105 protein-coding genes, 1 tRNA gene and 1 pseudogene (2 of these 107 only partly in view) are annotated in these 113,949 nt (G+C 67.2%); 64 read left to right on the forward strand and 43 right to left on the reverse strand.

Features of this window, described 5'->3' with window-relative positions:
* From PE061_RS03815 to PE061_RS03850, 8 genes are all read left to right on the forward strand, one after another.
* Positions 1 to 276, forward strand: partial view of a hypothetical protein gene (locus tag PE061_RS03815; RefSeq protein WP_271257841.1) — the 3' portion only. The gene continues 30 nt to the left of window position 1, outside the view; only the last 276 of its 306 coding nucleotides appear in the window; its start codon lies beyond the left edge, outside the window; the stop codon is at positions 274 to 276.
* Between the two features lie 29 nt (positions 277 to 305).
* Positions 306 to 587 (forward strand): hypothetical protein, encoded by a 282-nt coding sequence (locus tag PE061_RS03820; protein WP_271257842.1) that lies wholly within the window; start codon positions 306 to 308, stop codon positions 585 to 587.
* Between the two features lie 16 nt (positions 588 to 603).
* Positions 604 to 930, forward strand: a complete 327-nt coding sequence (locus PE061_RS03825) for a hypothetical protein (protein ID WP_271257843.1) — start codon at positions 604 to 606, stop codon at positions 928 to 930.
* Positions 931 to 961: 31 nt separating this feature from the next.
* On the forward strand, positions 962 to 1,195 hold the full coding sequence (locus tag PE061_RS03830) for a hypothetical protein (RefSeq protein ID WP_271257844.1): 234 nt from the start codon (positions 962 to 964) through the stop codon (positions 1,193 to 1,195).
* A 16-nt stretch (positions 1,196 to 1,211) separates the two neighbouring features.
* On the forward strand, positions 1,212 to 1,442 hold the full coding sequence (locus PE061_RS03835; RefSeq protein ID WP_271257845.1) for a hypothetical protein: 231 nt from the start codon (positions 1,212 to 1,214) through the stop codon (positions 1,440 to 1,442).
* A gap of 65 nt (positions 1,443 to 1,507) precedes the next feature.
* Entirely contained in the window at positions 1,508 to 1,924 is a 417-nt protein-coding gene (locus PE061_RS03840; RefSeq protein ID WP_271257846.1) for a SufE family protein, read from the forward strand.
* Complete coding sequence (locus PE061_RS03845) at positions 1,921 to 2,364, forward strand: PaaI family thioesterase (protein ID WP_271257847.1); 444 nt, start codon at positions 1,921 to 1,923, stop codon at positions 2,362 to 2,364. Before PE061_RS03840 ends, PE061_RS03845 begins: the two co-directional genes overlap by 4 nt.
* Positions 2,361 to 2,798: a PaaI family thioesterase gene (locus PE061_RS03850; protein ID WP_271257848.1), complete on the forward strand. Its 438-nt coding sequence runs from the start codon at positions 2,361 to 2,363 to the stop codon at positions 2,796 to 2,798. Before PE061_RS03845 ends, PE061_RS03850 begins: the two co-directional genes overlap by 4 nt.
* A gap of 125 nt (positions 2,799 to 2,923) precedes the next feature.
* On the opposite strand, the gene PE061_RS03855 is transcribed toward PE061_RS03850, so the two are convergent.
* The 3 genes from PE061_RS03855 to PE061_RS03865 form a co-directional block, all read right to left on the reverse strand.
* Complete coding sequence (locus PE061_RS03855; RefSeq protein ID WP_271257849.1) at positions 2,924 to 3,457, reverse strand: J domain-containing protein; 534 nt, start codon at positions 3,455 to 3,457, stop codon at positions 2,924 to 2,926.
* A complete protein-coding gene (locus PE061_RS03860) occupies positions 3,457 to 4,050 on the reverse strand; it encodes a DUF937 domain-containing protein (protein ID WP_271257850.1) in 594 nt (197 codons plus the stop codon). Before PE061_RS03860 ends, PE061_RS03855 begins: the two co-directional genes overlap by 1 nt.
* Positions 4,051 to 4,135: 85 nt before the next feature.
* Positions 4,136 to 5,737, reverse strand: a complete 1,602-nt coding sequence (locus PE061_RS03865; RefSeq protein ID WP_271257851.1) for a phosphoenolpyruvate carboxykinase — start codon at positions 5,735 to 5,737, stop codon at positions 4,136 to 4,138.
* Between the two features lie 141 nt (positions 5,738 to 5,878).
* On the opposite strand from PE061_RS03865, the gene PE061_RS03870 reads away from it, so the two are divergent.
* From PE061_RS03870 to PE061_RS03900, 7 genes are read left to right on the forward strand one after another with little or no spacing between them, the layout of a single operon-like run.
* Positions 5,879 to 6,595: a response regulator transcription factor gene (locus PE061_RS03870; protein ID WP_271257852.1), complete on the forward strand. Its 717-nt coding sequence runs from the start codon at positions 5,879 to 5,881 to the stop codon at positions 6,593 to 6,595.
* Positions 6,564 to 8,159 carry a stimulus-sensing domain-containing protein gene (locus PE061_RS03875; RefSeq protein ID WP_271257853.1) on the forward strand — a complete coding sequence of 532 codons (1,596 nt, stop codon included), beginning with the start codon at positions 6,564 to 6,566 and terminating at the stop codon, positions 8,157 to 8,159. Before PE061_RS03870 ends, PE061_RS03875 begins: the two co-directional genes overlap by 32 nt.
* Positions 8,156 to 8,575, forward strand: coding sequence for an HPr kinase/phosphorylase (locus PE061_RS03880; RefSeq protein ID WP_271257854.1), 420 nt, complete (start codon positions 8,156 to 8,158; stop codon positions 8,573 to 8,575). Before PE061_RS03875 ends, PE061_RS03880 begins: the two co-directional genes overlap by 4 nt.
* 7 nt (positions 8,576 to 8,582) lie before the next feature.
* Positions 8,583 to 9,539: an RNase adapter RapZ gene (gene rapZ / locus PE061_RS03885; RefSeq protein ID WP_271257855.1), complete on the forward strand. Its 957-nt coding sequence runs from the start codon at positions 8,583 to 8,585 to the stop codon at positions 9,537 to 9,539.
* Positions 9,536 to 9,940 carry a PTS sugar transporter subunit IIA gene (locus PE061_RS03890; RefSeq protein ID WP_271257856.1) on the forward strand — a complete coding sequence of 135 codons (405 nt, stop codon included), beginning with the start codon at positions 9,536 to 9,538 and terminating at the stop codon, positions 9,938 to 9,940. The genes rapZ and PE061_RS03890 overlap by 4 nt, the downstream gene beginning before the upstream one ends.
* A 17-nt stretch (positions 9,941 to 9,957) precedes the next feature.
* Positions 9,958 to 10,245, forward strand: coding sequence for an HPr family phosphocarrier protein (locus PE061_RS03895; protein WP_271257857.1), 288 nt, complete (start codon positions 9,958 to 9,960; stop codon positions 10,243 to 10,245).
* Positions 10,245 to 11,054, forward strand: coding sequence for a TrmH family RNA methyltransferase (locus PE061_RS03900; RefSeq protein WP_271259120.1), 810 nt, complete (start codon positions 10,245 to 10,247; stop codon positions 11,052 to 11,054). The genes PE061_RS03895 and PE061_RS03900 overlap by 1 nt, the downstream gene beginning before the upstream one ends.
* A 4-nt stretch (positions 11,055 to 11,058) precedes the next feature.
* Here PE061_RS03900 and PE061_RS03905 read toward each other — a convergent pair whose 3' ends face one another.
* On the reverse strand, positions 11,059 to 11,664 hold the full coding sequence (locus PE061_RS03905; RefSeq protein WP_271257858.1) for a hypothetical protein: 606 nt from the start codon (positions 11,662 to 11,664) through the stop codon (positions 11,059 to 11,061).
* A 7-nt stretch (positions 11,665 to 11,671) separates the two neighbouring features.
* Positions 11,672 to 13,075 (reverse strand): DNA recombination protein RmuC, encoded by a 1,404-nt coding sequence (gene rmuC / locus PE061_RS03910; RefSeq protein ID WP_271257859.1) that lies wholly within the window; start codon positions 13,073 to 13,075, stop codon positions 11,672 to 11,674.
* A 123-nt stretch (positions 13,076 to 13,198) separates the two neighbouring features.
* On the opposite strand from rmuC, the gene PE061_RS03915 reads away from it, so the two are divergent.
* The 6 genes from PE061_RS03915 to PE061_RS03940 all read left to right on the forward strand — a co-directional run bounded on the left by PE061_RS03915 (position 13,199) and on the right by PE061_RS03940 (position 19,151).
* Positions 13,199 to 14,116, forward strand: a complete 918-nt coding sequence (locus tag PE061_RS03915) for an SMP-30/gluconolactonase/LRE family protein (RefSeq protein ID WP_271257860.1) — start codon at positions 13,199 to 13,201, stop codon at positions 14,114 to 14,116.
* A complete protein-coding gene (locus tag PE061_RS03920; RefSeq protein WP_271257861.1) occupies positions 14,109 to 15,254 on the forward strand; it encodes an ABC transporter permease in 1,146 nt (381 codons plus the stop codon). Before PE061_RS03915 ends, PE061_RS03920 begins: the two co-directional genes overlap by 8 nt.
* Positions 15,254 to 16,048 (forward strand): ABC transporter ATP-binding protein, encoded by a 795-nt coding sequence (locus PE061_RS03925; protein ID WP_271257862.1) that lies wholly within the window; start codon positions 15,254 to 15,256, stop codon positions 16,046 to 16,048. The genes PE061_RS03920 and PE061_RS03925 overlap by 1 nt, the downstream gene beginning before the upstream one ends.
* Before the next feature lie 2 nt (positions 16,049 to 16,050).
* Positions 16,051 to 17,007 (forward strand): MlaD family protein, encoded by a 957-nt coding sequence (locus PE061_RS03930; RefSeq protein ID WP_271259121.1) that lies wholly within the window; start codon positions 16,051 to 16,053, stop codon positions 17,005 to 17,007.
* A complete protein-coding gene (locus PE061_RS03935; protein WP_271257863.1) occupies positions 17,004 to 17,603 on the forward strand; it encodes an ABC-type transport auxiliary lipoprotein family protein in 600 nt (199 codons plus the stop codon). Before PE061_RS03930 ends, PE061_RS03935 begins: the two co-directional genes overlap by 4 nt.
* A gap of 69 nt (positions 17,604 to 17,672) precedes the next feature.
* Complete coding sequence (locus PE061_RS03940) at positions 17,673 to 19,151, forward strand: M48 family metalloprotease (RefSeq protein WP_271257864.1); 1,479 nt, start codon at positions 17,673 to 17,675, stop codon at positions 19,149 to 19,151.
* 63 nt (positions 19,152 to 19,214) lie between these two features.
* Here the strand turns inward: PE061_RS03940 and PE061_RS03945 are convergent, their stop codons facing one another.
* On the reverse strand, positions 19,215 to 19,382 hold the full coding sequence (locus PE061_RS03945; protein ID WP_271257865.1) for a Flp family type IVb pilin: 168 nt from the start codon (positions 19,380 to 19,382) through the stop codon (positions 19,215 to 19,217).
* A gap of 214 nt (positions 19,383 to 19,596) precedes the next feature.
* A complete protein-coding gene (locus PE061_RS03950; protein ID WP_271257866.1) occupies positions 19,597 to 19,770 on the reverse strand; it encodes a Flp family type IVb pilin in 174 nt (57 codons plus the stop codon).
* Positions 19,771 to 19,898: 128 nt separating this feature from the next.
* On the opposite strand from PE061_RS03950, the gene mutT reads away from it, so the two are divergent.
* Complete coding sequence (mutT, locus tag PE061_RS03955) at positions 19,899 to 20,306, forward strand: 8-oxo-dGTP diphosphatase MutT (RefSeq protein ID WP_271257867.1); 408 nt, start codon at positions 19,899 to 19,901, stop codon at positions 20,304 to 20,306.
* Positions 20,307 to 20,312: 6 nt separating this feature from the next.
* Here the strand turns inward: mutT and PE061_RS03960 are convergent, their stop codons facing one another.
* Complete coding sequence (locus tag PE061_RS03960) at positions 20,313 to 21,101, reverse strand: methyltransferase domain-containing protein (protein ID WP_271257868.1); 789 nt, start codon at positions 21,099 to 21,101, stop codon at positions 20,313 to 20,315.
* 61 nt (positions 21,102 to 21,162) lie between these two features.
* Here PE061_RS03960 and PE061_RS03965 point away from each other — a divergent pair, with 61 nt between their 5' ends.
* The 6 genes from PE061_RS03965 (at position 21,163) to PE061_RS03990 (ending at position 24,154) form a co-directional block, all read left to right on the forward strand.
* A complete protein-coding gene (locus PE061_RS03965; RefSeq protein ID WP_271257869.1) occupies positions 21,163 to 21,924 on the forward strand; it encodes a ComF family protein in 762 nt (253 codons plus the stop codon).
* Between the two features lie 21 nt (positions 21,925 to 21,945).
* Complete coding sequence (grxC, locus tag PE061_RS03970; RefSeq protein ID WP_271257870.1) at positions 21,946 to 22,209, forward strand: glutaredoxin 3; 264 nt, start codon at positions 21,946 to 21,948, stop codon at positions 22,207 to 22,209.
* 19 nt (positions 22,210 to 22,228) lie between these two features.
* Positions 22,229 to 23,053: a carbon-nitrogen hydrolase family protein gene (locus tag PE061_RS03975; RefSeq protein WP_271257871.1), complete on the forward strand. Its 825-nt coding sequence runs from the start codon at positions 22,229 to 22,231 to the stop codon at positions 23,051 to 23,053.
* Positions 23,050 to 23,508 carry a DUF1178 family protein gene (locus tag PE061_RS03980; RefSeq protein WP_271257872.1) on the forward strand — a complete coding sequence of 153 codons (459 nt, stop codon included), beginning with the start codon at positions 23,050 to 23,052 and terminating at the stop codon, positions 23,506 to 23,508. The genes PE061_RS03975 and PE061_RS03980 overlap by 4 nt, the downstream gene beginning before the upstream one ends.
* A gap of 36 nt (positions 23,509 to 23,544) precedes the next feature.
* Positions 23,545 to 23,621: transfer RNA gene (locus PE061_RS03985), tRNA-Arg, on the forward strand.
* Between the two features lie 182 nt (positions 23,622 to 23,803).
* Entirely contained in the window at positions 23,804 to 24,154 is a 351-nt protein-coding gene (locus PE061_RS03990; protein ID WP_271257873.1) for a hypothetical protein, read from the forward strand.
* Here the strand turns inward: PE061_RS03990 and PE061_RS03995 are convergent.
* Positions 24,121 to 26,832 carry a TonB-dependent receptor plug domain-containing protein gene (locus tag PE061_RS03995; protein ID WP_271257874.1) on the reverse strand — a complete coding sequence of 904 codons (2,712 nt, stop codon included), beginning with the start codon at positions 26,830 to 26,832 and terminating at the stop codon, positions 24,121 to 24,123. The genes PE061_RS03990 and PE061_RS03995 overlap by 34 nt on opposite strands.
* A 435-nt stretch (positions 26,833 to 27,267) precedes the next feature.
* Between PE061_RS03995 and PE061_RS04000 the strand changes: the two genes are divergently transcribed.
* Positions 27,268 to 29,238, forward strand: a complete 1,971-nt coding sequence (locus PE061_RS04000) for a serine hydrolase domain-containing protein (protein WP_271259122.1) — start codon at positions 27,268 to 27,270, stop codon at positions 29,236 to 29,238.
* A 133-nt stretch (positions 29,239 to 29,371) separates the two neighbouring features.
* On the forward strand, positions 29,372 to 30,415 hold the full coding sequence (locus PE061_RS04005; RefSeq protein WP_271257875.1) for a DUF1611 domain-containing protein: 1,044 nt from the start codon (positions 29,372 to 29,374) through the stop codon (positions 30,413 to 30,415).
* 59 nt (positions 30,416 to 30,474) lie between these two features.
* Here the strand turns inward: PE061_RS04005 and PE061_RS04010 are convergent, their stop codons facing one another.
* Entirely contained in the window at positions 30,475 to 31,953 is a 1,479-nt protein-coding gene (locus tag PE061_RS04010; protein WP_271257876.1) for an amidohydrolase family protein, read from the reverse strand.
* 11 nt (positions 31,954 to 31,964) lie between these two features.
* Positions 31,965 to 32,963, reverse strand: coding sequence for a class A beta-lactamase (gene bla, locus PE061_RS04015; RefSeq protein WP_271257877.1), 999 nt, complete (start codon positions 32,961 to 32,963; stop codon positions 31,965 to 31,967).
* Positions 32,964 to 33,235: 272 nt separating this feature from the next.
* On the opposite strand from bla, the gene PE061_RS04020 reads away from it, so the two are divergent.
* Both PE061_RS04020 and PE061_RS04025 read left to right on the forward strand, forming a co-directional pair.
* Positions 33,236 to 34,711, forward strand: a complete 1,476-nt coding sequence (locus tag PE061_RS04020; RefSeq protein ID WP_271257878.1) for a serine hydrolase domain-containing protein — start codon at positions 33,236 to 33,238, stop codon at positions 34,709 to 34,711.
* Between the two features lie 146 nt (positions 34,712 to 34,857).
* The gene (locus PE061_RS04025; protein WP_271257879.1) at positions 34,858 to 37,623 is read left to right on the forward strand and encodes a TonB-dependent receptor plug domain-containing protein; all 2,766 of its coding nucleotides are present in this window, start codon (positions 34,858 to 34,860) and stop codon (positions 37,621 to 37,623) included.
* 63 nt (positions 37,624 to 37,686) lie between these two features.
* Here PE061_RS04025 and PE061_RS04030 read toward each other — a convergent pair whose 3' ends face one another.
* The 5 genes from PE061_RS04030 to PE061_RS04050 all read right to left on the reverse strand — a co-directional run bounded on the left by PE061_RS04030 (position 37,687) and on the right by PE061_RS04050 (position 43,135).
* Entirely contained in the window at positions 37,687 to 38,457 is a 771-nt protein-coding gene (locus PE061_RS04030; RefSeq protein WP_271259123.1) for a GDSL-type esterase/lipase family protein, read from the reverse strand.
* Positions 38,447 to 39,565, reverse strand: a complete 1,119-nt coding sequence (locus PE061_RS04035) for a PepSY-associated TM helix domain-containing protein (protein WP_271257880.1) — start codon at positions 39,563 to 39,565, stop codon at positions 38,447 to 38,449. Before PE061_RS04035 ends, PE061_RS04030 begins: the two co-directional genes overlap by 11 nt.
* A gap of 1 nt (position 39,566) precedes the next feature.
* Positions 39,567 to 40,997: a M20/M25/M40 family metallo-hydrolase gene (locus PE061_RS04040; RefSeq protein ID WP_271257881.1), complete on the reverse strand. Its 1,431-nt coding sequence runs from the start codon at positions 40,995 to 40,997 to the stop codon at positions 39,567 to 39,569.
* A gap of 64 nt (positions 40,998 to 41,061) precedes the next feature.
* Positions 41,062 to 42,462, reverse strand: coding sequence for a sensor histidine kinase (locus PE061_RS04045; RefSeq protein ID WP_271257882.1), 1,401 nt, complete (start codon positions 42,460 to 42,462; stop codon positions 41,062 to 41,064).
* Positions 42,452 to 43,135, reverse strand: coding sequence for a response regulator transcription factor (locus PE061_RS04050; RefSeq protein ID WP_271257883.1), 684 nt, complete (start codon positions 43,133 to 43,135; stop codon positions 42,452 to 42,454). Before PE061_RS04050 ends, PE061_RS04045 begins: the two co-directional genes overlap by 11 nt.
* A gap of 126 nt (positions 43,136 to 43,261) precedes the next feature.
* On the opposite strand from PE061_RS04050, the gene PE061_RS04055 reads away from it, so the two are divergent.
* Positions 43,262 to 44,311, forward strand: a complete 1,050-nt coding sequence (locus PE061_RS04055) for an ABC transporter substrate-binding protein (protein ID WP_271257884.1) — start codon at positions 43,262 to 43,264, stop codon at positions 44,309 to 44,311.
* A 4-nt stretch (positions 44,312 to 44,315) separates the two neighbouring features.
* Here the strand turns inward: PE061_RS04055 and PE061_RS04060 are convergent, their stop codons facing one another.
* From PE061_RS04060 to PE061_RS04085, 6 genes are all read right to left on the reverse strand, one after another.
* Positions 44,316 to 45,629 (reverse strand): CitMHS family transporter, encoded by a 1,314-nt coding sequence (locus PE061_RS04060; protein WP_271257885.1) that lies wholly within the window; start codon positions 45,627 to 45,629, stop codon positions 44,316 to 44,318.
* Between the two features lie 77 nt (positions 45,630 to 45,706).
* Entirely contained in the window at positions 45,707 to 48,244 is a 2,538-nt protein-coding gene (gene acnA, locus PE061_RS04065) for an aconitate hydratase AcnA (RefSeq protein ID WP_271257886.1), read from the reverse strand.
* Positions 48,241 to 49,044: a class I SAM-dependent methyltransferase gene (locus tag PE061_RS04070; protein ID WP_271257887.1), complete on the reverse strand. Its 804-nt coding sequence runs from the start codon at positions 49,042 to 49,044 to the stop codon at positions 48,241 to 48,243. Before PE061_RS04070 ends, acnA begins: the two co-directional genes overlap by 4 nt.
* Complete coding sequence (locus PE061_RS04075; protein WP_271257888.1) at positions 49,041 to 49,454, reverse strand: cupin domain-containing protein; 414 nt, start codon at positions 49,452 to 49,454, stop codon at positions 49,041 to 49,043. The genes PE061_RS04070 and PE061_RS04075 overlap by 4 nt, the downstream gene beginning before the upstream one ends.
* Positions 49,451 to 50,524 carry an isocitrate/isopropylmalate dehydrogenase family protein gene (locus PE061_RS04080; RefSeq protein WP_271257889.1) on the reverse strand — a complete coding sequence of 358 codons (1,074 nt, stop codon included), beginning with the start codon at positions 50,522 to 50,524 and terminating at the stop codon, positions 49,451 to 49,453. The genes PE061_RS04075 and PE061_RS04080 overlap by 4 nt, the downstream gene beginning before the upstream one ends.
* Positions 50,525 to 50,608: 84 nt before the next feature.
* Positions 50,609 to 52,825, reverse strand: coding sequence for a TonB-dependent siderophore receptor (locus PE061_RS04085; protein WP_271257890.1), 2,217 nt, complete (start codon positions 52,823 to 52,825; stop codon positions 50,609 to 50,611).
* Positions 52,826 to 53,094: 269 nt separating this feature from the next.
* On the opposite strand from PE061_RS04085, the gene PE061_RS04090 reads away from it, so the two are divergent.
* The 5 genes from PE061_RS04090 (at position 53,095) to PE061_RS04110 (ending at position 60,735) form a co-directional block, all read left to right on the forward strand.
* On the forward strand, positions 53,095 to 54,651 hold the full coding sequence (locus PE061_RS04090; protein ID WP_271257891.1) for a serine hydrolase domain-containing protein: 1,557 nt from the start codon (positions 53,095 to 53,097) through the stop codon (positions 54,649 to 54,651).
* Between the two features lie 32 nt (positions 54,652 to 54,683).
* Positions 54,684 to 55,451 (forward strand): hypothetical protein, encoded by a 768-nt coding sequence (locus PE061_RS04095; protein WP_271257892.1) that lies wholly within the window; start codon positions 54,684 to 54,686, stop codon positions 55,449 to 55,451.
* Between the two features lie 106 nt (positions 55,452 to 55,557).
* A complete protein-coding gene (locus tag PE061_RS04100) occupies positions 55,558 to 57,609 on the forward strand; it encodes a TonB-dependent receptor plug domain-containing protein (protein ID WP_271257893.1) in 2,052 nt (683 codons plus the stop codon).
* 50 nt (positions 57,610 to 57,659) lie between these two features.
* Complete coding sequence (locus PE061_RS04105; protein WP_271257894.1) at positions 57,660 to 59,288, forward strand: hypothetical protein; 1,629 nt, start codon at positions 57,660 to 57,662, stop codon at positions 59,286 to 59,288.
* A 256-nt stretch (positions 59,289 to 59,544) separates the two neighbouring features.
* A complete protein-coding gene (locus PE061_RS04110) occupies positions 59,545 to 60,735 on the forward strand; it encodes a carbohydrate porin (protein WP_271257895.1) in 1,191 nt (396 codons plus the stop codon).
* 54 nt (positions 60,736 to 60,789) lie between these two features.
* On the opposite strand, the pseudogene PE061_RS04115 reads toward PE061_RS04110, so the two are convergent.
* A pseudogene (locus PE061_RS04115) lies at positions 60,790 to 61,710 on the reverse strand (TonB-dependent receptor); the annotation flags it as partial.
* A 24-nt stretch (positions 61,711 to 61,734) separates the two neighbouring features.
* Between PE061_RS04115 and PE061_RS04120 the strand changes: the two are divergent.
* A complete protein-coding gene (locus tag PE061_RS04120; RefSeq protein ID WP_271257896.1) occupies positions 61,735 to 62,004 on the forward strand; it encodes a hypothetical protein in 270 nt (89 codons plus the stop codon).
* Positions 62,005 to 62,196: 192 nt separating this feature from the next.
* On the opposite strand, the gene PE061_RS04125 is transcribed toward PE061_RS04120, so the two are convergent.
* Positions 62,197 to 62,886 carry a GntR family transcriptional regulator gene (locus tag PE061_RS04125; protein ID WP_271257897.1) on the reverse strand — a complete coding sequence of 230 codons (690 nt, stop codon included), beginning with the start codon at positions 62,884 to 62,886 and terminating at the stop codon, positions 62,197 to 62,199.
* 165 nt (positions 62,887 to 63,051) lie between these two features.
* Here PE061_RS04125 and PE061_RS04130 point away from each other — a divergent pair, with 165 nt between their 5' ends.
* The 3 genes from PE061_RS04130 to PE061_RS04140 all read left to right on the forward strand — a co-directional run bounded on the left by PE061_RS04130 (position 63,052) and on the right by PE061_RS04140 (position 66,668).
* Positions 63,052 to 63,594, forward strand: coding sequence for an RNA polymerase sigma factor (locus PE061_RS04130; protein ID WP_271257898.1), 543 nt, complete (start codon positions 63,052 to 63,054; stop codon positions 63,592 to 63,594).
* Positions 63,595 to 63,698: 104 nt separating this feature from the next.
* Complete coding sequence (locus tag PE061_RS04135; RefSeq protein WP_271257899.1) at positions 63,699 to 65,435, forward strand: vWA domain-containing protein; 1,737 nt, start codon at positions 63,699 to 63,701, stop codon at positions 65,433 to 65,435.
* A 138-nt stretch (positions 65,436 to 65,573) separates the two neighbouring features.
* Entirely contained in the window at positions 65,574 to 66,668 is a 1,095-nt protein-coding gene (locus tag PE061_RS04140) for a tetratricopeptide repeat protein (protein ID WP_271257900.1), read from the forward strand.
* A 15-nt stretch (positions 66,669 to 66,683) separates the two neighbouring features.
* Here the strand turns inward: PE061_RS04140 and PE061_RS04145 are convergent, their stop codons facing one another.
* A complete protein-coding gene (locus tag PE061_RS04145; RefSeq protein ID WP_271257901.1) occupies positions 66,684 to 67,325 on the reverse strand; it encodes a peroxiredoxin in 642 nt (213 codons plus the stop codon).
* A gap of 100 nt (positions 67,326 to 67,425) precedes the next feature.
* Here PE061_RS04145 and PE061_RS04150 point away from each other — a divergent pair, with 100 nt between their 5' ends.
* The 5 genes from PE061_RS04150 (at position 67,426) to PE061_RS04170 (ending at position 72,257) form a co-directional block, all read left to right on the forward strand.
* A complete protein-coding gene (locus tag PE061_RS04150; RefSeq protein WP_271257902.1) occupies positions 67,426 to 68,274 on the forward strand; it encodes a LysR family transcriptional regulator in 849 nt (282 codons plus the stop codon).
* 102 nt (positions 68,275 to 68,376) lie between these two features.
* On the forward strand, positions 68,377 to 69,009 hold the full coding sequence (locus tag PE061_RS04155) for a MarR family winged helix-turn-helix transcriptional regulator (protein ID WP_271257903.1): 633 nt from the start codon (positions 68,377 to 68,379) through the stop codon (positions 69,007 to 69,009).
* Positions 69,010 to 69,080: 71 nt separating this feature from the next.
* Positions 69,081 to 69,326: a thioredoxin family protein gene (locus tag PE061_RS04160; RefSeq protein ID WP_271257904.1), complete on the forward strand. Its 246-nt coding sequence runs from the start codon at positions 69,081 to 69,083 to the stop codon at positions 69,324 to 69,326.
* Between the two features lie 244 nt (positions 69,327 to 69,570).
* The gene (gene ctaD / locus PE061_RS04165) at positions 69,571 to 71,208 is read left to right on the forward strand and encodes a cytochrome c oxidase subunit I (RefSeq protein ID WP_420794390.1); all 1,638 of its coding nucleotides are present in this window, start codon (positions 69,571 to 69,573) and stop codon (positions 71,206 to 71,208) included.
* Between the two features lie 50 nt (positions 71,209 to 71,258).
* On the forward strand, positions 71,259 to 72,257 hold the full coding sequence (locus PE061_RS04170) for a rod shape-determining protein (RefSeq protein WP_271257906.1): 999 nt from the start codon (positions 71,259 to 71,261) through the stop codon (positions 72,255 to 72,257).
* Between the two features lie 7 nt (positions 72,258 to 72,264).
* Here the strand turns inward: PE061_RS04170 and PE061_RS04175 are convergent, their stop codons facing one another.
* Positions 72,265 to 72,711 (reverse strand): Lrp/AsnC family transcriptional regulator, encoded by a 447-nt coding sequence (locus tag PE061_RS04175; protein WP_271257907.1) that lies wholly within the window; start codon positions 72,709 to 72,711, stop codon positions 72,265 to 72,267.
* Between the two features lie 118 nt (positions 72,712 to 72,829).
* Here PE061_RS04175 and alr point away from each other — a divergent pair, with 118 nt between their 5' ends.
* From alr to PE061_RS04215, 8 genes are all read left to right on the forward strand, one after another.
* A complete protein-coding gene (gene alr, locus PE061_RS04180) occupies positions 72,830 to 73,942 on the forward strand; it encodes an alanine racemase (protein WP_271257908.1) in 1,113 nt (370 codons plus the stop codon).
* Positions 73,939 to 75,195, forward strand: coding sequence for a D-amino acid dehydrogenase (locus PE061_RS04185; protein WP_271257909.1), 1,257 nt, complete (start codon positions 73,939 to 73,941; stop codon positions 75,193 to 75,195). The genes alr and PE061_RS04185 overlap by 4 nt, the downstream gene beginning before the upstream one ends.
* 26 nt (positions 75,196 to 75,221) lie before the next feature.
* Positions 75,222 to 75,566, forward strand: a complete 345-nt coding sequence (locus tag PE061_RS04190) for a RidA family protein (protein WP_271257910.1) — start codon at positions 75,222 to 75,224, stop codon at positions 75,564 to 75,566.
* A 187-nt stretch (positions 75,567 to 75,753) separates the two neighbouring features.
* Entirely contained in the window at positions 75,754 to 77,550 is a 1,797-nt protein-coding gene (locus tag PE061_RS04195) for an assimilatory sulfite reductase (NADPH) flavoprotein subunit (protein ID WP_271257911.1), read from the forward strand.
* A gap of 8 nt (positions 77,551 to 77,558) precedes the next feature.
* Positions 77,559 to 79,274 carry an NADPH-dependent assimilatory sulfite reductase hemoprotein subunit gene (locus tag PE061_RS04200; RefSeq protein WP_271257912.1) on the forward strand — a complete coding sequence of 572 codons (1,716 nt, stop codon included), beginning with the start codon at positions 77,559 to 77,561 and terminating at the stop codon, positions 79,272 to 79,274.
* Entirely contained in the window at positions 79,267 to 80,433 is a 1,167-nt protein-coding gene (gene metB, locus PE061_RS04205; protein WP_271257913.1) for a cystathionine gamma-synthase, read from the forward strand. Before PE061_RS04200 ends, metB begins: the two co-directional genes overlap by 8 nt.
* Positions 80,434 to 80,457: 24 nt before the next feature.
* The gene (locus PE061_RS04210) at positions 80,458 to 81,039 is read left to right on the forward strand and encodes a peroxiredoxin family protein (protein ID WP_271257914.1); all 582 of its coding nucleotides are present in this window, start codon (positions 80,458 to 80,460) and stop codon (positions 81,037 to 81,039) included.
* Positions 81,039 to 81,401, forward strand: coding sequence for a DUF488 domain-containing protein (locus PE061_RS04215; protein ID WP_271257915.1), 363 nt, complete (start codon positions 81,039 to 81,041; stop codon positions 81,399 to 81,401). Before PE061_RS04210 ends, PE061_RS04215 begins: the two co-directional genes overlap by 1 nt.
* A gap of 22 nt (positions 81,402 to 81,423) precedes the next feature.
* On the opposite strand, the gene PE061_RS04220 is transcribed toward PE061_RS04215, so the two are convergent.
* The 6 genes from PE061_RS04220 to PE061_RS04245 all read right to left on the reverse strand — a co-directional run bounded on the left by PE061_RS04220 (position 81,424) and on the right by PE061_RS04245 (position 90,296).
* Complete coding sequence (locus PE061_RS04220; protein ID WP_271257916.1) at positions 81,424 to 82,095, reverse strand: ChuX/HutX family heme-like substrate-binding protein; 672 nt, start codon at positions 82,093 to 82,095, stop codon at positions 81,424 to 81,426.
* 56 nt (positions 82,096 to 82,151) lie between these two features.
* A complete protein-coding gene (locus PE061_RS04225) occupies positions 82,152 to 83,714 on the reverse strand; it encodes a tannase/feruloyl esterase family alpha/beta hydrolase (protein WP_271257917.1) in 1,563 nt (520 codons plus the stop codon).
* A gap of 223 nt (positions 83,715 to 83,937) precedes the next feature.
* Positions 83,938 to 86,241, reverse strand: a complete 2,304-nt coding sequence (locus PE061_RS04230) for a penicillin acylase family protein (RefSeq protein WP_271257918.1) — start codon at positions 86,239 to 86,241, stop codon at positions 83,938 to 83,940.
* Positions 86,242 to 86,294: 53 nt separating this feature from the next.
* Complete coding sequence (locus PE061_RS04235) at positions 86,295 to 88,622, reverse strand: penicillin acylase family protein (RefSeq protein ID WP_271257919.1); 2,328 nt, start codon at positions 88,620 to 88,622, stop codon at positions 86,295 to 86,297.
* A gap of 79 nt (positions 88,623 to 88,701) precedes the next feature.
* Positions 88,702 to 89,559, reverse strand: coding sequence for a VOC family protein (locus tag PE061_RS04240; protein WP_271257920.1), 858 nt, complete (start codon positions 89,557 to 89,559; stop codon positions 88,702 to 88,704).
* Positions 89,556 to 90,296 (reverse strand): aspartate/glutamate racemase family protein, encoded by a 741-nt coding sequence (locus PE061_RS04245; protein ID WP_271257921.1) that lies wholly within the window; start codon positions 90,294 to 90,296, stop codon positions 89,556 to 89,558. The genes PE061_RS04240 and PE061_RS04245 overlap by 4 nt, the downstream gene beginning before the upstream one ends.
* Before the next feature lie 85 nt (positions 90,297 to 90,381).
* Here PE061_RS04245 and PE061_RS04250 point away from each other — a divergent pair, with 85 nt between their 5' ends.
* The 8 genes from PE061_RS04250 (at position 90,382) to PE061_RS04285 (ending at position 101,064) form a co-directional block, all read left to right on the forward strand.
* Positions 90,382 to 91,722 (forward strand): MFS transporter, encoded by a 1,341-nt coding sequence (locus PE061_RS04250; protein ID WP_271257922.1) that lies wholly within the window; start codon positions 90,382 to 90,384, stop codon positions 91,720 to 91,722.
* Between the two features lie 10 nt (positions 91,723 to 91,732).
* A complete protein-coding gene (locus tag PE061_RS04255; RefSeq protein ID WP_271257923.1) occupies positions 91,733 to 92,557 on the forward strand; it encodes an IclR family transcriptional regulator in 825 nt (274 codons plus the stop codon).
* Positions 92,558 to 92,875: 318 nt separating this feature from the next.
* Positions 92,876 to 93,490 (forward strand): TonB-dependent receptor plug domain-containing protein, encoded by a 615-nt coding sequence (locus PE061_RS04260; RefSeq protein ID WP_271257924.1) that lies wholly within the window; start codon positions 92,876 to 92,878, stop codon positions 93,488 to 93,490.
* Positions 93,491 to 93,571: 81 nt separating this feature from the next.
* Positions 93,572 to 95,848 (forward strand): TonB-dependent receptor domain-containing protein, encoded by a 2,277-nt coding sequence (locus tag PE061_RS04265; protein ID WP_271257925.1) that lies wholly within the window; start codon positions 93,572 to 93,574, stop codon positions 95,846 to 95,848.
* A gap of 103 nt (positions 95,849 to 95,951) precedes the next feature.
* Positions 95,952 to 96,710, forward strand: coding sequence for a GntR family transcriptional regulator (locus tag PE061_RS04270; protein WP_271257926.1), 759 nt, complete (start codon positions 95,952 to 95,954; stop codon positions 96,708 to 96,710).
* Positions 96,711 to 96,880: 170 nt separating this feature from the next.
* Positions 96,881 to 99,256: a penicillin acylase family protein gene (locus tag PE061_RS04275; protein ID WP_271257927.1), complete on the forward strand. Its 2,376-nt coding sequence runs from the start codon at positions 96,881 to 96,883 to the stop codon at positions 99,254 to 99,256.
* Positions 99,256 to 100,368 carry an alpha/beta hydrolase gene (locus PE061_RS04280; RefSeq protein WP_271257928.1) on the forward strand — a complete coding sequence of 371 codons (1,113 nt, stop codon included), beginning with the start codon at positions 99,256 to 99,258 and terminating at the stop codon, positions 100,366 to 100,368. The genes PE061_RS04275 and PE061_RS04280 overlap by 1 nt, the downstream gene beginning before the upstream one ends.
* Before the next feature lie 33 nt (positions 100,369 to 100,401).
* Positions 100,402 to 101,064 (forward strand): ChuX/HutX family heme-like substrate-binding protein, encoded by a 663-nt coding sequence (locus tag PE061_RS04285; RefSeq protein ID WP_271257929.1) that lies wholly within the window; start codon positions 100,402 to 100,404, stop codon positions 101,062 to 101,064.
* Positions 101,065 to 101,089: 25 nt separating this feature from the next.
* Here PE061_RS04285 and PE061_RS04290 read toward each other — a convergent pair whose 3' ends face one another.
* From PE061_RS04290 to PE061_RS04340, 11 genes are all read right to left on the reverse strand, one after another.
* Positions 101,090 to 101,878 (reverse strand): enoyl-CoA hydratase/isomerase family protein, encoded by a 789-nt coding sequence (locus PE061_RS04290; protein ID WP_271257930.1) that lies wholly within the window; start codon positions 101,876 to 101,878, stop codon positions 101,090 to 101,092.
* Positions 101,875 to 103,026 carry an acyl-CoA dehydrogenase family protein gene (locus tag PE061_RS04295; RefSeq protein ID WP_271257931.1) on the reverse strand — a complete coding sequence of 384 codons (1,152 nt, stop codon included), beginning with the start codon at positions 103,024 to 103,026 and terminating at the stop codon, positions 101,875 to 101,877. Before PE061_RS04295 ends, PE061_RS04290 begins: the two co-directional genes overlap by 4 nt.
* Positions 103,023 to 104,165: an acyl-CoA dehydrogenase family protein gene (locus PE061_RS04300; RefSeq protein ID WP_271257932.1), complete on the reverse strand. Its 1,143-nt coding sequence runs from the start codon at positions 104,163 to 104,165 to the stop codon at positions 103,023 to 103,025. Before PE061_RS04300 ends, PE061_RS04295 begins: the two co-directional genes overlap by 4 nt.
* A gap of 62 nt (positions 104,166 to 104,227) precedes the next feature.
* Complete coding sequence (locus PE061_RS04305; RefSeq protein ID WP_271257933.1) at positions 104,228 to 106,504, reverse strand: TonB-dependent receptor; 2,277 nt, start codon at positions 106,502 to 106,504, stop codon at positions 104,228 to 104,230.
* A 95-nt stretch (positions 106,505 to 106,599) separates the two neighbouring features.
* Complete coding sequence (locus PE061_RS04310; RefSeq protein WP_271257934.1) at positions 106,600 to 107,496, reverse strand: enoyl-CoA hydratase; 897 nt, start codon at positions 107,494 to 107,496, stop codon at positions 106,600 to 106,602.
* Positions 107,493 to 107,915: a hypothetical protein gene (locus PE061_RS04315; RefSeq protein WP_271257935.1), complete on the reverse strand. Its 423-nt coding sequence runs from the start codon at positions 107,913 to 107,915 to the stop codon at positions 107,493 to 107,495. Before PE061_RS04315 ends, PE061_RS04310 begins: the two co-directional genes overlap by 4 nt.
* A 7-nt stretch (positions 107,916 to 107,922) precedes the next feature.
* The gene (locus PE061_RS04320) at positions 107,923 to 108,822 is read right to left on the reverse strand and encodes a phytanoyl-CoA dioxygenase family protein (protein ID WP_271257936.1); all 900 of its coding nucleotides are present in this window, start codon (positions 108,820 to 108,822) and stop codon (positions 107,923 to 107,925) included.
* A 46-nt stretch (positions 108,823 to 108,868) separates the two neighbouring features.
* Positions 108,869 to 109,306 (reverse strand): nuclear transport factor 2 family protein, encoded by a 438-nt coding sequence (locus PE061_RS04325; RefSeq protein ID WP_271257937.1) that lies wholly within the window; start codon positions 109,304 to 109,306, stop codon positions 108,869 to 108,871.
* Between the two features lie 11 nt (positions 109,307 to 109,317).
* Positions 109,318 to 110,943, reverse strand: a complete 1,626-nt coding sequence (locus PE061_RS04330) for a long-chain-fatty-acid--CoA ligase (protein WP_271257938.1) — start codon at positions 110,941 to 110,943, stop codon at positions 109,318 to 109,320.
* A complete protein-coding gene (locus PE061_RS04335) occupies positions 110,940 to 112,610 on the reverse strand; it encodes a long-chain fatty acid--CoA ligase (protein ID WP_271257939.1) in 1,671 nt (556 codons plus the stop codon). Before PE061_RS04335 ends, PE061_RS04330 begins: the two co-directional genes overlap by 4 nt.
* Before the next feature lie 4 nt (positions 112,611 to 112,614).
* Complete coding sequence (locus PE061_RS04340; protein WP_271257940.1) at positions 112,615 to 113,199, reverse strand: RNA polymerase sigma factor; 585 nt, start codon at positions 113,197 to 113,199, stop codon at positions 112,615 to 112,617.
* Between the two features lie 138 nt (positions 113,200 to 113,337).
* Here PE061_RS04340 and PE061_RS04345 point away from each other — a divergent pair, with 138 nt between their 5' ends.
* A protein-coding gene (locus tag PE061_RS04345) for a TetR/AcrR family transcriptional regulator (RefSeq protein ID WP_271257941.1) crosses the window boundary here: on the forward strand, positions 113,338 to 113,949 show its 5' portion. 30 nt of this gene lie beyond the right edge of the window; 612 of the gene's 642 nt are visible here — the first part of the coding sequence; the start codon lies at positions 113,338 to 113,340; the stop codon falls past the right edge of the window.

Raw genomic sequence — 113,949 nt, forward strand, 5'->3', positions numbered from 1 at the left:
GGCATCGTCGCCATCACCACCGGCGGCTGGCTGGTCAGCACATGGATCCGGGCCCGCCACGGATACCCGATCGAGAACGAGTTCTGGGGCATGAGCCACAAGGACGACGGAACGGGTGACAGCCTCGCGCCGAGCCGCAAGACCGAGCTGCTGGCGAACGAGAACGCGGAAATGAAGGGCCGGATCGCCCGGCTCGAAGAGCGCATCGCGGTTCTGGAGCGCATCGCGACGGACAGGTCGCGCCGGCTCTCCGACGAGATCGAGACCCTTCGCTAGCGCGGGCGGAAGACAGGGGGACGCAAACCATGGCTGCCGAAGTCGGATTTCTGATCGGTCTCCTCGCCGGCGCGGCCGGGATGTGGATCGTCCAGATGTGCAGCCGCCGGGACGCCGAAACGCCCGCGGATGCCGCACCGGAGGCCGTGTTCAGCTTCGAACGCGAGCTGGAGACGCGCCGCCTCGCCGCCGAGAACGCCGCGCTCATCACCCAGATGGAGGAGGTGCGCGAACGGCTGGCCACGCTGGAGAGACTGGCGATCGACCGCTCGGCGCGGCTCGCCGACGAAATCGAGGCCCTGAGGGCCTGACGAAAGGGACAGACGCATGGACATCTTCATCTACCCCTATCTCCCCTGGATCGTCGGCGGCGGCCTCGCGCTCGGCGCGCTCGGCATCGCCGGGTGGGTGTTCACGACGTGGATGCGCATCAGGCACGGCTACCCGCTGGAGAACGCCTGGGGCATGGCCGTGCATCCGAAGGTCTCGACCGAGGCGCAGGAGCGTATCACGCTGCTCACCAACGAGAACGTCCAGCTCCGCGCCGAGCTCGGCAGCGTCAAGGACCGTCTCGCCACGATCGAGCGCATCGTCACCGACGGCGCATTCCGGCTGGAAAACGAGATCGAACAGCTTCGCGGCCCGAAGAACTGAGGCGCGGCACGACAGAGGAAAGGGACAAGCGATGCATCCGTTCGAAATGGTAGTCCTGATCGTCGCCATCGTGGTCTTCGGCAAGATCGCGCTTCAGTACATGAAGCAGAAGGGCCGCACGCGTCCCGACGCGGAGGCCGAGAACGAGCGCCTGCGCGGCGAGATCGGCAACCTCAAGGATCGCATCGCAACGCTGGAACGGCTGGCGACCGACAAGAGCCGGCGTCTGGCCGACGAAATCGACGCGCTCGGGCGCGATCGGTAGTGAAGGAGTGACGGACATGCCCGGACTCGAAAGCCTCATCGTCATCACCGCCGGCGCCATCCTCGGGCTCGGCCTCCTCGCCGGCATCGCCGCGTGGTGCTGGAAGGGCTGGCTCGAACTGAAGCGCGCCGAACTCGGCAGCGTCCGCGCGGCCGCGAACCCGGCCGTCTCCGGCCGCATCGACGTCGCCGACCTCAAGGAGCGCGTCCGCAAGCTGGAAGCGATCGCGGCCGGCGTCGACTACTGACGGCGGCGGGATACCGGCCGGTCCCGCTTGACGCGGCGGCGCGGCTCGCCCAAGTCTCGCCCGCGATGACGCTGCCCGATTTCGACACCATCCGCGACGATTTCGAGATCCTCGACGAGCCCGACGAGCGCTACCGGCTGCTCATCGATCTCGGCAAGGCGCTGGAGCCGATGCCGGACGCGCTGAAGACCGACGCCACCAAGGTCCGCGGCTGCTCGGCGAGCGTCTGGGTCTATCCGACCGCGGCGGAGAAGGGCCGCCTGCATTTCCTTGCCGACAGCAATGCCGCAATCACCAAGGGCATCGTCGCGCTGATCCTGACGCTGGTGCAGGACCGCACCGCGGACGAGGTTCTGGCCCTCGACATCGCGGGCGAACTCGCGCCGTTCCAGCTTTCGAAGCACCTGTCGTCGAACCGCACGCAGGGCATCCCCAACATGATCGCGCTGATCCGCGAGACCGCCGCGCGGATCGCCGCATGAACCCGATCGTGAAGCCCATCGTCGACGCCTTCCTCGGTTTCGTGCCGCACGTGAAGGCGCTCGGCCTCGGCTTCCGCGCCATCGGCGACGACTGGGCGGAACTGACGCTGCCCTATGCCGAGCACCTCGTCGCTTATCCGGGCGACGACGGCGCGCCGGGCATCATCGCGTCGGGCGCGATCTTCTCGCTGATGGATTCGGTGGGCGGCATGGCGGTGATCGCGAAGTCGAAGCGCATGGTGCGGCAGGCGACGCTCGACCTCAGGATCGACTACCTGCGCCCGGCCGAACCGGGCAAGACCGTGATCGGCCGCGCCGAGGTGACGAGGCTGACCCGCGCCGTGGCGTTCGTGAAAGGCATCGCGCACGACGGCGACGCCGCCGATCCGGTGGCGCTGATGACGGCGTGCTACATGTTCACGGCGGGCGCGAAATCATGAATTTCGATACGCTGGTCCGCGAGCTTCTGGGCGCTGCCGACGAGGGGCCGCTGTCGTCCCTGCCCTACGCCCGCACGCTCGGGCTCAGCTATCGCCGCGAGGCGGAGGGCATCGTCATCGTCATGCCGTTCTCGAAGCAGCTCGTCGGCGCGCCCTCGCGCCTCCACGGCGGCACCGTCGCCGGCCTTCTGGAGATCGCCTCGATCGCGCAGCTCGTCCACGTGCTCGGGCGCGAGGAGACCGCGCCGGGCGTGAAGCCCATCAACGTCACCGTCGACTACCTGCGCGCCGCCGCCTGCGAGACGACCTATGCGGGCGCCGTCGTCACCCGCCTCGGCCGCCGCATCGCCAACGTCCGCGCGGAGGCGTGGCAGACCGACCGCGGCGCACCGGTCGCGGCGGCGCACATGAACGTGATGCTGGTGCGGGAGTAGGGCTGAAAGCGCACGACACCACGGCTGTGCGCCCTTCGACTCCGCTCGGGATGATGGACGTATTTACCGCATACAAGGGGATTTCATCCCGAGCGAAGTCGAGGGACGCACAAGTCCCGCCGCCTTCAGCCGCCCTTCCAGCTTTTCCCTTCCTCCGCGCGCCGTAGCACCTCATAGGCGGCCTGCACGGCGTGGAACTGCCGCTCGGCCTCCTTGTCGCCGGGGTTGCGGTCCGGGTGATACTGCTTGGCGAGCTTGCGGTAGGCGCGCTTCACCGCCTCGAAGTCGGCGTCGTCCTCCAGCTCCAGCGCGCGCAAGGCATCGAGCTCGCCGCGCGTGCGGCTGCCGTCGCCGGGGCCGGTCCATTGCCAGTGGCGCGCCTGTTCGAACGCGGTGTCGCCGCGCTCGGCCTGCTCCCGCGCGGCGGCCTCCTCCTTGGTCAGGCCTTCGAAATAGTTCCAGTTCCTGTTGTATTCGGCGGCGTGCGCCTCGCAGAACCACCAGCGCTCCGGACTGTTCGGCGACTTCGGCGCAGGCCGGTCGCCGGGGGCCGTGCAGCCGTGCCGGTCGCACAGGCGCACGTTCACCGCCTCGCGGGCGCTGCCGTAGCTGCGCCAGCGGGGAAAACCCCAGTCGTCCCTGCGCGTCTGCCGTGCCACTAGCGCCCGCCGAGCTTGCCCGCCATGCCGATGATGTCGTCGAGCGGATTGCCGTCGCCGTTGAGGTCCAGCATCGAGGCGAGACCGCCGAGACCGCCCTGCGGCGCAGCCTTGCCGCCGCCCGTGAGGCCGCCGAGCACCTGCCCGAGCATACCCCCGAGCCCGCCGCTTTTCGCACCCGCGCCGGCGCCCTGCTTCGCCATGTAGCCCGCGACCGCCATCGCGAGCAGCGGCAGCATCTGCTTCAGCAGGCCGGAATCGAGGCCGGTGGCGCCCGCCGCCTGCCCAGCGACCGTGCGGCTGACCTCCTTCGACCCGAAAATCTGGCCGAGCACGTCGTTGCCCCGGCCAGCAGGCGCGTCGCCGGACGACAGCACCGCATCGAGCAGCCCGCCGCCGCCAAGGCCGCCGAGCATCCCCGCCAGCCCGTCGAGGCCGCCTGCGCCGCCGCCTGCCTGCTTCTTGAAGCCGCCCAGAATGGCCGGAAGCAAGGCGCCCGCGCCGCGCGTCGCGGTCGCTTCGTCCACGCCGAGCTGGCGCGCGATCGAAGACAGCGCGCCCGTCTGTTGCAACGTCGATACCAGGTCCGTCATGTTCACCTCCGGCGAGCGGGTCAGAGTCTCACGCCCGAGACTACGCGCCGCGATACGGGAGGGCCAGTGCGGACGGCGATGTTTTTCAGGCGGCCTTCGGCGCGGCCTGCCGGACGCCTTCGTCGACGTGATCCGCGAACTGGGCGAAGTTCTCGATGAACAGGCCGACCAGCTTCTTCGCCTGCGCGTCGTAGGCGGCCTTGTCCGCCCATGTCTCGCGCGGGTTCAGGATCGCGGTGTCGACGCCCGGCACCGCGGTCGGCACCTGGAAGCCGAAAAACGGATCGGTGCGGAAGCTGGCGCCCTTGAGGCTGCCGTCGAGCGCGGCGTTGAGCAGCGCGCGCGTCGCCTTGATCGGCATCCGATGGCCGGTGCCGTAGGCGCCGCCGGTCCAGCCGGTGTTGACCAGCCAGCAATCGACGCCGCCCTTGGCGATGCGTTCCTTGAGGAGGTTGCCGTAGACGCTCGGGTGGCGCGGCATGAACGGCGCGCCGAAGCAGGTGGAGAAGGTCGCGCTCGGCTCGGTGACGCCGATCTCGGTGCCGGCGACGCGCGCCGTGTAGCCGGAAAGGAAGTGGTACATCGCCTGCTCGGGCGTCAGCTTCGCGATCGGCGGCAGCACGCCGTAGGCGTCGGCGGTGAGGAAGATGATGTTCTTCGGCACCGGGCCGAGGTTTTCCTTGGACGCATTCGGGATGAAGTCGATGGGGTAGGAGCCGCGGCTGTTCTCGGCGAGGCTGTTGTCGTCGAGGTCGATGACGCGCGTCTCGGGGTCGATGACGACGTTCTCGAGGATGGTGCCGAACCGCCGCGTCGTCGCGTAGATCTCGGGCTCCGCCTCGGCCGAGAGGTTGATGACCTTGGCGTAGCAGCCGCCCTCGAAGTTGAACACGGCGGTGTCCGACCAGCCGTGCTCGTCGTCGCCGATGAGCGTGCGCGAGGCGTCGGCGGAGAGCGTCGTCTTGCCCGTGCCCGAAAGCCCGAAGAACACCGCGCTCGACCCGCCGCTGCCGATGTTGGCGCTGCAGTGCATGGGCATCACGCCCTGCTCGGGGAGCATGTAGTTGAGGAGGCCGAACACCGACTTCTTCATCTCGCCCGCGTAGGCGGTGCCGCCGATGAGGATCAGCTTCTCGGTGAAGTTGACGGCGATCACCGTCTCGGTGCGGCAGCCGTGGCGCGCCGGGTCGGCGCGGAAGCTCGGCAGGTCGATGATGGTGAACTCGGGCAGGAAGCCCGGAAGGTCCGCCGGGTTCGGGCGCACCAGCAGCGTGCGGACGAACAGGTTGTGCCACGCAAGCTCGTTGATGATGCGCACGCGCACGCGGTATTCCGGCTGCGAGCCGCCGTAGAGGTCCTGTACGAACAGCGTCTTCTTCTCAGCCAGCGCGGCGAGGAAATCGGCCTTGAGCGCGGCGAAGTGCTCAGGCGCCATGCGCTGGTTGCCGCCGTTGAACCAGATGGTGTCCCGGGTCGTCGCATCCTCGACCGTGAACTTGTCCTTCGCGGAGCGGCCGGTGTGCTTGCCGGTCTTCACGACGAATGCGCCGTGCTCCGAAAGCAGGCCCTCGCCCCGCGCCACGGCCTTCTCGATGAGCGGGGCGGTGCCGAGGTTCCAGTGCAGCTCCGCCCCGGTGGTAATACCCTGTTTATCAAGGGTGAAGGCGGGAATCGGGGACGCGGTCATGATCACTCCTCAATGGATTCGGGCGGGCGCTTTTGCGGGAGCCCCTACACGATTCGCGCGCGCCGCGTCAAAAAATGCAAAGCCGGCATCAGGCGCGATCCGGTTTGCACCGCGATTCCCGTTGGTTTACTGGAGCAGGCCATGTCATCCGCATCCGCAACGATTGCCCTCGTCGACGACGACCGCAACATCCTGACCTCGGTCTCGATCGCGCTTCAGGCCGAGGGCTACACCGTCCGCGTCTATTCGGACGGTGCGAGCGCGCTGAAGGCGCTGACCGACAACCCGCCCGACCTCGCCGTGCTCGACATCAAGATGCCGCGCATGGACGGCATGGAGCTGCTGCTGAAGCTGCGCGAGAAGTCGAACCTGCCGGTGATCTTCCTCACCTCCAAGGACACCGAGATCGACGAGGCGCTCGGCCTCGCGATGGGCGCCGACGACTATATCGGCAAGCCGTTCAGCCAGCGCCTGCTCATCGAGCGCATCCGCGCCGTGCTGCGCCGCGCGCAGAACCGCGCGCAGCCCGCCGGAGAGGCCGAGGCCGAGGCGGCGCGCACGCTGACGCGCGGGCGGCTGACGATGGACACCGGCCGCCACCGCGTGACGTGGGACGGCAAGGAGGTGCAGCTCACCGTCACCGAGTTCCTGATCCTCGAGACGCTCGCCCAGCGGCCCGGCTTCGTGAAGTCGCGCGACCAGCTGATGGACGCCGCCTATCAGGACGACGTCTATGTCGATGACCGCACCATCGACAGCCACATCAAGCGGCTGAGGAAGAAGTTCCGCGCCGTCGACCCCAAGTTCGAGGCGATCGAGACCCTGTATGGCGTCGGCTACCGCTTCGACGAGGAATAACGAGCCCCAGCCCCGCGACGACACACAGCTCAGGTGGTCGCGCGGCTGGTCGCTCACGGCGCGCATCCTCGCCGTCAACATGTTCGCCGTGCTGATGCTGGCGGGCGGCATCATCTATCTCGACAGCTTCCGCGAACGGATGCTCGAACGCCGCGCCGAGGAGGCGGGCGTCGCCGCCGACCTGATGGCGGCCGCGGTCTCGGAGCGCATGTTGCAGGCGCCGGAACGGCTCGTGCCGATGCTGGAGCGCTTCGGCAGGATCACCGATGCGCGGCTGCGTATCTACGACGCCGATGGCGCCCGCGCGCTCGACAGCTGGGCGCTCACCGGCCCGACCTTCACGCTCCGCGATCCGGACGCCGAGCCCTTCCGCAAGGACGTCGCCCGCTTCCTCGACCGCTTGATCGAAGGCGCGGTCGGCGCGCGGCGGTTCGAGACCTTCGCCGAGCCCGCGCCCGACGTGCGCCGCGCGTGGCCCGAGGCGGAAAGCGCACTGGACCGGAAGGTGGTGGCGACCGCGATCCGCTTCGCGCCGGACCGCACCATCGTCATCACCGCCGCCGCGCCGCTGGCGGGCGGCAACGTCCTCCACATGACCATCGACGCGCGCGACGTGACGCGCGGCGTGCGTGACGAGCGGCTGACGCTGTCCGTGATCTTCCTCGGCGTGCTGTTGCTGTCGCTGCTGCTGTCGAACTTCCTTGCGCGCACCATCGTCCGGCCGCTGCGGCGCCTCGCCATCGCCGCGCAGCGCGTGCGGCTGGGCCGCGCCCGCGAGGTGGCGATCCCGCGCTTCCAGAAACGCCGCGACGAGATCGGCGCGCTCTCCCGCACGCTCTCCGACATGACCGCCGCGCTGCGCGCGCGTATCGACGCGACGGAAGCCTTCGCCGCAGACGTCGCGCACGAGATCAAGAACCCGCTCGCCTCGCTGCGCTCCGCCGTGGACGCGATGGGGAACGTGAAGGACCCGGAGCTCGCCGCGCGGCTGCTCACCGTGGTGCGCGACGACGTGCAGCGCATCGACCGGCTGATCTCCGACATCTCCGACGCCTCGCGGCTCGACGCGGAGCTGAGCCGCGTGCGCTTCGAGCGCATCGACCTCGGCGTCATGCTCGCCACGCTGATGAGCATCTACGAGACGCAGCCCGCCACCGCGGGCGTGACGCTGGCGTTCGCGCGCCCGCAGTTCGGCTCGGCGGTGGTGAACGGCGACGGCAGCCGCCTCGCGCAGGTCGCCCGCAACCTCATCGACAACGCCATCAGCTTCTCGCCTTCGGGCGGCCTCGTTCAGGTCACGGTGGCGCGCGTCGGTGAGCGCGTGCTGATGCGCGTCGAGGACGACGGCCCCGGCCTGCCGCCCGACGGCACCGACCGGATCTTCGAACGCTTCTATTCGGAGCGCCCGGAGGGCGAGGCGTTCGGCAAGCATTCGGGCCTCGGCCTCGCCATCGCCAAGGCCATCGTCGAGGCGCACGACGGTACGATTTCCGCCGAGAACCGCATCGAGCGCGGCGAGATCAAAGGCGCGCGCTTCACCGTCAGCCTGCCCGCCACGCAATGACGCGTATCCACGCCTCCGCTGTCTCCATCGGCGGCAAGGCGGTGCTGCTGACCGGCGCGTCCGGCGCGGGCAAGTCCGACCTCGCGCTCAGGCTCATCGACCGCGGCGCCGTGCTCGTCGCCGACGACCAGGTCGAGCTGAGCGCGCGGGACGGGCGCCTGTTCGCTTCGCCGCCCGCCACGATCGCCGGGCGGATCGAGGTCCGCGGGGTCGGTATCGTGACGATGCCGTTCGCCGCGGACGTGCCCGTCGCGTGCGTGATCGCCCTCGATGCCCCGCCCGAACGCCTGCCCGAGGCGCGCGCGCGCGCGCTTTGCGGCGTCGCCGTGCCCGTGACCGCCCTCGACCCGCGCGAATCGAGCGCACCCGTCAAGGTCGAACTGCTCTTGAGCGGCCGTCCGATAGCACTAGATTAGGGGATTGATGGCCAACGCCGATCCCCCCGCCTCGCGCGCCCCGCTGCTGCTCGTTACCGGCATGTCCGGTGCCGGGCGCTCGACGGCGCTGAAAGCGCTCGAGGACAATGGCTTCGAGGTCGTCGACAACCTGCCGCTTTCGCTGCTGAAGCGCCTGCTCGCGGTGCACGACAAGGCGCTCGCGGGCGGCGAGGCGGAACGGCCGCTCGCGGTCGGGATCGACGCCCGCACCCATGCCTTCGATGCCGAATCGGTCGTCGCGCGAATCAAGACCATGCGCGAACGCGGCATCGACGCGCGCGTGCTGTTCATCGACTGCGCGGGCGGCGAGCTCGTCCGCCGCTTCTCGGAAACGCGCCGGCGCCACCCGCTGGCGCTCGACCGGCCCGCCGCCGACGGCATCGCCCGCGAGCGCGAGGTGATGGCGCCGCTCCGGCGCTGGGCGGACATCGTCATCGACACCACCGACTTCAGCGTCCACGACCTGAGGCGCACGATTCGCGAGAAGTTCGCCCGCCACCGGCACGGCGAGCTGACGCTCACCGTGATGTCCTTCGGATTCGCGCGCGGCCTGCCGCGCGACGCCGACATGGTGTTCGACATGCGCTTCCTCGCCAATCCGCACTGGCAGCCGGAACTGCGCCCGCTGACCGGCAAGGACGAGGCGGTCGGCCGCTACGTTGCCGCCGATCCGGCCTATACTGATGCTTTTGCACGGATTTCTGGGCTCGTGCTGTCGCTGATCCCGAGCTACCGGCGCGAGGGCAAGGCCTATCTCACCATCGCCATCGGCTGCACCGGCGGTCGTCACCGGTCGGTTTTTGTTGCCGAACGCCTCGCCGAAGCGATAAGGGCCGCCGGCTATACGTTGAATATCGTGCACCGCGACATGAGCGGGCACAGCGAGGGCGTGGAGGCCGAAGGCTTCGCGCTCCCGGATCATGGAGAGAGACTGCCCGCATGATCGGTATTGTGCTGGTGACGCACGGGCGGCTTGCGGCTGAGTTCGTCGCGGCCATGGAGCATGTCGTCGGCCCCCAGAAGAACGTCGCCTCGATCTGCATCGACGCCGACGACGACATGGAGGTCCGCCGTGCCGACATCGCGGGCGCGGTGAAGACGGTGGACACCGGGCGCGGCGTCGTTATCCTCACCGACATGTTCGGGGGGACGCCGTCCAACCTTGCCATCTCGCTGCTTTCGGGCGGCCACGTGGAGGTCATCGCGGGGGTCAACCTGCCGATGCTGATCCGGCTCGCCAGCGTGCGCGGCGAGATGAAGCTCGCCGAGGCGGTCGAGGCCGCGCAGGAGGCGGGCCGCAAATACATCTCCGTCGCCTCGAAGATCCTGGGAGAGGTCGCCTGAGCGACGCCACGGACGGCGTGCCTGACGGCGACGAGGTCGCCGTCAGACAGCGCGTGCTCATCCGCAACAAGCGCGGGCTGCACGCACGCGCCAGCGCCAAGTTCGTGACGCTGACCTCGGAGTTCACCGCCACGGTCGCGGTGGAGAAGGACGGCTCGCGCGTCACCGGAACCTCGATCATGGGGCTGATGATGCTGGCCGCGAGCCCCGGCGACGAGATCGAGATCATCGCGAGCGGCCCGGAGGCGGACGCCGCGCTCGCCGCGCTCGTCAAGCTCGTCGAGGACCGCTTCGGCGAGGAATGATGCCCCGCCGCATCACCAGCTTTTCCAACGAGACGATCAAGCGCATCCGGTCGCTCGAACAGAAGAAGTACCGCCGTGCCGAGGGGCGTTTCATGGCGGAGGGGATGCGCATCGTCGCCGAGGCCGCCGAGGCGGGACGCACCGCCGAGACGCTCGTTTTCGCGGAGGACATGGCGGAGCACGCGCTGCTCCGGCGGCTGGTCGCCGAATGCGAGGCGGCGGGCGGCGAGGCCATCGAGGTGCCGCGCGAAATCCTTCACAAGATCACCGGCAAGGACAATCCGCAGGCGCTCGTCGGCGTGTTCCCCATACCGGAGGCGCGGCTCGCGGACCTCGACCGGAACGCCGCGTTCGCCTGGACCGTGTGCCAGTCGCTGAAGGACCCCGGGAACCTCGGCACCATCCTCCGCACGAACGACGCCGTCGGCGCGGGCGGGCTGATCCTGCTCGACCAGAGCTGCGACCCGTGGTCCGTGGAGGCCGTGCGCGCCTCGATGGGGGCGCTGTTCACGCAGCCGATCGTGCAGACGGCCGGCCCGGTCTTTTTCGAATGGCTGCGCGCCGGCCCCGGAATGCTCGTCGGCACCAGCCTCAGGACGGACCACGATTATCAGGCCGTCCGCTACGAGGCGCCGACCTTCATCCTGATGGGCAACGAGCAGCACGGGCTGCCGGAAGACTACGAAACCGCGTGCGACGTGCTGGTGAAGATCCCGATGCGCGGCAAGGCCGATTCGCTGAACGTGGCAGTCAGCTGCGCGGTGATGCTCTACGAGGTGCTGAACCAGCGGCGGCGTCCGGCGGCCTGACCGTTCATTCGCGCCGCGTCAGGATCGCGCCATCATCCCATAGGTCCTGGCGGTCTCCGATAGCGCCGAGCAGCGATCTCGCCTCGTCGTCGAGAACGAGGACGCGGATGTTGCCCACCGATCCTTCAACGCCGTAAACGATCTTCGTCGTGTCCGCGCGCATCATTTGCAGGAAACGCACGGCTTTGTCGCGGTTCAGGCTCTGGACCGCCATGTGCTTGCCGTCCTCGGTCATGAAATACTTGAGCAGGATGCAATCATTGCAACTCCGGGGATCGCCATTGAGGAGGAACTGGGCCTCCCCGAACGTATAGAGGGTGACGACGTCGCGGATGCGCGCGGTGAACTTCGCTGTGTCGCTGGTCACGGCATAGACGGGCCGTCCCTGCTGCTGCCGTTCCGCGATATGCAGATACGGCTGACCCGCCGGCATGCCCCCGTCCTGCGGGAACCAGACAAGTGCCTCCCATTCGCCGGCAAACGCGGGATTGGCCACGATTTCTTTCTCCAGCGCCACCCTGTCGGAAATGTTCAGGCACGCCGCGAGCCCGAGACAAGCGAGGAAGACAAGCGAGATCCACGCCAATCCTGAAGTGCGGCCTGCGCGCATCGCCGATCTATTCCGCGGCATCGGCCACCGGCGACGCCAGCTTGGTGAGGGAACGCGGCTCGCCCGATACGCGCGGCAAATCCTCGATGGTCTTGGACGGCGCCTCGATCGCGTGCTCGCCCAGCCGGTGCGCCGACGTCATCACCTGGCTCTCGAGGCTGCCGACCATCTTGTTGTACGCGCCGTTCGCCGCTTCGAGCGTCTTGCCGAGCCGCGCGACGTGCTCGCCCATCGTCGCCAGCCGGTCGTAGAGCTGCTTGCCGAGGGCGGCGATCTTCTGCGCGTCGGCCGTCGCCTTCTCCTGCTGCCAGACCATCGCCACCGTCCGTGCGATGGCGATGAGGTTGGTCGGCGAGGCGAGCAGCACGCGGCGCTGGAACGCCGTCTCGAACAGGTCCTGATCCGCCTCCAGCGCAGCGGCGAGGAAGTTTTCGCCGGGCACGAACATGATGACGAAATCGAGCGTGCCCGCGAACTGCTCGGCGTAGCTCTTGCGCCCGAGCGCATCGACATGGACGCGCAGCGCCTTGGCGTGCGCAAGGAGATGCGCGCGCCGCGCGTCCTCGTCGGGCGCGTCGAGCGCGTCCTGATAGGAGTTCAGCGAACATTTGGCGTCGATGACGAGCACGCGCTCGCCCGGCAAACGGATGACGGCGTCGGGCCGCAGGCGACCGTCCTCGGCCTCTACCGAGACCTCCTCGGCAAAATCGACGTGCGGCGACAGGCCCGCCATTTCGAGCACGCGGCGCAGCTGGTGCTCGCCCCAGCGCCCGCGTGCCTTGGGCGCGCTGCGGAGCGCGTGGACGAGCTTCGCGGCCTCGCCGGAGACGCGTTCCTGCCCGGCTTTCACCTCGGCGATGGCGTTGTGGATGGCGCCGTAGGCGGTTGCGCGCGCCTCCTCGATCTGGCCGAGCTTCTGCTCGTATTTGAGGAGCGTCTCGCGCATCGGCTGGATGAGCTTGTCCATCTCGGCGCGGTTCTTCTCCAGCCCCGCGCCCGCCGCCTCGCGATGATGCTTCAGCGTTTCCTCGGCGAGCTTCACGAAGGCCTCGTGGCTCTTTGCAAGCGATGCGCTCGCCAGCGCCTCGAAACGGCGCTGCAAATCGGCCTCGCGTTCGGCGAAGGCGCGCTCGCGCTCTTCCGCGCGGCTCTTGAGCTCGGCGAGCGCAACGCTATCCTTCCTGAGTTCGGCGATCTCGGCGTTCAGCGCCTCGATCCCGGCCGCGCGTTGCTCGGCGAGCGCCTTGTCGGTGCGAAGCCCGGCCACCGCATCCGCCAGCCCGTCCCGCTCGCCGCGCAGCGAATCGCGCTCCGTCCGCAGCGCCGCGCGATCGCGCGCCCACAGCAGCCAGCCGATGCCGCACCCGAGCGCGAACATCACAAGGCCGACAATCAGGGGAAGAGGGCTCATTCCATGCGCCTTCGGAGGTGAACAGATCGGGAACTGCATTGCTAGCGCAATTGCTTGCCGGACGCAAAGACCTTGCATCGAAACGGCTTTGCCGGACAGGATACGGCGGGAGGACGGAGCGGAATGAGCGCAGTCGAAATCGTCGCCGAGGGCCTGCATTTCCCGGAAGGACCCGTGTGGATGCAAGACGGCAGCGTCATCGTCGTCGAGATCGCCGCGGGACGGGTGACGCGCGTGCTGCCAGACGGCCGCACGGAGACCATCGCGACTCCCGGCGGCGGCCCCAACGGCGCCGCGATCGGCCCGGACGGCGCGCTCTACCTCTGCAACAACGGCGGCTTCGAATGGATTCGGCAGGACGGCCTGCTGATCCCCGGTCACATCGCCGCCGACTACACGACCGGCCGCATCGAGCGCATCGACCTCGCGACCGGCACGGTCGAACGGCTTTACGACGCGTGCGACGGGCGGCCCCTCTCCGGCCCCAACGATATCGTGTTCGATGCAAGCGGAGGCTTCTGGTTCACCGACCTCGGCAAGATTCGCGACCGCGCCACCGACCACGGCGGGCTCTACTACGCGAAGCCGGACGGCTCCGGCATCCGCTGCGCCGTCTACGGCCCGAACATGAACGGCGTCAGCCTCTCGCCCGACGGGCGCACCGTCTATACGGCGCTCACGATGGAACGCACCCTGCTCGCCTTCGACATCACCGGCCCCGGCGAAGTCGCGCCCTCGCCGCTCGCGGCCCTGCCGGGGCGCGTCGTCACGGCGTTCGCGGGGCATATCCTGCTCGATTCGCTCGCCGTCGATGCGGACGGCAACATCTGCGTGGCGACGATCGCCGGCCATCCCGGCATCGCGTCCGTCGATGCCGGGACCGGCGTGCAGACATGGCGGGACATGCCCGATCTCGTCACCACCAACATCTGCTTCGGCGGCGCGGACATGCGGGACGCGTGGGTGACGCTGTCCTCCACCGGCCGCCTTGCGAAGACGCGCTGGGACCGGCCCGGCCTGAAGCTCGCGCACTATGGCTGACACGGAAGCGCCCGCCGGGAGCCACATCGCCGAAGGTCACGCGGATGGCGAGCGCACCGTGCGCCTCTCCGGCCGCATGACGATTCGCTTCATCGACCCCGTCTCGCGGCGCCTGCGCGAACTCGAATCCGATCCCGAACCGCTCACCGTCGACCTCGCCGACATCGAGCGCATCGACACGGCGGGCGCATGGGTGCTCTACCGCACACGCATGGCGCGCGAGGCGGCCGGCCTCTCCTTCCGGCTGACGGGCGCAAGCGACAAGGCCGAGGAGCTGATCGACCAGATCTGCTCGCACACCCGGCCCACCAAGATCCGCCCCGATCTGACCCCGCCGTTCATTCGCACGCTGGAAAAGCTCGGCGGCTGGATCGTCTTCGCGGCCACGACCTTCGGCGGCTTCCTGTCCTTCCTCGGGCTGACGCTCGTCACGCTCGGCCGCGTCCTCATCGGCCGCCGCGCGCTGCGCTGGCGCGCCGTCACCAACCAGTACGAGGCGGTCGGCGTCGCCTCGCTCGGCATTATCGGGCTGATGAGCTTCCTCGTCGGCATCGTCGTCGCGCAGCAGGGCGCGGTGCAGCTCCGCCAGTTCGGCGCGGACGTGTTCGTCATCAACCTCGTCGGCCGCATTACCTTCCGCGAACTCGGCGTGCTGATGACCGCGATCATGGTCGCGGGCCGTTCGGGCAGCGCGTTCGCAGCGCAGATCGGCTCGATGAAGCTCGCCGAGGAAGTGGACGCCATGCGCACGATCGGTATGCCGCCGATCGAGGTGCTGGTCATCCCGCGGCTGCTCGCCGCCGTCTTCGCCATGCCGCTCCTCGCCTTCTACGGATCGATTCTCGGTATCGTCGGCGGGATGCTGCTGACATGGGTTTCGCTCGGCATCCCGCCCGCCACCTTCATCCAGCGCATCCAGGAGGTGGTGCCGATCACCGATGTCTGGGTCGGACTCATCAAGGCGCCCGTGTTCGGGCTCGTCATCGCCGTCACCGGCTGCTTCCAGGGGATGCAGGTACGCGGCAATGCCGAGGAGGTGGGGCTTCGCACCACGGCCGCCGTGGTGCAGGCGATCTTCCTCGTCATCGTGCTCGATGCCTTCTTCGCGGTGTTCTTCTCGGCGATCGGGTGGAACTGATGACGGCCCCGGACGATCGCCGCGGCCCCGTGATCCGCGTCACCGGGCTTCGCAACGCCTTCGGCGCGCAGGTGATCCACGAGAACCTCGATCTCGAGGTCCGGCGCGGCGAGATCATCGGTATCGTCGGCGGCTCGGGCACCGGCAAGACCGTGCTGATGCGCTCGATCATCGGCCTCCAGCGCTACGATGCCGGCGAGGTGGAGATATTCGGGCGGCGCGTGAGCGGCCTCGGCGAACACGAGGAGCTGGAGCTGCGCCGCCAGTTCGGCGTGCTCTTCCAGAACGGCGCGCTGTTCTCGACGCTGACCGTCGCCGAGAACATCGAGGTGCCGATGCGCGAGTTCTACCACCTCGAGACCGCGCTGATGGACGAGATCGCCGCCTACAAGATCGCGATGGTCGGCCTGCCGCCCGACGCGGGACCGAAGCATCCGAGCGAGCTTTCCGGCGGCATGAGGAAGCGCGCCGGCCTTGCCCGCGCGCTCGCGCTCGATCCACGCCTGCTGTTCCTCGACGAGCCGACCGCGGGCCTCGATCCCATCGGCGCGGCGGCCTTCGACCAACTCATCCTCCAGCTGCGCGAGACGCTCGATCTCACCGTGTTCCTCATCACGCACGATCTCGACACGCTGCACACGATTTGCGACCGTGTCGCGGTGCTTGCAGACAAGCGCGTGCTGAAGGTGGGAACGATCGAGGAGTTGCTGGCGTTCGATCATCCGTGGGTGCAGGAGTATTTCCGCGGCCCGCGCGGCCGTGCCGCGCTCGCGAGCGCGGCAGCAGGGGGTTGATGTTGGAAACACGAAGCAACCACGTCCTCGTCGGCGCCGTCGCAATCGCGCTGTTCATCGCGGCGTTCCTGTTCATCCTCTGGATCGCGCGCATCGACACGTCGGACCGGCAGAAATACGACATCTTCTTCCGCTCGGTCTCGGGCCTCGCCCGCGGCAGCGCGGTCAACTATTCGGGCGTGCCCGTCGGCACCGTGCAGGAGATTCGACTGATGCCGGAATCGCCCAACTTCGTGCGTGTGCGCATCCAGATCGACGAGGGCGTACCGATTCTGCAGGGCACGGTCGCGACGATCACCGGCGTCGGCTTCACCGGCGTTTCGATCGTCGAACTGGAAGGCGCCATCAAGGGCGCGCCGCCGATCGACGAGCCGGGGCCGTTCGGCGCGCCCGTCATTCCCACGAAGCCCGGCGCGCTCGGCCAGCTTCTCGATTCCGCGCCGCAGCTTCTCGAACGCATCAGCACGCTCACCGCGCGGCTCAACGAGGTGCTGAGCCCGCAGAACCAGGCGTCAATCGCCGGCATCCTCAAGAGCACGAACACGATCACCGCCGCCGTCGCCAGCCGCGACGGCGACATCGCCGACGCGGTGACGGAAATCCGCGCCACGATCGAGGAAACCCGGAAAACGGCGGCGGCGCTCGCCGTGCTCGCGGACAGCACCAGCAAGCTGGTCGATGCCGAAGGCAGGCCGCTCGTCGCCGATCTGCGCAAGACGTTGCAGCGCGCCGATACGGCGCTTGCCGAGCTGGAAGGGACATCACGCGCGGCCCGGGCGGGCGCCGAGGCGTTCAACGCACACACGCTGCCCGAGGTGAACCTCCTCGTCGGCGACCTCCGCGAAATGGCGCGCTCGCTCGGCGCCATCGCTGCGAAGCTCGATGAAGACCCGGCGGGCGCGCTCGTCGGCGGACGCAAGCTTCCGGAATACAAGCCCGATGGAGACAAGGACCGATGACGCCTATCGCCCGAGCCGCCGTTCTCACGGCCCTTCTGCTCGTCTCCGCGTGCGGACCGCTGGTACAGATCGGCGGCGGCGGAGACCCGCCCGACTCTCTGCTCACGCTTCGCGCAGAGGCGAGCGAAGCGCGCGCCCTGACGGGCAAGCCGCTGCTCGTCACGATGCCGAGCGCGCCCGGCGCGCTGCGCACGCTACGCATCCCGGTGACGACCGAGGCCACCGAGATCGCCTATCTTCCGAAAGCGAACTGGGTCGAGCAGCCGGTGGTGCTGTTCCAGCGGCTGCTCGGCGAGGTCGTGCAGGCGCGCACGGGCCGCCCGGTCCTCGACGAGCGCAACGTCGATATCGGCGCGGCGAACAGGCTTTCCGGCCGGCTCGTGGAATTCGGCCTCGACGTGCGCGGTGCGCCTCAGGTCCGCGTCCGCTACGATGCGATGGTGTCGGCGACCGGAACCGGCTATGTCGCGAGCCGCAGCTTCGAGGCGACGCGGCCGGTTTCGGCCGAGACCGGCCCGGCCATCGCCCGCGCGCTCAACGAGGCGGCAAACGAGGTCGCGGCGAGCGTGGGGGACTGGATTGCATCGCAGCCGTAATGAGACAGGGAACCGGCGGCGGCACTCGCCGGTTTGCGCAGTGGCAGGTTCATTTTTGAGGGACGTCCAATGAGGAAGGAAGCGCGTCAGGCTCTTGGGATCGCCGTCAGCACGGTCGTGCTCAGCGCCTGCGTCACCGGCCCCGGCACCAGCGCGAACGCGCAGAAGCCGCGCCAGATCAGCGCCAGCGAACGCGCGCAGGCGGCGCAGGCGCACCCGGAGATCATGGCCGAGTTCGGCGGCGCCTACGAGGGGCCGGGCGCGGCGATGGTGAAGCGCATCGGCAAGGAGGTCGCGGTCCGCTCCAACATCGCGTCCGCCGAGAACGAATGCACGGTGACGCTGCTCAACACCACGGTCGTCAACGCCTTCGCCATCCCCGGCTGCTACGTCTACATGACGCGCGGGCTCCTTTCGATCATGAACAGCGAGGCGGAACTCGCCTCCGTGCTCGGGCACGAGGTGGGCCACGTCGACGCCCAGCATTCGAAGAAGCGCCAGAACGCCGCGCTCGGCAGCGGCATCGTCTCGATCCTCGCCACCGTGCTCACCGGCAGCAGCCAGATCGGCCAGCTCGCCGGGCAGCTCGGGCAGGTGTGGACGCTCAAGTACTCGCGCGACCAGGAGTACCAGTCGGACGATCTCGGCATCCGCTACATGACGGCGGCGGGTTACGATCCCTATGCCGCGGCGGAGATCCTCCAGTCGCTCGGCGATCAGGAAGCGCTGGAAACGCGCATCCGCGGCCAGAACGAGGCGGCGCAGATCCCCTCGTGGGCGCGCAGCCACCCGCTGACGGCCGCCCGCGTCAAGCGCGCCTCGCAGAAGGCGGCGGCGACCGGCGTGAAGCCCGGCCAGCTCCGCCGCGACGAGGCCGACTATTTCGCGGCCGTCGACGGAATGCTCTACGGCGACGACCCGTCACAGGGCTTCGTCGACGGGCACAAGTTCGCGCATCCCGTGCTCAAGATCGCGTTCGAGGTGCCGCAGGGCTATTACCTGAGCAACAGCGCGGCGGCGGTGACGGCGACCGGCGGACAGGCACAGATCCAGTTCAGCGGCGGCAAGCTCGGCGACGCGGACAGCCTCGATTCCTATATCTCCACGGTGTTCCAGGGCGTGCTCGGCAACAACAAGGCCCAGTACACGGGCGTGCAGCGCACCACGATCAACGGCATCGAGGCGGCGACCGCGACGGCGCGCGTCGCGACGCAGAGCGGCAACCGCGACGTCACCGTCGTCGCCTACCGCGTGGGCGGCGGCAGCGGCTATCACTTCATCTTCATCTCGCCGTCGAACGTGAACGTCTCGAACGTGGTGAACACCACCGCCGGTTCCTTCCGCAAGCTCACCGACGCGCAGGCGTCGGCGCTGCGCAAGCGCGTCATCCAGGTCGTCACCGTGAAGCCCGGCGACACCGCCCAGTCACTGTCGCAGCGCATGGCCTTCGACGACTACCGGCTCGAACGCTTCCTCGTGATGAACAACCGCGAGGCGAACCCGACGCTCCGCGCCGGCGAGAAGGTCAAGATCGTCGTCTACGGCTGACAAATGAAAAGGGCGCCGGGTTTCCCCGGCGCCCTGTCCGTTCGCTTGCGCGAGGATCGACGCTTAGGCGTCGGTCATCGCACCCGCAGCGTTGTTCATCGTCTGGCTGATGGCGTTGCCCAGCGCACCCATGGCGCCGATGGCCGCAACCGCGATGAGAGCAGCGATCAGACCGTATTCGATGGCCGTCGCGCCCTTCTCTTCCTTACGAAGCTTACGGAAAAACGACATTTCTTGTCTCCTATACCAGTTCCGTACGTACCGGGTGTTCCTCTGTCCCCGTCCAAGAGGTCAGCAATGCATCACTAGACCATTGCTCTTGCCAATTGCTTAAAGCCGCTGGTGAAAATGCGTTAATCTTCAAAGTCCTTGTTGCAGCATGTGTTCGGGCCAAAAAAAACAGGCCCGAAGGCCTGTTCGTTTTTGAAGCTGTCCGTCGCTGCGCTTACGAACTCGCCTTCACATTGTTCTCGACCTTGCCCCACATGTTGGAGAGGCCGTTACCGAACGCGTTGAAGCCCGAGATGGCGCCGACCGCGATCAGCGCCGCGATGAGGCCGTACTCGATCGCCGTCGCGCCTTCGGACTTGCGAACCAGCTTGCGGATGAATTCGGGCATTGGCCGCTACCTTCAGTTCAAACACGGATCAAACACGGATTCAGGGCTTGCATTGTCCCTGCTGCTCCGTTCTAGCCGTCAGGCGTTAACAAATTCACACAAGCCGGACTAAGCGTGGGGTTAACCAAATGAATCCATTGCCGATACGCATGGTCGTCGCCGCCGCGCTCATCGACCGCGACGGCCGCGTGCTGCTCGCGGAGCGCCCGGCGGGCAAGCACCTCGCCGGGACCTGGGAGTTCCCCGGCGGCAAGGTGGAGGCGGGCGAAACGCCCGAGGCGGCGCTCATCCGGGAACTGCGCGAAGAGCTCGGCATCGAGACGGAGGCGTCGTGCCTTGCCCCGGCGACCTTCGCCAGCCACGCCTACGCGCACTTCCACCTCGTGCTGATGCTCTACGTGTGCCGCAAGTGGCGCGGCGCGCCGCACGGGCACGACGGCCAGCGCCTGCGCTGGGAGCGCGTGAACGACCTGTTCTCCATCGACATGCCGCCCGCCGACCGGCCGCTGATCGGCACGCTCGCGGCGCTCATCTAGGGCCGATCAGCGGCCGGGCGGCGCCCGCCCGGTCATCGTCACGATCTCGAGCTGAACCGGGTGCCGGTCGCCGTCCGCGACCGCTTCCGCTGCTGCGTGGAACGCCGCGGCATCGGCGCGCACGAGGGGTCTGCGGCTCCGCGCATGAAGCACATTGCTCTCGCCCATGCCGCGAAGGTCCGCCAGCATCGCCGCCGCGCCCCGGTAACGCACGGTCTGCCGGTGCACATCGACAACAGGCTCGACGAACCCGGCGCGCTGCAACAGCCCCGGCGCCTCGCGCGGATCGACCATCGGCAGGAACCGCGGGGAAACGCCATCGTAGCGCGCCATCTCGGCGGCAAGCAACCGCGCGCGCAGCTCGGCGAGCGACGCCCCGCCGACAAAGGCCGCGAGGAACACACCGCCAGGCTTCAGCACCTGCCGGACCTGCACGAGCGCGCCGGGCAGGTCGTTGACGCCGTGGAGACTCCCGGCCGACAGCACCGCGTCGAAGCTGCCGGGCGCGAACGGCAGGCGGTCCTCGTCGCACATCACGCCCCGCGCGACCCGAGCAAAGCGAAAGCCGGGATCGGTCGCGACCGTCTCGCTTTCCGGCAGCAACGCAGCGAGACGCCCGTCGTGCGCGCCGAGATCGAGAACGCGCGCGAACGATGGTCCGAGTTCGCCCAGCCGTTCGACAAGATCGGCACAAAGCGCATCCTTCAGGAACGCGAAGCGCCCGAAATCCGCCGCGGCGCGGTCGCGGGCACGGCGGCGGGCCGCGCGGTCGAACGGTTCGATGAGGTCTGACATGCGCCGCCTCTCTTGTCCGAGGGAGGCTGCAAGCGCAATGCCGGGCTGCTAGGAACATGCCATGCAGATCGCGGCATTCGAGGTTCTGAAACGCTCCGGCGCGGGATTCGTCGATCTGCTGCTGCCGCCGCGTTGCCCGTCGTGCCGCACGATCGTGGGTAAGGACGGGAGCTTCTGCGCGCCGTGCTGGTCGCGTCTCCACTTCCTCACGGCGCCGATGTGCGCGTGCTGCGGCCTGCCGTTCGCCTACAGCATCGGCGACGAGGCGCTCTGCGGGGCCTGCGCGGAGACGCAGCCACCGTTCGACCGCGCGCGTGCCGCGCTCGTGTACAATGCAGCCAGTGCCGGGCTGGTGCTGTCGCTGAAGCACGGCGACCGCACCGGGCTTGCGCGTGTCATGGCAGGAATGATGGCGCGCGCCGCCGCGCCGATGCTCGCCGAGCGTCCGATCCTCGTCCCGGTGCCGCTCCATGCCCGCCGTCTGCGCGCGCGCCGCTTCAACCAGGCCGCGCTTCTCGCCCGCACGCTGGCCCGGAAGGCGGGCCTCCCCGTGATCACCGCGGCGCTCGCCCGCATCCGCGACACGCCGATCAGCCGCGGCATGTCGCGGCGGCAGCGCACGGAAAACGTGCGCGGCGCGATCCGCGTCCGCAGCCGCGCGGCGCTCCGCATCAAGGGCGCGCATGTCCTGCTGGTGGACGACGTGATGACGACGGGGGCGACCGCGGCGGCCTGTGCTCGCGCGCTCCGCCGTGCCGGGGCAGCACGCATAGATATTGTAACTTTCGCCCGCGTCACCCATGATAATGTCGAACAGGGCTGAAAAGAGCCAAAGGGATCGCAGTTGCCTAGGATTGAAATCTACACGAAATTCCTGTGCCCCTACTGCACGCGCGCGAAGTCGCTGCTGAAATCGAAGGGCGCCGACTTCGAGGAGATCGACATCACCCTGTGCGGAAACCGCCGCCTAGAGATGATCCAGCGCGCACACGGCCGCACCACGGTGCCGCAGATCTTCATCGGCGGGCAGCATATCGGCGGTTCGGACGACCTCGCGGCGCTCGACGCCGACGGCAAGCTCGATCCGCTACTGGCGCAAACCGCCTGAACGCCCCATATCCAGCCCCATGACGACACGCATCGCCATCGCCCAGATGACGTCCGGCACGGACTCGGCCGCCAACGCCGCCGCGCTCGCGGACCACGTCGCCGCAGCCGCCACAGGCGGCGCGGCCATGCTGTTCACCCCCGAGATGTCGGGGATGCTGGATCGGAACACCGCGCGCCTGTTCGCGAACGCGCGCGGCGAGGAAGACGACGCCGCGCTCGCCGCCGTGTGCGAAGCGGCACGGACGGCAGGCATCTGGGTGGCGCTCGGCTCGCTCGCCCTGCGCGATGCGCGCCACGCCGACCGTCTCGTCAACCGCAGCCTCGTCATCGACAGCACGGGCGAGATCCGCGCGCGCTACGACAAGATGCACCTGTTCGACGTCGAGGCGGCGCCCGGCGAATATTACCGCGAGTCCGCGAGCTTCGTCGCGGGCGCGGGCGTCGCGCTTGCCGAAACGCCGGTCGGCACGCTCGGCCTCGCCATCTGCTACGACGTGCGCTTCCCGCGCCTGTTCGATGCGCTGAGCGGCGCGGGCGCAGAGGTAATCGCGCTTCCGGCCGCGTTCACGCGCCCGACGGGCCGCGCGCACTGGCACACGCTGCTGCGTGCCCGCGCCATCGAAACGGCGTCGTTCGTGGTCGCCGCCGCGCAGACCGGCGAGCACGAGGACGGCCGCTCGACCTACGGCCACTCGCTGGTGATCGACCCGTGGGGCGACATCCTGCTCGATGCGGGCGAGGCGCCGGGGCTTCACTTCGCCGAGATCGACCTTTCGCGCATCGCCGACGTGCGCCGCCGCATTCCCGTGCTCCAGCACCGCAGGGACATCGCCGCGCCGTGATCGTCTTCGACCTGAAATGCGGCGAGGCCCACGTCTTCGAGGCGTGGTTCGGCTCTTCCAGCGACTATGAGGCGCAGAAAGAGCGCGGCCTGCTGTCGTGCCCGCTGTGCGGCAATGCCGAGATCGCCAAGGCGGTGATGGCGCCCGCCGTCCCCGCCAAGGGCAACACGCGCGAGGACGCGCGCGCCCTTCCCGTGCCGGTCGCGGGCGGCGAGGACGCGCGCATCAAGCAGATGCTCGGCGCGCTCGCCGACATGCAGAAAGCCATGATCGAGAGCAGCGAGTACGTCGGCCACCGCTTCGCCGAGGAGGCGCGCGCGATCCACTACGGCGAAACCGACGCGCGCGGCATCTACGGCGAAACCAGCGCAGACGAGGCCGCGCAGCTCCGCGACGAAGGCATCGAGGCCATGCCGCTGCTGTTTCCCGCGCGCCCCGGCCGCACCGACGCTTGATATTTTCGCCCGCTGCCGCCACTGATGCACGCGGTTGCCCCCGTAGCTCAGCAGGATAGAGCGACGGTTTCCTAAACCGCAGGCCGCAGGTTCGAGTCCTGCCGGGGGCACCAGCCAATTTTCTTTTTTATTGTCAATGTATTATAAAATATCCGCGTGGCCGGATTTGCCCGACATTCCCCGCGGTTGGCGCAATTGCGTGCATCGCCGGACCAGCCAGAGAGACGCGGATGCGCGCAACAGCCGGCGGACGGTGAGCGGCGCCGGCTGGATACCTTCGAGGACAGAACGGACAATGTTCGGCGCCAGTCAATCGAGCCGGACAAAGCGCCGCCGACGGTCGAGGCTGAACCCACTGGGCTTTCCCGACGGCATGGCCCGGCGCGCGATGAAACGCCTGCGCGCCGCACCCGAGGAACGGCCCCGCACGGTCGCCCGCCAACACTATCGTCACCGCCGTCGCCACGGCGGCGGCGGCGGTGGTGAACCACGTGCCGTTTCTCGACGGGCTGCCGCTGGCCGCTTTCCTCCCCGCCACGCCTTCGCGATGCGTATGTGCACCGAGAAGGCGTGGCGGGTGAAACCGTTCCTGCCGCCCGTCGACAAACGGGATCAGAAGTTCAGCTTCACGCCGCCGGAGAAGTAACGGCCCATCACCTCATAGTTCGGGTTGGTGTATTGGGTGCGAGGCGAGCTCAGGTTGAACACGTTGTTGACGTTGCCGTACAGCATGAACTCGCCGACCTTCACGCGCAGCCCGACGTCGACATAGGTGCGGCTGCTGATGTCGTTGTTGAGGATCGGCTGACCGTTCGGACCGATCTGGTCGCTGTAGATACCTCCATCCACATAGCGGAACCTCAGATCGGTGCCGAAACGCTCATCCTGATATGTGATCGTGCCGGTTCCGCGCCACTTCGGCGTCGAGAACAGCGTGTCACCGCCCACGATACCGGCACGGTCCGTTGTCCTTACACCGTCGTCGATCAGCAACTCGAACACGTGCGTGGCAAGTGCGCGGAACGACAACGTGCCAGAGCCCAGCGGCATCTGGTACGACGCTTCCAGATCAAGGCCCTTGGTCTGATATTTCGCAAGGTTCCGGAAGGTGCGCAGCACCGAAAGCAGGGTTCCGTCGTTGTTCCGTTCGACTAGGCCGCCACAAAGATCGTCGTCGGGGAATTGCTGATAGCAGAGGCCAAGAACATCCTGCCCCGTGAGGGTCACGATGACGTCGTCGATCTTGATCTTGTAGAAGTCGGCCGAAAGGCGAAGGCCAGGAGCGAAGTTCGGCGAATAGGAACCACCCAATGTCAGCGTATGAGAGATTTCCGGATCCAGATCGGGATTACCGCCCGTGTAGCTGTACACGTTCAGGGCAAGAGCATTGCTGCGGTACGGATCAATCATGTTGCCGAGGTTGGTGGCACGTGCGAGATAATATTCGTTGATGCTCGGCGAGCGAATATCGCGTGAATAGACCGCCCTCAGCAGCAGGTCATTGACAAGGCGCAGCGTGCTGCCCGTCTTCCACGTCCAGATGCCGCCGCTGGTACTGTAGTCCGAATAGCGGGCCGCACCGTTTACCTCCAGTCGCGCGGTATCGGCGACATCGAGCAGCGGCACGTTCACCTCGACGAAGAATTCCTTCACGTTGAAGCCGCCGTTCGTCGCGGAAAAGCTGAGCGGCGTCAGTGCGCGGGTGACCGAGTAGGGGTCGGTCGAATTGGTGACGAACTCCTCCCAGCGCCAGTCGCTGCCGACCGCAACGTCCACGGGACCCGCCCATGTCGAGAACAATTCGCCGCTGAGGCTGACGCCCGCGGCATCGAGCTTGGTCGTCGTCACGGCGCCGCCCGAGGCGAACGCATAGGCCCGCGCTGCGTCGGTGATGTTGCCGTTGCCCAGAAGGTTGAGCGGAACACACGCCGGATCGTTGTTCGCGGGATCGGCATCGGCATTGACACGGCAGACCGGCGTGCCGCCAACCAGAACCGAATCGACGGCCCTGTTGAAATTGGCGGTGATCCTCTGGTTGTCGAGCCACTGGTCGTTTTTCAGTTCGCCGTGATCGTAATAGGCCCGGTAGGTCCACTTGTCGCCGATCGTGCCGTCGATGCCGACCGCGACCTCGAGGTTGCGGCGGGTGTATCGGTAGTTGAGGAACCGGTCCGGTCCCACGTCATCGAGAATACGGCCGAGCACGAACGGCCCGGTCACGCCCGCGTCGGCAAGCTGCGCACGCGCGGTATCGGTGAGAAACGCATTGTCAGGCATGATGACGGCGATCGGCGTATCCGGGAAGAAACCGAAATCGGCGGACATGCGGTTGTAGCTGCCGTCGATCCAGATTTTCGCCGTATCGGTGATGTCATAGCTCGCACGCGCGAAAACATTGGAGCGCTCGTAGGGCGTGCTGACCGACAGATATTCATAGAGGCTCTGCCCGCCACCGCCGATCGTCTGCTGGCCGAAGGTCTCACTGCCGAGCGGGAGCGGGCCGACCGAGCCGTCAGGATTGAAGACCAGATTGTAGGGTGCCGCTGTCAGGCTCAGAATCGAGCCGCCACGGTTGAGGATCGTGTACTTGACGTCGTCGGCAAGAACGAGTTGACCATCGGCGCGCTGGAACAGGCCCGCCTTCATGTGCTTGCGCGAATCGCGGTCCCACGCCCCCTTGTCGTCCATGTATTCGCCGGCGATCATGAAATGGCCGCGCCCGTCGGCGAAGTTCGTACCCCAGGCGGCATCCGCGCCGTAGCGATTGCCGTCGCCGTATGTGGACACGCCGGTATTGAGGCCCAGCTTCACGCCGGTCATTTCATCATCGAGGATGATGTTGACGACGCCCGCGACTGCGCCGGAACCCCACGCCGCCGATGCGCCGCCCGTCACCACGTCGACGCGCTTGACGACATTCTGCGGCACCGAGTTGAGGTCGGCGCTGCCCGTGAAGCGGTGGCCGTTGAGCAGCGTGAGCGTGCGCACCGAGGTCAGGCCGCGAAGATCGGCTTGAGACGCCGCGGCGTTCGTGTTGCCCGTGGTCGTCGCAGGCGTGCTCGTCGCGCGGAACTGCGGAACGTCGTTCAGCGCCTGCGCGATGCTCGGACGGTTGCCCTGCGCAAGCTCCTCCACGCCGAGAACCGTGGTCGGCGTCGGCGCATCGAAGCCGGAGCGCTGGATTCGCGAACCGGTGACGATGATGAGCTCTTCACTGGCCTGCCCGGCCTCCTGTTCGCCCGCCGCTTGCGCCCATGCAGGCGCAACTCCGGCCAGAACCGACAGCGCCGTGCCGGCACACAACATCATCTGCTTGGATTGCATGAATCTCAGCCCCTTTTCCCAATGGAAAGCCGCTGCCCGGTCCGTCTTTTCTTGACCTGGTGCAACTGCTATCCAGCCCAGCTATTCGCCCATTTAGCAGCTTTCCGGAGGGAAAAATAGTCCCATTTGAGACACAATTGTCAAATTGGAGAATGTGACTGGATTGCAGGGACAATTCGGTAATGATCCGGGCCTGTCCATTGATCCCCTGCAGCGTGCTCAACAATTATAATCCCGCGATCGACTGAGAGATCGCAACGGCCGGTTCGGCCCACCGATGCCCTGCCTCGGATACTATTCGCCATACACGCGCTACCCTTCTGCCGATCGGGAGGGGATTGACAATTTTCCTTTCAGGATGATTTTATCCCAATTGGGAAATTTCCACCAGCGCGCCGGTGGCAATCGCATTTCGACTCGAGGGGGCAGGTGGTGATGATCTGGAAGCATCTGAAGCTCGCGCTTGCGTTCATGACGCTTGCCGCACACGCAGCGGCCGCACCGGCTCCGGAGAGCCAGACATCCCCCGCGGCGACCGCACCCGTTCCTCCATCCGCGACGGGCGCGCATGTCCTCACGAAAGCCGATGTCGATGCCTGGCTCGACGGGCTCATGCCCTACGCGCTCGCGCGCGGCGCGGTGGCGGGCGCGGTGGTCGTGGTCGTCAAGGACGGTCAGGTCCTGACGCAGCGCGGCTACGGCTATTCGGACGTGGAGAAGCGGACGCCGGTCGATCCGGAGACGACGCTGTTCCGTCCCGGCTCGGTGTCGAAGCTGTTCACGTGGACGGCGGTGATGCAGCTCGTGCAGGAGGGCAAGCTCGACCTCGACACGGACGTCAACACCTACCTCGACTTCAAGATCCCGGCCTATGAAGGCAAGCCCGTCACGCTGCGCAACATCATGACGCACACCTCGGGCTTCGAGGAAGCACTGCGCGGCCTCATCTCGGACGACATCGAGACCCCCGCACCGCTCGGTGCCGTGCTGAAGCGCTGGACGCCCGAGCGCATCTTCGCACCGGGCACGACGCCGGCCTATTCCAACTACGCGACCGCGCTTGCCGGCTACATCGTCGAGCGCGTTTCCGGAATGCCGTTCGACGATTATATCGAGCAGCGCATCTTCGCCCCGATCGGCATGAACCATTCGACGTTCCGCCAGCCGCTTCCGACTGCGCTGAAACCGCTGATGTCGAAGAGCTACCGGTCGGCCTCCGGCAAGGCGATGCCCTTCGAGGTGATCGAAGCCGCACCCGCGGGCAGCCTCTCGGCGAGCGGCGCGGACATGGGGAAGTTCATGATCGCGCATCTCGCAAACGGCGGCCCCCTGTTGTCGCCCGAGACCGCGAAGGTGATGCACACCACCTTCCTCGACATGATCCCGCCACTCAACCGCATGGCGCTCGGCTTCTACGAGCAGAACCAGAACGGCTACCGCATCATCGCCCACAACGGTGGAACCCAGCGTTTCTTCAGCAATCTCTGGCTGCTGATCGACGAGAACGTCGGCGTGTTCATCTCGCTCAACAGCGCCGGGAAGGACGGCGCGCCGGGCGCGATCCACAACGCGCTCATCAACGGCTTCATGGACCGCTATTTCCCCGGCACGCCCGATGACGGCACAGTCGATCCGAAGACCGCAGCCGCACACGCCCGGATGATGGCAGGGCACTATATCGCCAGCCGCCGCTCCGATTCGACCTTCATGCGGACAGCGGCGCTCGCCTCGCAGATGGCGGTGACGGTCGGACCTGACGGCGGGCTGCTGGTCCCCAGCATCAAGACGCCGGGCGGCGCACCGCGCGAATGGAAGGAGATCGCGCCCTTCGTGTGGCGAGAGGTCGGCGGCAAGCAGCGGCTGGCGGCGAAGGTCGTGGACGGCAAGGTGCAGCGCTTCAGCATAGACGCCGGATCGGCGGCGATCGTGTTCGAGCCCACGCCGTGGCACGCGAACGCCGGGTGGCTGAACCCGGCGATGACGCTCGCGGCGATCGTGCTGCTGCTCACCGCGCTGTCATGGCCCGCCGGTGCGATCGCACGGCGCGTCTACGGCACCCCGCTTACGCTCACCGGCGGGGCGCGGCTGCGCTATCATCTGGTGCGCGGCTTCGCGGTGCTTGCGCTGCTCGTCTGTGCCGGCTGGCTCTTCATGTTCAGCGCGATGATGCAGGGCTTCGCCGCCATCAACGGCAAATACGATTGGCTGGTCATCCTCCTGCAGACCGCCGGAATGATCGGCTTCATCGGGCTGCTCGGGCTCGCGCTCTGGAACGCATGGAGCGCCTGGACGGATGCGCGCGGCTGGGCCGCCCGCCTGTGGAGCATCGTGCTCGTCGTCGCGGCGGGCATCGCGCTCTGGGCGGCGGCGGCGTTCGGACTGCTCGGCTACGGCCTCAACTATTGACCGGCTGGAGACGCGCCACACCCGACAACCGAACAGAAAATGCCTCCCGCAGGCAGAACAATCGCCGCGCAGGAATGCCGGCATCCATGATCTTCCAACAATGGGCCGTACCCGGCGTGCGGCGGAGTTATCAATGAACCTTCCTTTCAGTCCGCCTCCGGGAACGGCGCTCTCCCTGCCCCAGCCCTATCTTTTATTTTTGGGAGATGTTGTTGAGAGCGGTTACGCGAAGACGGCGTTTGGTTTGCGGGACTGGGCCGGCGAGAAGTGCGTTGGTGAGTACCGTCTTGCGGCGGGGACGGTGACGGCGGGTCTTCCTGTGCTGACGCCTTCGGAAGGCTATGCGAAGGGTGCGCGTTCGCTGGTGATCGGTGTTGCGCCGGGCGGCGGCGGCATTGCGGCGTCGTGGGTGCCTGCGCTGGTCGAGGCACTGGAGGCGGGTCTCGACATCGTCAGCGGGATGCACGTGCGGCTCGGCGAGGTTCCGGAGCTTGCCGCGGCGGCGCAGAAGCACGGCCGCCGCCTGATCGACGTCCGCGTGCCGCCTGCGGGTCTTCCGGTGGGGACGGGGCGCAAGCGGACGGGAAAGCGTCTGCTGACGGTGGGGACGGACTGCGCGCTCGGCAAGAAGTACACGGCGCTGTCGCTGGCGGCGGCGTTCGCCGAGCGGGGTCTGGACGTCGATTTCCGTGCGACGGGCCAGACCGGGATCATGATCGCGGGCGGGGGCATTCCGATGGACGCGGTGGTGTCGGATTTCGAGGCGGGCGCGGCCGAGGTGCTGAGCCCGGATGCGGCGGCGGACCACTGGGACGTGATCGAGGGGCAGGGCTCGCTGTTCCACCCGGCCTATGCGGCGGTGTCGCTGGGTCTTCTGCACGGCAGCCAGCCGGACGTGATCGTGGTGTGCCACCAGCCGGGGCGGGCGGAGATCCTCGGTGCGCCGGGCTATGCGATCCCGAGCCTCGAGGAGACGATCGAACTCAACCTCCTGCTCGGGCGGCGGACCAACCCGCAGGTCCGCTGCGGCGGCCTTGCGTTCAACACGGGCGGCATGGACGCGGCCGAAGCCGAGGCGCTGATGGCAGCGGAGAGCAAACGCCTCGGCCTTCCCGTCGCCGACCCCATCCGCGGCGGAAAAACCTTCCAAATCCTCGTCGATAACTGCCTGGGGTAACCCGGCCGGAACGGACCAGTCCGACTGGGGCCGCTGTGCGCAGCGGCCCCGTTTTTTGTTCAGCGGGCGTTGCCAGTTCCAAGGATCGCCTCGCCGGGGAACACATTCGCGACCAGCTTGCCGCCATCGACCACGGGCTTGCCGTTGACGAGGACGTAGCGGACGCCGCGCGACGCCTGCATCGGCTTTTCGAAGGTGGCGACATCGGCGACGCTTGCCGGATCGAACAGCGTGAGGTCCGCATCGGCGCCTACCGAGACGCGGCCCTTCCTTGCCATCTGCGGCGAAATCCCCTCCAGCCGCTGCGCCGGCATGATCGTCATCTTGCGCAGCGCCGCCATCAGGTCGAGCGCGCCGCGTTCGCGGACGTAGCGGCCGAGCACGCGCGCGAACGTGCCCGCGCCGCGCGGATGCTCGCCGGAGGTACGCCACGGCATACCGTCCGACGCGATCGAGATCGCCGGTTCGGCGATGATCTGGTCGACGACGTCTTCGGGGATCATGTGCACGACGACGGCAGAAGTCGGCTGCTCGCGCCGGTAGCGCTCGAACGTCTCCTGCGTCAGCCGCTCGCCGGTCGCGGGCCACTGGAGATCACCGTAGCTGATCCCGGAGCGCTCCTGCCAGCCGTCGCGGAAGAATTCTGATCCGATCGACGTGCTTCCGGCGGTATAGGGATAGGCTTCCGACGTGATGTCGAGACCCCGCGCCTGCGCACGTTTCACCATGTCGATGAGGATCGGCGTATCCTTGAGGCCGGTGGAATGCAGGTGCACGATCTGGAGCGGCGCGCCGGTGACGGTGGCGTTCGCGATCACCTCCTGCGCCACTGCGATCGGCACGCCTGGCGCCGGGTCGAGCGGACGGCTGCGCACGTGGACGAAGACCGGCGCGCGCTTTTCCGCAGCCGCCTTGAAGATGTCGTAGATCTCGCTGCGGCCCGCGCCCGGCGTGTATTCGATGCCGAGCCCGTAGCCGAGTGCGCCCGAGGCGACCTCGCGGTCGAGCGCGGCGACGATCGCCTTCTGCTGCTCCGGCGTCGCCGGGGCCGTGTAGGCCTTGCGGTCCGCGATGGTTTCGCCGTTCGCCGCGCCGTGGCCCTTGCACGGCGCCCCGGCGATCACCTCCATGCGCGCGCACTGGTGCGAGGCGGTGGCACCGAAATTGATGAGCGCCCGCCCGCGAAGCGCGCCGACGAACGCCTGCACCGGCATGGCGCCGCCTTCCGCGTCGATCGCGGTCGTCACGCCGTCCAGCACCTGGAATTGCTGGCCCTTGTCGTGCTGGCCGTGGGCATGGAGATCGACGAAGCCCGGCGCCACCACGAGCCCGCGCGCGTCGATCCTGCGCTTCCCCTTCAGGGGTGCGGCGGATATTTCGGCGATGCGGTTTCCGCTGATCCCGATGTTGGCGACCTCGTCGCGCCCGCTCGCGGGGTCCATCACCCGCCCGCCGACGATCACGACATCATAGGTTTCGGCGAGGGCCGGCGCCGCCAGCGCGGCAAGCGCGGTCGCCAGAGACAATGCAACTTTCATTCACCCCTCCCTCAATTCGCGAACAGGAAATAGTCGCGCACCGTCCGCGCGATCTCGGCGATGGCGCGCTCGCGGTCGGCGACCGGCGACGCGCTCGCCTTCACATAGGCGGCGATCACGACGCCGCTGCCGTCGGGCAGGCTCACCATGCCGACGTCGTTCACCGTTCCGCCGATCGTGCCGGTCTTGTGGGCGACGGTCGTGCCGGGCGGCATCTGCCCCGGCAGGCGCGCGGTGCCGGTGCGGCAGCGCTCCATGATGGCGGTGAACACCTTCGTGCTTTCAGGCGAAAGCGCCTTGCCCGCGAACATGCGGGTGAGGAGCGTCGCCATCGCCGCCGGGCTCGCCGTATCCCTCGGGTCGGCATCGAACGCGGCGTCAGGCCTCGACCCCTTGCCCAGCAACGAAGGATCGGCCTTCGCCGCCGTTTCGAACGCCTCCGTCAGCGGCCCTTCGCCGAGACGGTAGAAATCACGAAGCAGACGGTTCGTATCCCGGTCGATCCGCATGGCGTTCACGCCCTGCGCGCGCGCCCACGCCGTCACCGCCTCCGGTCCGCCCGCCGCCTTCATCAGCACGTCGGTCGCCGTGTTGTCGCTCTGCGTCAGCATCACCTCGAGCAGGTTGTGAACGGAAAGGCTGACGCCGGGATGGATGAAGCGGTCCGCGATCACCTCGGACGGCGACATCATCTCCTGCGGCACGTCGAGCATCCCGTCGAGTCGCAGCTCACCCTTGTCGACCATGTCGAGGATCTTGCCCGCAAGCGGGACCTTGTACGTGCTCGCCATCGGGAATGCAGCGTCCGCGTTCAAGAGGACGCGGGGGCCCTTGCCGTCCAGCCGCCAGGCCGCGATGCCGACGACGCCCCCCGCGCCCGCAGCAAGCCGCGACACTTCCTGATCCACAACCTTCGTTGCCGCGGGCGCCGCCGCAGCCGACTGCCCCACGCTCAGGGCGGCCGCAAATGCCAGCGGCAAACAGAGCCGGCGCATGGCGTTCCGTTTCATCACTTCCCTCCCTCTTTGGAAATCCGAAAGCCGTGCGGTCGGCACGGAAATTCTCCATACGGGAAAATGGTGGCAATTTTATCCAATTGCAACACGAGATATTTTAAGAATTAAATAATTGATAGTATTAGATTATATTTGGATTCTCAAAAAGCATGTTTGAGCCTGATAATCCCAATTTGAAAATATAGTCCTGATATGCCAAAGTCTCGGAACATAAGCAGGAAAAGGGAGAGTCGGGGGTGATGCGCGAACGCAATCGGTCCGGAGCAATGCGGCGTGTTCTCGGAAGTGCGGCGCTCGCCGCTGCGCTCATGGCGGCCATGCCGGCTGCGGCGGCACCCTCCGGAGCTTCCGCGCCCGTCACGCGCCCCGTTACCCGCATCGACCCGGCCCGCCTTGCCGAGCTTCCCGCATTCATCGACGGCGTTATGGCGCAGCAGATCGCCACGCGCGAGGTCGCGGGCGCGGTCGTCACCGTAGTGTCGGGCGGAGAGGTGATCTTCACCAGGGGCTACGGCTATGCCGACGTCGACCGGCAGATCCCGGTCGACGGCGAGAAGACGCTGTTCCGTCCCGGCTCCGTATCCAAGCTGTTCACCTGGACCGCGCTGATGCAGCAGGTCGAGAAAGGCCGCGTGAAGCTGGGCGACGACGTCAACAAATATCTCGATTTCAGGATTCCGAACACGCAGTCGAAGCCGATCCTCGTGCGCGACCTGCTCACCCACGCACCGGGTCTCGAGGACAGAGGCGGCATCACGGTGGACAGCCCGGCGGGCTTCGTTCCGCTCGGTACGTTCCTGAAGGACAATATCCCCACCCGCGTCCGCGAATCGGGCGTGGAAAGCTCCTATTCCAACTACGGCTCGGCGATCGCGGGCTACATCGTGCAGCGCGTCTCCGGCGAGGTGTTCCCGGACTATGTCGACCGTCACATCTTCGGTCCGCTCGGCATGGCGAGCGCCACGTTCCGCGAGCCGCTGACCGGCGCGCGCGCCGAAAACATGGCCCTCGGCTACGATTTCAAGGACGGCCACTTCGTCGCCAAGCCCTTCGAGCTCTATTCGAACGTCATGCCGGCGGGTTCTGCCTCCGCTACGGCGCCGGACATGGCGCGCTTCATGCTCGCGCATCTCGGCGACGGCAAACTCGGCGAGGCACGCGTCCTGAAGCCCGAAACCATGCGGCTGATGCGGGAGACGCTGCACAAGAATGCGCCGTCCCTGCCAGGCATGGCCTACGGCTACATGGTGGTGCGCGAATCCGGCCCGCGTCTCGTGGGCCACGGCGGCAACACCGCCGATTTCCACTCGTTCATGATCCTCGCCCCCGAGGCCGACTTCGGCTTCTTCGTCTCCACGACGGGCGGTCAGGGCAGCTACGGCGCACGCACCGAACTGCAGAACGCGATCATCGGGCACATCTTCCCGGAAGCCCCCGCGCCGCGCTGGACGAGTACGTCCACGCCGCCGGTCGGCGCCTATCGCACCAATCGCAGGACGTACAGCGAGCCGCCGCAGCCCGAGTTCGACATCAAGGTCAGCGCCTCCGGCCCGCATGGGCTTGTCGTCGAGACTCGGGGCAACAAGACCTATTGGGAGCAGATCGGCCCGCAACTCTACGAGCAGGTGACGGCGGCGCGCGCGGGCGGCCCCTTCGAGAAGCTCGAGTTCTATGGGCCGGAAAACGACCGGAAAATGTCGTTCTCCTCGCAGCCGCACGTTCTTTACAGGCTCGTTCAGTAGATGCCCGTAAAGAAAATATAATCCCATTCAGGATATTGATGTGGACTTTTGAAAATTCTCAGATAATTTTCAATTTGTGAAACAGACGTTCGCGCGGGTGTGACGAGCGCGGCATTTTTCCAGAAGCAGGTCAAAAGGGGACTGTCATGACGTCTATGCTTGGTATCCGTTCATCCGCCCGCACGGCGTCGGCAAGCGCGCTGGCGCTCGGCATCGCGCTCGCGGTTTCCGGTCCTGCCCTCGCGCAGGAAGCCGCGGAAACGACCGCGCCGGAAAACTCGGAGGTCATCATCATCACCGGCTCGCGCATCAGCACGGCGGGCTTCGACGCGCCGACGCCGACCACCGTGGTGAGCGCGGCGGACCTGAAAGTCGCCGGGCGCACGGACATCCAGGCGACGCTCGCCGACCTGCCGCAGTTCCGCATGACGCAGAGCGCGACCTCGACGAACACCCTCACCTCGTCCGGCCAATCCCCGGCCGACCTGCGCGGGCTCGGATCGGCGCGCACCCTCGTGCTCGTCAACAGCCGCCGCCACGTCAGCTCGAACGACCTGCAGACGATTCCATACTCGCTCGTGAAGAGCATCGACGTCGTCACCGGCGGCGCCTCGGCGGCCTACGGTTCGGATGCCGTCGCCGGTGTCGTCAACATCATCCTCGATAACAAGCGCGAGGGTTTCGAGCTCGGCGCGCAAACCGGCATCTCCTCGCGGGGTGACGGCGCGAAATATCTGCTCGAAGGTTCGGCAGGCTTCAGCTTCGCCGACGGGCGCGGTCATTTCATCGTCGGCGGCGACTATCTGAACGACAAGGGCGTCACTCCGGGCAACGCGCGGCCGCTCATTGGCTCAGCCGGCTTCTTCCCAGGCGCTGACGGCAAGCTTTATCCGACAGCCGGTCTGCGGGAGTCCAACAGGCACGAGGACGGTGTCATCACCGTCGATCCCATCACGAGAGCACCCAGTGTTCTAACCGGCATGGTTTTCAACAAGGATGGCACACTGCGTCCGTTCGAGTATGGCATCACGCACGGCAGCGCACCATCGCTCATGATCGGCGGCGAAGGCTATCACATTGATAACTACCGCTCGCTCTCGGCACCGATCCAGCGCGCGAACGCGCTCGCCCGCGCGAGCTACGACCTCACCGACAATCTCAACGTTTGGGTCGAGGGCAACTACAACCGTGTATGGGACGAACGTCCGTTCTTCCCTGACCTGTGGATCAGCCAGCTGAATATCCGCACAGACAATGCATTCCTCAACTCCGACATTCGTGACCAGTTAATCGCCGCTGGAGAAACCGATTTCTACATGGGCCGCGCCGTCACGGACGTTGCGATGGCGCACTACGACTACACGCGCGAAACCTACCAAGTCTCGATCGGTGTCGATGGCAGCTTCGGCGGCGGTAAATGGCGCTACAACGCCTATTACAGCCACGGCGAACAGACGCAGGACATGAAGCTCAAGGACATCACCTTGCGTCAGAACTTCCTGAACGCTGTCGACGCTGTTACGGGGCCGGGCGGCACGCCGGTTTGCCGTGTCGCGCTCACCGATCCGACGACGGCCTGCCGACCGCTCAACCTGTTCGGCTCGGGCAACGCCGATCAGGCCGCGATCGACTACGTCACCGCCGATTGGAACGCCAAGACGACCACCTGGCTCGACAGCATGGGCGCCAGCATCAGCGGCGAACCGTTCGAACTCTGGAACCAGCCTGTATCCGTGGCGGCCGGAATCGAGTACCGCGAGCAAGCCTTCAAGACCGTCTACGACGAAAACTCGCTTGCAGGTCGCTTCGGCACCATCAACGGCCAGAACATTCCGAAGACCGGCAACAATGTGAAGGAGGCTTTCGCCGAGGTCGCCATCCCGCTGCTCGCCGATCTTCCCTTCGCCAAGAAGCTGATGTTCAACGGCGCCGCGCGCGTGTCGGATTACAGCACGAAGGGCTCGATCTGGTCTTGGAAGATCGGCGCAGTGTGGGACATCAACGATAGCATCGCACTGCGCGCCACGCGCTCACGCGACATTCGTGCAGCCAACCTCACCGAGATGTTCAGCCTGCGTTCCACGCTCTTCACGACCGTCGTGGACTACGGCCAGAGTACCGAACCCACGACTTCCATCATCTTGTACACGGGCGGCAACCCCAATGTGGCGCCGGAAATCGCCGATACGTTTACGGCAGGTGTCGTGCTGTCGCCGAGCTTCATGCCCGGCTTCCGCTTCTCGGCGGACTACTATGACATCAAGATCGACGACGTGATAACCACCCTCACTGCGCAGCAGATCGTGAACAGCTGCTACAGGCAGGGAAACAGCGGAGCCTGCGCACAGATCGTGCGCAACGCTGGCGGCACCATTACCGAGATTAATGCTGCATATATCAACGTCGCCAAGTTCACCACGAAGGGCATTGATTTCGAGGCATCTTACCAGACCAGCCTCGACAGCATCGGCTTGCCCGGCCAGTTGAACATTCGCGGCCTAGCGAACTATGTCGACAGCATGGCGGTCGACAACGGCATCCTTACCATCGAAGGCGCCGGATACCTCGGTTCGCAGGCCGGTTACCTCATCCCTAAGTGGCGCGGTACATTCAACACGACCTATGAAAGCGAAGGCTTCGGTTTCGATATCCGCACGCGCTATGTCGACGGTGGCGGCTATGCGCCAAAGGACGTGCTCGGGAACCAAGGCGATAGCGTCAGCATCTCCAGCCGGTGGTATTTCGACCTCGGCGCCCGCGTCTACATCCCCTACGGTGAGGGCAAGAAGTTCACGGTTTACGGAAACGTCCAGAACGTCTTCGATCGCGATCCGGCCGTTGCTGTGGTCAGCTCGCCGTATCACGATCTGATCGGGCGCTACTTCACGGTCGGAGCCCGCATCAACTTCTAGTTTCCTCCTGTCGGTAACAAAATGCCCGCGGATCGGTTTCGATCCGCGGGCTTTTTTGTCCGGTCAGCGGATGCCAGATACCTTCACGGCGTCGGCAAGCACCGGCCGCATTAGCGCATAGGCGCCAGCGTTGGGATGCAGGCCATCTTCGGTGAGATCGCGGCGCAGGCAGCCTTCCGCGTCCGCAAGCCCGCCATAGTCGGCGAACGCATGGCCGCGCGCCTGCGCGAACGTCCGCAGCCATGCGTTCGCTGCGCGGCGCGTTTCCGGGTCGCGGCGGCCGCCGTCGCGTTCGGCGTCGAAAGGCGGCACCGCACCGATGACCACGCGGATGCCGCGCGCCGCCGCGATGTCCGCCATCGCCGTCACGTTGCTGCGCAGGCGCGCGAGGATGGCGGACGCGGCATCGGCGTGACTTCCCGCGTAGACCCTGAGGTCGTTCGTGCCCGCGAGGATCACCACGACGGCGGGCGACAGCGCCGCGACATCGTCCTCGAAGCGCAGCAGCATCTGGCTGCTGTTCTGGCCCGGAATGCCGCGGTTGATCCATGTGGCGCCGTCGAACGATGGCAGCAGCTCCGGCTTCCAGTGATACGTGATCGAATCGCCCATCAGGACGATGCGCGGCCCGCCGCCGGGCGAGGCCCGGAGCGCGGCGTTGGCGGCGGCATAAAAGCCGGTGCCCGCGATGTCGCCCTGTTGCATCACCCACTTCGCGGCGAAATCCTGCACCGTCATGGTGAGGGCAGGATTGGTCGGCTCTGCGTGCGCGGATGCGGCGAAGGCCGCTGCGACGACGATGGCGACGCCGCGCAACCGGCGCTCAGGCCGCATTACGGGCAAGGCGGTTTTCCGCCTTCGCGCGCCGCGCCCGGCGCTGCCGGCGCGCGGAGAGCCACAGCCAGACGCCGCTGCCTGCGAAGAACACCAGCGAAAGCCCGCCCGCGAGCACGACGAGACGGCCGGAAAGCCCGCCCGCCTTGCCGGTGTGGATCGTGAACAGCCAGTCGTAGGCGGTGTTCATCGGCGGTAGCGCCGCAGGCTCGTAGCGGCCGAGTTCGACGCCTTCATAGGCGTTGTAGAAATACTGCCGCGTCGCGTTCGGGCGGCGCGACGATTCATCCTGGAAATAGAGCGCGACGACCTGCCCCGCTGCCCCCGAGAAGCGCACCTCGCGCAGCGGTAGCGGCCCGTGCCGGCTGCGGGCATCGGCGAGCAGCGTATCGACCGGGCGCAGCGGGGTTTCGGGGGACAGCGCAACCTCGAACTTCGGACGCGGCACCACGGGCAGATACGGCTGCAACGCGGCGCGGTGGATAAGGAGCGCACCGGTCATTCCGGACATCACCAGCACGATGCCGATCGCGGCGCCCACGGCGCGGTGTGCGGTGCGGACGGTACGGTCCGCGCCCTGCCCCGTGAGGATGCGGAAGCCGGACTTCAGCCTGCGCCGGCCCGGCCACCAGATGACGACCCCGAACCCCACGAGGAACACGAGCGCAATGCCCTCGATGCTGACGATGATTTCGCCCGTCTTGCCCGCGAGCAGCGCGTCGTGCAGGCGGAACAGCCACTCGCCCGGCCACGCGGCGTAGCTGCCCGCGCGCACGACCCTGCCGTTGTAAGGATCGACCGCGACCATCCACGGCGCATCGTCCTCCAGCCGCATGACGAACATCGCGGCGCGCGCCGGGTCTTCGGCGAACTTGATCCGTTGCAGCGTCGCCTGCGGCGCAGCCTCGCGCACCGTGTCGACCATCGACTGAACGGGCACGCGCGTCTCCGCGGGCATGACCGCGAGCGCCGGATGGATCACGCCCTCGATCTCCTCGCGGAAGACGAGGAGCGCGCCGGACAGGCCTTGCACGAGCAGCAGCGCCGCGAAGGCGAGCCCGACCCAGCGGTGGAGCTTGAGGAGCGTCGTGCGTGTTTCCAGCCTCATGTCACCGCGCCGAACAGGCCTTGACGAGGCGGTAGAGGAACGCGCGCGCATCGAGCAGAGAGGTCACGCGGATGCGCTCGTCGAGGCCATGGACACCGTTGCCGTCAGGGTCGCGGAACACGCCGGAGATGCCGTAGGTCGGGATGCCCGCCGCGTTCAGGAAACGCCCGTCGGTGGCGCCGCTGCTGAGGCTGGGGATCACCGGCACGCCGGGCCACATCTCCGCCGCGATCGCCTCCACGGACTTCATGATGCGGGCATCGAGCGGCGGCGCGGGCGGCTGCGGGCCCGGCTCCGCGGCGAGCGCGATCTCGACCCCCGGGTCGGCCGCGATCTCCGCGAGGCGCGCGCGCACCGCGTCGACGCTTTCCCCCGGCATGATCCGGCAATTGACGTTCGCCTCGGCATGTTGCGGCTGCGCATTCGGTGCATGGCCGCCCGCAAGCTGCGTGGGGATGCAGGTGGTGCGCAGGAACGCGTTCCAGAGCGGGTTCGCCGCGGCGATGCGGGCGAAGGCAGCCTCGTTGGCAGTACCGTTTCCGGCGGCGGCGAGGTCCTGCGCGACCTGCCTCTCGTAGAGGGCCGAGGTGCGGCGGAAGAAGCCCCTGGTGGCCTCCGTTATGTTCACTGGAAAGCGATAGCGGTCGATCCGCGCGACGGCCGCGGCGAGGCGGCCGATCGCGTTGTCGTCGGTCGGACGCGCGCTGTGGCCGCCGGGCGCCGTGACGGTGAGGGTGAAATCCTGATAGATCTTCTCGCCGATCTGCACCCCGAACGAGACCGGCTTGCCGTTTTCATCGAGGCTGCCCGAGCCGCCCTCGTTCACCGCGAACGCCGCCGCGAGCGTGTCCGGCGCCGTCGCCAGCAGGTACTGGACGCCGTTGAACACGGAATCGGTTTCCTCGCCGCAGGTCAGCGCCAGCTTGATCGTGCGTTTCGGCCGATAGCCCTCCTGCCGGTAGCGAATGAAGGCGTCGACGAATGATGCCGCCATCGCCTTGTCGTCGACCGCGCCGCGCGCATAGAAATAGCCGTTTTCCTCGACAAGCTTGAACGGATCGCGCTTCCAGTCCGACCGCTTCGCCTCGACGACGTCGATGTGCGCGAGCAGCAGCACCGGCGGCAGCTTGCGGTCGGTGCCCGCGATGCGCGCGACGAGGTTGCCCTGCCGCGGGAAATCGGGCGGCACGATGACCTCTACATCGTCCTTCGCATGGCCCGCCGCCACGAGCCGCGCCGCCATGCGCTCCGCCGCGAGCGTGCAGCTGCCGCTCGACAGCGACGTGTCCGTCTCGACGAGTTCGCGGTACAGCGCACGGAAATCAGCCTCGCCCGCGCGGGCCGGATCGGCCTTCGGCGCGGCAGCCGCCGGCTGCCCGAGCAGGGCGCAAGCGGCAACCGCGGCAACACAGGGCAAACGAAGCAGCCGCATTCTCCCTCCATGTCCGACCGGCGGGCCGCAGGCTAGCCGGTGCAGCTTTCACGGTCCTGTCGCATCAGGCGGTCGCCGCCGCCAGAGTCGGCGGGAAGTCGACCGCCACGCGAAGGCCACCGCCCGGACGCTCGGTGACGGCAATGCTGCCGCCGAGCGCGTTCGCAAGCTCGCTGACGATCGCGAGCCCGAGGCCGCTGCCTTCGGTGCGGTCGCGGTCCAGCCGCCGGAAGCGCTGGAAGACATCCGTCCGCATCACCTCGGGGATGCCCGGCCCGTCGTCCTCCACGACGACGCGAACGCCGCTTTCCTCGGCGGCGACCCAGAGCCACACGGTACCGCCGCGCCGGTTGTAGCGGATCGCATTGTCGACGAGGTTCGAGATGAGTTCGCGCGCGAACTCTCCGACCGTGCGCACGTTCGCGCTGCCGTCGGCGTGGAACTCGATCTCGACCCCGGCTTCGAGCGCGGCCGGAACATGGTCTTCCGCAACCGAACGCGCAAGCGCGACGAGATCGACATTCCGGGCGAGGCGCGCGACGTTCTCGCGGTTGCCCTCGGCGCGGGCGAGCGCAAGCAGCTGCGTGAGCAGCCGTTGCAGGCGGGCGGTCGCGGCGTCGATGTCGGCAAGCGAGGCGCGCCCGGCCTCGCTCCCGGTGCCTTCGCGTTTCAGCACCTGCAGGTGCGCGCGCAGGATCGACAGCGGCGTGCGCATCTGGTGCGACGCATCCGCCGTGAAGCGCCGCAGCCCCTCCACGGCGTTTTCGAGCCGAAGCAGAAGGCCGTTGAAGGCATCCACGAAGCTGCGCAGCTCGGCCGGGACCTGCTGCAGGGTCAGCGGCGTGAAATCGGTCGGTGAACGGCTGGCGATGCCGCGGCGCACCTCGGCGAGCGGCAACAGCCCCCAGCGCGCGGCGACCGGCACGAGCAGGACGAGGAGGCCGACGATCAGCGTTTCGAGCACGAGGAGCCCGGCGAGCATCCGCCAGCCGAGGCTGCTGCGCGCATCGAGCGTCTCCGCGACCTGCACAACGACGGGCGCCTCGACGCGCGGCACCCGCCGCACGATCGCCGCGACGCGGATCGGCGCATCGCGGTACGCCGCGTAGGCGAAGACCGTGTCGTCGGTTTTCGCAGGATCGGCCGCGACCTGCGGCAGATCGGGATAGCCGGTAAGCAGTTCCCCGCCGACGCGCACGCTGTAGTAGACGTTGTCGCGTTCGTCGTTTTCAAGCATCCCGAACGCGGATGGCGGCAGGTCGAGCGTCACCTCGCCGTCCTCGAGCGCGAGCGTGTCCGCGATCGAGCGCGCCGAGGCATCGAGCAGGCGATCGTTCACGCTTTCGACGATACTGTCTATGATGAGCGCGCCGCCCACGCCGAGCACCAGCGCGAGCGTCGCCGTCGGCACGATCAGCGCGACGAGCAGCCGCGCCGTCAGCGAAACGCGAAGGTTACGTCTCACCGGCAGGCGTGTTCTCCATCACATAGCCGAGGCCGCGCATCGTGCGGATCGCCGGCCCCCGCGGGCCGAGCTTGCGGCGCAGGCGCGCGATGTACACCTCGATGGCGTTCGGCGCGACGACCTCGTCGAACCCGAACACCTCGGCGGCGAGCCGGTCCTTCGACACGACCTTGCCGACGCGGACGACCAGCCGCTCCAGCAGCACCCATTCGCGGCGGCGCAGGTCGATCTGCTCGCCCGAGACCCAGATCACGCAGCGCGACCGGTCGATCTCCAGATTGCCGACACGGATGACCGGCGAGGGATCGGCGGCGGGACGGCGCAACAGCGCGCGCAGCCGTGCGGCAAGCTCGGCAGGCTCGAACGGCTTCAGCAGATAGTCGTCGGCGCCGAGATCGAGACCCTTCACCCGGTCTTCCAGCGCATCGCGCGCCGTCAGCATCAGGACGGGCGCCCGGCACCCGCGCGAGCGCAGCGATTTCAGAACGTCGAAGCCGCTCATGTCGGGAAGGTTCACGTCGAGCGTGATGACGGCGTAGGGTTCGTCGCGCGCCATTTCGAGCGCGGTCTCGCCGTCCGGCGCGGGATCGACCGAATAGCCCTCGCCGCGCAGGGCGGCCGTCAGCCCCCGCGCGAGCGCCTCGTCGTCCTCCACCAGCAAGATTCTCGCCATGCTTCCCTCTTTGACAGAATGGCGATCGGCCCGCACACTGCGCGCACTATGCGCGTGATCGGGCCGCTTCGCAAAATCCTGTGCTTCGTTCCCCGGCCGTTCCCGTGGCCGCGCCGGCGCGCGCTGTTGCTGCTGCCCGCCGCGTTTGCGCTCATAGCAGCGGGCCAGCCGAGAGGCTATCCCCGCTCCTATGCGGACACGATCGCGGCGGCGCGGCGCGAAGGCGCAGTCGTCGTCTATTCGACGACCGACCGGCACGAGGTCACGGCCGCGCTGAACGCGTTCCGGAAACGCTATCCGTTTTTGCGCGTCGATTACCGCGAGCTGGAATCGCCGACGCTTTACAACCGCGTCATCGCGGAATCGCGGGCACGCAAGCCTACCGGCGATCTCATCTGGAGTTCCGCGATGGACCTTCAGATCAAGCTCGTGAACGACGGTTACGCGCAAGCCTATGCCTCGCCCGAGAAACCCTATCTGCCGGACTGGGCGATCTGGAAGAACGAGGCGTGGGGCGTCACCGCCGAACCCGTGGTGATCGCCTACAACAAGCGTCTCGTGCCGCCGCAGGACGTGCCGCGCACGCACGCGGCGTTCGAACGTTTGCTGCGCTCGCGCGCCGCCTTCTACCGGGGCCGGGTCTCCACCTACGATCCGCGCCTGTCCGGCTTCGGCTATCTGCAACTGACGCAGGATTATCACGCGAGCCGGGACATCATGTCGCTTGTCGGCGCGCTCGGCGCCGCACGCGTGCGGCTGCACACGTCGAGCGGGCCGCTGCTCGCCGACATCGAAAGCGGGCGCAGCCTGTTCGCGTACAACGCGCTCGGCTCCTATGCGCTGGAGCTTGCCACGCGCAATCCTGACATCGGCGTCGTCATGCCGGGCGACTATACGCTCGTCGTCTCGCGCATTGCGCTCATCGCGCGCGAGGCGCGGCAGCCCAATGCGGCAAAGCTGCTGCTCGACTTCCTGCTGTCCGCCGAAGGCCAGCGCCATCTGGCGCGCGCCTACATGGCGCCATCGCGCGAGGACGTGGTGCCGCTCGCCGGCAGTAAGCCGCCCGCCGCCGCCGCCCGCCCGGTGAAGCTCGGCCCCGCGCTGCTCGCGAACCTCGACCGTATCCGGCGCCAGCGCTTCCTCGCCAACTGGCAGGCGGCGCTGGAGGCACAATAAGCCTTCAGGCGTACCAGGGGAACAGGCCGAGCACGAGGCAGGTGAGCATGAACACCGCGCACGCGCCGAGCGCCCATTTCATCGTGAAGCGCTGGTGGTCGCCGAGCTCGACGCCCGCGGTCGCGACCAGCAGGTAGGTCGAGGCGACGAGCGGGCTCAGCAGGTGGATCTGCTGGCCGACGAGCGAGGCGCGCGCGACCTCCATCGCGGAGATGCCGTAATATTCGGCGGAATGCGCGAGCACGGGCAACATCCCGAAATAGAAGGCGTCGTTCGAGATCAGCACCGTGAACGGAATGCTGACGAGCGCGGTGATCGGCGCCATGTAGGGGCCGAGCGCGTCGGGAATGAAACCCGTCACCGTGTTCGCCATCGCGTCGACCATCTTGGTGCCCGACAGCACGCCCGTGAAGATCCCGGCGGCGAAGACGAGGCCCGCCGTCGCGAGCGCGTTCGAGGCGTGCGCGGCGACACGCTCGCGCTGCATCTCCACCTGCGGATAGTTGACCATCGCCGCAAGCGCGAACGCGACCATGAACAGCACCTGCAGCGGCACGTCGCCGAACAGCAGGATGCCCATGAGCGCGGCGGTAAGTGCGGCGTTGAACCAGTAGAGGCGCGGACGACGCGTGGACGGCGTGCCGTCGCTGTCGGGCGTCGACAGGTCGAGCTGGCCGGGCAGCGGCATCACGACGCGCTCGGTGATGCCGAGGCGCTTGCGCTCGGCGCGGCCGAGCATCCACGCGGAGAACAGCACCCAGCCGGCCGTGGTGAGCACCGGCGGGATCAGCGACAGGAACAGCGCGCGCGGATCGACGCCGAGCGCGATCGCCGCGCGCGATGTCGGCCCGCCCCACGGCACGAGGTTCATCGCCGCGACCGCCATGATGAGGATGCAGGTGAGCACCCGCACATCCATCTTCATGTGCCTGTAGAGCGGCAGCAGCGCCGAGAGCGTGATCATGTAGGTGGTGGTGCCGTCGCCGTCGAGCGCGACGACGAGGCCGAGGATCGCGGAGCCCATCGTGATCCTGAGCGGATCGCCGTGCGCCAGCTCCACGACCTTGCGCGTCAGCGGATCGAAGAGGCCCGCATCGATCATGATGCCGAAATAGAGGATCGCGAACAGCAGCATCACGCCCGTCGGCGCGATCTCCTTGATCCCTGCGAGCATCATCTCGCCGAGGCCCGCCGAGAACCCCGCGATCAGCGCGAACGCGGTCGGCACGACGATGAGCGCGATCATCGCCGACATGCGCTTCGTCATGATCAGCGTCATGAACGTGGCGACCATGCCGAAGGCGAGAATGGAGAGCATCAGCCGGCGGTTCCCCTCAGTGCCCGCCGACGTGCGGGCAGTCCCAGTGTTTGCATCATCCTACGCGCCTTTGTCTTTCATGAAGCTGTCAGTGACGCGCGGAGCATCAGCGGCAGCAGGCCGCCGGCTTTCAGCACGCGGACCTCGGCGCGCGTCTCCACCGCCGCGCGCGCGGTGAAGGCGCGGATGCGTCCGTCGGCATAATGCACGCGCACCGCGCACGGCGCGGAGGGCGCAAGCACGTCGGCGGGCATGTCGATCTCGATGCGGTCGCCGGCGCCGAGCGCAAGCGCCGCGGGATGCGCGTCGGCGGGCAGCTCCAGCGGCAGGATGCCCATGTTGCAGAGATTGGAGCGGTGAATGCGCTCGAAACCCGCCGCGAGCACGGCGCGCACGCCGAGCAGGTACTGGCCCTTCGCCGCCCAGTCGCGCGACGACCCCATGCCGTAGCGCTCGCCCCCGACGACGACCACGGCCTGCCCTTCCGCCGCATAGCGCGCCGCCGCGCGCCACAGCGGCAGCACTTCGCCGCCCGGTGCATGGATCGTCGATCCGGGCGGGATGCCGGGAGCCAGCAGATTGCGCACCGACGGGTTCGTGAACAGCCCGCGCAGCATCACCTCCCAGTTGCCGCGCCGTGCGGAAAAGACGTTGAGATCGTCCGCCCGCTCTCCACGTTCGATGAGCCAGCGCCCCGCCTCGCCCACAGGCGGAATCGCGCCGGCGGGCGAGATATGATCGGTCGTGATGTCGTCGCCGAGCACGAGCAGCGGATGCGCCGTGTAGCGGCCAAGGCGCGGCTCTGTGTCCAGCGTCACGAACAGCGGCGGCCGCAGATAGGTCGAGGCCGCGTCCCACGGATAGACGGGTTCGGACGATGCGGGCAACGCCGCCCAAGCGGTGCTGGCTTCGGCGGCGGCATAGGCCGCATCGAAATCGCCGGGATCGGCAGCGGCGGCGAGCACGGCGTCGATCTCACCCTCAGACGGCCAGACATCGCGGAGGAAGACGGGTGTTCCGTCTCGCGCGATGCCGAGCGGGTCCGTTTCGATCCGGAGGTTGAACGCGCCAGCGAGCGCATAGGCGACGACGAGCGGCGGGGCGGCGAGATAGGAATCGCTGATCGCCTGATGGACGCGCCCGGGGAAGTTGCGGTTGCCCGACAGCACTGCGACCGGCCGCGCGCCTTCGGCGATCATCCCATCCATGCCCGGCGTCAGCGGCCCGCTGTTGCCGATGCAGGTGGTGCAGCCGTAGGCCACGATCGCGAAGCCCAGCGCTTCGAGCGGTTCGAGCAGGCCCGCCCGCTCCAGCATCGCGCCGGCCGCAGGCGAACCGGGTGCGAGGCTGGTCTTCACCCAGGACGGCACGGTGAGCCCGCGCGCGACCGCCGCGCGCGCCACAAGACCTGCCATGACGAGCAGACGCGGGTCCGAGGTGTTCGTGCAACTGGTGATCGCGGCGATCGCGACGGGGCGCTTGCCCGCGTCCGCTGCGGGCGCCGCGGCACGCGCGATCCGGTCCTGCGGACGGTGCGGCCCGGCGATGCTCGGCACGACCGTATCGAGATCGAGATGCAGCACGAGATCGTAATCGGGCGTCGCGTCCGGATCGAACCACAGCCGCTGACGGCGCAGATAATCCTCCGCCCGCCGCACATCCTCTTCGGCACGGCCCGTCGCGCGCAGGTAGGCGCTCACTTCGGCGTCCGGCGGGAAATAACCGGTCGCGCCGCCGAACTCGGGCGCCATGTTCGCGACGACCGCGCGCGTGCCCGCGGAAAGCGCGGCGACGCCGGGGCCGAAGAACTCGACGAAGCGCCCCTCGAGGCGTACGCCGCGCAGCATCTCGGTGACGGTGAGCGCGAGGTCCGTCGCCGTCACGCCGGGACGCAGCCGCCCGGTCAGGCGCACGCCGACGACCTCCGGCACGCGCAGCGTCACCGGCATTCCGAGCATGACGCTCTCCGCCTCAAGCCCGCCCACGCCCCAGCCAAGCACGCCGATACCATTGATCATGGGCGTATGGCTGTCGGTGCCGATCAGCGTGTCCGGGAACAGCCATTCGCGCCCCTGCGACGTGCCGCGGCTGACCACCGTCGCCAGCCGTTCGAGGTTGATCGTGTGCATGATGCCGGTGCCCGGCGGATGCACGTGCAGCGAGGCGAAGGCATTCCCCGCCCATTTCATCAGCCCGAAGCGCTCGGCATTGCGCGCCATCTCGGCGGCGAGATTGGCGGCAAGCGCGCCGCGCGTGCCGTAGCTGTCCACGGCGATGCTGTGATCGGTGGAAACGTCGATGCGGAGGCCGGGCGCGATCCGGCGCGGGTCCCCGCCCTCGGTGGCGACCACCGAGCGCATCGCGGCGAGATCGACGAGCGCCGGGCCGCAGGTCGTGTCGTGCATCAGCAGGCGCGCGGGCACGAAGGGCAATTCCACGGCCCTGTCGCCGCGCTCCAGCCACTGCGCCGCTGCGTGATCGGCATCGGCATCCTCGGTGCGGCGGCGCAGCAGGTTTTCGGCGAGGATGCGGTGCACCCACGGCATACGCTGCAGCCGTGCGCCGAGCGCGCGGGGCAGGTCCACCATCATCGGCTGCTCAGCCGACGGCATCATGCGGCCCCTGGCGCCTTGCGCGCGATGAACAGCGGAATCCGAAAGCACCGCTCGATCATGCCGCCGAATCCCTGTTCGCCGACCGCTTCGATCCCGGCCAGCACACGCGCGCGCATTTGCGGCTCCATGCGGCGAATCATCGAGAAGGTGGCGTAAAGCGCGCGCATCTCCGCCGCGGTCATCCGCACCGTCATTTCGTGCATCTGATGCCCGGCGTGCATGAATCCCGCTGCGCAGAGTTCAGCGAGGCGATCGTCCGTCCACAGCGAATAGTGCCGCTGCCCCGGCCCCCGAAGCGACGGCGGCGGCACCGCGTCTTTCAGGAGCGGCAACACCGCCCGGCTGAACAGATCATGTTCGGGATCATGGAGCACCGTCCACCACATCGCCCAGACACCGCCGGGGCGCAGCAGCGCGTGCACGATTCCGAGCCCGCGCGATGCATCCACCCAGTGGAAAGACGTGGCGGCAACGCCGAGATCGAAGGCCGCTGCGGGAAGCCCCGCCTCCTCGAGCGGCGCATTCACGATGCGGACACCGCCGCGCAGCTCCGCGAGCGCCGCCGCAAGCACGGGATCGGGCTCGACGAGGGTGAGCGAATTGATATTCGCCGCAAGCAGCCGCCGGCTCGCCTGCCCCGTGCCGGGCCCGATCTCGAAGACATCCGCGCCCGGCACGAGCGCGCCTTCGGCCGCAAGCGCGGCGTAAAGCGATTCCGGATAGTGCGGCCGCGCGCTGGCGTAGCTCGCCGCATCCGCACCGAAAATGCGCCGCCCGAGCAACTGGCTTTCCGCCGTCATGCCCGTTCGCCGTGCTCTTCGTCGATGCGCGTGGTGACGCCGGTCGCGATGATCGTCCGCGTCGCGTCGATCGACGCGTAGGTCCAGAAGATCTCCAGCGGCGCGCTGTCCGACACGTTGCGGAAGAAATGCTGCACGCCCGCCGGAATCCATGTCATGTCGCGCGGGCGCACGTCGTGCTCGTCGCCGTCGATATGAACGCGGCCGGTGCCGGAGAGCACGAGCACGCTTTCCTCGCAATTGTGGATATGGAGCGGCACCGCCGCGCCGGGGTCAATGACGGTGACGCCGTTCAGCATCTGCCGCGAGCCGACCTTCGCCGTCACCATCGGGCGCGTGCGGATACCGCCGCCCCGATCCTTCACGGCGAGCATTTCCGGCCGCAGGAGCGCGGGCGGGCGTGTCGTCATGGCTTGCCTCGCGCGCGAACGGCGTTGCAGACGGCCTCGCCGAATTCCGCCGTGCCGAGCGCGCCGCCGATGTCGCGCGTGCGCGTGGCGGGATTGCCCAGCACATCCTCCACCGCAGCTTCGAGCGTGGCAGCAGCCGTGCTGAAATCGCCCCGTCCGTGCCTGCGCCCGAACCAGTCCAGCAGCATCGCCGCCGACAGGATCAGCGACGTCGGATTGGCGACGCCCTTGCCCGCGATGTCGGGGGCGGAGCCGTGCTGCGCCTGCGCGACGCAGATGTCGTCGCCCGCGTTGATCGAACCTCCGAGGCCGAGGCTGCCGCTGAGCTCGGACGCCTCGTCGGAAAGGATGTCCCCGAACATGTTGGTGGTGACGATCACGTCGAACCGGTCCGGGCTGCGGATCAGCAGCGCCGCGGCGGCATCGACGATGATCTCCTCCAGCTCCACGTCGGGGAATTCGGCGGCGACCTTCCGCACCTCGCGCAGGAACAGCCCGTCCGACAGCTTCAGCACGTTCGCCTTGTGCACGGCCGTCACCTTCTTCCGGCGCCCGCGCGCCAGTGCGAATGCGGCGCGTGCGACCCGGGAAGCGCCTTTCGCGGTGATCTTGCGGATGGAGAGCGCCATGTCCTCGTCGGGCATGAACTCGCCGCTTCCCGCGTGCATGTTGCGGTCGGAATAGAAGCCTTCGGTGTTCTCGCGCACGATGACGAGATCCATGGGTTTCGGAAGGATCGTCAGATCAGGCCGCGAGCGGCACGGCCGGATGTTGGCATAGAGCGCGAAGCGCGTGCGAAGCGCCGCCGAAGGGTTGATGCCGCCCGCCTCGCGCGGCGGATAGTCGAAATGCGAGACGGGTCCGAGGATGACGCCGTCCATCTCCGGTATCCGCTCCAGAACCGCATCTGGCAATGTGGTGCCGGATGCAGCGAGGCTGGCAAAGCCGATGGCACGTTCCTCGATCGTGAGCGCAGTGCCGCATGTCTCTACCAACACCTCCAGAACCCGGCGCGTGGCAGCCGCGATTTCGGGGCCGATGCCGTCGCCGGGGAGCAGGAGCAGGTTCATGGCACTATCCGTTACACTCGACATGCACCGGCCGGTGTCGCCAGCAGGAAGACACCGGCCGGAAAGTAACCGCGCTATACGCGATCAGAACAGGTTGGCGGTCAGCGAGAACTTCACCATCGAAGGCGGGCCGAAGGCGATGAAGTTGCTGCTCGTCGAAGCGAAATACTTCTTGCCGGTGATGTTCTGCGCGTTGATGCGCGCGGTCATCCCCACGCCCCCGATCTCGAAGCTGTAGGAGCCGCCGAGATCGTAGACCGTATAGCTCGGAACGAACAGCGAGTTCTGCGGATTGATCGCGCGCGCGCCGGTGTAATAGGCGCCCGCGCTGATCGCGAGGCCCTCGACGAGCTGCGTCAGGCGATATTCGCCGGAGACCGACCACTGCGTCTTCGCCGTGTTCTCGATCCGGTTGCCGATCAGGGCGGCAACGGCCGTTTCTCCCTGCTTGGCACGCAGGGAAAGCCCGGACGCATAGATCGAAAGATCGGGCGTGATCTCGCCGGTGAGGCTGAACTCGAAACCCCGGTAGGTGGCTTCGCCGTCCTTCACGAAGACGTTCGCGGCATTGGTGTAGGTCAGCTCGCGCGTGATGTCGAAATAGGCGGCCGTGAACAGAAGGCCTTTCTTGGGTTCGACCTTGATACCGCCTTCATACTGCTTGGAATTGCTGGCCGGAAGGATTTCTCCGGAATTGACTGCGCTGAACGGCGCAGCCGGAGTCGATTCGAGACCCTCGATGTAGGTCGCGTAGGCGCTCGCCCATGCCACCGGCTTGAAGACGAGGCCACCCGAAAGCGCGACCGGCTTGTCCGAGTACGTCTCGCGCGGATCGATGACGCCCGGCGTGCCCGGATTGTCTCTCTGCGTTTCCTTGTAGATGGACTTGCGGACACCGAGAAGGATGCTGAACATGTCGTCGTTCGGCCCCGCGAACCGCATCCGGTCGAATGCATAGAAGCCGGTGTCCTTGATCGACGCATCGCGCGTGGGATCATAAGGTGTCGTACCAGCGAAACGGATGTCGGCGAGATCGACAGGATCGTAGAGGTTCTGGACGCAAGTGCTGGGAAGGCCGAGCAAGACGCAGTTGGCGTTGGTAGCGGCGGCGGGACCGACCCTTGGGACCGGCGTCGGAGAATACTGACGGCGAATGTTCTTGGACGCGCCGATCAGCAGTTCGTGGATGACAGGGCCCGTGGCGAACGTGCCGGCGAGCTCGATACGGCCGTTCTTGTTCCGGTAGAGCTGGCCGTCCGCCGCGTTCATCGTCAGGGTGCCGTTCCCCGTCACGGGATTGAAGTTGGCGAGCGTGCTGAAGCGGCGGTCGCGATCCACGTAGGAGATGCCGCCCTCGGCGGTCAGGTTCCACGCCGGCGTGATCGTCCAGGAAATCCGGCCGAGCACGTTCGTCGCGTCGGCGTAGTTCCGGAAGCCCCTGGTGCCCGGGTTGTTGGACGCGCGCGGCAGTTGCGGCAGCACGGTCAGCAGGCTGGCGGCAGCGGTCGGACCCTGCACCACCGTGGGTTCGGTCATCACCTTCCGGATGTGCTCCACATCGAGATTGATGCGGATGTTGTCGGCGGGATCGAGCTGGAACGCGCCGGACTGGAAGCTGCGATAGCCGCTTACGTTGTCGATGCCGGGATCGAGATTGCCGTACACGAAGTTGCCGCGCACGCCGAAGATGCCGAAAGTTCCGCTGGCGTCGACGTGGCCCTGCACCTGCCCGTATTCGTTGGCGTTCACGGCCACGTTCAGCAGCGGATCGAGCGTCGGCCGCTTCGTCGTCAGGTTGATGATGCCCGACGGCGTCGTGAAGCCGTAGTAGAGCGCGGACGCGCCCTTCAGCGCCTCGACGCGGACCTTGTTCTCGATCGGCAGGTCGATGAGGTTCACGATCGGCAGCGAGCCGTTGAGGCGGTAGTTGCCGCGGTTCTCCACGGGAATGCCGCGTATGGAGAGGTTGGCGACGACGGTCGGGCTGGTCTGCGAGCTGGTGACGCCCGGCGAGTTGCGCAGCGCGTCGAGAATGTTCTGCGCCTGCTGCGACTTCAGCACCTGCTCGGGAATGACGCTGACGGTGAGCGGCGTGTCGATCTGGCGCGCGCCGCGGAAGCTGCCGGCCTGCACGAAATCCGCGCTATAGCTGTCCGGACGGTCGGCGGTGACGACGATCTCCTCGAGCGCCAGCCCCGCCTGCGTATCCGATTCGGCCTGTTGGGCCGTCGCCTGACCGGCGGCGGCCATTGCAATTCCGCTGACGCCGATTCCGGCGATCCATTTCCACTTCGTGGCCATTTTCTGCACCCCTTTTTGACCCGCCCCGGTGGAGAGCGGGAGTTTCCCCATGTTCGGGCGCGCCCGAACAGCACGCCGCGACCCGTTCCCCGGACAAATGCGAGTCCCCGCCCGATGGACGAAGACCAAGGTGCCGGTGACAGGCTGACGATAGACCGCCTAGCTGTCACAAACCTGTCTCGCCCGTGTCGCCAGGACGACAGCTTGGCGACAGACTGGTTTCCTACGTTACACTGGAGGTCGGCATCGCCTGCCGGGGGGAGACAGCATTGAAGACAGCGGGATCAAATGCAGGCCTTTCGCGGCGCCGCTTCACCGGACTGACGCTCGGCGCCGCCGGGCTGTTCGCCCTGCCGGGCCTTGCGGCGTGCGCGCGGTTGCCGACGTCCGGGGCTTCGCCCGTCGACGGCCTGCCGCGCAGCCGCCCGGAAACGCATGGGGTCGACCCGCAGGCGATCCTCGCCTTTCTCGACGAGGTCCGCGGCGCGGGCCTCGAGCTGCACAGCTTCATGCTGTCGCGCGGCGGCGACGTGATTGGCGAAGGCTGGTGGGCGCCCTACCGCGCGGACCGGCCGCACATGATGCACTCGCTGACCAAGAGCGTCGCCGTTTCGGGCGTCGCCATCGCGATGGACGAGGGGCTGTTCGGCATCGACGACAAGGTGATCTCCTTCTTCCCGGACGAGCTTCCGGAAACCGTGAGCGACAACCTCGCTGCGATGACGGTGCGCGACTTGCTGACGATGCGCACCGGCCACGCCGAGGAGATCTCCGGCTCCGTATGGCGGCAGATCAGGACGAGCTGGGTCGCGGAATTCTTCAAGGTGCCGGTGGTCCACAGGCCGGGCACGCGCTTCGTCTATTCGAGCGCGGCGAGCTTCATGCTCTCCGCCATCGTCACGAAAGTGACCGGCCAGACGCTCCGCGACTACATGGAACCGCGCTTCTTCAAGCCGCTCGGCATCGCCGGGCTCAGCTGGGACGTCGGCCCCGGCGGCATCAATCCGGGCGGCAACGGCCTCACGTGGAAGACGGCCGACGCGCTGAAGCTCGGAATGCTCTACGCGCAGAAAGGCCGCTGGAACGGGCAGCAGATTCTCTCGCCGGAATGGGTCGAGGGGGTCAGCAAGCCGCAGGTCGCCGAAGGCGAATACAGCTACCAGTGGTGGATCGGCGCGAACAACACCTACTATGCGGTCGGCCTGTTCACGCAGATGGCGATCGTCTTTCCCGATCACGACGCCGTGCTCGCGGTGACGGGCGCGATCCGCAAGAGCGAGTTGCTGACGCCGATCGTCGACAGGCACTTCCCCGCTGCCTTCGGCGCCATCGGCCTGCCGCCGAACGACAAGAGCTCCGCCGCGCTCGCGGAGCGAACGCAGTCACTCTCGCTACTTCCGGCGCTTCCCGCCACCATGTCGCCGGTCGCAGCGCGCATTTCAGGCCGGCGCTTCAAGGCCGCCGAAAACGCCGAGGACATCGAGAGCTTCGGTTTCACCTTCGCGGGCGACCGCTGCCGCTTCACGATGCGCGACGCGCGCGGCGAGCACAGCGTCGATGTCGGCCTCGGCCGCTGGATCGAGGACCACACGAGCATGACCGGCAACAAGCTGCACCACCAGTACCAGCCGGATTCGATGCTCGTCGTCGCGGGCGGGCGCTGGATCGCGCCGGACACGTTCGAGATGATCTGGCAGTTCGCGGAAACCGCCTTCCGCGACACCGTCGTCTGCCGCTTCGAGGGCGACGCGATGACATTCGACCGCAGCGTCAACGTCAATTCGGCGGCGCTGTCGCTTCCCACTGTTCACTCAACGCTGGTCTGAAAATCATGCACCTCATCCTGTCGCGGCCACTCATGGCCGCTCGCGCTCTCATCGCTGCGCTGGCGATGCTCGTCCTTTGCACCATCGCCCTGCCGACCGCCGTCCACGCGGAAAGCGGCCCCAAGAGCCTGCTCATCACCTACAAGAGCACGCCCGCGAACCGGCCCGCGTTTCGCCAGTATCTGGAAGGTGCCGGGACCACACGTTTCGAAGCGCTGAAGAAGGCCGGTAGAATCGCGGACTACCAGTTCCTGTTCAACTGGTACAACGACACGCTGACGTGGGACGCGATGGCGATCATCCGGTTCAGGGACTATGCCGACGTCGCGCACTGGAAAACGCTGGAGCGCACGTCGCCGGGCGGCCTCGACGCGAAGGGTCTCGCGCTCGGTGAACCCGTTATCACCGTATCGGCCGATCTCTTGTGGGAGGACGGCGCCGCCGCGCCGCCCGCCAGCGACCGCGTATTCTATGTCATCCCCTACGAGTATCGCGAACTCGCCGAATACAGGAAATACGTCGACGGATACGTCATCCCGCAGGTGCAGGGCTGGATGCGCGAGGGCATCCTCTCGCGCTACCGCATCTTCCTCAACCGCTATCCCGTGGGCGCATCATGGGACGCGCTGTTCGTCTACGAGTACAAGGACATCGACTCCTTCGGACAGCGCGAGCCCACGATCGCAAAGGTGCGCGAGCCGCTGCGCAAGAAGCCGGAATGGGCCGCGCTAAACGCGATCAAGCAGCAGATTCGCTCGGAAAGCGAAAACGTGATCGCGGACGACCTCGCCGGACGGTGATCCGGCCCGCGCTTCACCTCTGACATTTTCCTGACGCCCGCTGCCGGACGCACGTCAGGCACGTTCAGGCAAAAGCCCCCGTCACCATGCCAGGGGGCTCACGCGAATGTTCCTGTCTTTTCCATCCCGCCGCGCGGCCGCCGCCGTTCTTCTGATTTCCATGCAGGCCACCGCTGCGGCCGCAGCCGGCGACGCCAGCAGCGTGACGGCGTTCGAACCCGCCTATTTCGCGAGCGCGCAGCCTGCCTCCGCGCTCGACATCGTGAAGCTGGTGCCGGGCTTCCGCCTCGAAGAAGGAGACAGCGAGCTTCGCGGCTATGCCGGCGCGAGCGGCAATGTCCTCGTCGACGGACAGCGCCCGACGAGCAAGGAGGATACGCTCGAGGACGTGCTGAAGCGCATCCCGGCGGCGAGTGTGGACCGTGTAGAACTGATCCGCAGCGGCGCGGGCTACGACATGCAGGGATACACGCTGCTCGCCAATGTCGTGCGCAGCAACGCGCAGTCTCTGAGCGGACGGATCGAAGGCAGCTACGCGAATTATCGTCATGGATACGAGGCGCCGCGGCTCGCAGGCGAGCTCCGCCATGTCGCGGGCGCCAATGTCCTCGACCTGTCCGGGGCCGTCTACCGGGAGATCGACGACGAGCACGGCTTCGGCAGCCGGAACCGCCATGCCGGGGACGGCACGCCCGTTCGGCTCGGCCGCTACGATCAGCCCCAAGGCAACGACATCCGCGAAGCGCTCGGCAGCTACCAGCGGCCCCTCGCCGGCGGCACGGTGCGCGTGAACGGCCTCTACAAGATGAAGAAGATGTTCGCGAACATCGGCGAGCAGGTGACCTTCCCCACGCCCTATGACGCATCCGGCACCGAGCGCGTGAACACCGAGGCGACGGAAATCGGCCTCCGCTACGACCGCTCCGTCGGTGCGCGCAGCCGGATGGAGCTGCTCGCGCTGCGCCGGACGACCGGTATCGACGGCGTCGACAGGTCCCATGCCCCCACCGGCAGCGATGCGACCTTCGAGAACTCCGACGCGAGCGAGACCATCCTGCGCGGCGTGCTGCGCCGGAAGGCCGGGAACATCTCGCTCGAAGGCGGGCTCGAAGGCGCGTTCAACACGCTCGACAGCCACAGCGCGCTCGAGGAGGACGGCATCGCCGTTCCCCTGCCCGCCGCCAACGTCCGCGTCGAGGAAAAGCGGGCGGAGGCTTTCTTCACCGCGGCTTGGCACGTTTCCGGCGCGCTGACGGTGGAGGCCGGCAGCCGCTACGAGACCTCGACGCTGACGCAGAGCGGCGACAGCGCGCTCAGAAAATCACAGTCGTTCGTCAAGCCGCGCGTGCTCGTCCGCTGGGCACCCTCGCCGCGCGACGAGATCCGGGCGCTCGTCGAACGCTCCGTGGGTCAGCTCGATTTCGCCGACTTCGTCAGCTCGGCCTCGCTTACGGGCGGCACCGTCACCGCGGGCAACAAGGACCTGGAGCCCGACAGCCTCTGGCGCGCCGAGCTCGCATGGGAACGCCGCATCGGCAAGGGCTCGGTGGTGCTCACTGCACGGCAGGAAGCGATCAGCGACGTCGTCGACCGCATCCCGGTCTTCACGGACGAAGGCACCTTCGACGCCGTGGGCAACATCGGCAGCGGCCGCCGCCGCGAATTGCAGCTCGATTTCAACCTGCCGCTCGATCCGCTGGGGCTGCCGGGGGTCACGCTGCAGGGCAACGGCCTGTGGCGCCGCAGCCGCGTCACCGATCCCGTGACCGGCGAACGCCGCCGGATCTCGGAGGATGAACCGCTCGAAGCCAAGGTCAGCCTCACGCACGACATCGCGCGGTGGCACACGCGCTGGGGCGTCAACTACGTACTCGCCGAGAAGGAAACGACGTTCAAGATCGACGAGATCGAAACCGACCGGGTGCCGGACCGGGTCGACGCTTTCGTGGAATACAAGCCGGATGCCGCGTGGACGCTCCGCGCCTTCGCAAAGAATATCACGAGCAGCCCGGTCGTCCGCACGCGCAGCATCTACGACGGGCTGCGCGGATCGGCTCCGCTGCGCTACATCGAACGGCGGGAACTCAACAGCGGTCCCTATGTCGGCGTCACGATCCAGCGCACGTTCGGCGGCCGAGCGGCCATGCAAGCTTCCTGACAGTTGCGTCCCGTAAGGTCGCTGCGATCATCTGGAGGGGGAAGCGGACCATGCGGTGGAACATCTATGCCGGAGCGGGCCTTCTGCTGCTGTCGGCGGCGGCAGGGTCCAGCTCTGCGAAAGCTGCCGACCGCTTCCCGCCGCCCGACTGCGAAACCCATGTCGCCTACGACCGCGACATGGTGCTGCCCGGCTATCTGATCCCTTCGAAAACCGGCACGAAGGTCTGCGTTCCGTTCACGACGGTCGGCGCACGGCCGCCGGCGGGCTACGCGGGCGATTTCTACGTCGACGAATTCTCCGAGCCCGTGCTGCGCGCGCGCTGGCTCCAGTGCAAGGCCGATCCCGTCTGCGTGGCGCGGGTCACGTCCGTCGTCAACGGCCGGAAGCCGCCCAACCGCGAGCAACGCATCACCGATCCGCATCACCGCCACCTGCTCGGCAAGGTGGATGAAAGCGCCGATCTCGACCTCGCCGCGATCCGCCGCCCGGCGTTCTTCGCTGCGGAGCCTTACCGGGAACCGATCGCCGCCGCCGAGGCGAACACCTACACGGTCGAATTCACTGCGCCCGCCGAGGCGCACGAACGCATCCACAAAGGTCTCGAAACGCCCGTCAAGCTGCGCGGCTGGTATCTGCAAGGGCGCGGCGTGCCGGGCGCGAAGGGCCGCAAGGTCCGTGCGCTCATCGTGATGAGCGGCGGCGGCGGCACCCGCCTCGCCGCGATCGACCATCCCGAGGACCGGCTCTACAGCATCCATCCCGAAACCGGGGAAACCGCCATCAATTCCTTCCCGAACACGCGCACCGGCTCGCCCGGACAGGCGGGATGGCGCTCATTGATGGCGATGTTCAACGCCGCCGGCTTCGACGTGCTCGCCTACGACCGGCGCGGGGTCGGCGTCTCGAGCGGCTACAGCGACACCAACACGCTCCAGCAGGGCCGCGACCTGCTGGCGGCGCTTGCCAGCCTGCGCTCGGGCGAGGGCCTGCGCGCCCTGTCGCCGAAGGGCAAGCTCGCCACGGGCGCCGAGGCCGCCCGCGCGCTGCGCGGCAAGGCCGCGGAGCTGCCGACGCTGCTGCTCGGCAACTCGCGCGGCACGATGGCGAGCGGCTGGGCGATGACGATGAATTTCGACAGGGACTGCAGCTACGACCTCGCCGAGATCGCCTGCGCGCCGCCTCACCGCGACCCGTCGATCAAGGGCGCGCTGCTGATGTCGGAGTTCACCAGCGGTCCCGGCTTCGTCTCTGCGACGCCGACGCCGGAAGACGAGGGGCGCGGGCTCGGCAAGGATCGCGGCCTGTTCATCGGCGCGAGCCAGATCGAGCACAACGTCGTGTTCTTCCCAGGCTCGGCGATCCTCGCCGGCATGAAGACGTGGCCTGCGGCGTTCTTCGTGCGCGGGCTCTGGGACTACGCGGCCAGCCTCGAAGGCACGATCGCCTCCTACGACCGCGTGCGGGGCCTGAAGGAGCTGGTCGTCGTGCGCGGCCCCCATCCGTTCGAAACATGGCCCGAGGCGGAAAAGGAACGCGTCCGCAACCGTATGCTCGCCTTCGCGCTCGCGGCGATCCGCGGCGAACGCCATGTTCCGGGCGCGCGGAAATGGACGACGATGAAGGACCTCGTCGCGACCACCGAAGATGTCTGGGAGCCATCGTCGGCGCCGCGGTAGCGGCAATCTCCGACGGCTTTCATGCTGTAATCTGTCGACCCGAACCAAATTTCGTTGGATGATGGTGAATAGTCATCTTCAATTTCGATGACGGCAAATGAAATCGAAAATCATTCGCAGAAACAAGAACAAGTTTTTCTGGGAAACAGCAAATCATAACAGTATCGACTAGAGCCCGGTATGCCGGGAGCCGGGCGGAGAACGCTCGGTATTCCTATTTATACTGCAATTGATTTGCAAGTTTGGGAGGAATTTTATGCGTTCTTTGGTCGCGGGCGTTGCGGCGTTCGCCTCGCTTCCCGCTTTTGCCTCGGAAGGCCACCTTCCGCACAGCCACACGCACAGCCGCGGAGAGATCGACGAGAACCAGGGGCCGCTGCTGCTTCAGGCGACCTACACGGGCGAGGTGATGTCGAACGCCTCCGGCGGCATCAGACGCGGCAGCCGCTATCTCGACAATCTCGACCTCGTCGCCGAGGCGGACCTCGAGGCGCTTGCCGGATGGAAGGGTGCCAGCGTCCACGTCTACGGCCTCTACAACAACGGCAAGTCGTTCAGCGACCTTGCCGGCGATGCGCAGACGGCGAGCAACATCGAAACCGGCGTGCGGGCGTTTCGCCTCTACGAGGCATGGATCGAACAGGCGTTCGCGGGCGGCTCGCTGAAGGTTGGGCTTTACGATCTCAATTCCGAGTTCGATTCGCTCGACGCGTCCGGCCTGTTCATCGGCAGCCCGCACGGCATCGGCACGGATTTCGCGCAGACGGGCGAAAACGGCCCGTCCATTTTCCCGTCGACCTCGCTCGCCGCACGGCTTTCCATCGAGTCCGCCGCAGGCTGGGTGGTGCGTGCAGCCGTGCTCGACGGCGTCCCCGGCGATCCCGACCATCCAAAACGCACCGCGGTGAAGCTGGGGAACGGCGACGGCGCGCTTCTCGTCGCCGAAGTCGAGGCCCCCTTGCCCCACGGACGCCTGCTCTTCGGCGGTTGGCGCTACACGGCGCGTTTCGACGATCATGCCGGGAACAGCGGGCGCGGCAACGACGGCCTCTACGTGCGCGGCGAGACGGCGCTGTTCGAGGAAGCGGGCGACCCCGCGCAGGGCCTCGCCGCCTTCGCCCGCCTCGGCATCGCCGATGGGCGCTTCAACACGTTCAGACGCTTCGCGAGCGCCGGCCTCAACTATACGGGTCCCTTTCGCGGCCGCGATGAGGATCAGCTCGGCCTTGCGGTCGCCGCCGCCTTCACCTCGGATGCCTACAAGCGCGCGGTGCCCGCGAACGACGCGGAGGTCGCCTTCGAGCTGACCTATCGCGCCCCCGTCGCCTCATGGCTCTCGCTCCAGCCGAGCGCCCATTACATTATCAATCCGGGCGCAGACCCGAGCGTGCGCAGTGCGCTCGCCTTCGGCCTCCGGGCGGAAATCTCGTTCAATATTCTGGGCTGAGAACAGCAGCGCCCGGCCCGCGCACCCTCGATGCGCGGGCCAAAGCAGCCATAACTAGAAGCGCGCGCGAACGCCGACGTAATATTTACGCCCGATCACGTCGTAGATCGACGCGTTGGTCGCCGAGTTCGAAATGAAGTCGATCGGTGCAACCGGGGGTGTCCGGTCGAACAGATTGTCGACGCCAGCATAGATCTCGGCACCGCTTCCGATCACTCCGTCGAGCTTGTACTTCGCCGACATATCCACATAGACCACCGCACCGATGCTGTTGTCTTCCTTCGACAGATCCTCGGGGCCGAACGTGACATCGTAGAGACCACCATCGATATAGCGCGCCTGCAGGAAAGCACCCCAGCGATCGGCTTCGTAGTTGGCCGAAAGCGTTGCCTTGAAATCCGGCATACCGCCGGCGTTACGCCCACCGACTTCGCCCGCGACATCGATCAATGCACCGCCTGTCGGCGCGATCTTCTTGTGAATGAGATAGCTCGCCACCGCACCGAGACCCAGCGTGCCGTTGCCAAGGCCGGTTGTGTAGCGCGCCTCGAAATCGAGACCCCGCAGCTTATAGGCGCCGAGGTTCAGATTCTGCTGACGAACCTCTACGAGTTGATCGTCGGCATCCAAGGTGACGAACTCGCACATTGCCGCCTCGCCGCGATGGCAGCGGTTGACGATGTCCTGCGCAGAGAGCGATCCGATGGCTCCCTTGAGATTGATATCCCAGAAATCAAGCGAGGTACGGAAGCTTCCCAGTGTGAGGACCGCACCGACCGTCTTCGTGGTCGCCCGTTCCTCGGTGAGGTTGGGGTTGCCCGAAAGCGGAACGCGAACCAGCGACGTCCCGTCGATATCGTCGAACGGATTGTCGAGATTGGCGAACAGGAGCACGGTTTCGACAAAGGTTTCGCCGATGCTGGGCGCACGGATGTCACGGGAGATCGTACCACGAAAGCGCAGGAAATCGGTTGGCTCGAAGGTGAGGCGGGCGTCAGCGTGCCGGTGAAGGCCGGAATTTCGTTGATGACGTTGGCGACGTTCGTGGTGCCGCGCTGGTCGATGAGTTCGGCGCCGAGCGCCTGCACCGGCGTAGGCGCCTCGAAGTTACCCTTGATGCGCGTTCCGGTGATCGTGATCATCTCAGACTCGGCAGCGGCATCCGCCTGCGCTGCGCTCTCGGCCGCCGTCTGCGCCAGAGCCGGAACTGCCACGGCCCACAATGCAACACCTGCCAAGCTGTTGAATCTGGATGTGAATATCATCTGATTTCCCCTTTTAAATCCCTCGGTTCCGCTGAGTTTTCAGCGAAGCCTCAGTTGATACATCATTCCTGATTGGAAATAAAGCAGCCTTATTGGAGATTTTTCTGACATTAAGGCCGCCTTATTTCGGTTGAGAAACCACGCGTCAATGCCCGCGCGGTCGCGCGGCAAAGGCGGCCCGGCGCTTCCTTCCCCGTCAGAGGTTCAGGCTGTGCTCGTTGAGTTTGGCGTGCGAGAAAATCGCGTTGAGAACACGGTCTTCGCAGGACGAGATCATCATCAGCGTATAGCGCCGAATCTCGTCGGTCTGGTTGTTCTTCACGAGTTCGAGCAGGATTTTGTGCTGCTCCCACGGGAACGGCATGGATTTCGTGAGCTTGATGTAGATCCAGTAGATCCGCATGGTCGTTTCCTCGAGCTGCCGGGTCCAGCCTATCAGCAGCTGAAACTGCGTCTGCTGCGCGATATAGACGTTGAAATCCCGGTTCGCTTTCAGAGTCCTGAGCGCATCCGCATCTGTGGAGATCGGGCCTTCGTGGTAGATCGCGTCGTTCCGGCGCTTGAATTCGGCCTCCTCGATCTGCGGCGAGATCATCGCCAACACGCTCGGCGCGATCATCTTGCGGAGCGTGAAGTTCTCCTTCACGTCGCGCAGCGTCAGCGGCGCGATCCGCGTGATCCGCGGCGAGTTCGAGATCATGAACTGCTGTGCGGTCATCTGCTCCATGGCGTTGCGCGCCGCCGTGCGGCTGATCCCGAACATGCGGGTCAGGATATTCTCGGACACCTTCTGGCCAGGCGCGAGGCGCTGCGTGACGATCGCATCCATGATCCGGTCGAAAACATCGAGCGATTCTGTTTCCGTCTGCTGGTCTGCCATCGTCATCCTGAATCGGGTTTCCGCACTCCCCGAGTGGTACAGCCGCGAAGGATCAAGTCAAACAGACGCCGCTTGCAGGACGCCGCGTTTCCCTGGAATATGCGGGGTGGAATCCCCGGTGTGGGGAGGCGGGGAAGGCGGTTGTCATCAGTGCAGCGTCGAAGGCCCTGAATGGCTGACAGCCGGGGCGTCCGGGACGAGGATCTGGTCGTTGTCGCCGTCGCCGGCGACCGCGCGGCGTTCGAGGCGCTGCTGCGCCGGCACTACGACCGTATTCACGGGCTTGCATGGCAGCTCACCGGCACGCGCGCCGACGCCGACGACGTCGCGCAGGATGTCTGCTGCATCCTCGCAGAAAAGCTGGGCAGCTTTCGCGGCGAGGCGAAGTTCTCGACGTGGCTGTGCGGCATCGTGTTCAACGCCTGCCGCGACCTGCAGCGGCGGCGGCACAGCTTCAGCGGCTTCACCGATCGCCTCGCCGTGCTGGTCGGCCTCGCGCCCGCGCCGGACGGGCGCGACCTCCACGACGCGCTGTGGCTGAAAAGCGCGATCGCCCGCCTGAAACCGGCGTACCGGGAGACCGTGGTGCTGGTGGCCGGGCAGCAGCTCACCCATGCCGAAGCCGGCGCAATCCTCGGGATCAGCGAGTCCACGGTCGCATGGCGGATGCACGAGGTCCGGCGCATCCTCGCCGCGGAGGGCGAGGCACCATGACGCGGCTTTCAAAAAAATGTCCGGAGGCTCCCAAGCTTTTTCCCGGCCGGCGCGTCCAAGTCGATGCGGATGATCCTGATCCGCGATCGTCAGGGAGTTTTGCCATGCGCTTGCACCATGTTTTCACCGGCGGGCTGATCGGCCTGCTGGCGGCCTGCAACAGTCCGACCGTCAGCGAGAAGACGTCCACGGCGTCGGACGTCGTCGTCACCGGCGGGCACCGCGCACCGTCACCGGAAGCGGCAGCGGACCGGGGCGAGGCGGCTGAAATAGCCGAAGTTGTCGCAGCGGCACCGGTTGCGCCGCCACCGCCGCCGCCCGTCGTCATGCCGATGTTGGCACCTGCGCGGCACGCGGAGCCCGGCCTCTACCGGCCCGCGCCCGAGTACCGCGACGTCGGCCGCGACCGTTTCGCGTCGGTGGCCGAGAACGCCTTCAAGGTGGTGCGGGAGGAGCCCGTGTCGACCTTCTCGATCGACGTCGACACCGCCTCCTACGGCTTCGTCCGGGCCTCGCTCAATCGGGGCGTGCTGCCGCAGCCCGCCGCGGTGCGGACCGAGGAGATGGTGAACTACTTCCCTTACGACTACGCCCGGCCCGCGGCGGCGGAGCAGCCGTTCAGCACGAACCTGTCGGTGTTCCCGAGCCCGTGGGCCGAGGGGCGCAAGATCGTGCGGATCGGCATCCGCGGCTACGCGATCGAGACGGCGGCGCGCCCGCGCGCCAACCTCGTGTTCCTCATCGACACCTCGGGCTCGATGAACGCCGCGAACAAGCTGCCGCTCGTCCGGCAATCGCTGGCGATGCTCGTCGACCAGCTCGGCGCCGACGACCATGTCGCCATCGTCACCTACGCGGGAAGCGCGGGCGTCGCGCTGGAGCCGACCCCGGCCAGCCAGAAGCGCAAGATTCTCGCCGTCATCGACCAGCTCGGCGCCGGGGGCAGCACGGCGGGCGCGGAAGGCATCCGCCAGGCCTATGCGCTCGCCGCGCAGAACATCGACCCGGCGGGCGTCAACCGCGTCATCCTCGCGACCGACGGCGATTTCAACGTCGGCATCACGAACGAGAACGAGCTGAAGGGCTTCGTCGAGCGCGAGCGGGGCAAGGGCATCTTCCTCTCCGTGCTCGGCTTCGGCATGGGCAATTACAACGACGCGCTGATGCAGGCGCTGGCGCAGAACGGCAACGGCGCCGCCGCCTATATCGACACGGTCGCCGAAGCGCGGAAGACTCTGGTCGAGGAAGCCACCTCGACGCTGTTCCCCATCGCGAAGGACGTGAAGATCCAGGTGGAGTTCAACCCCGCCGCCGTCGCGGAATACCGGCTCGTCGGCTATGAAACCCGGATGCTGAACCGCGACGATTTCGACAACGACACGGTGGACGCGGGCGATGTCGGCTCCGGCCAGACCGTGACCGCGCTCTACGAGATCGTGCCCGCGGGCGGCCCGCGCACGATCGGCGACCTGCGCTATTCCGAGGGCGGCGGCGCAGCGGGCCGCCCGGCCGCCGCGCAGGGCGGCGAATACGGCTTCGTGAAGATCCGCTACAAGCTGCCGAAATCGGAGACGAGCCGGCTGATCTCCGCGCCGATCACCACGGCGTCCGAGGTCCGGCGCTTCGAGGACGCGCCGCAGGACGCGCGCTTCGCGGCAGGCGTCGCCGCCTTCGCGGAGCTGGTGCGCGGCGGCCGTTATCGCGGTGCGATGACCTACGACGACGTGATCCGGATCGCGTCCGCATCGCGCGGCAACGATGCGTTCGGCTACCGCACGGAGTTCGTCCAGCTCGTCCGCGCCGCGAAGACGGCCTCGTCGATGGCGCGCCTCGAACGATGAGGCAGGACGCGGCATCCCGGCAGCGGCGGCGGTGCAAAAGCGCCGCCGCCTTCCCGCGCGAACCGCGTTGCCGCTATAAGGCCCCGATGCCGTCCCGCCTCCCCTGCTTCCCCCGATCCGCCGCGCGTGGAGAGCCGAATGGGCGCGGATAGGGGCATTCCTCCCCCGCTCCCCGATCCGCCGCCGCCGCGGCCGGATCGCCGGGAGGCCGCGATCGCGGCGGCGCTCGATCGCTTCGATGCCGCCGGGACGGCGAGTCAGCCGGGGCAACCGCAGCGCCAAGCGCCATCTCCGCGGATGCCGCTATGGACGCTGCGGAACCGCCCCCAGCTCGGCGTCCTCGTCGCGGCGTCGCTCGTCGCCGTGATCTCCATGCCGGTGCTCTGGGTGGTGCTCGGCAATCCGCGGCCGTCCGGCCCCGTGCCCGTCGCACTCGACACCTACGAGCGGATGCCGCGCGTGAAGGCGCCCCCATCTCCGCAAGCGCCCTCGCCGCCCGCAGCGGCCGAACGGCCGGAACCCGCGGATACGGCCGCAGATACGGCGCGGCAGGAAGCACCCGCGGCAAGCGCCGAAGCGACGGCCGAAGTCGCGGATACGGCGGTTGCAGCAGCGCCGCCGCCGCCTCCCCCGCCGCCGGTCCCGCTGCGACTGCCCGAAGCCGCGCCGCCGCCTGCGGTCGTGGCCCTGCCCGCACCCGCGCCGGCGCCCGCCCCGCCGCCGGAACGCGAGGCCGCGCGCTCCGCGGAGTCCGTCGCCCTGTCGGCGTTCCGGAAGCGCGACGCCGCCGCCCCGCGCGGCGACTGGAACGCCTGCACGCTGGACGATCCGGCGCGCAGCCTGCAGCTCTGCACGGACCGGATCGACGCCGCCGCCAAGGGTGTGCGCGGCCGTGCCTCGGCGTTTCTGGCGGACGGGCTCATGAGCGGCTGGCAGGACGATCTCGACGGCGCGATCAGCGCGTTCAGCCGGGCGATCGAAACGGACCCCGGCCTTGCCGCGGCCTATCTCAATCGCGGCCTCGCCTATCAGCGCAAGGGCGATCTCGACCGCGCGCGCGCCGATCTCGACCGGGCCGTGGAACAGACGCCGTCCGAGGCCCGGACCCATTATGCCCGCAGCCGCCTGCTCAGGGCGCGCGGCGAAACCGCGGAGGCAGGCAGGGACGAGGAACGCGCCCTGCAGCTTGCCCCCGCCTACAAGGCGGTGATCACGCCGCCCCCCGAACGATAGGCGGGAAGCGCGCCGTCACTCTCCTCCCGCGTGGAGATCGACGATCCTGAGATAGGGCTTCAGCGTCCTGTAGCCTTGCGGGAACTGGCGCGCGGCTTCCTCCTCGGAGAGCCTGGGCGAAATCACGACGGGCTCGCCGGGCGACCAGTTGACGGGCGTGGCGATGCTGCGCGCGTCGGTGAGCTGAAGACTGTCGATGGCGCGCAGGATCTCGGCGAAGTTGCGGCCGGTGCTCGGCGGATAGGTGAGCATCAGCCGGATCTTCTTCGCCGGGTCGATCACGAACACGGACCGCACCGTGACGGCGGGATCGCTTTCGGGATGGATCATCCCGTAGAGCGTCGAGACGCGCGCGTCGGGATCGGCGATCATCGGGAAATCGAGCGCATGGCCCTGCGTTTCCTCGATGTCGGCTTCCCATTTGTGGTGGGCCTCGACCGGATCGACGGAGAGACCGACCGGCCTCACGCCGCGCGCGTCCCATTCGGGGCGGAGCCGCGCCACCTCGCCGAGCTCCGTGGTGCAGACGGGCGTGAAATTCTTCGGGTGGCTGAACAGAACCCCCCAGCCGGAGCCGAGCCAGTCGTGGAAACGGATGCGGCCGTGCGTGCTGTCCTGTTCGAAATCGGGCGCGATCTGTCCGAGCTGAAGCGTCATGGAGTCTCCTTTGCGCGTGCCTTGCCAGTGCATCATCCGCCCCTTACCATCCAGCAATCAAACGAATATTATTGCGCTTTAAGCGGAAAGAATTTTCTATATGGACATCAGCGTCGCGCGCACGTTCCTGGAAGTGGTGAAGACAGGGAGCTTCGTCAGCGCCGCCGCCAACCTCAACCTCACCCAGACCGCGGTGAGCGCGCGCATCCGCGTGCTGGAGGACCAGCTCGACCGGCCCGTGTTCATCCGCAACAAGGCGGGCGCGAAGCTGACGCCCGCGGGCGAGCAGTTCCTGCGGTTCGCCACCACGCTCGTGCAGGTGTGGGACCGCGCGCGCCGCGCGGTGGCGCTGCCGCCGGGGCGCGAGACGGTGGTGACGATCGGCGCGGAGCTGAGCCTGTGGAGCCCGCTGCTGCGGCACTGGCTGCTGTGGATGCGCCGCGAATGCCCGGAAATCGCGGTGAGCACCCAGATCGACGCGTCCGACCGGCTGATGGAGCAGGTGCAGGACGGCGCCCTCGATGTCGCCGTGCTGTATGCCGCGCCGAGCCGCCCCGGCGTGATCGCCGAGCTGCTGTTCGAGGAGAAGCTCGTGCTGGTGCGGACCACGCCCACCACCCAGCCGCTCGCGCCCGAAGACCATGTCCGGATCGACTGGGGCGAGGATTTCGCCGCGAGCCATCAGGCGGCGTTCCCGGACCAGCCCAATGCCGTGGTCTCGATCAGCTACGGCCCGCTGGCGCTCGACTATATCCTGGCGACCGGCGGCAGCGGGTACTTCCGCAAGGGTTTCATCCGCCCCTACCTCGAGGAAGGGCGCCTCGCGCTCGTCCCCGGCAGCCCGGAGTTCTCCTATTCCGCCTACGTGGTCCACTCGGCGAAGGCCGACCCCGGCGTCATGGACCGGATCCGCAGCGGCCTGCGCGCCGCCGCCGCGATCTCCGCGTAACGAACGGTCCTGCTTCAACGATCCTGCGTTCCGGTCATCAGCAAGGCTTGACCGCGTTTCGGCCTTTATATATAGGAGTCCTAATTATATGAAGGCATAACGGTGGCTGCCAACCCTGACATCATGACCGGCCTGTCGCGAATCGGAACGCTGCTGCGTTCGGAGGGCTGGCGGCAGGGCGAGGCGACCGGGCTGACGCCGACGCAGACGCAAATCCTCGTCCACCTCGTCGGCCGGGGCCCGGCGCGGGTCGGCACCGTGGCCGCCGAGATCGCGGTGACGCAGCCCACCGCGAGCGACGCCGTCGCCGCGCTCACGCGCAAGGGCCTTGTCGAGAAGCGCCCCGATCCCGAAGACGCCCGCGCCGTGCGGCTGCATCCGACAGCGGCCGGAAAGCGCCTCGCGCGCACGCTCGCCGTCTGGCCCGACGCGCTGCTGGCGGCGGCGGACCTGCTCGACGCGGAGGAAAGCGCGGCGTTCCTGAAGGGCCTCACCAAGATGATCGGCGCGCTTCAGATCGAGGGCGCGATTCCCGTTCAGCGCATGTGCGTGTCCTGCGCGCACTTCAGACCGAACATCCATTCCGATGCGGCGCGGCCGCATCACTGCGCCTTCGTGGACGCGGCCTTCGGCGACGCCTCGCTGCGTCTCGATTGCCGCGACCACGTCGAGGCCGACGCTCCGGCGCGGCTTGAAAGCTGGGCCCGCTTCACACGGTCGCGGGTCCCTGTGTGAGCGCTCCGTTCGCGGCAACGAACGGAGCGCCCGGTTGTCCAACCCTCGAAAAAAGGAAGGAACATCACATCATGCCCCAGAAAGCCGTCTTCTACCATGCCGGATGTCCGGTCTGCATCAGCGCCGAGCAGGGCCTCGCCCATGCGCTCGATCCCGCGGCCTATTCGGTCGAGGTCGTCCATCTGGGCGAAACGCCCGGCCGCATCGCGGAGGCGGAGGCCGCGGGCGTCGCCTCGGTTCCGGCGCTGGTCGTCGGCGGGCAGCCCTACCACATCAACTTCGGCGCGGCGCTCGCCGACCTGAAGAGCGCGGCCTGAAGCCTGTAGCCTGAACCGGCGGGTCCGGCGCCGCAGCGGCGCCGGACCCGCAAAATAATTGCTGGAACGCAGCGAAAAGATGATCTTTGTCGGGCGCGGCGCGGGTGTTACGCCGCGATCGGAAAGACGATCCGAAAGACCAATATGAAACGCGCCGGTCCGTTCACGTGAACGGGCGGGGCCGTCCGCGCGCGGGTCGTCCTCCGGCTGGACCGTGGAGGCGATGATGGTCGATACCGCAGGGATGAACATGCCGCGTGATCTCGCGGGGCGCGCGCACGGACACGGCGAAAAGCCCGCCTTCTTCACGCGCTGGTTCCTCTCCACGAACCACAAGGACATCGGCACGCTGTACCTGATCTTCGCGATCGTCGCGGGCATGATCGGCGCAGCGATCTCGGGCATGATGCGCCTCGAGCTCGCCGAGCCGGGCATCCAGTATCTGCCGCTGTGGGCGGGCGGCGACGATTATTCGGCGGCGCTCCACCTGTGGAACGTGCTCGTCACGGCGCACGGCCTCATCATGATCTTCTTCGCGATCATGCCCGCGATGATCGGCGGCTTCGGCAACTGGTTCGTGCCGATCATGATCGGCGCGCCGGACATGGCGTTCCCGCGCATGAACAACATCTCGTTCTGGCTGCTGGTGCCGGCGTTCGTGCTGTTCATCGGCTCGGCGTTCGTGCCCGGCGGCGGCGGCAACGGCGCGGGCACCGGCTGGACGCTCTACGCGCCGCTGTCCACCACCGGCTCCCCGGGCCCCGCGGTCGACATGGTGATCCTCTCGATGCACCTCGCGGGCATCTCGTCGATCCTCGGCGCGATCAACTTCATCACCACCATCCTCAACATGCGCGCGCCGGGCATGACGCTGCACAAGATGCCGCTGTTCTGCTGGTCGGTGCTGGTCACGGCCTTCATGCTGCTGTTCGCGCTGCCGGTGCTGGCGGGCGCGATCACCATGCTGCTCACCGACCGCAACTTCGGCACGACCTTCTTCGACCCGGCCGGCGGCGGCGATCCGATCCTCTACCAGCACCTGTTCTGGTTCTTCGGCCACCCCGAGGTGTACATCATGATCCTGCCCGGCTTCGGCATCATCAGCCAGGTGACGGCGACGTTCAGCCGCAAGCCGGTGTTCGGCTACCTCGGCATGGCCTATGCGATGGTCGCGATCGCCGGGATCGGCTTCATCGTGTGGGCGCACCACATGTTCACCGTCGGCCTGTCGATCGACACCAAGCTCTACTTCTCGCTCGCCTCGATGGTGATCGCGGTGCCCACCGGCATCAAGATCTTCTCGTGGATCGCCACCATGTGGGGCGGCTCGCTGACCTTCCGGACGCCGCTTCTCTGGGTCATCGGCTTCATCATCATGTTCACCATCGGCGGCGTCACCGGCGTGGTGCTCGCGAACGGCGGCGTCGACGACATCCTCCAGGACACCTACTACGTGATCGCGCATTTCCATTACGTGCTGTCGCTCGGCGCCGTGTTCGCGCTGTTCGCCGCCTTCTACTACTGGTTCCCGAAGATGACCGGGAAGATGTATTCGGAAGCGCTCGGCAAGCTGCACTTCTGGGTGTTCTTCATCGGCGTGAACATCCTGTTCTTCCCGATGCACTTCCTCGGCCAGGACGGTATGCCGCGCCGCTACCCGGACTATCCGGAGGCCTTCGCCCACTGGAACCACATCGCCTCGCTCGGCTACGCCGTCATGGCGGTCGGCATGGCGTTCTTCTTCGCGAACATCCTGTGGTCGTTCCTGCGCGGGGCGCCCGCCGCCGCCAATCCGTGGGGCGAAGGCGCGACGACGCTGGAATGGACGCTTTCCAGCCCCCCGCCCTACCACCAGTTCGAAACGCTGCCGCGCATTGATTGAAGGCCGAATAGGGCGCGACAAAGCGGGGGCCGCTTGATACAGCGTGCCGCATGGCTTCGCTCTTCTCACGGCGGCCCGATCTCGCGATTGATTTCGGGACCGCCAACCTGCGGGTGATACGGCGCGACGAGGGCGTCGTCTTCGACGAGCCCTCGCTGTGCTGCTTCAGCAAGGAGAACGGCACGCCGAGCCTCGTCGCCGCCGGCATGGGGGCGCAGGCGATGGTCGACCGCACCTCCGGCAACCTCGAGGTCAAACGGCCGCTGCGCCGCGGCGTGCTGCAGGACATCGACTCCGCGCGCGAACTGCTGCGCTACGCCGTCCCCCGCGCACTCGGGCGCAAACGGACGGGCGCGGTGCGCGCCGTGTTCGGCGTGCCCGCCGACGCGACGATGGCCGAACGCGGCGCGCTGCTGACGGCGGCGCGGGACGCGGGCATTGGCTCGGTGCGCCTCGTCGCGGAGCCGTTCGCGGCGGCGATCGGCGCCGGTCTCCCGGTCGGCGCGCCGACGGGGACGATGGTGGTGGAATGCGGCGCGGGCACCACGGAGGTGGCGGTCCTCTCGCTCGGCGGCATCTGCCTCACGCGCTCGGTCCGCATCGGCGGCGCGACGCTCGATCAGGCGATCGCGGACTACCTGCACTTCCGCCACAAGTTCCTGATCGGCGACACGACGGCGGAGCGGGTCAAACAGGACTATGTCGAGCAGCGCCGGACCCGTACCGGCGCGGCCGATACGATCGCCGTGAAAGGGCGCAGCCTCACCTCCGGACTGCCCACCACGATCCATGTCGACCTCTCGGAACTCGACACGGTCGTCGAACGGCACGTCGCGGAGATCGTCGAGGTCACGCGCGACGTACTGAACAAAACCCCGCCCGAGCTCAGCCAGGACATTCACGACCACGGCATCGTGCTCACCGGCGGCAGCGCCGTGGTGCCGCTGCTCCGGTCCATGATCGAGCACGCCACCGGGCTGCGGGCGATCGCGGCGGACACGCCCGCCCAGTGCGTGCCGAACGGCCTGCACCACATGCTGATCCACTAGGACCGGACTATGCGCGCCGGTGGCTTCGCATGGCGAAGCTGGAGGTGATGCGCGACACGCCCGGCAGACGCGACAGCACGTCGCGATGGAACTGCCCGTAATCGTCGATACCGGCGATCTGGATGCGCAATATGTAGTCCCCGGCGCCGGTCATCAGGTGCCATTCCTGAATCTCGGGATGCCTGCGCAGCGCGTTCTCGAAACGCGACAGATACTCCTCGGTCTGCCGCTCCAGCTCCACCTGCACGATCGCGACCGTGCCTTCCTCCGGCAGCGCGCCGGTGACGATCGCGGTATAGCCGCGGATCACACCGGATTTCTCAAGGAGGCCGACCCGCCTGAGGCACGCCGACGGCGACAACCCGACCTTCTGCGCGAGCGCATTGTTGGGGATGCGCGCGTTGAGCCTGAGCTCGGTGAGAATCCTGCGATCGGTATCGTCCAGAGAAGCCATGAATGATATTCTGATTCATCGAATATTATTCCACAACAGGAAAATTTTCGGCAGTTAAAGCGCCGAACAGACGAAAAATTCAAATCCTCTGCGGATAGGATTGCTTGCGGAGGAACACATGTCCGCGCGGATCATCACGGCGTTTTCGAGCAGGCTGACCATCGACACCGGCGCGATCCGCGCCAACTATCGTTCGCTTGCCCGCCATGTCGCGCCCGCGGAATGCGGGGCCGTCATCAAGGCCGATGCCTACGGGCTCGGCGCAAGGGTCGCCGCGCCGGCGCTCCATGCCGAGGGATGCCGCACCTTTTTCGTCGCGCAGCTTCGCGAGGCCTTCGACGTGGCGGACACGCTCGGCGCAGATGCCGCCATCGCCATCCTCAACGGTCTCGACCCCGGCTGCGAAGCCGCCTGCGCGGAAGCGGGCTTCCTGCCTGTCCTCAATGCGCCCGGTCAGGTCGAGCGCTGGCGCCGCCTCGCACGCGCGAAGGGAACGGCGCTTCCGGCCGTGCTTCAGGTGGACAGCGGCATGTCGCGCCTCGGCCTCGATGCCGCCGCGGCCGCCGCGCTCGCGGCGGACCCGGCCTTCCCGCGCGAGGTCGCGCTTCGCTTCGTCATGACGCACCTCGCCTGCGCCGACGCGCCGGGGCACGCGGCGAATGCCGGGCAACTCGCCCGTTTCCAAGCGATCCGCGCGCTGTTTCCGGAAGCGCGCGCGTCCATCGCCAACAGCGGCGGCGCCTTCCTCTCCCCGGCCTACCACTGCGATCTCGTTCGGCCCGGCATCGCCCTGTTCGGCGTGCAGCCTTCCCCCGATGGCCCGGCGATGCGCCCTGTCGTCCGGCTGGAGGCGCGCATCCTCCAGATCCGCGAGGTGGAGGCCGGCAGCGGCGTCGGCTACGGGCTCGACCATGTCGCGCCCACCCGGCAGCGCCTCGCGACGCTCGGCATCGGCTATGCCGACGGATGGCCGCGCAGCCTCGGCGGAGCCGGCGCGGCGTGGCACGCGGGAGCACGGCTTCCCATCGTCGGCCGCGTTTCGATGGACAGCCTGACGGTCGACCTGTCCGCGCTGGCGCCGGACGCGCTCTCCGAAGGCGATTTCGTCGCGCTTCTCGGCCCCTGCCAGTCGCTCGCCGACGTCGCGCGCGATGCCGGGACCATCCCCTACGAAATCCTGACGCGGCTCGGCAGCCGCAGCGAACGCACCTTTGTGGAGACAGTGCAATGAAAGTCGCGGTCCTCGGCGCGGGCGTCGTCGGCGTCACGTCCGCCTATTACCTCGCGGAAGCGGGGCACGAGGTGACGGTGATCGACCGGCAGCCCGGCCCGGCGATGGAGACGAGCTTCGCCAATGCGGGCGAGGTTTCCCCCGGATACGCCTCGCCGTGGGCGGCGCCCGGCATTCCGCTGAAAGCGATGCGCTGGCTTTTCATGCACCATGCGCCGCTCATCCTGAAACCGCAGCTCGACCTCGCCATGATCCGCTGGGTCGCGGCGATGCTGCGCAATTGCACGGCCGCGCGCTATGCGCTGAACAAGAGCCGGATGGTGCGCCTTGCCGAGTTCAGCCGCGACGAGCTGGCCCTGCTGCGCGAACGGCTGCCGCTCGACTACGACCACCGCACGCTCGGCACGCTCCAGCTTTTCCGCACGCAGAAGCAGTTCGATTCGAGCGCGAGCGACATCGCCGTGCTGCAATCCTACGGCGTCCCGTATGAGCTTCTGGACCGGGACGGCTGCGTGCGCGCGGAGCCGGGCCTCGCCGCATCGCGCGACCGCTTCGTCGGCGGGCTCCGCTTGCCGGGCGACGAGACCGGCGATTGCCACAAGTTCACGGCGGCGCTCGCCGCGTGGCTTCAGGACAAGGGCGTGCGCTTCCTGTACGATACCGGCATTCATGCGCTCGAAACCGCATCGGGCCGGGTCGCCGCCGTGCGGACCGGTGCAGGCGCGGTCGCGGCGGACGCCGTCCTCGTGGCGCTCGGCAGCCATTCGCCGGCGCTGGTGCGGCCGCTGGGGCTGCGCCTGCCGGTCTATCCCGTGAAGGGCTATTCGGTGACGCTGCGGATCGTCGCGCCCGACCGCGCGCCGGTGTCGACGCTGCTCGACGAAAGCTACAAGGTCGCCGTCACCCGCCTCGGGGACCGCATCCGCGTCGGCGGCATGGCCGAAATCTCGGGCTACGACAACAGCCTGCCGCAGCGGCGGCAGGAAACGCTGCTGTACTGCGTGAACGACCTGTTCCCCGGCGCCGCCGCGCAGGACGACACCGGCTACTGGAGCGGCCTTCGCCCGATGACGCCGGACGGGCCGCCGATCATCGGCGCGACGCCGGTCCCGGGCCTGTTCCTCAACACCGGGCACGGCACGCTCGGCTGGACGATGGCCTGCGGCTCCGGCCGCCTGATCGCCAGCCTGATCGGCGGCACGGCGCCGCCCATCGACCCGGACGGGCTTGACATCACACGCTATTCATCGTGACGGGCACAGCAACAAAGGAGAATTTCATGAGCATTCAGCGTTTGCATTCCGGTCCCCGCATGAGCCAGGCCGTGGTCCACGGCGGCATCGTCTATCTCGCGGGCCAGGTCGCGACCGGCGCCGATGTGCCCGCGCAGACGCGCGCCGTGCTCGCGCAGATCGACGGCCTGCTCGCGGAGGCCGGCACCGACCGCTCCCGGATTCTGCAGGCGACGATCTGGCTCGCGGACATGGCGGACTTCGCCGCGATGAACGGCGTGTGGGAAGACTGGATCGGCGGCGCCGACGCCCCCGCGCGCGCCACCGGCGAGGTTCGTCTCGCGACCCCGGAGTACAAGGTCGAGATCATCGTCACCGCTGCCCTGCCCTGAGGCGGGAGCATGGAATAAACGCAAGATTTCTTATATAAATCCACAATAATATGCGTTTGCCTTATGGAATCCGAACGCGCAGGTTCGGTACCAGTAAGACGTAGCTTCATGATCACGGCGCACGCGTCGGGCCGCCCGTAGCCCCGTCGGCGCGCAGGAAGGGAGCCACACCGAGGCAGACGCGCGAATGACGATACCCGCCCCACCAGGACTTGCCTTGTCCCCTGACCAATGGCGGCTGGTGGAGGCGCTATCGCACTCCCTGGGTCCGATGGAGGCGCGCTGGCTCAGCGGCTATTTCGCCGGGCTCGACGCCGGCTTGCGGCAGCCCCCGCCGCAGCCGGCACCTTCTTTCGCGTCCGCGACGCGCAAGCTCGCCATCCTCTACGGCACCGAGACCGGTAACGCCGCCGAGGTGGCGCGCGCACTTCAGGCGGCCGCCAAAGCCGCCGGGCTCGAACCCGCGCTGTTCGACATGGCCGACTACAAGGTGCGCAGGCTGGCGGAGGAGCAGGACCTGCTCGTCGTCGTCAGCACCTACGGCGAGGGCGACCCGCCGCAGCCCGCCACCGGCTTCTTCGAGTTCATCGAAGGTCGCAAGGCGCCGAAGCTGGACGGCGTGCGCTTCGCGGTGCTGGCGCTCGGCGATTCGACATACGAATATTATTGCGAGGCCGGGAAGCGGCTCGACCGGCGCTTCGAGGACCTCGGCGCGGCCCGGCTCGCGGCGCGCGTCGACTGCGACATCGACTACGAGGACCCCGCCGCGGCGTGGGCGGAGGCCGTCGTCGCGCAGCTCGCGGCCGAGGCGAAGACGGCGGCCGTTCCGGCGGCGGCCGCGGCGGCTCCGGCGGACACGCCGGACGCCTACGACAAGCGCAACCCGTTTCCCGCGCCCGTGGTGGAGAACATCGCCATCGTCGGCCGGGGATCGAGCAAGGAGACGCGGCACATCGAATTCTCGCTCGCGGGCTCGGGGCTCACCTACGCGCCCGGCGACGCGCTCGGCATCGCCGCGTCCAACGATCCCGCCGTCGTCGCCGCGCTGCTCGACGCGCTGGCGCTCTCGCCGGACACGTCGTTCGACATGAAGGGCCGCGAGACCGCGATCGGCGAGGCCTTGACGCACCGCTTCGAAATCACCGCCGCGACGCCGCGCTTCCTCGACTACTGGGCGCAGCTCAGCGAGGCGGACGCGCTGAGGCAATTGCAGCAGGAGGACCGCGCGGGCGAGCGCGCGGCGTTCCTGCGCACGCATCACGTCGTCGACATCGTCCGGCGCTTTCCGGTCGCGGGCGTCATGCCGCAGGGCTTCGTGTCCGCGCTGCGGCCGCTCCAGCCGCGGCTCTACTCGCTGGCGTCGAGCCTCTCCGCCGCGCCGGACGAAGCGCATCTGACGGTCGCGCCCGTCCGCTACACGCTCCACGGCGAGCCGCGCAGCGGCGTCGCCTCCGGGCTGCTCGCCGATCGCACCGAACCCGACGCGACGCTCCCCGTCTACGTCCAGAGCAATCCGCATTTCCGGCTGCCGGACGACGACACCGCGATCATCATGATCGGCGCGGGCACGGGCGTCGCCCCCTACCGCGCCTTCCTTCAGGAACGCGAGGCGCGGGGAAGCGGCGGGCGGAGCTGGCTGTTCTTCGGCGAGCGCAATTTCCGCACCGATTTCCTCTACCAGACCGAATGGCAGGGCTGGCTGAAGGACGGCACGCTCTCCCGCATGGACGTCGCCTTCTCGCGCGACGCGGCGGAGAAGACCTACGTCCAGCACCGCATGAAGGAACAGGCGAAGGACGTGTTCGCGTGGCTCGAGGCGGGCGCGCACATCTACGTCTGCGGCGACGCCGCCAACCTCGCGCCCGACGTGCACGAGACGCTGATCGACATCGTCGCGGCCGAGGCGCGCACCGGGCGGGAAGCGGCCGAGGACTATGTCCGCTCGCTCCAGTCCGACCACCGCTACCAACGCGACGTCTATTGAGAAACGCCATGACGACGACCACCATCGACCGCAGCCGCGACCTGTCGCAGCCCCTGGACAAGCTCGGCCCCGACGAGCGCATGAAGGACGCGAGCGACTACCTGCGCGGCATGATCGCGGACGGGCTGCTCGACCGGATCACCGGCGCCGTGCCCTCCGCCGACGACGTGAAGCTGATGAAGTTCCACGGCATCTACCAGCAGGACGACCGCGACCTGCGGGAGGAGCGCCGCCGCCAGAAGCTGGAGCCGGCGTACCAGTTCATGATCCGCGTGCGCCTGCCGGGCGGCGTCTGCACGCCCGCGCAGTGGCTGAAGCTCGACGCGCTCGCCCGCGCGCACGGCGGCGAGACGCTGCGCATCACCACGCGCCAGACCTTCCAGTTCCACTGGGTGCTGAAGCACGGCCTGCGCCCGATCATCCGGGGCCTGCACGAGGCGCTTCTCGATACCGTCGCGGCCTGCGGCGACGACAGCCGCGGCGTGATGTGCACGGTCGATCCGCAGGCCTCCGCCTTCCATGCCGAGGTCGCGGCGACGGCGAAGCGGGTGAGCGACCACGCCATCCCCAAGACGCGCGCCTATCACGAGATCTGGTACGGCGACGCGCGCGTGGCCGCGTCGGAGCCCGAGGAGCCGTTCTACGGGCGCACCTACATGCCGCGGAAGTTCAAGATCGGCTTCGCCCTGCCGCCGTCCAACGACATCGACGTCTACGCGCAGGACCTCGGCTACATCGCCATCGGCGGGCCGGACGGCCTCGACGGGTTCAACGTCGCCATCGGCGGCAGCATGGGCCGCACCGATCAGGCGCCCGCAACCTATCCGCGCCTCGCCAGCGTCATCGGCTTCGTGCCGACGGAGCGCCTGCTCGCCTGCACCGACGCGGTGATGGCCGTGCAGCGCGACTACGGCGACCGCAAGGACCGCCAGCACGCGCGCTTCAAGTACACGATCGACGACAAGGGCCTCGACTGGATCAAGGCCGAGATCGAGCGCCGCATGGGCGCGCCGTTCGAGGACCCGCGCGCGTTCGCCTTCACCTCGAACGGCGACAGCTACGGCTGGAACGCGACGCCGGACGGCCGCCATCACCGCACCGTCTTCATCGAGAACGGGCGGCTCGACCTGAAGCTCTTGGACACGCTCCGCGACGTCGCGCGCATCCATCGCGGCACGCTGCGGCTGACGCCCAACCAGAACGTCATCATCGCGGGCGTCGCCGAGGACGACCGGGCGGGCATCGACGCCGTGCTCGGCCGGCACGGGCTTGAAATCGACCGCGTCTCGACGCTGCGCCGCAACGCGATCGCCTGCGTCGCCTTCCCGACCTGCGGCCTCGCCATGGCGGAAAGCGAGCGCTACCTGCCGCATCTCGTCGGCAAGGTCGAGGCGATCCTCGCCCGGCACGGCCTTTCGGACGAACCGATCACCGTCCGGATGAGCGGCTGCCCCAACGGCTGCTCGCGGCCCTACATCGCCGAGATCGGCCTTACCGGGCGGGCGCCGGGCAAGTATAATCTCTACCTCGGCGGCGGTTTCCACGGCCAGCGGCTCAACCGCATGGTGCGCGAGAACGTCGGCGAGCCGGTGATCCTGGAGGTGCTGGAGGACGTGCTCGGCCGCTACGCACAGGAACGCCTGCCGGGCGAGCGGTTCGGCGATTTCACCATCCGCGCCGGCATCGTGCGCGAAGTGACGGAGGGGCGGTTCTTCAATGACTGAGCGGAACGATCGCTTTCCCAGGCCCGAGACGATCGCCGCGGCGCACGGCGTGGGGCTCGACCCGGCGTTCGGCGCGGTGTCCCCGCCGCTCTACATGTCGAGCACCTACACGTTCGCGGGCTACGAGCAGCCGCGCACATACGACTACGGCCGCGCCGGCAATCCCACCCGCGACCTGCTCGCCGAGGCGCTCGCGGAACTCGAAGGCGGCGCGGGCGCGGTCATCACATCGAGCGGCATGGCGGCCATCGACCTTCTCGTCGGGCGGCTGCGCCCCGACGATCTCGTGCTCGCGCCGCACGACTGCTACGGCGGCACCATGCGCCTCCTGAAGGCACGCGCCGAGCGCGGACACCTGTCGCTGCGCTTCGTCGATCAGGGCGACGCGTCGGCCTTCGCCGCCGCGCTGGAGGACGTGCCCGCGCTCGTCCTCATCGAGACGCCCAGCAACCCCCTGATGCGCGTCGTCGACATCGCGGCGCTTTCGGCGAAGGCGAAGGACGCGGGCGCGGAAGTGGCGGTGGACAACACCTTCCTGTCGCCCGCACTGCAACGCCCGATCACGCTCGGCGCCGACTATGTCGTCCATTCCACCACCAAGTACCTGAACGGCCATTCCGACGTCATCGGCGGCGCGGTGGTCGCCGCCGATGCGGCGCACATCGCGGACCTTCGCCAGTGGGCGAACGTCGTCGGCAGCGCCGGGGCGCCGTTCGACGCCTGGCTGACGCTGCGCGGCCTGCGCACACTCTTCGCCCGCATGGACCGGCAGCAACGAAACGCGATGACGGTCGCCGCCCATCTGGAGCGGCACCCCGCCGTGGCGCGCGTCTACTACCCCGGCCTCACCGCCGATCCCGGCCATGCGCTCGCGGCGCGCCAGCAGTCCGGCTTCGGCGCGATGCTGAGCTTCGACCTTGCCGGGGGCGTCTCAGCCGTGCGCCGTTTCATCGCGGCGGTGCGCGTGTTCACGCTGGCGGAGTCGCTCGGCGGCGTCGAGAGCCTCGTCGCGCATCCCGCCACCATGACCCATGCCGACATGGGCGCGGAAGCGCGGGCGGTCGCCGGGATCGGCGACGGGCTGCTCCGCCTGTCGGTGGGGCTGGAAGCGGAGGAGGACCTGATCGCCGGTCTCGACCAGGGGCTGGCGGCATGTTGACGGCGAAGCGGGAGGAGACCGGCCATGCCCGCGTTCCGGCCCGCGCCTGAATGGCAGACCGGCCGGTGGTTCAACAGCGACCGGCCGCTGACCCTCGCCGATTTGCGGGGCCGCATCGTCGTCCTCCACGCCTTCCAGATGCTGTGCCCCGGCTGCGTGCAGAACGGCCTGCCGCAGGCGCAGCGCATCGCGCGCCTGTTCGACCCCTCGCAGGTCGCGGTGATCGGGCTGCACACGGTCTTCGAGCATCACGCCGTGATGACGCCCGAGGCGCTCGCCGTGTTCATCCATGAATACCGGCTCACCTTTCCGATCGGCGTCGACATGCCCGCCGAGACCGGCCCCATTCCCCGGACGATGGCGGCCTATGCGATGCAGGGCACGCCGACCCTGATCCTGATCGACCGGGCCGGGCGCCTGCGCCGGCAGAGCTTCGGCGCCGAGGACGACATGCGGGTCGGCGCCGAGATCGCCTTCCTGCTCGCCGAGCAGGCGCAGGCGCCGACCGGGACCGGGCACGTCCCGGACCGGGTGGAGGAGGCCTCGATCGAATCCTTCCCGGCGAGCGACGCGCCGGCGTGGATCAGCGGCGAGCCCCAGCCCTGATGGCGGACCGGCTCCGCATCAAGCGCATCTACGCGCCGCCGTCCGGGGACGACGGCCAGCGCGTGCTGGTCGATCGCATCTGGCCGCGCGGGGTCCGCCGGGACGAGGCGGCCCTGACGCTCTGGCTGAAGGAGATCGCGCCGTCCACGGCTCTTAGGAAATGGTTCGGGCACGATCCGGCGCGCTGGACGGAATTCGGCAAGCGCTACCGGCAGGAGCTCGACGCCAATCCCGCGGTCGGCGAACTCCGCGCGCTGATCGACAAGGGCATGGTGACGCTGCTCTACGCCGCGAGCGACGAGAAGCATAACCATGCGCTCGCGCTGGCGCGCTACCTGTCGGACCATCTCCCGCGCGGCTGACGGTTTCGCGCCTGCCGCGGGCCTACGGGCACGCGCGCGGCAGGGCCGCGACAAGCGCCCGCGTGCGCTCGAAGCCCTCGACCGCCTTCGCATCGGGCTCGTATGTCTTGATCGAGGCATAGACCCCGATCACGCTGTGCCCGTCGTGATCGAGGAAATTGATGCCGCGCGTCCGGAAGGCGGGGTCTTCCGTGGGGATGTCCGTCGCATAGACGGCGGCGATCTTGCTCATCTGGATGTGGGAATGGATGCCCCTGCCCTCGTCCGCATAGACGTCGAGATAGCCGGGATCGGCATCCGGCTGGATCATCGGCACCTTGCCGTGCACGATGAACGCGTGCGCGCTGGACGGCGAGATCACCAGCCGCACCATCGTATCGGCGCCCCATGACTCGATCGACTTCCAGAGGTCCTGGAACTGCTGCGCGTCGATCAACGCGCCGACCTGCATTTCCGGGAAGAGACCGCTCGCCGTGGTGAATTCGGAAAGCTCCAGGTCGCGCGCGACGATCGCGATCGGATCGCCGGGATAGGCCTTGACCTCCTTCCGGATTCTCTCCGTCCGGGCCGAATCCGCGCAGACGGGCCCGGTGCTTGCGGCTTTGGGCGCAGTGTCCGCAGGCGCCGTGCAAGCGGCCGCGAGAAGGGCCGAAACAACGGCGCCGGCGACAGGAAGACGATTGCAGGGAAACACGTGGGATTTCCTCTCGTTTCAGGATCGAGCTCGGATTGGGGCAGGCGCGCGCGGGATCACGGCTCGCGCGGCGCGTAGCTGGACGCCGCGTTGATGTCGCCCTTGCCCTTGTACCGCGAAAGCGTGGGGTACGGATAAATCGGGCGCGACCGCCGCGGGCTTCGATCGGCCTCGTCGTGCATGACGAGATGATCGGGGCGAACGCCCTGTTCGACCCACTGCTCGAGCGCGGTCAGCGCATCATATTCGTATGGCGCATAGCCGCCGCTGCCGTGCACCATGCCGGGCACGACGTAGAGCTGCGCGAAGGCGTCCGTCGCCGCCCTGCCGCCCATTGCGGCGCGCATCTTCTCGAACCAGTCGATCGTCATCGCCGGAGACACCAGCGCGTCCGCCCAGCCGTGCACGATGATCATCTTGCCGCCGCGCGCCTTGAATGCCCGGTAGTCCGTGCTGTCCGCATCGAGGATCTCGCCCATCTCCTCCACGCCCGCCAGCTCGGCCTCGTAGTCGAACGTCATCCAGTCGAAATCGGCCCCCTTGGACTCGCGGAACACCATGTACTTGAGGCCGGTTCGCGCGCCGTCGAGCACGTAGGCGGGTTCCGGCGAATTGGGATAGAGCGCGGCCGGCCAGTCGATTTCCGAGCCGCGGTCCGTTCCCCACGGGAAGATGATCTTGCCGTTGGCATCCCGCGCGGGCGCATAGACCTTGCGCAGGGCATCGACCTGCGGCGGCGTGAGGCAGGCCGCCTCGTCTTGGCCGGGCTTGCAGGTGAGTTCGCCGGGGTCCCACGTGCATTTGCGCGGATCGTCGATGATCCCGTCCCTGAGGCCGTCGAGACGGTCGCAGGCCGCGACCACGGCCTTGTGGACCATCGGCAGCTTGTCGGAATCCATGACCGCGGTCTTGCCGTCGGGATAGACGGCGCGCGCCAGCCACGGGAAATGCGCGGCATTCTTCCATTGATAATAGGGGACCGGCGCCTTGGCGAACACGCCGTCGAAATCCTCCGGATAGCGCGTCGCCGAGAGCAGGCCCGCATTCCCGCCTTTCGAAAAGCCGGCGATGTAGGAATATCTCGCCGGGCGGCCGTAGAAGCCGCTCACGATGGCCTTGCCCGCCTGCGCGGTCACGTGATTGGCGCGGTACGCGAAATCAATCCGCACATCGACGTTGTTGTAGGCCCACACGCCGTCGAACGGCGGGTCGCCGTAGTGGCCGCCGTCGTTGGTGATCACGGCATAGCCCCTGTGGAGCCCGGGCATCATGGTTTCTTCGTAGATCTGCCCGCACCAGCCTTCGCAGGCGGCGAGCAGGAAGCGGCCATTCCACTTTCCCGGCGGCGGCAGCTGCATGATGAACTTGACGTGCGGCGTCATGTAGCCCTCGACGCGGCAGTGATCGGGGTAGGTCTCCAGCATCGGCGTCGGCGCGCCCTGCGAATGGCCCCGCTTCTTGTAGTAGAGCCGGACGTCCTCGGGCGTCTTGCGCCCGGTGACGACGGAGGCCTCCACCACCCGGCCCGGCACGTCGCCGACCTGTTCGAGGGACAGCGTGTTCAGCGCCATGCAGGCGTCCGCGAAGGCAGGCGGCGGCGGCACCGCTTCAAAGGCCACCGCCGGGAAATTCGCCCCTGCGGCGACCAATGAAATCGAAATCACTGTCTGAAATGCACGCATTTCCTTCCTCCGATGCTCACATGCTTGACAAAAGCACCCTCCCCTGGGCGCACAGCACTCGTACTCAAAATTTCGATATTCGATCCTTGCAGAAGGCTGAATTTTGAGAATTCACATAAATCTCTCTCAGAAATATCGACTTTTCCGATAGGCCTTCCCGTCAGCGCGGCGTCCGAACGTCGGGCGACAACACAAGGGTTTTCACGATCTCCGCCTTCGCGAGCTCGTCCTGCGTGAAGGGCAGCCGGTACAGCCGCTTTTCCGCGAACATCTTCATCTGGGCGGTGCGCCCTTCCGATTCCGTGCCGGTCTGCCCGTGGGTCAGCAGCACGTCGGCCTGCACCTTGCCCTTTTCCCACCGCACGAACTGCGCGTAGGCGGTTCCGAACATGATGTAGGGGAAGCCGCCCTTCTCGAGCTTCGGCGGCTGCTCTCCGTTGAGGATGCCTTCCTGATACGAACCGCCGTGCAGGGGAATGCGCCCGGCCGCGGTATCGCCGTACAGGGCCTGCCCCCACGGGGCGTCGGGGCTGAAGCCGAGCGTCCTCAGCTCGCGCACGGACGCGCCGATCGCCTCCGCGATCGCGGGCGCGGTCTGCGGCGTGATCGAAAGCGGCCGCTTCGCCTGCAGATCGACGGGGTTGTTGGCCGGAAGCACGGTCTTCATCGCGACGATCCTGTTCCAGAACTGGTGGAACAGCAGCGCGCCGCGGCTGCCCGCGTCGTTCTTCCTGTCCCAGCCCCGCAGGATCGTGCAGCCCGTTTCGATGTCGTCGCCCGCGCCGTCGCAAAGCGCCAGAATATCGTCCAGCCATTCCTCGGCCGCGAAGTTACGATTGTCGAAGATGACCTGCCGCGCCTCGTCGGGCGTGACGACGCCGTCGGCGCTGACCTCCTTCATCCGCCGCGCCGACATGACGTGCCGGATGTTGGCCTCGGGCACGGTCGGATTGCCGAAGAATCGCGACCGGTCGCTCTGGACCTTGCCGAACTCCGTGTACTTGTAGCTGTTGTTGGTGTTGTGGACGATGCCGCGCGTGATGATGGTCGGATAGTCAGCAAGCGGGGCGCCCACGGGCCTGCCCGCGTCATCGCGGAACGCGCATTCCCGGCGCGACCCGTCGACGATGTTGAACAGCACGCCGTCGCCGCCGACATGGCAATCCTGCACCTGCCTGTCGGTCCCGGCGAGCGCCTGCACGGATTCCACGAAGGCGAGGTCGCCGTGCCTGTCGCCCGCCATCAGGTGGGCGGGGACGCCCCTGTCGGTCTCGACCGCCCTGACGAATTCCGCGACGGTGCTTGCCTTGGCGACCGCAAGGAACTGGTCCAGCCCGTGCGCGCTGCCCTCGTTCGCATCGGTGTAGGCATACCAGCCCGCGGGCCGCCCCGGTGCGGCGGGCACCCTGTAGATCGGGCCGAGTTCCGAGAAGGCGAATTCGAAGGTGCGCACCGAGACGCTGCCGTCGGCCTCGAGCGCCTCGATCGGGATCTTGCGGATCTCGAGCGGCCTGCGGACGCCGTCCATCACGTAATGCGACCCGTCCACCTTCATCGCCTGCCGCACATAGGCGGTGACGCTTTGGCCCGCGTCGAGGATCGTCCAGGTCACGTCCTTGTTGAAGCCCACGAGCGGAAGCGGGAAGCTCCAGAACGAGGCGCCGGCGACGTCGATCTCCCCCGGAATGGTCAGGTGGACCTGATGCAACAGCAGCCGAAGCTGGTTTTCGCTTTGCACCCACCCGGAATGCGGATTGGCGAAGAGCATGGCGCCTTCGCCTTTCACGACGTCGCCGCCGTAGGCCCATGCGTTGCTGCCGAAACCGGCTTCGATCGAAACCGGCGTGACAGGCTGCCGCCGTGCCGTGGAAGCGGTTCCGCTGCTCCACGCCGAGCCCGACGACAGCATCTCCGGGCCGATCTCGAAGCCCTTGGAGATGACCATCAGCGACATCAGCGAGCGGGCGATGTCGGCCTCGCGGAAGGTCGGCACGTGGATACCGCCGCAAAGCGCCTTCCGCTCGCGGTCGGAGAGACTCCCGACATAGTGATTGAGGCCCGCGACGAAGCCGCGAAGATAATCCTTCGTGGTCGGCTGCAACGCATCGAGCGCCCTCTCCACCAGCGCGTCCGGAAGCTGCGTGCGGTAGAGGAGGTCCGAGGTCAGGTTCGTCATCTTCAGGAAGCCGACGGTGATGTCCGCATCCGCGCCGTACCAGCGCGAGCGCTCGCCGCGGAACGTCAGCGCGCGTCCGGCCAGCTCGCAATACCTGTCGCCCGCGAGCGCATAGCCGTATCCGAAGCCGAGGCTTTCATAATCGGCGGCCTTGATGTGGGGCACGCCGAAACGCGTCCAACGGATTTCGACCGTTCGCTCGGGGCGCGTTTCCGCCGCGCTCCACGAGGACGCCGTCGCCATCAGCAGCAAGGCGCAGAGTTTCGCAGCCGTGGACCGAATTCGCATTCTGGTTCGCCCTTTCTTCCGGCGATCATCCGCGTTGAACATCGGTGCCCGGATCACCGCTTCAGGCGCACGACCTTGGTGAATCTCTCTCTGTCCAGCTCCCGCTTGTGGAACGGGTATCTGTAGAGCGTCTTTTCGGAGAACATCCTGAGCTGCTCCGTCCGGGCTTCCGATTCCGCTGCCGGGTTCTGCCCGTGCGCGAGAAGGACATCGGCGACCACCTTCCCCTGCTCCCACCGCACAAGCTGAAGATAGGCCGTGCCGAACTGAACGCCGGGGAACCCGGACGCGGTGAGCGGAAGCACCTCCTCGACATTGAGCAGGCCCTGCTGGATCGAACCGCCGTGAAGGGGGATGTTGCCGCCCGGCGTCGCCGCGAAGAACGCGCTTCCCCACGGCTGGTCCGGCGCATATCCGAGCGCGCGCAGTTCGCCCACGGATGCCGCGATCGCGTCGAGAATCGGCGCGCGCATCTCCGGGCCGATCGACAGCCCCCGCCTCGGGAAAGGATCGACCCGGTTGGCCGTGGGCAGAAGGCCCTTCATCCTGCCGAGCTTGCCGTTCCAGAGCTGGTGGAACAGCAGCGCGCCCCGGCTGTCCGCGTCGTTCTTCCGGTCCCACGCCTTCAGGACCGCGCATCCGGCCCGCGCATCTTCGGAAGCCGCATCGCCGCACAGGGCGAGGATGTCGCCCAACCACTCCTCGGCGGCGAAGTTCCGGTTGTCGAAAACCACCTGCATAGCCTCGTCCGGCGTGACCATGCCGTCCTTGCCGATCTCCTGCATCCGGCGCGCCGACATGACGGCGCGCGGATTATATTCCGGCACCTCGGGGTTGCCGAAGAGAATGCCGTGGTCCGCGATCTCCCGACCGTAGACGGAGAACTTGTAGCTGTTGTTGGTATTGTGGATGATGCCGCGCGTGATCGCCGACGGATAGCTGGACGTCGGCGCGATGCGCGGCAGCCCGTCCGGACGCCTGACGGCGCATTCGCTGCGCGACCCGTCGAGAACGATCGGGTGGAACATCGTGCTGAAGGCATCGGGAAGCTTGCCGCCGCCGTGGAGGCAGCTCTCGATCTGCCGGTCCGTCAGATCGAGCGCCGGTCCCGCCTCGACATAGGCGACATCGCCGTTGCGATCGCCGGCGACGAGATGCGCGCCGAGCCCCCGGTTGCTCTCGACCGCCGCCTTGAATTCCGCGACGCTGGATGCCCGCGCGATGGCGAGGAACTGGTCCAGCCCCCGCGCATTTCCGTCGCCCACGTCGGTGACGGCATACCAGCCTTCCGGCCGCCCCGGCAGGGCGGGCAGCTTGTAGATCGGCCCCAGCGCCGAGTAGGCCATGTGGAACGTCCGCCCGGAAACGCGCCCGTCGGCCTCGCGCGCGGCAATCGTCAGCGGCCTGATCTGGAGCGGCTTCCGCACGCCGTCCATCACATACGTCGGCTGCGGCCCGGATTCGTCCACATCCATGATCTGCTGGACATGCCACGTGATCGTCGCCGCCTGCAGGATGCTCCACGCCACGTCCTTGTTGAAGCCGACGAGCGGGAACGGCAGGCCGAGGAAGGCGACGCCCGCGGCGTCGATCTTGCCCGGGATCGTCAGGCGCACCTGGTGCATCGACAGCCAGTGATCGTCCCAGCCGGAGTGCGGATTCCCCATCAGCATCGCGCCCCCGCCCGCGACGACGTCGCCGCCGTACACCCAGGCGTTGCTGCCCATACCTTTCCGGAGCTTCGCGTACTCGGCGAGGGCGACAGGATCGGCGTCCCGCGGCACGGTACGCGACGCCGCATCCGTATTTTTCCACACCGACCCCGAAAGCTCAGCGGCGGGGACGAGATAGCGCGCCTTTCCGGTGTTGCCGATCGACATCATCACCCGGACGATGTCCGCTTCGACGAACGTGGGGACGGGCTTTCCCGCGCACAGCGCCTTGCGCTGCGAGGCGGGCAGCGTTTCGACATAGCGATTGATGCCGGCGACGAAACCGCGCGTCAGGTCGCGCGTCTCCGGTTTCAGTTCGCCGATCGCCGCCTTCACCAGATCGTCCGACAACTGGACGCGGAAGAAGAGATCGGAGCTGAGGTTGCTGGTCGTCAGGAAGCCGGCCATCGTGCGGCCCTCCGCGCCGTACCAGCGCGACCGCTCGCCTCTCAGGCTCAGCACGTGATCCGCAAGCCCGCAGATCCTGTCCTGCGCCATGGCGTAGCCATAGCCGAAGCCGAGGTCCTCATGGTTCCGGGCCGTCACCTGCGGGACGCCGTATTTCGTCCAGCGTATCTCCAGCGGTGCGGCGGCGGCCGCCCCAAGACACGTGGAGACGAGCGCCGCGGTCAGAACCGATATGCCCAGCTTTCGCGTTCCGGCTTTCATCGTTCAGTTCCCGAATTCCGTTGCCACAAAATCGAGGCGGTGCACGTGCCCGCGCGTGCAGAAGGGGAGCGCCGTTCAGTCATGCGCCGCCTTCCGAAAACACGATCAGGCTGCCAAGGCCGACCTCGGGCCCGACGCACACCTTGCCTGCATGCTCGTGGAACGAAATGCCGCCGTCCTTCAGCGACGCCCGCAGCCTGCCCAGCGACGCCACCTCGATCTCGTAGCCGAGATAGTGCGTTCCCTCGGGCTCCGACGCCACGCCGAAGCGCTTCCGCACCGCCTCCGGGCGGACGATCTCGAGCGTGATGTCGCCCGATGGATACAGGCGCGCGCCATCCTCGCCGTCGCGAGCGTCGTGCCCGAACAACCGCGAAAAGACTTCGAATTCCGCGGGGTTCCCGGCAACGGCCATGATCTTCGTGAGCCGAACGGCGCTGTTGGGATGCCGGGTCCAGTCCTCGCGCAGGTAGAGATGCAGGTTGTAATATTTGCAGGCGTTGAAGCGCAAAGCCATCTCGACGGGAAAGATGACATCGAATTCGGGAAAGACCGGGTCTTCTCCCGGGATTTTCCATTCCCGCTTCGCATGGGCGGGCGGCGCGCTGGAGAACCCTTGCGCGAGCATCAGGCGATGGAAGGCCTCGATCTCCTCGGCAACGAGGACCATCGACCGGATTCCGGCGTCGCCCGACAGCACCGTCTGCATGACCGCGGGCAGCCTCGTGCGATCGTAGGGCGACATCAGCTCGATGAAATTGGCCTGACCGGCGCTCTTCGGCCGCATCAGGATCATGCGGTTGGCGATGCCCATCGACTCGATATGGCTGACGGGGGTGAGGCGGAACCCCATCCGTTCGAACAGCGCCGCGGCGGCATCGAGATCGGGAACATAGGTCAGCAGATGGTCTATCCGCGCCGTTCCGGCCTGTGTCATGATCGTGCATCCATCACGGTATCGCAAAGAAGGCTTACGTGCAGCGCCACGGCATCGACGATGTCGGGTGGCGTCTGCTCCGGCCGGAGCAGCAGCGGCAGCTCCGTGCAGGCAAGAACGACGGCATCCGCCCCGCCGCGCCGCAGCGCCGCGATCGCCGAATCCAGAAGCGCGCGCCCGGCATCGTCGACGACGCCCTGCGTCAGGCGCCCGAGGATCAGCGCATCGAGCCGGTCCTGCATTTCGGCATCGGGCCGAACGATCTCGCGCGCGCCCTTGCCGGACATGCGATCGAGCAGGAACGGCGCGGCCAGCGTCCTCGACGTGCCGAGCAGGCCCGCGCGCCGGGCGCCCACGGCCGAAAGATGCGTTGCCGCGGCGTCGAATACGTGGGGCACCGGTATGGAGAGCGCGGCGGCGAGGGCATCGTGGCAGCGGTGCGCGGTGACCGCCGTCAGCGCCGCCGCGGCGCAGCCCGCCGCCTGCAGCCGAAGCCCGGCAGCCACCAGTTCCGCCTCCACCTCATGCCACGCCCCGCGCCCGCCCGCGTCGAGAAGGCCGGCGAATTCGAGCGAGTCGATCATCAGCGGCGTGTTGCGATGCGCGCCGCGGCGCCTTTCCGACAAGACGTTGATCCGCGCGTAATAATCGGCCGTCGACCGCCAGCTCATGCCGCCGATCAGCCCCAGCCGGGGCGCCCGTCCGTCCGGAGAGGGGGAAGCCATTGGATCACGCATGGCGGTTTCTTATCCATTGACAAATTCATTGTCCATATCAAAACATGTTGGCCATGAAGGAACGCGGTGGAGCAGGCGAAGCGATATGAGCAGTATGGAAACCGTGAGACCCGCAGCCCTGACACCGCACGACAAGGACAGCCCGCGCATCTGGATCGCGGTGGTCATCCTCTCGGCCTGTTATGTCTTTTCGCTGATTGACCGCCTGATCATCAATCTGCTGGTCGATCCGATCAAGGCCGACCTCGGGCTCAGCGACCTGCAGATCGCGCTCGTCCAGGGGCCGGCATTCGCCGTTCTCTACGCGACCGCCGGGGCGCCCCTCGGGCGGCTCGCCGACATCATGAGCCGGCGCGGGCTCGCCGCCGCCGCCATCGCCTTCTGGAGCGCCTGCACGGCCGTGACCGGGGCGGCCGCCAACTTCCTGACGCTGGCCGCGGCGCGCGTCGGGGTCGGCGTCGGCGAGGCCGCGCTGACGCCCGCGGCCTACTCGCTCTTCGCGGACGGCGTCCGCCGCGATCGTCTCGGCCGGGCCATCGCGATCTACACGGCGGGCGGCGCGCTCGGGTCGGGGCTGGCGCTGCTGGGCGGCGGCTGGCTCTACAGCGCCTTCGAGGCCGCCGGCACGACGACCGCGCCGTGGCGGCTGACGCTGCTGGCCGTCGGCCTGCCCGGCCTTCTTCTGGCCGCGGCCGTGCTGCTCCTCGTGAAGGAGCCGCCGCGGCGTGACGCGGAGGCGCGCCCGGCGGTGCGCAGCGTCCTTGCGTGGCTGGCGCTGCACCGGCGCTTCTACGGCTGGACCTTCGCGGCCTATGCCGCGCTCAGCACCCTCATCTACGGCTTCATGGCGTGGACGCCGTCCTACCTGATCCGCACCTTCGAAATCGCGCCGGGCGAGGCGGGAATGCGCTTCGGCACGGCGATGCTGATCGGCGGCGTCGCCGGGCCGCTGTTCGCGGGCTGGGCCGTCGACCGCGCGGCTTCGCGCCTTGGCCTGATGGCGCCGCTGCGCGTCATGGCCGCCGCATTCCTCTGCGCGATCGCCGCGATCCTGGCGCTGCCGTGGATCACCGGACCCGGCAGCGCGGTCGTCCTGCTCGGCATCGTCGGCTTCTTCGCGACGGGAATGCTGGGCCTGCCGCCGATCGCGCTGCAGCTTGCGACGCCCGGCCTGATGCGCGGCCTCGTATCGGGCATCAACCTGATGATCGGCAACCTGATCGGGCTCAGCCTCGGCCCCGTCGCCGTCGCGCTCCTGTCCTCCCGGCTGGCGGGCGGGCTGGCCCCGGCGCTGGCCTCGGTCGTCGTCGCGTCCGCGCTGGCGGGAATCCTCGCCCTGCTCTGCGCGAGGGCGCCAAGGCCGTCGACGGAGACGCCCGGGCCGACTAGCGTCGCGCCGGTCACACACGAACCGATGCAGGCATGAGGGCAGACGAATGGCGGGAAAAATCAGCAGGAAAGCCGGTCTCGAGAATCGGCGCGGCGTGCAGTCGATTGATGTCGGGATGCGGATCCTGGAGGTGCTTGCCGCGTCCGACGAGGCCCTGCCGCTGAAGACCATCAGCGACAGCGTCGGCATGGCCTCCAGCAACGTGCACCGCTATCTCGCGAGCTTCATCCGGGCGGGGCTGCTTCGCCAGGACCCCGCCACCAGCCGCTACGACCTCGGCCGGCTGGCGCTGCGAATCGGCCTGTCCGCCCTCTCGCGCATCGACATTCTCGAGTTGGCGAAGCCCGAGCTGAAGCGCCTCGCCCACGACAGCGGCCTGCTCGGCATCGCCAGCGTCTACGGGGACCAGGGGCCGACCGTCGTCCACATCCAGCAGCCCAACCCCTCGGTGATCCTTACCCTTGCGCTGGGCAGCATCCTGCCTCTGCTGCGCTCGCCCTCGGGCCTCGTCTTTCTCGCCTATTTGCCCGAAGAGGCGACGCGCAGCCTCGTGGAGCGCGAGCTCATGTACAGCTCCCGCTACACGATCTCCCCGTCGACACCCAAAAGCTTCGCCGAGGTCCGGCGGGTCGCGAAGGAGGTGCGCAGCGCCGGGTTCGCCATCAACAACGTCGACATATCGCCGGGCCTGCGGTCCGTCGCCTGCCCGATCCTGGACCTGCAGAGGAACATCGTGGCCGTCGTCAGCCTGACCGGCCCCGACTCCACGCTCGGCCCCGAGCACCCGGCGCTGCACGACCTCGTGGCCGTGTGCCGCCGCCTGTCGGAGGAGGCGGGCTATCGCGCCGCATCGGAAATAGCGATCACCTAATATAGAAATTATCGTATAGACAACTTGTGTCCGAATAGGTATATTGTTTGACAGTAGGGTCCGACCGCATCGTTGGGCGCAGGGAGGCGCGCCAACCTGCAGAATCCCTGTGCAGATCGGCACCCCGAAAAGAAACGAGTCCCGGACAGGAACGCTTTTCAGGCCGAAGCCTGATGCCCGCATTCCCTGATCGCTGAAGACGCAGGTCCTGCGGCGGTCTGCTCGAACACCGGCCTTGTTTCCACGAAATACAACGTAGACGTTGCAAATCGAGGTTCAGCGCATTCTGCCAGTGCTTGATCGAAAAGGGGGAAAACAATGAAATCGCAAGTCCGCGTATTGACGTATGCCACAGTTTCGCTGGCGGCCATGATCGCCGGGTCCGCTCCCGCGTGGTCGCAGGAGGCGGCCATCGAGGAAGAATTGATCGTCGTCACCGGCACCAACATCCGCGGCGCCAACGTGATTGGCAGCGCAGTGCAGTCGCTCAGCGCCGACGACATCGCCAAGACCGGCAAGGCCACCATCGCCGAGCTGATGCGCGAGCTCCCGGTGAACTTCGCGGGCGGCGTCGGCAACTCGGACAATAATCGCGGTCAGGATACCAGCTCGCAGGGCTCCAACCTCGGCGGCGGCTCGGGCGTCAACCTGCGCGGCCTCGGCGCGCTGTCAACGCTCGTCCTGGTGAACGGCCGCCGCGTTGCGGTCTCCGGCCAGTTCGGCGACTTCGTCGACATCTCGAACATTCCCGTCGCCGCGATCGAGCGCATCGAGATCCTTCAGGACGGCGCTTCGGCCGTCTACGGCTCGGACGCCGTCGGCGGCGTCGTCAACATCATCCTGAAGCGCAAGGTGGACGGCCTTCACGCGCTCGCGCGCATCGGCACGACGACCGAGGGCGGCGGCGCGGAATATCAGGGCAGCCTCGTCTAGGGCACGGCGTGGGACAGCGGCAACTTCGTCCTCGGCTACGAATACAACAAGCGCGAGAACGTCCGCGCCTCGCAGCGCGGCATGACCGGCGACTTCTCGGATCGCGGCGGCGTCAACTGGCCGCTTTACACGAACCGGGCCGGAACCGCGGCGAACATCTTCTCGGGCAACGCCGCGTTCAACGGGAACGTCGCCTATACCGTTCCGCAAGGCAGCAACGCAGGGCTTTCCGTATCCGATCTCATTCCTGCGACCGGCGGTTTCGGCAACACCTTCAATCCGTGGGCGGGCGTCGACATCCTTCCCGAGATGGAGCGGCACAGCCTGTTCCTGTCGTTCGATCAGGAGGTCAGCGACAAGGTCTCGCTCTACGGCGGCGCCCGCTACACGCGGCGCGACGGCTTCTACGGCATGGGCACGGGCTATTCCGCCTTCTACGGAAGCCTGCCTGCGACAAATCCCAACTACATCACCGGGGTTACGAACAACTTCGGCGTCGTCATCGACGACCAGCCCCTGATCCGTGACACGTGGGTGAAGAGCCTCGCGCTCGAAGGCGGCATCCGTATCGAGATGTTCGGCGACTGGATGGCCGACGCAGCCCTGTCGTACAGCCGGGAGAAGCAGCATCGTTACAGCACCTACCTGCGCGATTCGAACGTGCGGGAGTATTTGCCGAACGGGACATTCGCACCGAATTCGATCGCGTGCTCGCTCATGGGGCTGAACGCATCGAACATCGGCTCCATCGCGTCGCCGACCCCGGCGCAGACCTATTGCGCCGGCCTCGGCTATGAGACGTGGAACCCGTATTCGACCCAGCCGCTGTCTGCCGCGGTCATCGACCAGCTCATCGGTTACGAGGACCTGACGTTCAATTCCGACGTCCTGCAAGGCACGGTGAAGTTCGACGGAACGCTCTTCGCTCTGCCGGGCGGCAACGTGAAGCTCGCGCTCGGCGCCGACTACCGCAAGGAGAAGATCAACGGCCAGCTCGATTTCAACTACCGCAGCATCAATTCGCACACGGTGGAATACGGCACGACCAAGCAGGACGTGATCTCGATGTTCGCCGAGGCTTCGATCCCCATCGTCGGCGCGGAGAACGCCATGCCGGGCATCGCTGCGCTCGAATTGTCAGCCGCCGTTCGCCACGAAATCTCGAGCAGCAGCAACCTCAAGGAATTCACCACCACCAATCCGAAGTTCGGCTTCCGCTATGCGCCGTTCGAGGGTTTCAACATCCGCGGAAGCTGGGGCACCTCGTTCCACGCACCGCCGATGCGCTTCCAGTACAACGGTCCGCAACCCGTGGCGGGCGGAAACGCGATTTTCTATGCGAACGCCTTTTATCTGGCGCCGTGCAACACGACGCTTGTCACGCTGAACGGCTTCACCGGCACGCCGGGTTCGCCGACCGGAAACTGCACGTTCACCGGTATGGTCGTCTCCGGCGGCGCCGGTCCCGTACTCGAACCGGAAACCGCAGAGACATGGACGCTCGGCTTCGATTTCACGCCGCCGTCCGTCCCCGGTCTCCGGCTCGGTTTCAACTACTTCAACATCGCGATCAAGGATCGCATCGTGCGCATCACCGGCGGCGGGCTCAGCAGCATCCTCGCCAACTATTTCGCGACGGGTACGAGCCCCTATCTGAGAAATCTGGATTTCAACCCGGATGACGCCGTTGTCCAGGCGTTGATGGACGATCCGCGCTTCCTCGGCCTTCAGGGCCCCGGAGCGACCAGCGATGCAAGCGGCATCGCCGCAATCATCTACGCGACGCAAACCAACCTTGCGCGCCTGAAGACGCAGGGCTTCGACCTGTCGCTGAACTACGCGTTCGATGCCGGTGATTTCGGCGCGTTCGACCTGTTCGCGAACGGCACGCGGTTCACCAGCTACAAGATCGAGGGTTCGCCCGGCGGCGGGTTCGTCGACAAGCTCGGCATCTATGAAAGCACCGGCAACCCGCTCAAGTTCAAATCGCGGCAGGGCATAAGCTGGAACAAGGGGCCGGTCTCGCTGACCGTCGCCGCCAACTACACCGACAGCTACAAGTGCGTCGCCGGCTGCTACGTTCCCTCGGCGACGGGCGCGCCGGTGCTCAACACCGATCCGGTCAAGATCGACTCGTGGCTGACGTTCGACTTCCAGCTCGGCGTCGACCTCGGCGGGCTCGGCGGCGCCTTCAAGGACGCGGGGCTCACGTTCAACGCGCTCAACGTGTTCAACGAGGACCCGCCGTTCATCGACACCGGCCGGTCCGTGGTCGCCAACGCCCCGGAACCGTATGACACGTATAATGCGACGATCATCGGACGAACCGTGTCGCTGACGCTTTCAAAGCGTTTCTAGGAACGGGAAATGCGGAGCCGATGCGCGATTTCCGTGTCGGCTCCGCATTCGATCATGACGATGCAGCCGTTCCGGGACGCAGCCGCGCTGCGGAGACAGGACGATGATTGATCATTCCGATCAGCCGGACGACAAGGCCGATACGCGGACGATCGCGGACTATATCTATCAGGAGCTTCACCGCGACATCGTCTCGGGCGCGTTGATACCGGGCACCAAGCTGCGCATGGAGAAATTTTCCAGGCTCTACGGCGTCGGCATGAGCCCGCTTCGCGAAGCGCTCGTGAAGCTGACGGGCGACGCGCTGGTCCGCACGGAAGGGCAGAGAGGGTTCTGGGTCTCGCCCATATCCGCGAACGAATTCGAGGATACCGTGGGAATACGGGCCCTGATCGAGACGGAAGCCGTCATGCGCTCGATCAGGCTGGGCGACGGGGCGTGGGAAGCGCGCGTGCGCGAGGCCCATGCCGCGCTCGCCGAGTCCGCGGAGCGCCTGATCGAAGGCGATGACGACGTCGCGCTCGCGGCCTGGGAGCGCGCCAACAGGCGGTTTCACGATGCGCTGGCGTCGGCGTGCGCGTCGCCCTGGCTGATGCGGATACGCCAGATGCTGCACAGGCACGCGGAGCGGTACCGGGCGATCGTGCTTCCCGGTCGCCGCATAGACCCCGACACCCACGATGAGCACGACGCCATCGCGGAAGCCGTGCTTGACCGGAAATCCCTGCGCGCGGGCCATCTCATCAGGACCCATGTGCAGAGAACCGCGAACTGCGTGCGCGAAGCGTTGCAAACGCGCGAGCACGGCGGGGACACCGCGCCCGCGGCACGATGTGCGAAAGCGCTCAACCAGGGGTTCTGAAAGACCGTTCGGTGCAATTGAGACATATCGGAAAAATAGATATTCCTATGCGGGACATACCTATCTTCGCGCGCCTCAGCGCTTCGATTATGAAGAAATATCGAAATTTATATGCAGCCCTGATACCGGAAACGTGCCCTGTGCAACCTGAGACTGCCCGCGGAGTCGCAATGACCTCCCCTGCAAAGGCCCTCCTCTGGGCCCTGCTGGCGACAACGATCGCCGGGCGGGGCGAAGCGGCCGATGCCGCTCCGCCCCGCAGCGCGATCGAAATCCTGTGGACGGAGCACGGCATTCCGCACGTCACCGCCGCCGACTATCACGGCCTCGGCCTCGGATACGGTTATGCGGTCGCCCAGGACCGGCTGTGCGCCATCGCGGATCACTACATCACGCTGCGCGGCGAGCGCTCGCGCTGGTACGGCGCGGACGGGAAGGCAATGGCCGGCTTCGTGCCGACCACCAATCTCAACGCCGACCTCTTCTTCCGGGTCCAGCTCTCCGGCGATGTCCTGCGTCTGGCGGCAAGCCGGCTTCGGCCGGATACGCGCGCGCTCGTTCGCGGCTACGCGGCCGGGATCAACAGGTACGTCTCCGAAATGCCGGCCGCGCAGCGCCGGACCCTGTGCGAGGGCAAGCCCGTTCCGACGGTGACGGAGGACGACATCCTGCGCGCCGAGCTGGCCATCGGCATCACCAAGAAAGCCTTCCACGTCGCGCTTTATGCCATGTCGTCCGCTTCGGCATGGAAATCGAAGACGGCGGACGGCAACGCCGATACGGACGCCGCGGTCCGCGCCGCGCTTGCCACCTACAACGACCTCGTGAAGGGACAGGGCAGCAACGCGTGGGCGTATGGCGGCGACGTCGTCCCGAACGGCGGCGCGATCGTCGTCGCCAACCCGCACTCGCCGTGGATGTACCGTCACTGGCATTCCTTCCATGTCACGCACCTCACCATTCCCGGCGAGATCGACGTCGCCGGCGCGGCCTTTTCGGGCCTCCCGGTTCCCATGATCGGCTTCAACGACCATGTCGCGTGGGGCCTCACCAGCGCGCACAGCTGGTACATGCTGCAGGTCATGGACGTGCAGGAGTCCGGGACGCGCCCGACCTACGTCATGGACGGGAAGCGCAAGCCGCTCGCGCTCAGGCGGATGGAAATCGAGGCCCTGGAGCAGGACGGGACCCTCTCCACGCGGACGTTCGAGGTGCCGTTTTCGGAGCTCGGCCCGGTCTACAGGCTGCCGGCGCTGCCCTCGCAGGGGCGGCCCGCGGGCTGGTATGCGGTCACGGCCCCGAGCGATGCGAATGCGCGCGCGCTCGATCAGTTCCTCGCCGCCGGCCGCGCAGGCAATGTCGGCGAACTCGTCAAGGCGATCGAGAACAACCGGGGCCGCGGCGTGCATGTCATCGCCGGAGACAGGCACGGCGACATCGCGCTGGTGGAGGCCGGGCCGGTTCTCGATCTCAGCGACGCCCGGCTCGCGGAGTGCCGCTATCCGGACCCGTCCGCCGCCTTCTATGTGCTCGACGGATCGAAGCGCGCCTGCGCCGCGCAGCAGCGCGACGGCACGCCGTCCCTCGCGCCCTCCGCGCGCTATCCCGGCGCGGTCACGCGCAGGATCATCCAGAGCACGAACAACAGCTACAAACACAGCGTCTACGGGCGCGCGATGCCGGAATATCCGGTCCTGTTCGGCGATGAGGACCCGTTCGTCCCCACGTCGACCTCCGGCAGCTTCGGCGACCGGGGCCGCGACCGGAACATGCGCATCGTCATGTCGACCCGCCGCATGGGCGAGATCAGCGCGGACGGCGTGGTGACGCCGGCCGAAGCGATGGAGGTCATGTTCGACAATCGCAACTTCGCGGCAGAAGAGTGGCTCGACCAGATTCTCGGCGTATGCGCCCCGGCCGCCCTCTCTCCGGAAGCCGCAAGGGGCTGCGCCGCGCTGGCGGCGTGGGACCGGAAGAACAATTCCGAAAGCCGCGGCGCGCTGCTGTTCCACCAGCTCTGGCTCAGGATCGCCCGCATGGACGCTGTCGTGCCGCCCCGGAATCCCGACGACCTCACCGTGAAGGAACCGCTGTCGATCACCGCCGAAAACCGGGCCGGCGTGCTTGCCGCCATCGAAGACACGGTGAAGGAGCTCGAGACGCTCGGCTTCGCCGTCGACACGCCTTGGGAACGCGCATTTTTCGCCGACACACCGGGCGGACGCATTCCGCTCCACGGCGGTTCGATGCGGCAGGGCGTGCTGAACGCCATGGATGTGCTGCCGCTCACGAAGGAGGGGTTTCCCGGCGTCGCCGCGGGCGCCGCGTACCTGCACCGGGTGAGATGGGAGAACGGAGAGCTGATCGCCGATGTCCTCCTTGCCTACGGGCAAACCGGCGAGCCCGCCTCGCGCGACCGCGAGGAGCAGGTCAGGCTGTTTTCCGGCAAGCAGCTGTACCGGATGCCGTTCGGCAAACAGGCGCTCTCCGAAGCGAGGATCGTGCGCCGCGTCAGCCTTGCCGCTGACGGGAAGGAAGCACGCTGATGCCGATCCCGTCCTTCCTGCACGCGCCGATCGTTGCCGCGGCCGCGCTTCTGGCGCTGCCGGTGGCCGGATACGCCGGTCATGCCGGGGCGCCGGCGACGGCCCGAAGCGCGGACGCCTTCGAAATCCGCTCCGGCGTCACCGGCCGGGACTATCTCGTCAGCATAGCGAGGCCCCGCCTGCCCGCCCCGGCAACGGGCTATCCCGTCCTCTACGTTCCGGCCGACGATGCCGCGTTCCGCGACCTCGCGGGCGCCGTTCATGGCGGCGGCAAGCCGGTGCTCGTCGTCGGCATCGGCTATCCGCAGGGCGTCGATCCCGGCAAGGCCGGCCGCCTCGACCTGACGCCGTCCGTTTCGGTCGAGCCGCCGAAGGACAGCGGCACGGGCGGCGCCGAGGACTTCCTCGACGTCATCGAACGGCAGCTCAAGCCGGAAATCGCCGGACGCTTCCAGATCGACCGGGAGAAGCAGACGCTTTTCGGGCGGTCCTGCGCCGGCCTTTTCGCGCTCTATGCGCTCGTGAACGCGCCCGCATCGTTCGACACGTTCGTCGCCGTGAACCCCGCGATCGCGTTCGAAAACCGTTTCCTGGCGGAGCCGCAGCTCCGCGGGCGGCTGGGGCCGAAGCTGCAGGCGACGCAGGCGACGCCGCGCGTCCTGCTGATCACGGACGCACGCACGTCAACGCCACCCTGCGAATCCCGCCCGGCGGATACCCGGGAATTCCATGAATTCCTGCAATCCCTCGCCGGTATTTCCAGCGAATTCGTCGGGCTCGCCGGTACGGCAACCGAATGGGCCTCGCCCGTGATCCGCCATGCGCTGGGGACAGGTCTCGCGCGTCCGCAACCGGCCGCGAAACTCGCGCCCCCCGGCGCGCCCGGCGGCATCGCCGTACCCACGGCGGACGAATACCGCGCCATGAATGCCGAGCAGCGCTACGCGCTTCGCCTCCGCGTCCGCTCCCTGCCCAAGGACCAGCGCGAGGTCTGGACGCAGCAGTTCAACACGTCGCTCTCCGCCGGGCTCACCTATCGCCAGCATCGCCGCTTCTACGAGGAGCGTGTCGCCATGGATCAGCTTCACGGCACGCGCTCACCCGACGACTGACACCGAAACACGAAACGAACAGGAACGAGTCACATGGAAAACAGGAACGGTATCGCCCCGCGCATGGCATCGCTGGCCTTGCTGGCCGCGGCGATCGCATTCCACGCCCCCGCAGCATGGGCGACGCCGAGACCGGCGTGCGCGACGGATCAGGAAAAGCAGGCCGCGCGCAAGGGCGCCGCGGAGTTCCCGGGCGCCCCTGTCGCCATAGGCTCGCGGTTCCTCGGAATGAAGGAATTCACGTTCGCCAGCGCCCTGCCGCGGGACGTCTCGATCGGGGCATGGATCACCGGCGACGCGGTCGCGGACCTGTGGAAATCCATCGACGCATGGGGAAAGGACACGATGGTGCGTGTCGTCATCTCCCCGCAGAGCGAGCACGCCTTCAGCCTTTACGGCAAGGTGCCCACGACACAGGCGGTCGCCGACCCCGGCTATCTCGATGTCTATGCCGATGAAGGCAGGGGCATCCATTCCCATATCCAGCTCGACAAGGTCGCCGCCGTCTACGCCACGGACCTGCCTGCGGAAGACCCCACACGGCGGACGCGGGGCATCAATTTCTACGACCGCCACGGACACAACATCATCGGGATCTACGCGTCGATCATGCTGTATGAGCCCGACCCGGCAGCGATCGCAGGCTTCGAACGGACACGCGCCCTCATCGAAAAAATGCCCCGCGCCTGTCCGTAACCGGCACGTCCGGATCGGCCACGCCTCAACGCCCCGCGAAAACCGCCGTGCGCTTTTCGCGGAATGCGGCGAGCGCCTCCCGGTGGTCATCGGTGGAGACGAGCATGATCTGCTGGCGGTCCTCGATCGCCATCGCGCTTTTCAGGCTGGACGCCGAGGCCGCGAGCGCCGATTTGGTCATCCGGACGCCGAGCGGTGCATTGCGCAGAATATCCGCCGCCGCCCGCAACCCGCATTCGCGCAGGTCATGCTCCTCGACGACGTCGGCAAGCAGCCCGGCCGCCAGCGCCTCCTCGGCGCGCATCACGCGGCCGGTGAGCATCAGGTCCGCCGCACGGCCTTCGCCGACGATCCGCGGGAGCAGGAAGCTGATGCCGACGTCGGCGCCGCTGAGCCCGATGCGAACCGAAGCGACGTTCATCGCGAGCGTCCGCGCGCCGAAGCGCAGGTCGCACGCCAGCAGCATCGCGAAGCCGATCCCGGCCGCGTGGCCGTGCGCCAGCCCGATCAACGGTTGCGGCGCGGCGCGCATCGCACGGATCAGGCGCCCCGCGCGTTCCTGAACGTCGATCACGTCGGCCACGGAGCCGCGATCAAGCAGCCCGCTCCAGGCGGAAAGGTCGAGCCCGGAACAGAAACTGCGCCCGCTGCCGGCAAGCAGCACGCAGCGCACCTCGGCGCGTTCGGCGAGCCCGGTGAAATAGTCCGTCAGCGTAGCAATCATCGTCATGTCGAGCGCGTTCAGCCGCGCGCTCCGATCGAGCGTCAGCGTTTCCACCGCGCCGTCGCGCGCGACCCTGAAACCGGCGCTCACAGCGACCGGCCAATGATTTCCAGCATGATCTCGTTGCTGCCGCCGTAGATGCGCGCGACCCGGCTATCCAGCCACAAGCGCGCGATCGGATATTCCAGCATATAGCCGTAGCCGCCGTGGAGTTGCAGGCAGTCGTCGGCAACGCGGTTCTGAAGGTCGGTGGTCCAGTACTTGAGCATCGCCGCCTCGGCTTCTCCGAGCCTGCCCTCCATGAAGCCGAGAATGCAGCCGTCGAGGAAGGTGCGCGCCACGTCGGTATCGGTCATCGCCTCGGTCAGCTTGAAGCGCGAATTCTGGAAATCCAGCACCGACTTGCCGAACACCTTGCGCTGGCGCGTGTATTCCAGCGTGTGCCGGATCGCCATCTCGGCCATCGCCACTGCGGTGATGCCCGTCAGCAGACGTTCCTCGATCAGCCGCTCGCGCAGCAGCCCGAAGCCCTGCCCTTCGGCCCCGAGCAGCGCCTCCGCGGGCAGGCGGACGTCGTCGAAAAACAGCTCGGCGGTATCGGCCGCCCATTGCCCGAGCTTGTCGAGCGGCGCGCCGCGGCGAAAACCCTCAAGCCCGCCGGTCTCGACCAGGAACAGGCTGATACCTGACTCGGCCTTGGCGGCAAGCACGATCAGATCCGCGCAGCAGCCATTGGAGATGAAGGTCTTCTGGCCGTTGATCACCCAAGACTCGCCGTCGCGGCGCGCAGTGGTGCGTATGCCGCGCAGATCGCTGCCCGCTTCGGGCTCGGTCATCGCCACCGCCGCGATCCATTCGCCCGACGCCAGCTTCGGCAGCACGTGCGCCTTCTGCGCGGGCGTGCCGTAGTGCGCGATGTAGGGCGCGACGACATCGCTGTGCAGCGAGATCATCGGCGCAGCGAGGCCTGCGCGCACCTGCTCCTCGATCAGCACGACCGAAAACAGGAAGTCGCCGTCCGAGCCGCCGAACACGGCCGGCAGGCGCGGGCAGAGCAGCCCGAGTTCGCCCGCGCGGCGCCACACATGGCGGGGCACCATGCCCTCCGCCTCCCATGCCTCGCGGTGCGGCCGGCAGTCCTCGAAGAAACGGCGGGCCGTCTCGCGCAGCATCTCGTGTTCGCCCTGATAGGGCAGGCGGGTCGTGCCGGGAGTCACGGCGGCGGGCGTGGTGTTCACAGCGATCGTCCGATCAGGTCTTTCATCACTTCAGTGGCGCCCCCGGCGATGCGCCCCAGGCGCGCATCGGCCCAGCGGATGGCAATCGGATAGTCCTTCATGTATCCATAGCCGCCGAACAGCTGGAGGCAGGCGTCCGTCACCTTGCAGCAGCTCTCGGTGGTCCAGTATTTCACCATCGCACCGGCACGGGCGTCGAGGCGGCCTTCCATGAACAGGTCGAGCGCGCGGTTGAGATAGGCGCGCGCGATCGTCGCAAGGGTCCGGCAGCGCGCCAGTTCGAGCCGGACATGCTGGTGCTCGATCAAGGCTTTGCCGAAGGTCCTGCGCGCCCTGGCGTGCGCGACCGTCTCGTCGACCGCGCTCTCCATCGTCGCGACCGCCGACATCGCCATGATCAGCCGCTCCTCGGGCAGCCGGTCCATGAGCTGGTAGAAGCCGCGCCCCTCGACCCCTCCGAGCAGCCGGTCGGCGGGCAGGCGGACACGGTCGAAAAAAAGCTCGGACGTGTCCTGCGCCTTGACCCCGATCTTGCGGAGATTGCGGCCGAGCGCGAAGCCCTCCGCGTTCGCGGTCTCCAGCAGGAACAGGCTGATGCCCTTCGCGCCTGCGCCGGTGTCGGTCTTGGCGGCGACAACGATGAGGTCGGCGTTCTGGGCGTTGCTGATGAACGTCTTCGCGCCGTCGAGCACATAGTCGCCGCCCTCGCGGCGCGCCCGCGTCGTGATCGCCTGCAGGTCGCTGCCCGCGCCCGGCTCGGTCATCGCGATCGCCGCCACGATTTCGCCGGTCACCATCTTCGGCAGGTAGCGTTCGCGCTGCTCGGACGTGCCGTAGAGTTCGATGTAAGGGGCGATGATGTCGCTGTGCAGGTAAAAGGCGAGTTCGCCGAAATGGGCCCGCGTCTGCTCCTCCATCACGATCAGGCAGTGAAAGATGTCGCCGCCCGCGCCGCCGTAGTCCGGGCTCACCTTGGTGCAGAGGAGTCCGGCCTCTCCCGCCTTGTTCCACAATTCGCGCGAAGTCTTGAGCGCCGCCTGCCATTCCTTGCGGTGCGGAAGACATTCCTGCGCCAGAAACCGGCGCACGCCTTCGCGGAAGATCTCGTGCTCGTGCGTATAGTAAGGCGAATCGATCATGGCAGTCCCGGCACGCAAGAGAAAAGGGGGTCGCGCGAGCCACCCCCCTTAGAACGCTTTCGTCAGTAGTTGAAACGCAGTTCGAGGCCGTAGGTCCGGCCGATCGTCGCCGCGCGGGTCGTGATGTTGGACGGTCCCAGCGGGAAGTTCAGCCCGCGCCCCAGTGCGTTCTCGTTGGAGAGGTTGCGTCCCCACGCATAGAGGCCCCACGTGCCGTCCGCGGACTGGACGCCGAAACGGCCGTCGAAGGTGGTGATCGTCGGAATCTCGATCCGCACGCTGGCGTTGGGCAGATTGTAGGTCGAGCCGCGGTGAATGAGATCGCCGCGCGCGAACAATTCGAGCTTCGAGGAGATCGGCGTCTGGTACTGGATGCCCGCCGCCCCGCTCCATTTGGGAAGATTCGGGAAATTCTGCTTGTCGAGTGCATTGCCCGGGAAGCTGGAATAGCGCGTATCGAGATAGCTGATATTGCCGTTGACGTTCAGACCTTCCGCGAGCTGCGCGGACAGCTCGAGTTCGGCGCCGGTGCTCTTCGCCGTCGCGGCGTTGCGGATCAGGAACGAAAAGCCGGTGTATATCTGTTCCTGCTTGCCGCTCCAGTCCATGTGGAAAACGGCAAGGTTCAGCCGCGCCCGCCGGTTGAACAGCAAGGCCTTGAGGCCGAGTTCGTAGCTGTCCACCGTTTCGGGATCGAAGCCCAGCGATTCGGAGGGGTTGAACGGCGGCGAGACCACGTCGGTCTGGAAGCCGCCCGCCTTGAAGCCGCGACTGTACCGCAGATAGCTGACGACATCGGGCACGATATCGAAGCTCAGGCTCGCATCGCCGGTGAGGCGGCCGTCGCTGTATTTTTCATGGCGCAGCGGAATATTGACGACGGATCCGGCGACGACGCTCACGGGACCCCCGGTATACTGCTCCGTGATACCCTGCTCGTATGTGAAATCCTTGCTCTCGTGCGTGTAGCGCAGGCCCGCGCTCAGCTTCAGTCTTTCGGTGAGCTTGTACGTCGCGGAACCAAAAAAGGCGTAGCTTCGGCCGTCGATCGTCGACTCGGTAAGCGATCGCTCGCCGGCATAGCCCGGAAACACGACAGGAGCCGCGGCGCCGGCGATCAGGAACGGAATATCCGTGCCATAGTGCAGGCGGCGCAGGTTGTAGGTTTCATCTTCATAGTAATAGAAGCCGAGCAGCCACGTGAGCGCATCGTCTCCCGTCGAGGCGAGGCGCAGCTCCTGGCTGAAGTTCTTGCCGTTCTCTTCGCGGCCGACGTCGAAGCCGTCGATGGGCAAGCCGTCGGAGTCGTAGTTGAAGTTCGAATTGTAGCGACGATAGGCGGTGATTGATGTCAGCGCGGCCGGACCGAGGTCGATGTCGAGCCTGCCGGCAAAACCATAGACCTCGCGCCTTGCGAAATCCGGCGCGTCGAGCTGAACGATATTGTCCTCGGGGTCTTGCGGCAGAATGTCGGCGAATCGCGCAATTGCCGGAAGCGTGACCGGACCGGTTTCGAGCGCGGTTCTGCCTTCCTCGGTGAAATAGTCGGCACTGAGGCGCAGCCGGACATTTTCGGCGATTTTGGACAGGACGACGATCCGGCCGCCGTCCGCGTTCAGGCCGTTGGCGTCCTTGCCGGTGAGCGTGTTGCGGATGAACCCGCCACGCTCACGGTGAACGCCGGACACGCGCACCATGAGCTGATCGGGTACGAGCGCGCCGCCCGCCGACGCACGGATCTGGAAATAGTCGAGATTGCCGTATGTCAGATCACCGCCGATCTCCGCATCGTTGCCCGGATCGCGCGTGATGATGTTGATGGCGCCGCCGATCGTGTTCTTGCCGTAGAGCGTGCCCTGCGGGCCGCGCAGCACCTCGATGCGCTCGATGTCGTTGAGGATCGTGTTGAACGTCGGATCGCGGCCCTGATACACGTCGTCGACATAGACGCCGATCGCGGGCGGGAAACCCGGATTGCCGTTGCTCGCGGAACTGACGCCGCGAATGGCGATGGTCGGCGCTCCCGTTCCGGGCGACTGCGAGATATTGATGCCCGGAACCCGGGTGCCCAGATCCGTCAGATAACTCGCATTGGCATTTCGGACATCATCGGCATTGAACGCCGTGATCGACAGCGGAACGTCGATGTCGCGTTCGGCGCGGCGCTGCGCCGTGACGATGATCTCACCGATCCCCTGGCTTTCGCTGCCCTGCCCCGAACGCTCCGGCTGTTCCTCGCCGGCCAGCGCCGGTGCGGAAGCAATTCCCAGTGCACCCAATCCTGCAAACAGCAGCAGCCCCGTTTTCAGACGCTTTGAATGTGTCATGGTCGCAGCCATTGTCCTCCCCTCTCCCCTCCCATTTCGCGGATTGTTCCGTCATCCGTTTCGACACACCGCGGCGCGAAACCCTCCAGCGGATTTCCGCCGGGCGGCTATTTTGCAGGCTTCGTTGCCGCAGGCGCCCGAAACGGTTCGTCTCCGGGCGCATATGTCTTCGCCACGCTCGCATGGATGCCGCCGGGATCGACCGGCAGGCCGTACACCTCCATCGCGTGGCTGTGCCCAAGGTGATGAAGCGCGAAGGCGATCTGATTGGCGGCATGGCGCCCCTGCGCGTCGACCGCGCCGTTGACCGCCTGCTTGACCATCTTGGTGGCGAAGCTCGGCTGCCGCGCGATCCGGCGCGCAAGCAGGAGCGTCGCCTCGGCCAGATCGGCGCGCGGCACGACTCGATTGACCATGCCGATCTGGCGCGCCTCCTCCGCGCCGATCGGCTCGCCGGTCAGCAGCATCTCCTTGGCCTTGCGGGGGTGCATCTCCCACGGGTGGGCGAACCATTCCACGCCGGCAATGCCCATCGCGACGGTGACTTCCTGGAACTCCGCGTCATCCGAGGCGACGATCAGGTCGCACGGCCAGCACAGCAGCAATCCGCCCGAAACGCATTTCCCCTGCACGGCGGCGATCGTGATCTTGGGAAGGTTGCGCCAACGCTCGCAAAAGCCGGTATAAAGCTCCTCCTCCCGCGACATGCGGCCCTCGGCCCCCGGGCGGCGATGCTGCTGGAACGGCGTGACGGGCGCGAACCGGTCCTGATTCTCCAGATGATTGCGTTCCCGTATGTCGTGCCCGGCCGAAAAATGCTTGCCGTTGGCAGCGAGGATGATGACACGCACGTCGTCGGCGGCGGCGGCCCTGTCGAAGGCCGCGTTGAGTTCATACAGGAAACGCGTGTCCTGCGCGTTGGCCGCATTGCCGCGATCCATCACGATGCGTGCGATCCCCGGCTCCGGAGTCTCGTAAAGGATGTAGGGATGCTCTTCGGTCATGCCGTCACCTCCGCGAGATCGTTGTGCATACCGTGGAAGGAGGGCGGGATCTTCGAATGATCGCCGGTCGTATTGAGCTTGCCGCTCGCAGCGCCCTCCGCCTGGATCGCGCGATATTCGGCGAGCGTCCCTTCCTCCATCTTCATGCGGGCAAGGCGCAGGACGAAATCATAATCGGCGATCGTCTTGAGATCCGCGGACGCGATCTCGCCGTACCGGAAATCGACCTTGCCGCCTGCGATCCTGCAGTTCCAGGCAATACGTCCGCTGCCGTCCTTGTCGAGATGTTCCGGCACGTCCGTGAAAACCTCGCAGATCGTCAGCTCCACGTCCGGACCGGCGGCCGCCGTGTATTTCTCAAGCAAGCCTTTGAGACGCTCATGCCACTCGGGGCCTGCGAATTCGATCTTGTCAGCCATGACGCCCTCAACCGTGCTGTGACTGGTAGGCGGGACGGACGGCGAGCAGCCGATCGAGCACGGGCCCTTCCGCCTGATAGCCCTGCCATGCGTTGCGGCCGATCAGGCGCGCGAACTCTGGGCCGTACTGCGCGATCAGATCGTCCGGCATGTCGACATTGGATTCGCCCGGATAGACGTAGTTCCGGCAGAACGCGACGACCACGTGCGAACGCGGCGTCTCCGTCGTCTTCGGATAGGTGCAGTGCCACGTGTTGCCGGTGAAGACGACGAGCGAGCCGGGTTCGGCGCAGACGGGCACGCACATGCCTTCCTCAAGTGCGCCGCCGACGAACGAAGGCTGCTCGCTCACGATCGGATGGCGGCACCAGCGATGGCTGCCCGGCACCATGCCGAAGGTGCCGTTCTCCACCGTGTAGTCCGTCAGGATCCAGCTGACGTTGCACACCGAGCTGTAGGCGGGGAGCGGCGTCGGTACGCCGACGCTGTCGGTGTGCATCGGCGTCGGCCGCGCGGGTCCGGGTTTCAGGAACGCGACCATGCTGGAAAGCAGGTAGCTCTGCCCCATCATGTAGGCGCCCATCGTGCGCGTGACCGGGTTCATCAGCGTCTCGATGAACAGCGGGTCGCGCTTGAGCAGATGAAAGAGCTGGCGCCCGTCGGCGGGCTTGGTGTCGTTGTGCTTGTTGAGCTCGACGGCAGTGGCATCCTCGTCTTCGGCGATCTCGATCACGCGGTCGAGAAGTCGCCGGGTGAAGTCGCGCGGCGCCCCGGTCTTCTCCGGCGGTATCACTGTGAAGCCGAAGGCCTCGAGCTCGGCGATATTCGTTTCCAGTCCCAGTTCGCGGGCCTTGCGATAGGTTTCCGCCATCCCCGCCATGGATTTCCAGTTGCCGATTTCCATCATTCAATCCTTTCCTCACGCCCGACGTCCGGACACGCCGGAATCTCCCTCACACACGTGGACGGAAGACACGCGTCAACCGCCGTTCCCGGAAGCGCCATCCGGCCGCGTTCCGTATGAATCGATCTGCATATTCCCCCACCGTCGAAGGGAGACGCACGTCGCGGATTCCGTTGGCGTCCGCCGGGTCGGGGTTGTTGAAGACGATCAGGTAGCATCCCCCCTCGGCAGTATCGGGGCCGGTCGCGGTGACATGCTGATTGGTGATCACGTGGCGCATGGTCATGCCCGTGCCGGCGAGCGCGACCAGCGAGGCATGGATCGCGGCGTGCCCGGTAAATGGCGGATACTCGGGAATGATGATCGAGGCGTCCTCCGCGAACAGCGCCGTGAAGCCGTCCGCATCGCCGCGATCGGCGGTGAGCGTGTAGGCGACCTGCAGCTTTTCGCATTCGCGTTCGGCCAACATGCGTTCGATCGGAGTCATGGTGCCGTTCCTCAATTCACGTTCCGGTCGCGGTCCGCCCAATAGGGTGCGCGGAGTTCGTGCTTCATCACCTTGCCGGTGGCGTTGCGGGGCAGCGCATCGACGAAGTCGACCGACTTGGGCAGCTTGTACCCCGCGATGCGCTCGCGCGCCCAGGCGATCAGCGCGGCGGGATCGGGCGAACGCCCCGCCACGGGTGCAATGATCGCCTTCACGGCCTCTCCCCACCTTGGATCGGGGACGCCGATCACTGCGACTTCGCGCACCTCCGGATGGGTCGCGAGCGCGGCCTCGACTTCGGCCGGATAGACGTTCTCCCCGCCCGTCACGACCATGTCCTTCACCCGGTCGGTGATGAACAGATAACCGTCGGCGTCCAGATAGCCGGCGTCGCCGCTGCGCAGCCAGCCGTCGTCGCCGAGGATGCGCGCCGTCTCCGCCTCCTGCCTCCAGTAGCCGCTCATCGCGGCGGGGGTCTTCAGGCAAATCTCGCCGACCGCTCCGGCCGGCAGTTCGCGGTCGCCGCCGGGTTCGACGATCTTGACCGAAACCCCCGGCAGCGGCCTGCCAGCCGAACGCATCCGGGGATTGCCCGGCCGGTGGTCTGCCGGCGGCAGGCAACTCACGCCGCCGCAGGTTTCGGTGAGGCCATATATCTGGACGAACTCGCAGCCGAACGTCGCCATGGCGCGTTCGAGCAGATCGACCGAGATCGGCGCCGCGCCGTACATGAAATACTTGAGCGAGGCGAAATCCGCGCGGGTGATGCCGGGATGGTCGACCATCGCCTGGATCGTCGCGGGGACAAGCACCGTCTTGGAGACGCGGAAGGTTCGAACCGCGTCGATCACCGCCGCGTTGGCGAACTCGCGCAGCACCACCGTGCAGGCGCCCGCATAGGCGGCGATTATGCCCCACCCCGATCCGCTGATGTGGAAAACCGGCAGCGCAACCAGCGCCACATCATCCGCGATCCAGTTGTTCCACACGAAATCAGGGCCGAATTCGTCCGGATGCTGCGCCGAATAGGTATTGAAGGCATAAAGTGCCCGGTGCGGCAACTGGACGCCCTTGGGGCGGCCCGTGGTTCCGCTCGTGTAGAGCTGGATGCACGGCTCCTCCGGCCTCACCTCCGGGCAAAGGTCCGTGTCGGGCGCTGCATCGCGCCACGCAGCATAGTCCTCGAAGCCCGCGACCGGCTCAACCGCGAGCACCCGGCAACCCGCCGACATGTGCACGGCCATCGGCGCGCCCGTGGCGTCGACGAACAGCAGTGCAGCCTCCGAATCGGCGAGGACATGCGCCACTTCGGGTTCGGCAAGACGCCAGTTGACCGGCACCATCACCGCGCCGATCCGACAGGCAGCGAACAGCAGCTCGAAATAGCGGTCCGAGTTCTTGCCGAGATAGGCGATCCGGCTGCCCTTGCCGATCCCCTCGGCAGCAAGCGCATTGGCGGCCCGCGCGGTGTTGCGGTCGAACTCGGCCCAGCTGGTGCGGCGGCCCTCGAAGACGAAGGCGGTGTGCGCGCCCCGCGCGCGGCCGTGGAAGCGAGGCGCATCCCCCAGCGAGACGATCTCGGGAAAATGAATCAGCGGCAAGGGCGGCAGCCCGCGGTCACGAACAGCGAACGTCATGCGTTCTCCTCAACATGTACGGCTTGCGTCTCCGCCAGGAGATGGTCGGCATAGGCGGCGCGCAGCACCTTCTTGTCGATCTTACCGGTAGCAGTCAGCGGCAGCGCGTCGACCTCCACAATATCGTCGGGAAGCTGCCAGCGCGGCAACCGGGCGGCGATCGCCGCACGCACCGCCTCGTGATCGACCGTCATGCCCGGCTGCGCGACGAGCAGAAGCAGCGGGCGCTCCTGCCACTTCGGATGGGTGACGGCGATGGCGGCGGCCTGCGAGATACCGGGTACGGTCAGCGCCGCGCGCTCGAGATCCGCCGAACTGATCCACTCGCCGCCCGACTTGATGAGATCCTTCGACCTGTCGATGATGGCGATCGATCCGTGCGTGTCGAGCGTGGCGACGTCGCCGGTCGGGAACCATCCCTCTGCATCCAGCATCGCGCCGCCTTCGCCGCCGAAATAGCCCGCGGCGACGAAGGGGCCGCGCACCCAGACGTCGCCCGGTGCGCGGCCGTCCGCGGGAACCTCCCTGCCCTGCGCGTCGCGCAAGCTGAGCTCGACCGGATAGAGCAGCCGCCCGGCGCGCCCGACACGGAGCGCCTCGCGCTCGTCGGCGGGGAGCCTGTCCATCTCCGGCGTCACGCTGGTGAAGGAACCGAGCGGGCTGAGTTCGGTCATCCCCCAACCGGTGATCACCTCCACGCTGTGATCCTCGCGCAGCCGCCGCGCAACCGCTGGCGGCACCGCCGATCCGCCGATCAGCGCGCGCCGCAGCGGCGCAAGACTGCCGCCGTTCGCGGCGAGATGATCGAGGATGCCGGTCCACACCGTCGGCACGCCCATCGCCAGCGTGGCCTGTTCGCGGCCGATCAACTGCACCAGCGTCGCCGGATCGGGCGACGGGCCCGGCAGCACCAGCCTGGCGCCTGCAATCGCCGCGACATAGGGCAGGCCCCAGCCGAAGGCATGAAACATCGGCACGACGAGCAGCACGCCTTCCTGCGGGGTGAGCCCGAAGGCGCAGGCCGACTGCGCGGCGAGCGCATGAATCACGGTCGAGCGATGCGAGGTGAGAACCCCCTTGGGATGGCCCGTGGTGCCGCTGGTATAGCAGAGCATCGCCGCCGCCCGCTCGTCGAGTTCGGGCCAGGCGAAATCCTCGTCGGCCAGTAGCGTTTCATAGGCGGCGAGCGGCAGTCGTGCTTCGGGCAGGTCGGCGCCCAGCAGCACGAAATGCTCGATCGTCCCGAGCCGCGGCGCGATGCGCTCGACCAGCGGCAGCAGGTCGGCATCGAACGCGAGCACGCGGTCGGCGGCATGGTTGAGGATGTAGACGATCTGGTCGTCGCCGAAGCGCGGGTTGACGGTGTGGAGCACTGCGCCGAGCCCGGGCACGCCGTAGAACAGCTCCAGATGACGATGACTGTTCCACGCAAGGCTGGCGACACGGTCCCCTTCGCGGATGCCGAGGCGGGCGAGACCGTGCGCGAGCCGGCGGCTGCGCAGTTCAGCGCCGGCGTAATCGGTGCGGACGATGTCTCCCGAAGCCTCGCGCGAGACGATCTCGTGGCCGGCGTTGATCGTGGCGGCGTGCCGCACGATGCCCGTGACGAGCAGCGGCACGTCCTGCATCAGGCCCGGCAGCGCCGGAGAGGACGGCGTGCGCGCCATCGGCTTATGCCGCCACGGGGCGGGCATCGGCGTGCCAGGCGGCAAGCGCCTCGGTGCACACCTTCTTGCCCTTGACGACGTGCTTTTCGAGCGTGCTGACCGACAGGCCGAGCCGGTGCGACATTTCCTTGTACGAAAGCTCGTGCACCGTCCGCAGTTCGATCACCTGGCGGCAGCGCGGCGGCAGCGCAGCGATCGCCTCGCGATACGCACCCTCGCGCTCGCGGTTCAGCATCGCGTCCTCGGCCGACTCGCTGTTGACGACGAGGCGGTCGATCTCGGCAGGCAGTTCGTCGGCGCGGTCGAGCGGATTGCTGCCGCGCGCGCGGATGCGGTTGAGCGCCAGCCGCCACCCGGTCCTGAACAGCACCGCGCACGGGTCATCGTAGCGCGTCAGGTCGCTGCGGTAGAGCCGGATGAACGCGTCGTGGGCAACCTCATCGGCATCGGCCGCCGAGCCGAGCACGCGGCACATGTGGCGGCGCAGCCGCTTGATGTTGCCGCGATAAAGCGCTTCGAACAGCCGCTCATGCGCGGCTCCGCTCCCTGCATCGGCAAGGCCCGCCATCGCCCCGATTCGCTCTTTCATGGCTCTCCCACCCCCGGGTTTCGACTCACGGTCGATTAATTTACCCACGAGTCGAACTATAATCCTGTTGGTCAAAGCAATGTCAAGCGCTAGTGATGGGCGAAGCGCCGCGAGGGCGCGTGCCGATTGGAGACCAGGATGGCGAAGGCGACGAAGCGCGCATGGGGTGAAGCGATTCCGAACCGCGATGAACAGTTCGAGCTGAAACGGCAGGTCGTTCTGCGAACGGCGGCCAAGACCTACAGCCGGAACGGCTTTCACGAAACCACGCTCGCCGACATCGCGGAGGCGCTGAACGTTTCGAAACCCGCGCTCTATTATTATTTCCGCAGCAAGGACGACATTCTCTTCGAATGTCACCGCCTTGCGATCGAGGCGATCACCAACAGCGACCACCCGATGCCGACGCGGGACGAGGCCAACGGGCGCACACGGCTGGAGGAATTCCTGCGCCGCTACGTCCGCATGGTGGTCGACGATTTCGGCACGTGCCTGGTGATGACGGGCACCAATGCGCTCGAGCCGGAAAACCGCGGGCAGGTGGTCGAAGGGCGCCGCCGGATCGACACGATGCTGCGGGAAATCCTGGAGCATGGAAACGCGGACGGCACGCTCGACTGCCCCGACCCGAAAATCAGCGCGATGTTCATCTTCGGCGCGATGAACTGGATTCCGCGCTGGTTTCATGCAGACGGCTCGCTGGAACTCGAGGAGGTGGCGTCGCGCCTCATCGCGTTCGTCCTCGGCGCA

This window comes from Sphingosinicella microcystinivorans (genome assembly GCF_027941835.1).
GTDB lineage: Bacteria > Pseudomonadota > Alphaproteobacteria > Sphingomonadales > Sphingomonadaceae > Sphingosinicella.

Bases quoted from the DNA above. Each gene is read 5' to 3' on its own strand.
- PE061_RS03820 (WP_271257842.1), top strand. From the start codon at position 306: ATGGCTGCCGAAGTCGGATTTCTGATCGGTCTCCTCGCCGGCGCGGCC.
- PE061_RS03825 (WP_271257843.1), top strand. From the start codon at position 604: ATGGACATCTTCATCTACCCCTATCTCCCCTGGATCGTCGGCGGCGGC.
- PE061_RS03830 (WP_271257844.1), top strand. From the start codon at position 962: ATGCATCCGTTCGAAATGGTAGTCCTGATCGTCGCCATCGTGGTCTTC.
- PE061_RS03835 (WP_271257845.1), top strand. From the start codon at position 1,212: ATGCCCGGACTCGAAAGCCTCATCGTCATCACCGCCGGCGCCATCCTC.
- PE061_RS03840 (WP_271257846.1), top strand. From the start codon at position 1,508: ATGACGCTGCCCGATTTCGACACCATCCGCGACGATTTCGAGATCCTC.
- PE061_RS03845 (WP_271257847.1), top strand. From the start codon at position 1,921: ATGAACCCGATCGTGAAGCCCATCGTCGACGCCTTCCTCGGTTTCGTG.
- PE061_RS03850 (WP_271257848.1), top strand. From the start codon at position 2,361: ATGAATTTCGATACGCTGGTCCGCGAGCTTCTGGGCGCTGCCGACGAG.
- PE061_RS03860 (WP_271257850.1), bottom strand. From the start codon at position 4,050: ATGACGGACCTGGTATCGACGTTGCAACAGACGGGCGCGCTGTCTTCG.
- PE061_RS03865 (WP_271257851.1), bottom strand. From the start codon at position 5,737: ATGACCGCGTCCCCGATTCCCGCCTTCACCCTTGATAAACAGGGTATT.
- PE061_RS03870 (WP_271257852.1), top strand. From the start codon at position 5,879: ATGTCATCCGCATCCGCAACGATTGCCCTCGTCGACGACGACCGCAAC.
- PE061_RS03875 (WP_271257853.1), top strand. From the start codon at position 6,564: ATGGCGTCGGCTACCGCTTCGACGAGGAATAACGAGCCCCAGCCCCGC.
- PE061_RS03880 (WP_271257854.1), top strand. From the start codon at position 8,156: ATGACGCGTATCCACGCCTCCGCTGTCTCCATCGGCGGCAAGGCGGTG.
- rapZ (WP_271257855.1), top strand. From the start codon at position 8,583: ATGGCCAACGCCGATCCCCCCGCCTCGCGCGCCCCGCTGCTGCTCGTT.
- PE061_RS03890 (WP_271257856.1), top strand. From the start codon at position 9,536: ATGATCGGTATTGTGCTGGTGACGCACGGGCGGCTTGCGGCTGAGTTC.
- PE061_RS03900 (WP_271259120.1), top strand. From the start codon at position 10,245: ATGCCCCGCCGCATCACCAGCTTTTCCAACGAGACGATCAAGCGCATC.
- PE061_RS03905 (WP_271257858.1), bottom strand. From the start codon at position 11,664: ATGCGCGCAGGCCGCACTTCAGGATTGGCGTGGATCTCGCTTGTCTTC.
- rmuC (WP_271257859.1), bottom strand. From the start codon at position 13,075: ATGAGCCCTCTTCCCCTGATTGTCGGCCTTGTGATGTTCGCGCTCGGG.
- PE061_RS03915 (WP_271257860.1), top strand. From the start codon at position 13,199: ATGAGCGCAGTCGAAATCGTCGCCGAGGGCCTGCATTTCCCGGAAGGA.
- PE061_RS03920 (WP_271257861.1), top strand. From the start codon at position 14,109: ATGGCTGACACGGAAGCGCCCGCCGGGAGCCACATCGCCGAAGGTCAC.
- PE061_RS03925 (WP_271257862.1), top strand. From the start codon at position 15,254: ATGACGGCCCCGGACGATCGCCGCGGCCCCGTGATCCGCGTCACCGGG.
- PE061_RS03935 (WP_271257863.1), top strand. From the start codon at position 17,004: ATGACGCCTATCGCCCGAGCCGCCGTTCTCACGGCCCTTCTGCTCGTC.
- PE061_RS03940 (WP_271257864.1), top strand. From the start codon at position 17,673: ATGAGGAAGGAAGCGCGTCAGGCTCTTGGGATCGCCGTCAGCACGGTC.
- PE061_RS03945 (WP_271257865.1), bottom strand. From the start codon at position 19,382: ATGTCGTTTTTCCGTAAGCTTCGTAAGGAAGAGAAGGGCGCGACGGCC.
- PE061_RS03950 (WP_271257866.1), bottom strand. From the start codon at position 19,770: ATGCCCGAATTCATCCGCAAGCTGGTTCGCAAGTCCGAAGGCGCGACG.
- mutT (WP_271257867.1), top strand. From the start codon at position 19,899: ATGAATCCATTGCCGATACGCATGGTCGTCGCCGCCGCGCTCATCGAC.
- PE061_RS03960 (WP_271257868.1), bottom strand. From the start codon at position 21,101: ATGTCAGACCTCATCGAACCGTTCGACCGCGCGGCCCGCCGCCGTGCC.
- PE061_RS03965 (WP_271257869.1), top strand. From the start codon at position 21,163: ATGCAGATCGCGGCATTCGAGGTTCTGAAACGCTCCGGCGCGGGATTC.
- PE061_RS03975 (WP_271257871.1), top strand. From the start codon at position 22,229: ATGACGACACGCATCGCCATCGCCCAGATGACGTCCGGCACGGACTCG.
- PE061_RS03990 (WP_271257873.1), top strand. From the start codon at position 23,804: ATGTTCGGCGCCAGTCAATCGAGCCGGACAAAGCGCCGCCGACGGTCG.
- PE061_RS03995 (WP_271257874.1), bottom strand. From the start codon at position 26,832: ATGCAATCCAAGCAGATGATGTTGTGTGCCGGCACGGCGCTGTCGGTT.
- PE061_RS04000 (WP_271259122.1), top strand. From the start codon at position 27,268: ATGATCTGGAAGCATCTGAAGCTCGCGCTTGCGTTCATGACGCTTGCC.
- PE061_RS04005 (WP_271257875.1), top strand. From the start codon at position 29,372: ATGAACCTTCCTTTCAGTCCGCCTCCGGGAACGGCGCTCTCCCTGCCC.
- PE061_RS04010 (WP_271257876.1), bottom strand. From the start codon at position 31,953: ATGAAAGTTGCATTGTCTCTGGCGACCGCGCTTGCCGCGCTGGCGGCG.
- bla (WP_271257877.1), bottom strand. From the start codon at position 32,963: ATGAAACGGAACGCCATGCGCCGGCTCTGTTTGCCGCTGGCATTTGCG.
- PE061_RS04020 (WP_271257878.1), top strand. From the start codon at position 33,236: ATGCGGCGTGTTCTCGGAAGTGCGGCGCTCGCCGCTGCGCTCATGGCG.
- PE061_RS04025 (WP_271257879.1), top strand. From the start codon at position 34,858: ATGACGTCTATGCTTGGTATCCGTTCATCCGCCCGCACGGCGTCGGCA.
- PE061_RS04030 (WP_271259123.1), bottom strand. From the start codon at position 38,457: ATGCGGCCTGAGCGCCGGTTGCGCGGCGTCGCCATCGTCGTCGCAGCG.
- PE061_RS04035 (WP_271257880.1), bottom strand. From the start codon at position 39,565: ATGAGGCTGGAAACACGCACGACGCTCCTCAAGCTCCACCGCTGGGTC.
- PE061_RS04040 (WP_271257881.1), bottom strand. From the start codon at position 40,997: ATGCGGCTGCTTCGTTTGCCCTGTGTTGCCGCGGTTGCCGCTTGCGCC.
- PE061_RS04050 (WP_271257883.1), bottom strand. From the start codon at position 43,135: ATGGCGAGAATCTTGCTGGTGGAGGACGACGAGGCGCTCGCGCGGGGG.
- PE061_RS04060 (WP_271257885.1), bottom strand. From the start codon at position 45,629: ATGCTCTCCATTCTCGCCTTCGGCATGGTCGCCACGTTCATGACGCTG.
- acnA (WP_271257886.1), bottom strand. From the start codon at position 48,244: ATGATGCCGTCGGCTGAGCAGCCGATGATGGTGGACCTGCCCCGCGCG.
- PE061_RS04070 (WP_271257887.1), bottom strand. From the start codon at position 49,044: ATGACGGCGGAAAGCCAGTTGCTCGGGCGGCGCATTTTCGGTGCGGAT.
- PE061_RS04075 (WP_271257888.1), bottom strand. From the start codon at position 49,454: ATGACGACACGCCCGCCCGCGCTCCTGCGGCCGGAAATGCTCGCCGTG.
- PE061_RS04080 (WP_271257889.1), bottom strand. From the start codon at position 50,524: ATGAACCTGCTCCTGCTCCCCGGCGACGGCATCGGCCCCGAAATCGCG.
- PE061_RS04085 (WP_271257890.1), bottom strand. From the start codon at position 52,825: ATGGCCACGAAGTGGAAATGGATCGCCGGAATCGGCGTCAGCGGAATT.
- PE061_RS04095 (WP_271257892.1), top strand. From the start codon at position 54,684: ATGGCCGCTCGCGCTCTCATCGCTGCGCTGGCGATGCTCGTCCTTTGC.
- PE061_RS04100 (WP_271257893.1), top strand. From the start codon at position 55,558: ATGTTCCTGTCTTTTCCATCCCGCCGCGCGGCCGCCGCCGTTCTTCTG.
- PE061_RS04105 (WP_271257894.1), top strand. From the start codon at position 57,660: ATGCGGTGGAACATCTATGCCGGAGCGGGCCTTCTGCTGCTGTCGGCG.
- PE061_RS04110 (WP_271257895.1), top strand. From the start codon at position 59,545: ATGCGTTCTTTGGTCGCGGGCGTTGCGGCGTTCGCCTCGCTTCCCGCT.
- PE061_RS04125 (WP_271257897.1), bottom strand. From the start codon at position 62,886: ATGACGATGGCAGACCAGCAGACGGAAACAGAATCGCTCGATGTTTTC.
- PE061_RS04130 (WP_271257898.1), top strand. From the start codon at position 63,052: ATGGCTGACAGCCGGGGCGTCCGGGACGAGGATCTGGTCGTTGTCGCC.
- PE061_RS04135 (WP_271257899.1), top strand. From the start codon at position 63,699: ATGCGCTTGCACCATGTTTTCACCGGCGGGCTGATCGGCCTGCTGGCG.
- PE061_RS04140 (WP_271257900.1), top strand. From the start codon at position 65,574: ATGGGCGCGGATAGGGGCATTCCTCCCCCGCTCCCCGATCCGCCGCCG.
- PE061_RS04145 (WP_271257901.1), bottom strand. From the start codon at position 67,325: ATGACGCTTCAGCTCGGACAGATCGCGCCCGATTTCGAACAGGACAGC.
- PE061_RS04150 (WP_271257902.1), top strand. From the start codon at position 67,426: ATGGACATCAGCGTCGCGCGCACGTTCCTGGAAGTGGTGAAGACAGGG.
- PE061_RS04160 (WP_271257904.1), top strand. From the start codon at position 69,081: ATGCCCCAGAAAGCCGTCTTCTACCATGCCGGATGTCCGGTCTGCATC.
- ctaD (WP_420794390.1), top strand. From the start codon at position 69,571: ATGAACATGCCGCGTGATCTCGCGGGGCGCGCGCACGGACACGGCGAA.
- PE061_RS04170 (WP_271257906.1), top strand. From the start codon at position 71,259: ATGGCTTCGCTCTTCTCACGGCGGCCCGATCTCGCGATTGATTTCGGG.
- PE061_RS04175 (WP_271257907.1), bottom strand. From the start codon at position 72,711: ATGGCTTCTCTGGACGATACCGATCGCAGGATTCTCACCGAGCTCAGG.
- alr (WP_271257908.1), top strand. From the start codon at position 72,830: ATGTCCGCGCGGATCATCACGGCGTTTTCGAGCAGGCTGACCATCGAC.
- PE061_RS04185 (WP_271257909.1), top strand. From the start codon at position 73,939: ATGAAAGTCGCGGTCCTCGGCGCGGGCGTCGTCGGCGTCACGTCCGCC.
- PE061_RS04190 (WP_271257910.1), top strand. From the start codon at position 75,222: ATGAGCATTCAGCGTTTGCATTCCGGTCCCCGCATGAGCCAGGCCGTG.
- PE061_RS04195 (WP_271257911.1), top strand. From the start codon at position 75,754: ATGACGATACCCGCCCCACCAGGACTTGCCTTGTCCCCTGACCAATGG.
- PE061_RS04200 (WP_271257912.1), top strand. From the start codon at position 77,559: ATGACGACGACCACCATCGACCGCAGCCGCGACCTGTCGCAGCCCCTG.
- metB (WP_271257913.1), top strand. From the start codon at position 79,267: ATGACTGAGCGGAACGATCGCTTTCCCAGGCCCGAGACGATCGCCGCG.
- PE061_RS04210 (WP_271257914.1), top strand. From the start codon at position 80,458: ATGCCCGCGTTCCGGCCCGCGCCTGAATGGCAGACCGGCCGGTGGTTC.
- PE061_RS04215 (WP_271257915.1), top strand. From the start codon at position 81,039: ATGGCGGACCGGCTCCGCATCAAGCGCATCTACGCGCCGCCGTCCGGG.
- PE061_RS04230 (WP_271257918.1), bottom strand. From the start codon at position 86,241: ATGCGAATTCGGTCCACGGCTGCGAAACTCTGCGCCTTGCTGCTGATG.
- PE061_RS04235 (WP_271257919.1), bottom strand. From the start codon at position 88,622: ATGAAAGCCGGAACGCGAAAGCTGGGCATATCGGTTCTGACCGCGGCG.
- PE061_RS04240 (WP_271257920.1), bottom strand. From the start codon at position 89,559: ATGACACAGGCCGGAACGGCGCGGATAGACCATCTGCTGACCTATGTT.
- PE061_RS04245 (WP_271257921.1), bottom strand. From the start codon at position 90,296: ATGCGTGATCCAATGGCTTCCCCCTCTCCGGACGGACGGGCGCCCCGG.
- PE061_RS04250 (WP_271257922.1), top strand. From the start codon at position 90,382: ATGAGCAGTATGGAAACCGTGAGACCCGCAGCCCTGACACCGCACGAC.
- PE061_RS04255 (WP_271257923.1), top strand. From the start codon at position 91,733: ATGGCGGGAAAAATCAGCAGGAAAGCCGGTCTCGAGAATCGGCGCGGC.
- PE061_RS04260 (WP_271257924.1), top strand. From the start codon at position 92,876: ATGAAATCGCAAGTCCGCGTATTGACGTATGCCACAGTTTCGCTGGCG.
- PE061_RS04265 (WP_271257925.1), top strand. From the start codon at position 93,572: ATGACCGGCGACTTCTCGGATCGCGGCGGCGTCAACTGGCCGCTTTAC.
- PE061_RS04270 (WP_271257926.1), top strand. From the start codon at position 95,952: ATGATTGATCATTCCGATCAGCCGGACGACAAGGCCGATACGCGGACG.
- PE061_RS04275 (WP_271257927.1), top strand. From the start codon at position 96,881: ATGACCTCCCCTGCAAAGGCCCTCCTCTGGGCCCTGCTGGCGACAACG.
- PE061_RS04280 (WP_271257928.1), top strand. From the start codon at position 99,256: ATGCCGATCCCGTCCTTCCTGCACGCGCCGATCGTTGCCGCGGCCGCG.
- PE061_RS04285 (WP_271257929.1), top strand. From the start codon at position 100,402: ATGGAAAACAGGAACGGTATCGCCCCGCGCATGGCATCGCTGGCCTTG.
- PE061_RS04300 (WP_271257932.1), bottom strand. From the start codon at position 104,165: ATGATCGATTCGCCTTACTATACGCACGAGCACGAGATCTTCCGCGAA.
- PE061_RS04305 (WP_271257933.1), bottom strand. From the start codon at position 106,504: ATGGCTGCGACCATGACACATTCAAAGCGTCTGAAAACGGGGCTGCTG.
- PE061_RS04310 (WP_271257934.1), bottom strand. From the start codon at position 107,496: ATGACCGAAGAGCATCCCTACATCCTTTACGAGACTCCGGAGCCGGGG.
- PE061_RS04315 (WP_271257935.1), bottom strand. From the start codon at position 107,915: ATGGCTGACAAGATCGAATTCGCAGGCCCCGAGTGGCATGAGCGTCTC.
- PE061_RS04320 (WP_271257936.1), bottom strand. From the start codon at position 108,822: ATGATGGAAATCGGCAACTGGAAATCCATGGCGGGGATGGCGGAAACC.
- PE061_RS04325 (WP_271257937.1), bottom strand. From the start codon at position 109,306: ATGACTCCGATCGAACGCATGTTGGCCGAACGCGAATGCGAAAAGCTG.
- PE061_RS04330 (WP_271257938.1), bottom strand. From the start codon at position 110,943: ATGACGTTCGCTGTTCGTGACCGCGGGCTGCCGCCCTTGCCGCTGATT.
- PE061_RS04335 (WP_271257939.1), bottom strand. From the start codon at position 112,610: ATGGCGCGCACGCCGTCCTCTCCGGCGCTGCCGGGCCTGATGCAGGAC.
- PE061_RS04340 (WP_271257940.1), bottom strand. From the start codon at position 113,199: ATGAAAGAGCGAATCGGGGCGATGGCGGGCCTTGCCGATGCAGGGAGC.